Annotated in this window: 98 protein-coding genes and 1 tRNA gene (2 of these 99 only partly in view); 20 read left to right on the top strand and 79 right to left on the bottom strand. The window is 70.0% G+C overall.

What is annotated here, in order from left to right; genetic code table 11:
• A protein-coding gene (locus ACZ6WN_RS22135) for a GntR family transcriptional regulator (protein ID WP_465867639.1) crosses the window boundary here: on the top strand, positions 1-599 show its 3' portion. It extends 88 nt beyond the left edge of the window; only the last 599 of its 687 coding nucleotides appear in the window; its start codon lies off the left edge, out of view; the stop codon is at positions 597-599.
• A 56-nt stretch (positions 600-655) separates the two neighbouring features.
• On the opposite strand, the gene ACZ6WN_RS22130 is transcribed toward ACZ6WN_RS22135, so the two are convergent.
• The 11 genes from ACZ6WN_RS22130 to mftA form a co-directional block, all read right to left on the bottom strand.
• On the bottom strand, positions 656-3160 hold the full coding sequence (locus tag ACZ6WN_RS22130) for a GcvT family protein (protein ID WP_465867637.1): 2505 nt from the start codon (positions 3158-3160) through the stop codon (positions 656-658).
• Positions 3161-3201: 41 nt separating this feature from the next.
• Positions 3202-4104, bottom strand: coding sequence for a formyltetrahydrofolate deformylase (purU, locus tag ACZ6WN_RS22125; protein WP_465867635.1), 903 nt, complete (start codon positions 4102-4104; stop codon positions 3202-3204).
• Between the two features lie 165 nt (positions 4105-4269).
• Positions 4270-7638 carry a PQQ-dependent sugar dehydrogenase gene (locus ACZ6WN_RS22120; protein ID WP_465867633.1) on the bottom strand — a complete coding sequence of 1123 codons (3369 nt, stop codon included), beginning with the start codon at positions 7636-7638 and terminating at the stop codon, positions 4270-4272.
• A gap of 123 nt (positions 7639-7761) precedes the next feature.
• Positions 7762-8889, bottom strand: a complete 1128-nt coding sequence (locus tag ACZ6WN_RS22115) for a sugar phosphate isomerase/epimerase family protein (protein ID WP_465867632.1) — start codon at positions 8887-8889, stop codon at positions 7762-7764.
• A gap of 123 nt (positions 8890-9012) precedes the next feature.
• A complete protein-coding gene (gene mftF / locus ACZ6WN_RS22110) occupies positions 9013-10437 on the bottom strand; it encodes a mycofactocin biosynthesis glycosyltransferase MftF (protein ID WP_465867630.1) in 1425 nt (474 codons plus the stop codon).
• Entirely contained in the window at positions 10434-11225 is a 792-nt protein-coding gene (locus ACZ6WN_RS22105) for a mycofactocin-coupled SDR family oxidoreductase (RefSeq protein WP_465867629.1), read from the bottom strand. The genes mftF and ACZ6WN_RS22105 overlap by 4 nt, the downstream gene beginning before the upstream one ends.
• Positions 11222-11893 carry a mycofactocin biosynthesis peptidyl-dipeptidase MftE gene (gene mftE, locus ACZ6WN_RS22100; RefSeq protein WP_465867627.1) on the bottom strand — a complete coding sequence of 224 codons (672 nt, stop codon included), beginning with the start codon at positions 11891-11893 and terminating at the stop codon, positions 11222-11224. The genes ACZ6WN_RS22105 and mftE overlap by 4 nt, the downstream gene beginning before the upstream one ends.
• Positions 11890-13140: a pre-mycofactocin synthase MftD gene (gene mftD, locus ACZ6WN_RS22095; RefSeq protein ID WP_465867625.1), complete on the bottom strand. Its 1251-nt coding sequence runs from the start codon at positions 13138-13140 to the stop codon at positions 11890-11892. The genes mftE and mftD overlap by 4 nt, the downstream gene beginning before the upstream one ends.
• A 27-nt stretch (positions 13141-13167) precedes the next feature.
• The gene (mftC, locus tag ACZ6WN_RS22090; protein ID WP_465867623.1) at positions 13168-14379 is read right to left on the bottom strand and encodes a mycofactocin radical SAM maturase; all 1212 of its coding nucleotides are present in this window, start codon (positions 14377-14379) and stop codon (positions 13168-13170) included.
• A 12-nt stretch (positions 14380-14391) separates the two neighbouring features.
• Complete coding sequence (gene mftB / locus ACZ6WN_RS22085) at positions 14392-14655, bottom strand: mycofactocin biosynthesis chaperone MftB (RefSeq protein ID WP_465867622.1); 264 nt, start codon at positions 14653-14655, stop codon at positions 14392-14394.
• Positions 14656-14665: 10 nt separating this feature from the next.
• Positions 14666-14764 (bottom strand): mycofactocin precursor MftA, encoded by a 99-nt coding sequence (gene mftA, locus ACZ6WN_RS22080; RefSeq protein ID WP_465867620.1) that lies wholly within the window; start codon positions 14762-14764, stop codon positions 14666-14668.
• A 127-nt stretch (positions 14765-14891) separates the two neighbouring features.
• On the opposite strand from mftA, the gene mftR reads away from it, so the two are divergent.
• Positions 14892-15500, top strand: coding sequence for a mycofactocin system transcriptional regulator (mftR, locus tag ACZ6WN_RS22075; protein ID WP_465867617.1), 609 nt, complete (start codon positions 14892-14894; stop codon positions 15498-15500).
• 62 nt (positions 15501-15562) lie between these two features.
• On the opposite strand, the gene ACZ6WN_RS22070 is transcribed toward mftR, so the two are convergent.
• The 7 genes from ACZ6WN_RS22070 to ACZ6WN_RS22040 all read right to left on the bottom strand — a co-directional run bounded on the left by ACZ6WN_RS22070 (position 15563) and on the right by ACZ6WN_RS22040 (position 23849).
• A complete protein-coding gene (locus tag ACZ6WN_RS22070) occupies positions 15563-16801 on the bottom strand; it encodes a lytic transglycosylase domain-containing protein (RefSeq protein WP_465867615.1) in 1239 nt (412 codons plus the stop codon).
• A 128-nt stretch (positions 16802-16929) separates the two neighbouring features.
• Positions 16930-18930, bottom strand: coding sequence for an oxidoreductase (locus ACZ6WN_RS22065; RefSeq protein WP_465867613.1), 2001 nt, complete (start codon positions 18928-18930; stop codon positions 16930-16932).
• On the bottom strand, positions 18912-19982 hold the full coding sequence (locus tag ACZ6WN_RS22060) for a phosphotransferase family protein (protein WP_465867611.1): 1071 nt from the start codon (positions 19980-19982) through the stop codon (positions 18912-18914). Before ACZ6WN_RS22060 ends, ACZ6WN_RS22065 begins: the two co-directional genes overlap by 19 nt.
• The gene (locus tag ACZ6WN_RS22055; RefSeq protein WP_465867609.1) at positions 19979-21157 is read right to left on the bottom strand and encodes an acyl-CoA dehydrogenase family protein; all 1179 of its coding nucleotides are present in this window, start codon (positions 21155-21157) and stop codon (positions 19979-19981) included. Before ACZ6WN_RS22055 ends, ACZ6WN_RS22060 begins: the two co-directional genes overlap by 4 nt.
• Before the next feature lie 47 nt (positions 21158-21204).
• Positions 21205-21879: a hotdog domain-containing protein gene (locus tag ACZ6WN_RS22050; RefSeq protein WP_465867607.1), complete on the bottom strand. Its 675-nt coding sequence runs from the start codon at positions 21877-21879 to the stop codon at positions 21205-21207.
• Position 21880: 1 nt separating this feature from the next.
• The gene (locus ACZ6WN_RS22045) at positions 21881-22648 is read right to left on the bottom strand and encodes a 3-hydroxyacyl-CoA dehydrogenase (RefSeq protein ID WP_465867605.1); all 768 of its coding nucleotides are present in this window, start codon (positions 22646-22648) and stop codon (positions 21881-21883) included.
• Between the two features lie 25 nt (positions 22649-22673).
• The gene (locus ACZ6WN_RS22040) at positions 22674-23849 is read right to left on the bottom strand and encodes a thiolase family protein (protein WP_465867603.1); all 1176 of its coding nucleotides are present in this window, start codon (positions 23847-23849) and stop codon (positions 22674-22676) included.
• Between the two features lie 175 nt (positions 23850-24024).
• Between ACZ6WN_RS22040 and ACZ6WN_RS22035 the strand changes: the two genes are divergently transcribed.
• Positions 24025-24705: a TetR family transcriptional regulator gene (locus tag ACZ6WN_RS22035; protein ID WP_465867602.1), complete on the top strand. Its 681-nt coding sequence runs from the start codon at positions 24025-24027 to the stop codon at positions 24703-24705.
• 86 nt (positions 24706-24791) lie between these two features.
• Positions 24792-25925, top strand: coding sequence for an acyl-CoA dehydrogenase family protein (locus ACZ6WN_RS22030; RefSeq protein WP_465867601.1), 1134 nt, complete (start codon positions 24792-24794; stop codon positions 25923-25925).
• Positions 25926-25987: 62 nt separating this feature from the next.
• Here ACZ6WN_RS22030 and ACZ6WN_RS22025 read toward each other — a convergent pair whose 3' ends face one another.
• From ACZ6WN_RS22025 to ACZ6WN_RS21945, 17 genes are all read right to left on the bottom strand, one after another.
• Positions 25988-27412, bottom strand: a complete 1425-nt coding sequence (locus ACZ6WN_RS22025; protein ID WP_465867599.1) for an aldehyde dehydrogenase — start codon at positions 27410-27412, stop codon at positions 25988-25990.
• Positions 27413-27426: 14 nt separating this feature from the next.
• A complete protein-coding gene (locus ACZ6WN_RS22020; RefSeq protein ID WP_465867597.1) occupies positions 27427-28602 on the bottom strand; it encodes a thiolase C-terminal domain-containing protein in 1176 nt (391 codons plus the stop codon).
• Positions 28599-29036, bottom strand: coding sequence for a Zn-ribbon domain-containing OB-fold protein (locus ACZ6WN_RS22015; RefSeq protein WP_465867595.1), 438 nt, complete (start codon positions 29034-29036; stop codon positions 28599-28601). Before ACZ6WN_RS22015 ends, ACZ6WN_RS22020 begins: the two co-directional genes overlap by 4 nt.
• Entirely contained in the window at positions 29033-29350 is a 318-nt protein-coding gene (locus tag ACZ6WN_RS22010) for a hypothetical protein (protein ID WP_465867594.1), read from the bottom strand. Before ACZ6WN_RS22010 ends, ACZ6WN_RS22015 begins: the two co-directional genes overlap by 4 nt.
• A gap of 24 nt (positions 29351-29374) precedes the next feature.
• A complete protein-coding gene (locus ACZ6WN_RS22005; protein ID WP_465867593.1) occupies positions 29375-30859 on the bottom strand; it encodes an acetyl-CoA acetyltransferase in 1485 nt (494 codons plus the stop codon).
• On the bottom strand, positions 30856-32529 hold the full coding sequence (locus ACZ6WN_RS22000; RefSeq protein ID WP_465867591.1) for an FAD-dependent oxidoreductase: 1674 nt from the start codon (positions 32527-32529) through the stop codon (positions 30856-30858). Before ACZ6WN_RS22000 ends, ACZ6WN_RS22005 begins: the two co-directional genes overlap by 4 nt.
• 9 nt (positions 32530-32538) lie before the next feature.
• The gene (locus ACZ6WN_RS21995; protein WP_357335902.1) at positions 32539-33657 is read right to left on the bottom strand and encodes an NDMA-dependent alcohol dehydrogenase; all 1119 of its coding nucleotides are present in this window, start codon (positions 33655-33657) and stop codon (positions 32539-32541) included.
• A gap of 12 nt (positions 33658-33669) precedes the next feature.
• Positions 33670-34059, bottom strand: coding sequence for an SCP2 sterol-binding domain-containing protein (locus ACZ6WN_RS21990; protein ID WP_357335900.1), 390 nt, complete (start codon positions 34057-34059; stop codon positions 33670-33672).
• 43 nt (positions 34060-34102) lie between these two features.
• A complete protein-coding gene (locus tag ACZ6WN_RS21985; RefSeq protein ID WP_465867590.1) occupies positions 34103-35320 on the bottom strand; it encodes a cytochrome P450 in 1218 nt (405 codons plus the stop codon).
• A 25-nt stretch (positions 35321-35345) separates the two neighbouring features.
• Positions 35346-35558, bottom strand: coding sequence for a ferredoxin (locus tag ACZ6WN_RS21980; protein WP_465867588.1), 213 nt, complete (start codon positions 35556-35558; stop codon positions 35346-35348).
• Between the two features lie 2 nt (positions 35559-35560).
• Complete coding sequence (locus ACZ6WN_RS21975) at positions 35561-37057, bottom strand: aldehyde dehydrogenase family protein (RefSeq protein ID WP_465867586.1); 1497 nt, start codon at positions 37055-37057, stop codon at positions 35561-35563.
• Positions 37058-37181: 124 nt separating this feature from the next.
• On the bottom strand, positions 37182-38063 hold the full coding sequence (locus ACZ6WN_RS21970) for a GNAT family N-acetyltransferase (RefSeq protein WP_465867585.1): 882 nt from the start codon (positions 38061-38063) through the stop codon (positions 37182-37184).
• Positions 38060-39259 (bottom strand): aromatic ring-hydroxylating oxygenase subunit alpha, encoded by a 1200-nt coding sequence (locus ACZ6WN_RS21965; RefSeq protein WP_465867583.1) that lies wholly within the window; start codon positions 39257-39259, stop codon positions 38060-38062. Before ACZ6WN_RS21965 ends, ACZ6WN_RS21970 begins: the two co-directional genes overlap by 4 nt.
• A gap of 76 nt (positions 39260-39335) precedes the next feature.
• Positions 39336-40571, bottom strand: a complete 1236-nt coding sequence (locus ACZ6WN_RS21960; protein ID WP_465867581.1) for an NAD(P)/FAD-dependent oxidoreductase — start codon at positions 40569-40571, stop codon at positions 39336-39338.
• A 1-nt stretch (position 40572) separates the two neighbouring features.
• Positions 40573-41379 (bottom strand): crotonase/enoyl-CoA hydratase family protein, encoded by an 807-nt coding sequence (locus ACZ6WN_RS21955; protein WP_465867579.1) that lies wholly within the window; start codon positions 41377-41379, stop codon positions 40573-40575.
• A 51-nt stretch (positions 41380-41430) separates the two neighbouring features.
• On the bottom strand, positions 41431-42948 hold the full coding sequence (locus ACZ6WN_RS21950) for a class I adenylate-forming enzyme family protein (protein WP_465867578.1): 1518 nt from the start codon (positions 42946-42948) through the stop codon (positions 41431-41433).
• Positions 42949-43032: 84 nt separating this feature from the next.
• Entirely contained in the window at positions 43033-43974 is a 942-nt protein-coding gene (locus ACZ6WN_RS21945; protein ID WP_465867576.1) for a PDR/VanB family oxidoreductase, read from the bottom strand.
• 111 nt (positions 43975-44085) lie between these two features.
• On the opposite strand from ACZ6WN_RS21945, the gene ACZ6WN_RS21940 reads away from it, so the two are divergent.
• Positions 44086-44823 (top strand): SDR family NAD(P)-dependent oxidoreductase, encoded by a 738-nt coding sequence (locus ACZ6WN_RS21940; protein WP_465867574.1) that lies wholly within the window; start codon positions 44086-44088, stop codon positions 44821-44823.
• Here the strand turns inward: ACZ6WN_RS21940 and ACZ6WN_RS21935 are convergent.
• Entirely contained in the window at positions 44810-45697 is an 888-nt protein-coding gene (locus ACZ6WN_RS21935) for an enoyl-CoA hydratase-related protein (RefSeq protein WP_465867572.1), read from the bottom strand. The genes ACZ6WN_RS21940 and ACZ6WN_RS21935 overlap by 14 nt on opposite strands.
• Before the next feature lie 68 nt (positions 45698-45765).
• Between ACZ6WN_RS21935 and ACZ6WN_RS21930 the strand changes: the two genes are divergently transcribed.
• Entirely contained in the window at positions 45766-48084 is a 2319-nt protein-coding gene (locus ACZ6WN_RS21930) for a CaiB/BaiF CoA-transferase family protein (protein ID WP_465867571.1), read from the top strand.
• 23 nt (positions 48085-48107) lie between these two features.
• Here the strand turns inward: ACZ6WN_RS21930 and ACZ6WN_RS21925 are convergent, their stop codons facing one another.
• From ACZ6WN_RS21925 to ACZ6WN_RS21810, 24 genes are all read right to left on the bottom strand, one after another.
• Positions 48108-49151: a peptidyl-prolyl cis-trans isomerase gene (locus ACZ6WN_RS21925; protein WP_465867569.1), complete on the bottom strand. Its 1044-nt coding sequence runs from the start codon at positions 49149-49151 to the stop codon at positions 48108-48110.
• Positions 49148-51406, bottom strand: a complete 2259-nt coding sequence (locus tag ACZ6WN_RS21920) for an MMPL family transporter (protein WP_465867568.1) — start codon at positions 51404-51406, stop codon at positions 49148-49150. Before ACZ6WN_RS21920 ends, ACZ6WN_RS21925 begins: the two co-directional genes overlap by 4 nt.
• A complete protein-coding gene (locus tag ACZ6WN_RS21915; RefSeq protein ID WP_465867566.1) occupies positions 51403-52725 on the bottom strand; it encodes an MlaD family protein in 1323 nt (440 codons plus the stop codon). Before ACZ6WN_RS21915 ends, ACZ6WN_RS21920 begins: the two co-directional genes overlap by 4 nt.
• Positions 52722-53978: an MlaD family protein gene (locus tag ACZ6WN_RS21910; RefSeq protein ID WP_465867564.1), complete on the bottom strand. Its 1257-nt coding sequence runs from the start codon at positions 53976-53978 to the stop codon at positions 52722-52724. Before ACZ6WN_RS21910 ends, ACZ6WN_RS21915 begins: the two co-directional genes overlap by 4 nt.
• Positions 53978-55297, bottom strand: coding sequence for an MlaD family protein (locus tag ACZ6WN_RS21905; RefSeq protein WP_465867563.1), 1320 nt, complete (start codon positions 55295-55297; stop codon positions 53978-53980). The genes ACZ6WN_RS21910 and ACZ6WN_RS21905 overlap by 1 nt, the downstream gene beginning before the upstream one ends.
• Entirely contained in the window at positions 55297-56562 is a 1266-nt protein-coding gene (locus ACZ6WN_RS21900; protein WP_465867561.1) for an MlaD family protein, read from the bottom strand. The genes ACZ6WN_RS21905 and ACZ6WN_RS21900 overlap by 1 nt, the downstream gene beginning before the upstream one ends.
• A complete protein-coding gene (locus tag ACZ6WN_RS21895) occupies positions 56559-57914 on the bottom strand; it encodes an MlaD family protein (protein ID WP_465867559.1) in 1356 nt (451 codons plus the stop codon). Before ACZ6WN_RS21895 ends, ACZ6WN_RS21900 begins: the two co-directional genes overlap by 4 nt.
• Entirely contained in the window at positions 57914-59164 is a 1251-nt protein-coding gene (locus ACZ6WN_RS21890; RefSeq protein WP_465867558.1) for an MlaD family protein, read from the bottom strand. Before ACZ6WN_RS21890 ends, ACZ6WN_RS21895 begins: the two co-directional genes overlap by 1 nt.
• 10 nt (positions 59165-59174) lie before the next feature.
• Positions 59175-59981, bottom strand: coding sequence for an ABC transporter ATP-binding protein (locus ACZ6WN_RS21885; protein ID WP_465867556.1), 807 nt, complete (start codon positions 59979-59981; stop codon positions 59175-59177).
• Between the two features lie 33 nt (positions 59982-60014).
• Positions 60015-60857, bottom strand: a complete 843-nt coding sequence (locus ACZ6WN_RS21880) for an MlaE family ABC transporter permease (protein WP_465867554.1) — start codon at positions 60855-60857, stop codon at positions 60015-60017.
• Entirely contained in the window at positions 60854-61714 is an 861-nt protein-coding gene (locus tag ACZ6WN_RS21875; protein ID WP_465867552.1) for an MlaE family ABC transporter permease, read from the bottom strand. The genes ACZ6WN_RS21880 and ACZ6WN_RS21875 overlap by 4 nt, the downstream gene beginning before the upstream one ends.
• Before the next feature lie 471 nt (positions 61715-62185).
• Positions 62186-62258, bottom strand: a tRNA-Ala gene (locus ACZ6WN_RS21870).
• A 62-nt stretch (positions 62259-62320) separates the two neighbouring features.
• A complete protein-coding gene (locus ACZ6WN_RS21865; protein ID WP_465867550.1) occupies positions 62321-62950 on the bottom strand; it encodes a histidine phosphatase family protein in 630 nt (209 codons plus the stop codon).
• A gap of 21 nt (positions 62951-62971) precedes the next feature.
• Complete coding sequence (rsfS, locus tag ACZ6WN_RS21860) at positions 62972-63346, bottom strand: ribosome silencing factor (protein WP_465867548.1); 375 nt, start codon at positions 63344-63346, stop codon at positions 62972-62974.
• Positions 63343-64005 carry a nicotinate-nucleotide adenylyltransferase gene (nadD, locus tag ACZ6WN_RS21855; RefSeq protein WP_465867547.1) on the bottom strand — a complete coding sequence of 221 codons (663 nt, stop codon included), beginning with the start codon at positions 64003-64005 and terminating at the stop codon, positions 63343-63345. The genes rsfS and nadD overlap by 4 nt, the downstream gene beginning before the upstream one ends.
• Positions 64006-64016: 11 nt before the next feature.
• On the bottom strand, positions 64017-64178 hold the full coding sequence (locus tag ACZ6WN_RS21850; RefSeq protein WP_465867545.1) for a hypothetical protein: 162 nt from the start codon (positions 64176-64178) through the stop codon (positions 64017-64019).
• Positions 64179-64208: 30 nt separating this feature from the next.
• Positions 64209-65459 carry a glutamate-5-semialdehyde dehydrogenase gene (locus ACZ6WN_RS21845; RefSeq protein ID WP_465867543.1) on the bottom strand — a complete coding sequence of 417 codons (1251 nt, stop codon included), beginning with the start codon at positions 65457-65459 and terminating at the stop codon, positions 64209-64211.
• A gap of 68 nt (positions 65460-65527) precedes the next feature.
• Positions 65528-65944 carry a hypothetical protein gene (locus ACZ6WN_RS21840; protein WP_465867542.1) on the bottom strand — a complete coding sequence of 139 codons (417 nt, stop codon included), beginning with the start codon at positions 65942-65944 and terminating at the stop codon, positions 65528-65530.
• A 52-nt stretch (positions 65945-65996) separates the two neighbouring features.
• Complete coding sequence (locus ACZ6WN_RS21835; protein WP_465867541.1) at positions 65997-66902, bottom strand: phosphotransferase family protein; 906 nt, start codon at positions 66900-66902, stop codon at positions 65997-65999.
• A gap of 70 nt (positions 66903-66972) precedes the next feature.
• Positions 66973-68190, bottom strand: coding sequence for a phospholipase D-like domain-containing protein (locus ACZ6WN_RS21830; RefSeq protein ID WP_465867539.1), 1218 nt, complete (start codon positions 68188-68190; stop codon positions 66973-66975).
• Positions 68191-68388: 198 nt separating this feature from the next.
• On the bottom strand, positions 68389-69342 hold the full coding sequence (locus ACZ6WN_RS21825) for an electron transfer flavoprotein subunit alpha/FixB family protein (RefSeq protein ID WP_465867537.1): 954 nt from the start codon (positions 69340-69342) through the stop codon (positions 68389-68391).
• A gap of 24 nt (positions 69343-69366) precedes the next feature.
• Complete coding sequence (locus ACZ6WN_RS21820; protein WP_465867535.1) at positions 69367-70167, bottom strand: electron transfer flavoprotein subunit beta/FixA family protein; 801 nt, start codon at positions 70165-70167, stop codon at positions 69367-69369.
• A 111-nt stretch (positions 70168-70278) separates the two neighbouring features.
• Positions 70279-70614 (bottom strand): hypothetical protein, encoded by a 336-nt coding sequence (locus ACZ6WN_RS21815; RefSeq protein WP_357335818.1) that lies wholly within the window; start codon positions 70612-70614, stop codon positions 70279-70281.
• 5 nt (positions 70615-70619) lie between these two features.
• On the bottom strand, positions 70620-71399 hold the full coding sequence (locus ACZ6WN_RS21810) for an enoyl-CoA hydratase/isomerase family protein (protein ID WP_465867533.1): 780 nt from the start codon (positions 71397-71399) through the stop codon (positions 70620-70622).
• Between the two features lie 170 nt (positions 71400-71569).
• On the opposite strand from ACZ6WN_RS21810, the gene ACZ6WN_RS21805 reads away from it, so the two are divergent.
• A complete protein-coding gene (locus tag ACZ6WN_RS21805; protein WP_465867531.1) occupies positions 71570-74950 on the top strand; it encodes a M36 family metallopeptidase in 3381 nt (1126 codons plus the stop codon).
• 283 nt (positions 74951-75233) lie between these two features.
• On the top strand, positions 75234-76277 hold the full coding sequence (locus ACZ6WN_RS21800) for an NAD(P)-dependent alcohol dehydrogenase (RefSeq protein ID WP_465867529.1): 1044 nt from the start codon (positions 75234-75236) through the stop codon (positions 76275-76277).
• On the opposite strand, the gene ACZ6WN_RS21795 is transcribed toward ACZ6WN_RS21800, so the two are convergent.
• The 4 genes from ACZ6WN_RS21795 to ACZ6WN_RS21780 all read right to left on the bottom strand — a co-directional run bounded on the left by ACZ6WN_RS21795 (position 76274) and on the right by ACZ6WN_RS21780 (position 80899).
• Positions 76274-77536, bottom strand: coding sequence for an HNH endonuclease signature motif containing protein (locus ACZ6WN_RS21795; RefSeq protein WP_465867527.1), 1263 nt, complete (start codon positions 77534-77536; stop codon positions 76274-76276). The two genes, ACZ6WN_RS21800 and ACZ6WN_RS21795, sit on opposite strands and share 4 nt — an antisense overlap.
• Positions 77537-78214: 678 nt before the next feature.
• Positions 78215-79414, bottom strand: coding sequence for an MFS transporter (locus ACZ6WN_RS21790; protein ID WP_465867525.1), 1200 nt, complete (start codon positions 79412-79414; stop codon positions 78215-78217).
• A 7-nt stretch (positions 79415-79421) separates the two neighbouring features.
• Positions 79422-80318 (bottom strand): RNA polymerase sigma-70 factor, encoded by an 897-nt coding sequence (locus ACZ6WN_RS21785; protein ID WP_465867523.1) that lies wholly within the window; start codon positions 80316-80318, stop codon positions 79422-79424.
• A complete protein-coding gene (locus tag ACZ6WN_RS21780) occupies positions 80315-80899 on the bottom strand; it encodes a carboxymuconolactone decarboxylase family protein (RefSeq protein ID WP_465867521.1) in 585 nt (194 codons plus the stop codon). The genes ACZ6WN_RS21785 and ACZ6WN_RS21780 overlap by 4 nt, the downstream gene beginning before the upstream one ends.
• A gap of 95 nt (positions 80900-80994) precedes the next feature.
• On the opposite strand from ACZ6WN_RS21780, the gene ACZ6WN_RS21775 reads away from it, so the two are divergent.
• Complete coding sequence (locus tag ACZ6WN_RS21775; protein WP_465867519.1) at positions 80995-81738, top strand: NUDIX domain-containing protein; 744 nt, start codon at positions 80995-80997, stop codon at positions 81736-81738.
• A gap of 10 nt (positions 81739-81748) precedes the next feature.
• Here the strand turns inward: ACZ6WN_RS21775 and ACZ6WN_RS21770 are convergent, their stop codons facing one another.
• The 3 genes from ACZ6WN_RS21770 to ACZ6WN_RS21760 all read right to left on the bottom strand — a co-directional run bounded on the left by ACZ6WN_RS21770 (position 81749) and on the right by ACZ6WN_RS21760 (position 89424).
• On the bottom strand, positions 81749-85165 hold the full coding sequence (locus ACZ6WN_RS21770; protein WP_465867517.1) for a glycosyl hydrolase: 3417 nt from the start codon (positions 85163-85165) through the stop codon (positions 81749-81751).
• Positions 85166-85179: 14 nt separating this feature from the next.
• Complete coding sequence (locus tag ACZ6WN_RS21765; protein WP_465867516.1) at positions 85180-88374, bottom strand: family 78 glycoside hydrolase catalytic domain; 3195 nt, start codon at positions 88372-88374, stop codon at positions 85180-85182.
• Positions 88375-88494: 120 nt separating this feature from the next.
• Complete coding sequence (locus ACZ6WN_RS21760) at positions 88495-89424, bottom strand: EamA family transporter (protein WP_465867514.1); 930 nt, start codon at positions 89422-89424, stop codon at positions 88495-88497.
• Between the two features lie 73 nt (positions 89425-89497).
• Here ACZ6WN_RS21760 and ACZ6WN_RS21755 point away from each other — a divergent pair, with 73 nt between their 5' ends.
• Positions 89498-90409, top strand: coding sequence for a LysR family transcriptional regulator (locus tag ACZ6WN_RS21755; protein ID WP_465867512.1), 912 nt, complete (start codon positions 89498-89500; stop codon positions 90407-90409).
• Here ACZ6WN_RS21755 and ACZ6WN_RS21750 read toward each other — a convergent pair.
• The 4 genes from ACZ6WN_RS21750 to ACZ6WN_RS21735 all read right to left on the bottom strand — a co-directional run bounded on the left by ACZ6WN_RS21750 (position 90382) and on the right by ACZ6WN_RS21735 (position 94274).
• Positions 90382-91341, bottom strand: coding sequence for a co-chaperone YbbN (locus ACZ6WN_RS21750; protein WP_465867510.1), 960 nt, complete (start codon positions 91339-91341; stop codon positions 90382-90384). The two genes, ACZ6WN_RS21755 and ACZ6WN_RS21750, sit on opposite strands and share 28 nt — an antisense overlap.
• A gap of 56 nt (positions 91342-91397) precedes the next feature.
• Positions 91398-91904 carry a PH domain-containing protein gene (locus ACZ6WN_RS21745; RefSeq protein ID WP_465867508.1) on the bottom strand — a complete coding sequence of 169 codons (507 nt, stop codon included), beginning with the start codon at positions 91902-91904 and terminating at the stop codon, positions 91398-91400.
• A 204-nt stretch (positions 91905-92108) separates the two neighbouring features.
• The gene (gene meaB / locus ACZ6WN_RS21740) at positions 92109-93074 is read right to left on the bottom strand and encodes a methylmalonyl Co-A mutase-associated GTPase MeaB (RefSeq protein WP_465867506.1); all 966 of its coding nucleotides are present in this window, start codon (positions 93072-93074) and stop codon (positions 92109-92111) included.
• A 12-nt stretch (positions 93075-93086) separates the two neighbouring features.
• A complete protein-coding gene (locus tag ACZ6WN_RS21735; RefSeq protein ID WP_465867504.1) occupies positions 93087-94274 on the bottom strand; it encodes an acetyl-CoA C-acetyltransferase in 1188 nt (395 codons plus the stop codon).
• A 144-nt stretch (positions 94275-94418) separates the two neighbouring features.
• On the opposite strand from ACZ6WN_RS21735, the gene mce reads away from it, so the two are divergent.
• The 4 genes from mce (at position 94419) to ACZ6WN_RS21715 (ending at position 99045) form a co-directional block, all read left to right on the top strand.
• Entirely contained in the window at positions 94419-94880 is a 462-nt protein-coding gene (gene mce, locus ACZ6WN_RS21730; protein WP_465867502.1) for a methylmalonyl-CoA epimerase, read from the top strand.
• A 141-nt stretch (positions 94881-95021) separates the two neighbouring features.
• Complete coding sequence (ccrA, locus tag ACZ6WN_RS21725; protein WP_465867501.1) at positions 95022-96362, top strand: crotonyl-CoA carboxylase/reductase; 1341 nt, start codon at positions 95022-95024, stop codon at positions 96360-96362.
• Positions 96363-96682: 320 nt separating this feature from the next.
• Positions 96683-97849 (top strand): hypothetical protein, encoded by a 1167-nt coding sequence (locus ACZ6WN_RS21720; protein WP_465867499.1) that lies wholly within the window; start codon positions 96683-96685, stop codon positions 97847-97849.
• Positions 97846-99045, top strand: coding sequence for an AI-2E family transporter (locus ACZ6WN_RS21715; protein ID WP_465867497.1), 1200 nt, complete (start codon positions 97846-97848; stop codon positions 99043-99045). Before ACZ6WN_RS21720 ends, ACZ6WN_RS21715 begins: the two co-directional genes overlap by 4 nt.
• A gap of 52 nt (positions 99046-99097) precedes the next feature.
• On the opposite strand, the gene ACZ6WN_RS21710 is transcribed toward ACZ6WN_RS21715, so the two are convergent.
• Positions 99098-100060 carry an EamA family transporter gene (locus ACZ6WN_RS21710; RefSeq protein ID WP_465867495.1) on the bottom strand — a complete coding sequence of 321 codons (963 nt, stop codon included), beginning with the start codon at positions 100058-100060 and terminating at the stop codon, positions 99098-99100.
• A gap of 38 nt (positions 100061-100098) precedes the next feature.
• Between ACZ6WN_RS21710 and ACZ6WN_RS21705 the strand changes: the two genes are divergently transcribed.
• Positions 100099-100659, top strand: a complete 561-nt coding sequence (locus tag ACZ6WN_RS21705) for a CGNR zinc finger domain-containing protein (RefSeq protein WP_465867493.1) — start codon at positions 100099-100101, stop codon at positions 100657-100659.
• Here ACZ6WN_RS21705 and ACZ6WN_RS21700 read toward each other — a convergent pair.
• Entirely contained in the window at positions 100641-101927 is a 1287-nt protein-coding gene (locus ACZ6WN_RS21700) for an ArsB/NhaD family transporter (RefSeq protein ID WP_465867492.1), read from the bottom strand. The two genes, ACZ6WN_RS21705 and ACZ6WN_RS21700, sit on opposite strands and share 19 nt — an antisense overlap.
• Before the next feature lie 181 nt (positions 101928-102108).
• On the opposite strand from ACZ6WN_RS21700, the gene ACZ6WN_RS21695 reads away from it, so the two are divergent.
• Together ACZ6WN_RS21695 and ACZ6WN_RS21690 are read left to right on the top strand one after the other, a co-directional pair.
• Positions 102109-103056 (top strand): sensor histidine kinase, encoded by a 948-nt coding sequence (locus ACZ6WN_RS21695; RefSeq protein WP_465867490.1) that lies wholly within the window; start codon positions 102109-102111, stop codon positions 103054-103056.
• Positions 103053-103715 (top strand): response regulator, encoded by a 663-nt coding sequence (locus tag ACZ6WN_RS21690; protein WP_091047850.1) that lies wholly within the window; start codon positions 103053-103055, stop codon positions 103713-103715. Before ACZ6WN_RS21695 ends, ACZ6WN_RS21690 begins: the two co-directional genes overlap by 4 nt.
• On the opposite strand, the gene ACZ6WN_RS21685 is transcribed toward ACZ6WN_RS21690, so the two are convergent.
• From ACZ6WN_RS21685 to ACZ6WN_RS21670, 4 genes are all read right to left on the bottom strand, one after another.
• A complete protein-coding gene (locus ACZ6WN_RS21685; RefSeq protein ID WP_465867488.1) occupies positions 103712-105403 on the bottom strand; it encodes an NAD(P)/FAD-dependent oxidoreductase in 1692 nt (563 codons plus the stop codon). The genes ACZ6WN_RS21690 and ACZ6WN_RS21685 overlap by 4 nt on opposite strands.
• Before the next feature lie 27 nt (positions 105404-105430).
• Positions 105431-106222, bottom strand: a complete 792-nt coding sequence (locus ACZ6WN_RS21680; RefSeq protein WP_465867486.1) for an alpha/beta fold hydrolase — start codon at positions 106220-106222, stop codon at positions 105431-105433.
• Between the two features lie 17 nt (positions 106223-106239).
• Entirely contained in the window at positions 106240-107028 is a 789-nt protein-coding gene (locus tag ACZ6WN_RS21675) for a hypothetical protein (RefSeq protein ID WP_465867484.1), read from the bottom strand.
• A 133-nt stretch (positions 107029-107161) separates the two neighbouring features.
• Entirely contained in the window at positions 107162-108940 is a 1779-nt protein-coding gene (locus ACZ6WN_RS21670) for a 3-hydroxyacyl-CoA dehydrogenase family protein (RefSeq protein ID WP_465867482.1), read from the bottom strand.
• A 62-nt stretch (positions 108941-109002) separates the two neighbouring features.
• On the opposite strand from ACZ6WN_RS21670, the gene ACZ6WN_RS21665 reads away from it, so the two are divergent.
• Positions 109003-109509, top strand: a complete 507-nt coding sequence (locus ACZ6WN_RS21665; protein WP_465867480.1) for an SRPBCC family protein — start codon at positions 109003-109005, stop codon at positions 109507-109509.
• A gap of 128 nt (positions 109510-109637) precedes the next feature.
• On the opposite strand, the gene ACZ6WN_RS21660 is transcribed toward ACZ6WN_RS21665, so the two are convergent.
• A complete protein-coding gene (locus tag ACZ6WN_RS21660) occupies positions 109638-110804 on the bottom strand; it encodes a 3-hydroxyacyl-CoA dehydrogenase family protein (RefSeq protein WP_465867479.1) in 1167 nt (388 codons plus the stop codon).
• Between the two features lie 88 nt (positions 110805-110892).
• On the opposite strand from ACZ6WN_RS21660, the gene nucS reads away from it, so the two are divergent.
• A complete protein-coding gene (nucS, locus tag ACZ6WN_RS21655) occupies positions 110893-111567 on the top strand; it encodes an endonuclease NucS (RefSeq protein WP_465867478.1) in 675 nt (224 codons plus the stop codon).
• Positions 111568-111701: 134 nt separating this feature from the next.
• On the top strand, positions 111702-111905 hold the full coding sequence (locus ACZ6WN_RS21650; protein ID WP_465867476.1) for a hypothetical protein: 204 nt from the start codon (positions 111702-111704) through the stop codon (positions 111903-111905).
• Positions 111906-111956: 51 nt separating this feature from the next.
• On the opposite strand, the gene ACZ6WN_RS21645 is transcribed toward ACZ6WN_RS21650, so the two are convergent.
• A protein-coding gene (locus tag ACZ6WN_RS21645; protein ID WP_465867474.1) for a bifunctional metallophosphatase/5'-nucleotidase crosses the window boundary here: on the bottom strand, positions 111957-113494 show its 3' portion. The gene runs 301 nt beyond the window's last position; only the last 1538 of its 1839 coding nucleotides appear in the window; its start codon lies beyond the right edge, outside the window; the stop codon is at positions 111957-111959.

Here is a 113494-nt window from a genome sequence, read left to right as displayed (position 1 = left end):
TCCGGGACCGGCTGATCATGCTCGACATCAGGCCGGGCGAGCCGATCAACGACGGCAGGCTCGCGGAGTCCCTCGGGTTCGGCCGCACCCCGGTGCGCGAGGCCCTCAAGCGCCTGGAGACCGATCATCTGGTCGTCTCCTACCCGCGCCGGGGCACGTTCGCGACGGCCGTCGACGTGACCGAGCTGGGCGCGATCTCCGACCTGCGCCAGCAGCTCGAGCCGTTCGCCGCCCAGCGGGCCGCGACGGCTGCCACCGCGCAGATGCGGGCCGAGCTGCGCGCCATGGCCGCGAGGGTTCGAGCCCTCGACGGGTCGAGCGAGGACCGGTCCACACTGATGCGTCTCGACATGTCGGTCCATCGGCTGATCTACCGCGCGACCGGCAACAAGCACCTCGAGGACGTACTGATCCGCTACGACAACCTGGCCACCCGGATCTGGTGCCTGGTCGTCGACAAGCTCCCCGACCTGGCCTCCCACATCGCCGAACACGCCCAGCTCCTGGACGCGATCGCCGACGGCGATGCCGACCTCGCCGAGCGGCTCACCCGTGAGCACATCGACAGCTTCGCGACCGCGGTCCGTCGCGTCCTCTGACCTACAGTTCGGGCGCCGGCCCACCCGCAGCCGACGCCCGATCCTGACCCCTGGGGTCAGCCCCGCAGACGGCTCATGCTCGGGTCGAAGAGCGGCTCCGGAGTGACCGTCGCCGCGATCCGCTGGCCGAAGTACTCGATCTCGACCTGGTCACCCTCGCCGATCTCCGCCGGCAGGTAGGCATAGGCGATCGGCTTGCCGATCGTGAACCCATAGGCGGCGCTGGTGACGTACCCGACCGCGGTCTCCCCCGACAGCACGGGCTCCTTGCCGAGCACCATGGACTTGCCGTCGTCGATGGTGAGACAGCGCAGGCGGCGGGCCGAGGTCTCCACGGAACGCCCCTCGAGCGCGGCCTTGCCGACGAAGTCCTCCTTGGCGGACTTCACCGCGAAGCCGACGCCCGCCTCGTACGGGTCGTGCTCGGTGGTCATGTCCGCACCCCAGGACCGGTAGCCCTTCTCCAGCCGGAGCGCGCCGAACGCGGCCCGGCCGGCGGCGACGACGCCGTGCTCCTGGCCCGCGTTCCACAGGACGTCCCACAGCTTCTGACCGTTCTCGGCGGAGGCGTAGATCTCCCAGCCGAGCTCGCCGACGTAGGACAGGCGCAGGGCCGTGACGGGGATCCCGCCGATGGTGGCCCGCCTGCCGCGGAAGTACTTCAGCCCGTCGTTGGTGAAGTCGTCGTCGCTGACCTTGCCGATCAGGTCCCGGGCGAGCGGACCCCACAGGCCGATGCAGCAGGTGCCGCCGGTGATGTCGCGGACATGGGCGGCCAGCGCCGGGTCCTCGGCGCGCAGCTTGCGCGCCTCCCGCCGCAGGTAAGCCAGGTCGACCGTGCCGTTGGCGCCGACCTGGTAGAGCTCGTCCTCGAGACGGGCGACGGTGATGTCGCTCTTGATCCCGCCCTGCTCATCGAGGAAGAGGGTGTAGGTCACTGCACCGGGCTTCTTGCTCACGTCACCCGTGGTCAGCCGCTGCAGCAGCGTCTCGGCTCCGGGACCGGAGACCTCGAGCCGGCGCAGCGGCGTCATGTCGTACATCGCGACCGCGGTGCGGGTCTTCCACGCCTCGACGGCCGCGATCGGCGAGTGGTAGCGGGCCGACCAGTCGTCGCGCGTCGGCGACTTCCACTCCTCGGGCAGCTGGTCCAGCAGCGCGGCGTTGGCCTCGTACCAGTGCGGTCGCTCCCAGGTCCCGGCCTCGAGGAAGAAGGCGCCGAGCTCGACCTGGCGGGCGTGGAACGGGCTGACCCGGATGTCGCGGGGCGACTCCTTGGGCTGCAGCGGGTGCAGGATGTCGTAGATCTCGACGAAGTTCTGCTGCGAGGTCTCGCTGACGTACGCCGGGGCCAGCTGGGTCTCCTCGAAGCGGTTGAGCTCGAGGTCGGCGAGGTCGTGCTCGGAGCGTCCGGTGGTCAGCACCTCGGCGACCGCCTTGGCGACGCCGGCGGAGTGGGTGACCCAGACGGCCTCGGCCACCCAGAAGCCGTCGAGGTCGCGGGACTCACCGACGAGCGAGCCGCCGTCCGGCGTGAACGAGAAGATGCCGTTGAACGACGACTCCGCGATCTCCGCCTCCTGCAGGCACGGGAGCAGCTTGCGGCACTCGTCCCACGGGCCCTCGAAGTCCTCGGGCGTGAAGTCGAGCCGGGAGGGCATGTTGTCGTGGTCGACGTGCTCCGGGGTCGGGCCGAGGGCGGAGGCGACGTACGGCATCGGCTTGTGGGCGTAGGAGCCGATGCCGTAGCCCTCGCCCCACTCGCGGAAGTAGAGGTCCTGGTCCTGGTGGCGCAGGATCGGCAGAGTCGCGCCGTCGGGCTGGTCGTGCTTTCCGGCCAGGGCCGGGACGGGCGTGGTCTTGATGAACTGGTGGGCCAGCGGGAGGAGCGGTACGGCGGTGCCCGCCATCGCGCCCACCTCGACGCCCCAGAACCCGGCGCACGAGACGACGATGTCCGCCTCGACGACACCGTTCGTGGTCTCGACACCCGTGACGTGACCACCCTCCTGGAGCACTCCGGTCACCGCGGTGTGCTCGAGGTAGGTGACCCCGGCCGCCCGCGTACGCTCGATGAGCAGGTCGACGGCCCGCGCCGCCCGGGCCAGGCCGTCGGTGGGGATGTGCAGGCCGGCGAGGACCTGCGACTCGTCGATGTGCGGGTAGAGCTCCTTGCACTCGACAGGACCGACGACCCGGGCATCGATCCCCCAGGACTTCGCGTAGCCGAGCTTGCGGTAGAGCTCGGCGACCCGGGCCTCGGTGGTGGCGACCTCCAGGCCACCGACCTGGTTGAAGCAGCTCACCCCGTCCTTCTCCAGCGACAGGAACTTCTCGACGGTGTACTTGGCGAACATCGTCATCGTCTTGGACGGGTTGATCTGGAAGACCAGACCAGGAGCGTGGGAGGTCGAGCCACCGGGCAGGCTGAGCGGGCCCTGCTCGATGACCGTGATGTCGGACCACCCGCGGGACACGAGTTCGTCCGCGAGGTTCGTGCCGACGATGCCGGCGCCGATGATGACGGTGCGGGGCGAGACGGTGCTGTCGGAGGACGGCATGAGCAACTCCTGAGGTTTCGGGGCGGATCGAGGCAGTGTGGTCAGCGGAAGACGACGGTGCTGGAGCCGTGCATGAGCACACGGTGCTCGCAGTGCCAGCGGACGGCCCGCGAGAGCGCGAGGCACTCGGCGTCCTGTCCGACATGGGCCAGGGCCTGCGGGGTGTAGCTGTGGTCGACCCGGTTGACCTCCTGCTCGATGATCGGGCCCTCATCGAGGTCGGCGGTGACGTAGTGGGCGGTGGCACCGACGAGCTTCACGCCCCGCGCGTGCGCCTGGTGGTAGGGCTTGGCCCCCTTGAAGCCGGGCAGGAACGAGTGGTGGATGTTGATCGCACGTCCCTCGAGCTGGCGGCAGAGGCCGTCGGACAGGATCTGCATGTAGCGGGCGAGCACGACCAGGTCGATGTCGTACTCCTCGACCAGGTCGAGCATGCGCTGCTCGGCCTGCGGCTTGGTCTCCGGCGTGATCGGGATGTGGATGAACTCCAGCCCCGCCGCCTCCGCCATGGGCCGGAGGTCCTCGTGATTGGAGGCGACGACCGCGATCTCGGCACCCAGGGTCCCGCCGCGCCAGCGGAAGATGAGGTCGTTGAGGCAGTGGCCGAACTTCGAGACCATCACCAGCAGCCGCGGCTTGCGCTCGTCGTGGAAGGTGAACGACATGTCGAACCGGTCCGCGATCGACCCGAACGCGGCCGTCATCTCATCGACGTCCGCGCCGTCGGCAGCGGCGAACTCGGTCCGGAGAAAGAACAGCTCCCCCATCCGGTCGTCGTGCTGCTGGTGCTCGAGGATGTCGAACCCGCGGTCGTACAGGAAGCTCGTGACCGCCTGCATGATCCCCGGGCGCTCCCGGCAGGAGAGCGTGAGCACGTTGGTCGTCGCTGTCGGGACGGTCGCCACGGACGCAACAGCGGTCGAGCTTGGCGGACTGATGGTCATGCGGGGCTCCTGATCGACGAGAATGATACACAACTCATATATCAGAATGATCGTAGAACGGCTCTCAGAGCGACGTCAAGGGTCTTCGGCAAGGGTCTTCGGCCTCCCGAACGGCCGTGCGGGCCCGAAGGGACATGCCCCTCGGACCCGCACGGAAGAGTCGCCTCAGAGTTGGCTGATCACCGCCTTGGCGTCCCGCCGCAGCGCGGCACGAGCCTCGGCGTCGGCCACGTTGAGCGGGCTGGCCGCCAGGTCGACGTACTCCTGGAGCTGCGATCGCGCGGCGGCGTTGCGTCCGGCGGCGACGTGCTTGGCGGCTTGGCCGAGCCGCTTCTCCAGGACGCTCTCCCCGGCGGGCGTGATCTCGCCGGAGCGGGCGAGCCGCTCGGTCAGGGCGGTGAGCTCGCTCAGCGAGGTGGTGGTCGTGAACGTCACCGTCCTCGTCGTCGCGTGTCCCGCCTTGTCGGTCGCGGTGATCGCCAGGGTGTGCGACCCGAGCGAGAGCCGCCACAGGGCGAGCGTGCCGCCGGAGACCGCGGACCCGTCCAGGGTCGCGGTCACGGACCCGACACCGGAGGTGGCGTCGGTGGCCGACCACGACGCGTCCGCGGAGTTGCCGACCGTGGCGCCGTCGGAGACACCCTGGACCGCGACCTGCGGCGCGGTCTTGTCGATCCGCACCACGACCTGCCCGACCTCGGAGACGTTGCCGCCGTTGTCGGTCGCGCGGTACTGCACGGTCGTGACGCCCTCTGCGGACACCGTGAGCGGGTTGTTCGCGTTCTCCCAGCTCTGGCCACCGTTGGTCGAGCGCTGCCGCGAGGCGACGGTGCCGTCATCGGTCGCGGCGACCGCCACCGACACGTTCCCCGTCCACCAGCCGTTCTGCCCCGTCGGCTGTGCCGGGTCGAGCGTCGCGGAGACCGTGGGCGGCGTGACGTCGGCGAACCCGTCCCCGACGAACCTGATCCGGTCCAGGGTGACGCCGCCGGTGGAGGTCACGAACAGCTCGCCGCTGCCCGTGGGCGCTCCGGCCAGGTCGGACGTCGTCTCCGACCAGTCCTCGCTGTCGACGTCGAAGGAGGCGAACGGCGTCGCGTCGGCCGACCCCCAGCGCAGCTGCACAGTGCCGGTGCCGCTGGCGCGCAGCTTCGCAGAGGTGATGCCCGCGAGGTTCACGGGCTTCCACGAGAGCCAGTCGCCCGCATCGAGCGAGGTGACCTTGCGCAGGCCGCTCGCCGTCTCGTCCGGGGCGATCGCGACTCCCTCGGAGGCGTCGGCCCACTCGGCCTCCTGCGACTTCGGGTTGAGGATCATCGACACCTCGGACCTGGCCGCCGGCACACCGTTGGCGCCGTTGTCGGTGTAGCCGATGACGACGACCCCGAAGATGTTCTCCGTCTCACCGTGCTCGGTGGCGTCGGCGGGCGTCGGGATCGCGAACTGGCACCCCGTCCCCTGGCTGAGCGGGTGCGCGTGTACGTCGTGCCCGAGGCCGAACGTCCAGGTCACCCGCGAGCACACCGTGGCGTCCCCGTCCTCGGCGTCGTCGGTCGTCACCCGGAACGGCACCGCCTGACCCCAGTCGAAGAAGCCGCCCTCGGCCGGCGTGGCCACCTCGATGCTCGGCGCGACGTTGCCGACGCTGATCGAGGTCGAGGTGATGCCGCGACGCCCCTCGGCGTCGGTGACCCGGAGCCGGGCCGTGTAGCGGCCGAGCTCGTCGTAGGTGTACGACGTGGTCGCGCCGGTGGCGTCGAAGGTGCCGTCGCCGTCGAGGTCCCAGTCGTAGGTGAGCGCGCCGCCCTCGGGGTCGACCGAGCCCGAACCGTCGAACTCGACGGTCAGCGGTGCCGAGCTGCTGGAGATCGGGTCGGCGACGATGTCCGCGCGCGGTGCCTTGTTGCCGACGCTGTAGTCGATCCGATAGAGCCCGGCGTCCGGGTTGGCGCGGAAGAAGCCGTCACCGTAGTCGAGGACGTAGAGCGACCCGTCCGGCCCGAACTCGATGTCGATCGGGCTGTCGGTGATCGGCTGCCGGTTCGTCTCGAGGTCGACGTTGGGTAGGAACTGCTCGATGTGCGAGACCGGGCCGCTGGGCCAGTCGACCGTGAACGCCGCCAGGTAGTCCTGGGAGAACTCGGCGAAGAAGGCCTTGCCGTCCCAGTACTCGGGGAACTTCGTCGGCGAGGGGTTGTCCGCGTCGTAGTGGTACACCGGACCGCCCATGGGTCCCTGACCGCCGGCCGGGCTGAAGTCGGTCAGCTCGGGCCACGGCTGGTGGGTGTTGTTGTCTCCGTAGTAGAGGGTCGCGGCCGTGGCCGGCGGGACGGTCGAGAGTCCCGTGTTCCACCGCGAGTTGTTCTCCGCGCCGGCGGCGCAGTCGAAGAAGTCCCTCGGCGTCGCCGTCTCGAAGTTCCACTCGTTGTAGTTGAAGTGGTCGCCGGTGCAGTAGGGCCAGCCGCCGTTGATCGGCTCGTCGATCGCGGTCGTCTGCCACTCGACGTACCCCATCGGGCCACGGTCCGCGTTCGGCGCCCCGGCGTCCGGGCCGTAGTCGCCCCAGCTGACCGAGCCCGTGGCGGAGTCGACGTCCATCCGGAACGGGTTGCGCAGACCCATCGCGAAGATCTCCGGCCGCGTGCCCTCCGTGCCGGGGGCGAACAGGTTGCCCTCGGGGACGGTGTAGGAGCCGTCCGCCTGGACCGCGACCCGCAGGATCTTGCCCCGCAGGTCGTTCGTGTTGCCCGCGCCGCGGCGGGAGTCGAATCCGGGGTTGAAGCCGGGGGCGTCGTTGTTGGGGGCGTACCCGTTCGCGCCCGGGGCTCCTGCCGGGGTGTTGTCACCCGTGGCCAGGTAGAGGTTGCCCTCGTCGTCGAAGTCGACGTCACCGGCGACGTGGCAGCACTGACCGCGCTGCACCTCGACCTTGAGGATCACCTGCTCGGTGGCGAGATCCAGCCTGTCGGCGGACTCGTCCCACTTGACCCGGCTGAGCTGGTTGTAGCCCTTCCACTGGTCCCAGTACGCCTCGGTCTGGCCGGCCGGCAGCGTGTTGGGCGCCGAGCCGGACGGCGTGGTCGTCGGGTAGGGCCCGGTCATGGTGCGCGGCGCATAGTAGAGGTAGACCCAGCCCGACTCCTCGAAGTCGGGCGCCAGGGTGACCGTCTGCAGGCCGTCCTCGGAGTTGTTGTACGTCGCGATCGTGTTGACCACGCGGGTCGTACCTGCGTCGGGGTCGACGAGCCGGATGTCGCCGTTGCGCGCCGTGGTGAGCACACGCCGGTCCGGCAGGACGGCCATGTCGATCGGCTCACCGGTGTCCTTGGTGAGCGTGACCTTCTCGTAGTTGGACCAGTCCAGGGCGAGGCCGGCCCCGGGCTCGGTGCCGTGGTCGACGCCGTCATGGGCGGCCGCCGGCGTCGCGAGCGCGAGCCCGGAGGCGAGAACGAGTCCGAGCCCGGAGGTCACCGCGAGCAGTGATCGCCGGGCACGACGGCGTGGGGCGCCGTCGGCTGAGCTGTGTGTGGGCATGACGATTCCTTGGAGAACGAAGGCGGAAGAAAGCCGGAGAAGGGCGCGCGAGCGCGCCGGTGGCCGGAGCGCGCCCCGACGAGGGCGCGCTCCGGCAGCACGCGTTGGAGAGGTGGCGGCCGGTCAGCCGCGCAGCTCGTCCATGTTCTGGTAGCTCAGCTTGGCGAAGGCCAGGGACTGGCCGGGGTTCGCCGCACCGCCGGGCGCGGTGTCCTGCTCCCACATCGGGTTGTGGTAGCCCCGTGCCGGCATGTTGCCGAAGAAGGCCTGGTAGTCGATGTCGCCCTCCCCGAACGGCGCCATCACGTAGCCGTTGGCCTGCGTCGTGTCCTTCTTGCCGTCCTTGGCGTGGAACAGCGGGAAGCGCATCGGCGCGGACCTGACGACCTCGAGCGGGTCGAAGACATCCTCGACGAGGCTGCCGTCAGGGGCGGTGTAGGTACGGTGCTTGTACTGCGCGACGTGCGCCCAGTAGATGTCCATCTCCAGGGACACGTGGTGCGGGTCGGTGTTCGCCAGGAACCACTCCAGCCGGCGCACCCCGGACGACCGCGTCGGGCGGCCCAGCGCGTCGGCCGGCCCGCTGTCGAGCAGGAAGCTGTACGCCACGTCGTGGTTGTGCGTGTAGAGCTTGAGCCCGTGTCCGGCCGCGCGCTCACCGAGGATGTTCCAGCGCTCGGCCGCGGCCTGCCAGTCGGCCAGGTAGGCCGACCCGGTGGGATCGCTTCCGGTCCCGATGTGCCTCATCCCCAAGATGTTCGCGACCTCGCACGCCGCGTCGAACGCAGCCAGAGACGCATCGGTGATCGTGGCGGGGACCGACCCGTGGTTCCCCTCGGCCTCGAGACCGTTGTCGTCGAGCCACGTCCGCAGCAGGCGTGCGCCCTCGATGTTGTTGACGTTGCCGCCGGGCGCGTTGACGCTCTGGTTGAAGCCGGCGAACTCGATCTGCCGGTAGCCGATCTTCGACAGCTCCTCGAAGACCGCCCTGAACCCCGAGGCGTACGGGCTGGTGGCCGGGTCGCGACTGATCGCGTCGCGCACCGTGTAGAGGATGATGCCGCGGCGCGGCCGCGGGATCAGCAGTGCGTTGTCGGCAGCTGCCGACCCGGCGAGAGGCACGCCGCCGAGGGCGATTCCCGCCGCGGCCATGCCTGTGGTGGCCGCCAGCAGCTGGCGACGGTTGAGCCCGAGCTTGCGTGCGATCGCCGGAACCTCGTGGTTCGCGGCAGGGGTGGGACGGTTGCGCATCAGTGCTCCTTCGGGAGGGTGAAGCCAAGTGAGCCGCAACTGTGACCTGTGTCACGTTGTGCGTTCGTCAACCTACGGTTTCAGCCAAGCGCCCGTCAATAGTTCTAATTCATCATGCGAAAGTTAGAAAGTATCTTTCGAAAGTCCTCGAGTGGGTGTCCGGCGCACGAGGCGCGGGGTGAGACAGCGAACGGATCCGGTCCGCGCAGCGCCGAGCCAGAGTCCGGCGCCGTAGGCGAGATCGTCCAAGCGACGCCCGAGGAGGGTCGTGGGCCGGACGTCGCTCTCACGGGAGGCGACGACGGTGTCGACGACGAGCGCCGCGAGGACCATGCGGCGGGCGGTGCGGCTGACCAGGCAGGCGCCCAGGGTGAGCGGCCACCAGTGGCGAAGCAGGAGGGCTGACTCCTGGCGCAGTGACCAGCCGAGCCCCCGGGTGGCGAGGCGGATCGCGAGGCCCGTGCGGCCGGGTACGTCCGGGAGCGCCTCGGCGACCGCACGGCTCCCCCAGACCAGCGAGGCCAGTGCCGCGGGCACCGACCACCAGCGCCCGGTGAGGATCGCGGCGCCGGCAGCGGCCATGGCCGGGGAGAGGACGGCAGGGGCGACCGCGTCCCCGTGGCGTCGGCCGAGCTCGGCGCCGCCGGTGCCGTAGACGAGCTTTCGACCGAGCCAGCCGCGGATGGTGGCGCGGACCTCGTGCAGGGCTTCCAGGTCGGGGTCGTAGCGGACCACGTGTCCGGCCTCGACCAGTCGCCAGACCAGGTCGACGTCCTCACCGACGCGCAGGTCGGCCGCGAAGCCACCGACCTCTCGCAGCGTGCTGGTGCGGGCGACCAGGCAGGCCGACGGCAGCCAGCCGACGGCCGCGCCGGGGCGGACCGAGCAGGCCCTCGTGCCCAGCGAGAGGGAGGACGCGGCCACGTCGTGGCGTTCGAACCAGGACGGTCGAGCCTTGTAGCTGTGGCCCCGGACCAGCGGTCCCGCCAGCGCCACCCGGGGGTCGGCGAGGTGGCCGGCCAGCTGCGCCAGCATCGCGGGATCGGCGGCGACGTCGGAGTCGACGAAGGCGACGTAGGGGGTGGTGACCCGGGCGAGGCCGGCATTGCGGGCGCCGGCGGGTCCGCGGTTGTCGGCCAGCCTGATGAGGGTGGCGCCGTGGCGGCGTACGACCTGGGCGAGGGCGGCCGGGTCGCGGGAGGCGTCATCGACGACGATGACCGCGGCTCCCTCGAGGGCGGCCAGGCAGCGGTCGAGGTGGTCGGGCCGGTCGTGGGCCGGGACGACGACGGTGAGCTCGGCCGGGTCGACCGGCGCCAGGTCCACGGGGTCGGCGAGATTGCCGTCGAGCAGGCGGCGGGCGATGAGGTCGGTGGTGGTGTCGCCGACCCGCACCTGCCGGCCGTTGACGTGGTCCGCGACGGCCGGCGTGAGGCGCATGGATCGCAACGGGGAGCCGCCGACCAGCGACAGACCGCCGTCGGGCGTCGGGAGGAGGCGTACGTCGTCGCGCACCCGCACCGTGAACCCGTCGGGCAGCAGCGTCATCCGCCGAAGCCTCCGTCGGCGGCCACGTCCGAGCCGTTGAGCACCGCCCCGGCGCGGGAGCAGGCGTGGACGACGGTGGCGGCGACCTCGTCGGGCGTGAGCGGGCGGCGCAGGAGCTGGTGGGCGGCGAGGTCGTCCGGGGTGACCGCGTAGAGGTCGGCGGTCGCGGCGAGCATCGCGGTGTCGGTGGAGCCCGGCGAGACGGCGCAGGCGGTCACGCCGGTGCCGGCCAGGTCGGCGGCCAGGCCCTTCACCAGACCGACCACGGCATGCTTGGCGGCGTTGTAGGCGGCGAGGCGGAACAGCCCGTGCGAGCCCGCGGCGGAGGCGAGCGCGACGAACCGGCACCCGCTGGGATCCGGTCCGGCGAGCATCGTGGGGACGGCGGCCGCGGCGGTGTTCCAGACCCCGGCGACGTCGATCTGCCACTGCAGGTCGAGCGAGGTGTCCTCCCACAGCGGGCGTCCGCCGGCGATCACCGCTGCGGCCGCGACGGCGATGTCGAGCCGGCCCCATCTCCGGGTCGCGACACCGACCGCGGCGGTCAACGCCGCCGGGTCGCGTACGTCACCGACGACCGGTTCCACCCAGCCTGCCGGGAGCGAGGCGACCAGGCTGTCCAGGTCGGCCTTCGTGGCCTGGGGGTAGCCGGCCGGCGAGTCCTCGCCCGCGCACCAGTCGAGCGCAACGACATGGACCCCCTCGGCCACCAGACCACGCACGGTGGCCGCGCCGATCCCGCGCGCGGCGCCGGTCACCAGCGCGACCCGGGTCGTCTCGACGCTCATCGTGTCGCCGCTTCCATCCGGAGGCGGTCGTAGGCACCGACGACCATCGCCTGGAGGATGCACCTGCCCTCCTCCGCGCTCGCTCCGGTCGGGTCGCCGAGGACGCCGTTGGCCGAGACGGCTTCGACGCCGCCGGTCCGCATCGCCGGCAGCAGCTCGGTGATCGGGCGGGTGTTTCCGGGGACGGCCTGCCGCAGGCGTACCCGTTCGGGGGCCAGGTGCAGCATGAGCGAGGTCTCGGTGCGGCCGGCGTGCGGATCCGCGTCGGGGACCTGACAGGGCACCCACGCAACATCACGACCCTCGGCGCGCAGGAGCGTGACGGCGGCCGTGACCGCGTCCAGGTTGCCGCCGTGCCCGTTGACCAGGACGACCCGCGAGGCCCAGGTGGTCAGCGAGCGACCCAGCTCGACGAGGACGGAGGTCAGCACGGCGGTCCCGATCGAGATGGTCCCGGTGAACGACTGGTGCTCGCCGCTGGCACCGATCGGGACGGCCGGTGCGACGGAGGCGCCGACGAGCGGGGCGAGCTCGCCGGCCACTGCGGTCGCGATCACCGTGTCGACGTCGAGCGGCAGGTGCGGGCCGTGCTGCTCGGTGGATCCCACCGGCACCAGGACCGGGCCGCCGGGCACGATCTCCGGCCAGGGACGGTCGACCAGGCTCACGGCCGGCCCGATGGTCGGCCCGATGGTCGACCCAGCGCGAGCTCGAAGCCGTCGGGGATCACCAGGTCCTCCGGCGTGAGGTCATGGATGGAGGCCTTGCCCATGCCGAGGACGGCGGAGTCGAGGCCGTTGCGGAGGATGTCGAGGACGTTCTCGACACCGGCCTGGCCGTTGGCCCCCAGCCCCCACAGGTAGGCCCGCCCGACCATCACCGCACGGGCGCCGAGGGCGAGCGCCTTGGCGACATCGGAGCCGCGGCGTACGCCACCGTCGAGGAGCACCTCGATCTGGTCACCCACGGCGGTGGCGATCGGGCGGAGCACCCGGATCGTGGCCGGGGTGCCGTCGAGGTTGTTGCCGCCGTGGTTGGAGACCGAGATCGCGTCCACGCCGGCATCGACGGCGCGGAGCGCGTCGTCGATCCGGCACACGCCCTTGAGCAGGAACGGCTTGCCACCCGTCAGCTCCTTCCAGGTGGTCACCATCCAGGCCACGTCGTCCCAGGACGGCGGCGGCGTGGTCATCCACTCGTAGTAGGCGCCGAAGAACGTGGGCGGCTCCCCCAGCGACCCGTCGTCGGCGATCGGGGCCAGGTTGGGGGCGGTCAGGTCCGGGATGCCGCCGCTGCGGGCGTATGCCGCCAGCCATCTGCCCCGGCTCATCACCTGCGGTGCGAACCTGAGCATCGCGGAGAGGTCGACCTTCTCCGGGATCTCCGGGCTGCCCCAGTCGCGGCCCATCGAGAAGGACCAGTCGAGGGTGGCGATCAGCGCCTTCGCTCCGGCCGCGTGGGCTCGGCGCATCCGGCGGATCATCACCTCACGGTCACCGGTCCAGTACATCTGGAAGAACGTCGCCGGGTTCGCCTCGACGACCTCCTCGACCGGCTTCGAGGCGAAGTTCGACAGCCCCATCGCGGTCCCCCGCGCCGCCGCCGCCCGCGCGACCGCGACCTCGCCGTCGGGATGCACAGCCTGTACGCCGGTGGGCGAGATGATCACCGGGAACCCGATCTCCTGGCCCAGCACCGTGGTCGACAGCTCGCGCTTGTCGTGATGGCCGGCCACATGCGGCGCGAGCCCGAGATCGGCGAAGGCCTGCTGGTTGTCCGCGATCGTCTGACCACGCTCCGAGCCGGCCAGCAACGCCGCGTACACGGGCTTCGGGAGTCGCTTGCGGGCACGCTCTTGGGCCACCGCGACGGACTCGAACCACGGGTTCTGTTTCCACGGGTTCTTCCAGGGCATCTCAGTTCTCGCTTCTGCTCGTCGGGGTCAGTTCGGGGCGAAGCCGGCCAGCGGCGACTCGGCGCACGCACTCACCGGCGGGGCAAGGTCGGAGTCCGGACGCCGACGGGAGAGGGTCAGCAGCACCGGCGCGTTGCGGCTCGGCGCGCTGCGGGAGTGGTCCTGGCCCACCGCCGGGATGGTCCGGGCACCGGCCAGCGCGGACTCGCCGTAGCCCTGGACGCACTCGGGATCGGGCCCGTCCAGCGGCAGACCGGTGAAGAATTTCGCGGCCATGCAGCCACCACGGCAGGAGTCGTAGTGGGCGCAGCCCGAGCAGGCGCCACCGGTCTGCGGCGCACGCAGCTCCTGGAAGAGAGCTGACTCCTGCCACACCGCGCGGAACCCGCCGTCGGTGAGCAGGTTGCCCGCCAGGAACTGGTCGTGGATCGCGAACGGACAGGCGTAGACGTCACCGACGGGGTCGATCAGGCAGACCACGCGCCCGGCACCGCACAGATTGAGCCCCGGCAGCGCACCGCTGCCGTCCTCCGGCCCGAAGGCGGCCAGGTGGAAGAAGGAGTCGCCGGTCAGCACGTTGTCGCCGTTGGCCACCAGCCACTCGTACAGCTCCCGCTGCTGCCCAGGAAGCGGATGCAGCTCGTCCCACACGTCGGCGCCGCGCCCCGAGGGACGCAGCCGGGTCAGCCGCAGCGTCGCCCCGAACCGGTCGGCGATCGCCTTGAACTCGTCGAGCTGCCCGATGTTCTCGCGGGTGCAGACCACGCTCAGCTTGGCGTCACCGAACCCGGCCTCGTGCAGGTTGCGCAGCGCGGTGATCGCGGTGTCGTACGACCCCGTCCCCCGCACCCGGTCGTTGACCTCGGCCGTGGCGCCGTCGAGGGAGATCTGGACGTCGACGTAGTCGCTCGCGGCCAGCCACCGCGCCCGCTCCGGGGTCAGCCGGACGCCGTTGGTGGAGAACTTCACCCCGACGTCGTGGGCCACGGCGTATTCGACCAGGTGCCAGAAGTCGGGACGTACGGTCGGCTCGCCGCCGCCGATGTTCACATAGAAGACCTGCATCCGCTGCAGCTCGTCGATCACCGCCTCGCACTGCTCGGTGCTCAGCTCGCGCGGGTCGCGCCGGCCGCTGCTCGAGAGGCAGTGCGCGCACTCCAGGTTGCACGCGTAGGTCAGCTCCCAGGTCAGACAGATCGGCGCATCCAGGCCGAGCTCGAAGTGCTCCACCAGCTTCATCGTCTCGCTCCCTTACTCAGCAGGTCGGATCATGTCGGTCCGGGCCAGGCCGGAGAGCGCAGCGACGTACGCAGCGTGCTGGCCCTCCGGCACTCCCGATGCCACGAGCGCACCGCGTACGTCCGGGTGCGACCCGAGGGCGCGCACAACCGCCACCAGCTCAGGACGCTTGAGGAAGGTCAGCTTCCGGTTCCCGAAGTGGTAGGCCAGCGCCCCGAACGGCTCGGGACGCAGTGCCACCGACGGCGACAGCGCCCACGCGCTGTCCAGGCTCACGGCAGTCATCTCAGTAGACGCCGCACATGCCGTCGATCGAGACCTCCTCGATCAACGACTCCTCGGTCAGGACCTCGTCCACGACCTGGGTGGTCTCCTCAGGGTTCATGACATATCTCCTTCATCGCAGGGTCGAAGTGACTCACAACACATTAATGACACTCGGGGTCAAAAAGATAGAGGTGCGCGGGAACAAGCGACTCTTTTGCCCAGACCGCTGCGGTAGATTGCGACAGGTGCCCACCAGCCCCGCCCCCACGACGCGGCGATCGCTGCGCGGACGCCCCGCCGCCACCACGCACGCGGAGATCGAGCAGGCTGCCTTCCAGCTCTTCGTGACGAGGGGCTTCGAGGCCACCACCCTCGACGACATCGGCGAGGCGATCGGGGTCGGCCGGCGCACCATCACCCGCTACTACCCTTCCAAGAACGACATCCCGTGGGGACAGTTCGACCGCACCCTCGACGGCTTCCGCGAGATCCTGCGCGCCATGCCCGCCGACCTTCCGCTGCACGAGGCGGTCCACCGCGGCGTACTCGCCTTCAACGACTTCCCCGCCGACGCCAGCCCCAGCCACCGCGACCGGATGCGGCTGATCCTGACCACGCCCGCGCTCCAGGCCCACTCGGTGCTCCGCTACGCGAGCTGGCGCGAGGTCATCGCCGAGTACGTCGCCGAGCGCACCGGCCTCGGCCCCGACGACCTGCTCCCCCAGACCATCGGGCAGGTCGCCCTCGCGCTCGCCCTGACCTCCTACCAGGCCTGGCTCGCCGACGAGGACGCCTCGCTCCCCCACCTGCTCGACGAGACGATGACCCATCTGAGTTCGTACCTCTCGAGCTGACGCTCGACCGAGCGCGTGGTGCGACCTCGATGCTTCATGCACGTCAGCAGTGAGTCGAAGGCTCATCGGACCAGTTCGTCGATGCACCTGTCCCAAGCGACGAGGTCGAGCCGACTCACGCCGTTCGCCGTGCATCGGGTGACCGCCTGGGTCAGGGTCAAGACACGATCGACAGACTTGCGGACTGGGGCCGGGAGAGGCTCGGCGACCTTCTCGAGGGTTCCATCGTCCTGCTCCTGCTCAGGAGGTATAGCCGGACCCTCATCCGAACCTGGCGACCTGGGCGTGGATCCCGTGGTGTCACCGCCGCTCTTCTGACCGCCAGGCTTCGGAGCGGTGGTCGGGCGATCTGCGGCACCGCCTTCACCCCGGGAGATCCGCCTTGCTTTCGGCGCCTCCTTCTCGGCCTCGGACCCGGCGGAAGTCCGTCGACTGGAGCCGGGAACGTAGGTCGCCGGCAGGGTTTCGCCGGGCACAGCGGCGTAGTCGCCCCTCAGGTACGCCGTGCGGGTCTGCAGCACCTGGTCGGCGTAGGACCGCGAGCGGTTGTAGCGGAGGACCGCCGCGCGTCGCCCGGCCTCGTCGCCGAGATCCTCGCGCCCCGAGCACAGATACACCGCTGCCGCCAGCGCGGCGTCGTTGATGTTCTGGGGGTCCCTGTTCCCGTCGCCGTCAGCGTCCACACCGACGGTCGACCATGTGGCGGGGATGAACTGCATCGGACCGACAGCGCGATCCCAGACCTCGTCTCGGTCGTACTGCCCGGAGTCCGTGTCGGCGATCGCCTGCGTCTTGTTCCTGCCGTCGAGAGGGACGCCGTAGACCTCTGGACGAGAGATACCGTCGGCACCCAGGCGGCTGCCGCCAACGCGGCCGTGGTCCGACTCGACGCGGCCCACAGCCGCAAGCAGCTGCCAGTCGATGTCACACGTCTTGTCAGCAGCGTTGATGACCGTCTCGGCGCGTTGGTACGCGGCAAGCGCAGCGTTCGGGATCCCTCCTGTCGACGCACCGGCAGCGACCTGCCTGACCTGCCTCTGCGGGACACCAGCCCCCACGACAGCCGGTTGCGAATAGCTCGCCGGGTCCCGCACCGCCGCCATCGGCACCGAGATCCCGCCCGAGGGCTCGGATTCCGGCATGCTTCCCCGTGCGACCGCCGACGGAATCACCAGCTGGGCCGCCCACACGACCGACACGGCGAACAGATGGACGAGTGCGCCGACAGGCCTCGACGCGCCAGGCAGGCATGCACCGTCCTCCACCGCGCCGGAGCGCTGGAATGTCGCGGAGCTCATCATCAGGCCTCCTTACTCGAGTCAACCTCGGAGTAAATCTATCATCATTAGGTTTAGTTGGCGTGGTGTGCGCCACACTTTTACCGATCGTTCTGGTGGCTGAAGCGCGTTGGCACGGAGACGACGCCCAGCTACAGCGCAGCGGCGACGGATGTGCCCTGGGCGATCGCGCGCTTCGCATCGAGCTCGGCGGCCAACTCGGCGCCGCCGACCAGGTGCGGTGTACGTCCGGCGGTGACCAGGGCGTCGTAGAGGTCCCGCACCGATTCCTGGCCGGCGCAGACCACGACCGTGTCCGCCTCGATTGTGTGCGGGACCCCGTCGACCACGACGTGCAGGCCGCGGTCGTCGATGCGCTCATAGGAAGCACCTGGGACGAGCGTGACCCCCGCCTGACCGAGCACCGCACGGTGCGCCCACCCCGAGGTCTTCCCCAGGTCCTTGCCGATCGCGGTCGCCTTGCGCTGCAGGAGAGTGACCTTCCGGGAGGGCTCGTACGGCTGTGGCTCAGTGAGTCCGCCGGGCCGCGTCATGGTGGGGTCGACACCCCATCGCGCCAGCCAGCCGTCGAGGTCCTCCTTCGGGTCGTGGGTCAGCCAGTGGGACACGTCGACGCCGATCCCGCCGGCGCCGACCACCGCGACCCGCTCGCCCGGTGTCACCCGGCCAGCGAGCACGTCGGCGTAGCTGGCGACCTTGGCGTGGTCGATCCCGGGGATCTGCGGGATCCGCGGCCTGACCCCGGTGGCGATCACGACCTCGTCGAAGGGGTCGAGGTCAGCCGGCGATGCGGTCGACCCGAGGCGTACGTCGACCTCGAGCACCTCCAGACGACGGCGGAAGTAGCGCAGCGTGTCGGCGAAGTCCTCCTTGCCAGGCACCTCCATCGCCAGCCGGAACTGTCCGCCGAGCTCCTGCTCGCGTTCGAAGATGGTGACCGCGAGCCCACGCTCGGCCGCGGTCACTGCCGCGGCCAGCCCGGCCGGTCCGGCACCGACGACCGCGACGCGTCGACGCCGGGGCGCGGGCTGGATGGTCCACAACGTCTCCCTGCAGGCGCGCGGGTTCACCAGGCAGGACGTCTCCAGCCCGGAGAAGCCGTGGTCCAGGCAGGCCTGGTTGCACGCGATGCAGGTGTTGATCTCATCCACGCGCCCGGCGGCGGTCTTGGCCACAAAGTCCGGGTCGGCGAGCAGCGGCCGGGCCATCGCGACCAGGTCAGCGTCGCCGTCGGCGAGGATGTCCTCGGCGAGCTGCGGTGTATTGATCCGGTTGGAGGCACACACCGGCACGTCGACCGCGAGCCTCAGCAGCCGCGTGTAGCGGAGCCAGGCACCCCGAGGCACCTGGGTGATGATCGTCGGGATGCGAGCCTCGTGCCAGCCGATGCCGGTGTTGAACGCGGTCACGCCCACGGTCTCCAGCGCCTGGGCGAGCTCGATGGTCTCCTGCCACGTCTGGCCGCCGTCGACCAGGTCGAGCAACGAGATCCGGTAGACGAGCGGGAAGTCGGGGCCGAGTTCGGCCCGCATCCGTCGCACGATCTCGACCGGCAGTCGGGTCCTCGCAAAGGCGGAACCGCCCCACTCGTCGGTGCGGTCGTTGGTGCGCGGGGCCAGGAACTGGTTGATCAGGTAGCCCTCGGAGGCCATGATCTCGACCGCGTCGTAGCCAGCCGCGCGGGCTCGCACGGCGGCGGCGGCGAAGTCGTCCACGACCTGCCAGACCTGCTCCGTGGTCAGCGCGCGCGGCTGGAACGGGTTGATCGGGCTCTTGATGTCGGAAGCGCCGACGCACGCAGCATGACGGCCGTAGCGGCCGGCGTGGATCAGCTGCAGCGCGATGCGGCCGCCTTCGGCGTGCACCGCACCGGTGATCGGGCGATGGGCCTTGATCCGGTCGTCAGTGGCGAGGTCGCCGGAGTCTGCCTCGAGACGACCCTCGGCGTTGACCGCATAGGCGCCGGTGATGATCAGTCCGGCACCGCCCCGAGCACGCTCGGCGAAGTAGCCGGCCAGCCGTGGGACGTCGGCGTCGGCGTCCTCGAGCCCGGTGTGCATCGAGCCCATCACGACGCGATTGGGCAGATCCAGGGTGCCCAGGCGCAGCGGGCTCAGCAGGTGGTCGAACATCGTGCTCCTCGGGTTGGCGCAGCGGCGGTCAGGGTGGTCAGCGCCGCCTCTAGGAACGGACCGACCGCAGATCCGGCGGTGTCGTTGCCATCCTCCGGCGCGCCCGCGGCCCGCCAGCGGTAGTCGATGCCCGCGGCGATGACGGCGATCTTGTAGTAGGCCAGTCCGAGATGGACCGGCCATTGGTCGAGCTCGATCCCGCCGGCTCGCTCGTAGCGGCGCGCTAGGGCACCGGCATCAGCAAGGCGCGGGCTGGTCCACGCCGTGGGGAAGCCGAGGACCTGGTCGAAGGCGGGGTGCCGGTAGGCGCACATGGTGGCGACGTCGGCGACCGGGTCGCCGATCGTGGAAAGCTCCCAGTCGACGACGGCCGCGACCCTCGGGGCGGTTCCGGTCAGATCCAGCAGCGCGTTGTCGATGCGGTAGTCGCCGTGGACGATCGAGGTGTGCCGCTGCTCAGGAACCAGCTCCTCGAGCAACTTGCGGGCCTCGTCCGCGGCGTCTCGCATGTCAGGGACCGCCGGGGCGATCAGCTCCCACTGGCCCGACCAGCGGGTGATCTGACGACGAACGTACGCATCGGGGCGGCCCAGACGTTCGAGCCCGACCGCGACATGGTCCACCCCGTGCAGTGCAGCCAAGGTCTCGACCAGGGCGTCGGCGATGCCGTCGATCGCGCTCTGGTCGAGCGCCTCGAGCTGGTCGCGGGACTGGACGGTCACCCCGTCGACGAACTCCCACACCGAGAACGGGCCACCCAGGAGCGCCTCGTCGTCGCAGTAGACCACCGGGGCTGCGACCGGCACATCGGTGCCGGCCAGACCGCTGGTGACCCGGAACTCACGGCCGACGTCGTGCGCAGACGGTGTACGGCCGTGTCGCGGAGGGGTGCGCAGCACCCATCGGCGTACGCCGTCGTGGAGAAGGACGGTCAGGTTGGAGCGGCCGCCGGAGATGAGGCTGCCCGCCAGCCGGGGGCCGACCTCGGCGCCGGCTGCCAGCATCTGCGTGCGCACCGCGGCCAGCTCGAAGTCGGTAAGCACCGCGGTCATGACTCGTCTCCCGCGATCCGGCGCACCGCGCGGCGGGCGATCGACCAGCGGTGCACCTCGGAGGGTCCGTCGTAGATCCGGAACGGCCGGAGCTCGCGGGCGATCCGGGCGACCGGCAGGTCGCGGGAGACACCCAGGCCACCGCACATCTGCACCGCCCGGTCGGCGACCCGACACAGTGCCTCGGCGGCGAACGTCTTGGCGATCGAGGTTGACTCCGACGCGCGTCCACCGTCGTCGAGCTCACGGCACGCGGCCAGGAGCAGCGCCCTGGTGGCGGCCAGATCGATCTCGTTGTCGGCGATCATCTGTTGCACCATCCCCTGCTCGGCGAGCCGGGACCCGAACGCGCGGCGGCCGGCGACGTGGCCGACCGCCGTCTCGTGGGCGCGGGTCGCGGCGCCGGTCCAGCGCATCACGTGGGTCATCCGGGCCGGGCCGAGGCGCACCTGGGCGTAGCGGAAGCCCTCGTCGACCTCGCCCAGCACCGCGTCATCGCCCACCTCGACGTCGGTGTAGGTGATCTCGCAGTGTCCGCCCAGCATGGAGAGGTCCTGGGTACCGACGTGGCGCACCAGGTCGATGCCCGGGGCGTCCGCGGGCACCAGGAACATGGTCGCCCCGCCCGCGTCCCCGGGCTCTCCGGACGTACGCGCCATCACGATGTGGAAGGCGGCCCCGTCGGCTCCGGTGATGAACCACTTGTGCCCGTTGAGCCGCCATCCGGCCGAGATCCGCTCGGCCCGGGTGGTCAGCGCCGAGGGGTCGGCACCGGCGCCCGGGGAGGGCTCGGTCATCGCGAACGCCGAGCGCACCTCGCCCCGGGCCAGCGGGGCCAGGAACCGCTCCCGTTGCCGCTCGTCGGCGACGTGGGCGAGGAGGTGGATGTTGCCCTCGTCGGGGGCGTTGATGTTGAGGGCCATCGGGCCGAACAGACCGCGCCCGGCGGCCTCGAAGACCGGAGCCCGGTCGACCATTGAGAGCCCCAGTCCGTCGTACGCCACCGGCGCATGCGGCGCGAAGACCCCCGCGGCGTGGGCCTCTGCCTGCAGCCGGGTCCGCAGGCTCTCGCCGCCTGCGGCCTCGACGTCGCCGTCGTGCTCGTCCTCCACCGGGAGGACCTGGGTCTCGACCAGCTTCCGGGTGGTCTCCGCGATCGCGGCCACGTCGGTCATCGAATACTCCTTGTCGAAATCCACATGTCTGAAATCCATCGGGCATCTCAGTCCTGCCCTGCGCGGAGCCCGAGGAAGAGCGCACGGGCGTCGGCGCAGAGGGTCTCGCCGTCCCAGATCTCGCCAACCAGGTAACGCTTGCGACCAGACTCCTCCTCGAACCGGGCCCGGACGGTGAGCAGCTTGTCGACTTGCGTCACCGCGCGGAAGTTCACCGTGAGGTTGGCGGTGCGTCCCGGCGGTCGCGAGGAGGTGTCGGAGAGGCGACCTAGCACCTCGTCGAAGAGGAGCGCGACGGCGCCGCCGTGGACCGCCCCGTGGCCGCCGAGGAAGTAGCGTCCGAAGGTGACGGTTCCCTCAACGCTGTCCGGGCCGCGCTCGCTGAGCACGAAGGCAGGGGCCATCACCTGACCGCGGCCGTGCAGGTCGACACGGTGGCCGAATGCCTGCAGCATCTCGGGCACCTGGTCCTGTCGCAGCAGCGTTGCCCACTGCTCGAGGTGCCGGGTGAGCGCGACGGCGCGCTCCTGGTCGGGTAGGGAGCCCGCAAGATCGTCGAGGAACCCGCGCAGCGCCTCGACGAGCGGCCCCCAGGCGACCCCACCCGGGAGCTCGGCCGACTCGGTCTCGAGATTGGCCGCGGTGAACGACTCTGGTACGCCGATGCGGGTCTCCCACGCCTCGGCATGGCCGGTCACCGTGCCGTCAGCTTCGCCGCCCACCTCAGCGCGGCGCCATCCGGATCGCGCCGTCCAGCCGGATCACCTCACCGTTGAGCATCGGGTTCTCCACGATGTGCGCGACAAGACCGGCGTACTCCTCCGGCTTGCCGAGCCTGCTGGGGTGGGGCACCTGGGCGCCGAGGGAGTCGATGGCCTCGTCCGGCAGGGCGTTGAACAGCGGCGTGTGGAACAGGCCCGGCGCGATGGTGTTGACCCTGATCCGGTGGTTGGCCAGGTCGCGGGCGATCGGCAGGGTCATCCCGACGATGCCGCCCTTGGAGGCCGAGTAGGCCGTCTGGCCGATCTGGCCGTCGAAGGCGGCGACCGAGGCGGTGTTGACGATCACTCCGCGCTCCTCGCCGTCGATCTCGGTGGTCGCCACCATCACTGCCGCCGCGAGGCGGAGGACGTTGAAAGAGCCGACGAGGTTGACGTTGACGATCTTGGTGAAGTCGGAGAGCGGGAATGGCGAGCCGTCCTTGCCGACGACCCGGATCGCGTTGCCGATGCCGGCACAGTTCACGGTCACGGCCAGTGGTGCCTCTGCGACGGCGGCGTCGACGGCGGCCTGCACCTGCTCCTCGTCGGTGACGTCGGCCGGCACGAAGACGGCGCGCTCACCGAGGTCGGCGGCGACCTGCTTGCCGTCGCTGCCGGGCAGGTCGAGGATCACGACGTGCGCCCCCTCCGAGTGGAGCCTGCGTACGGTGGCGAGGCCGAGGCCGGAGGCTCCGCCCGTGACGAGGGCGGACTTACCGGTGATGTTCATGATGTTCCTTCCAGGGGTGGGGTGGTCAGAGGCGCTCGATGATGGTCGCGTTGGCCATCCCGCCGCCCTCGCACATCGTCTGCAGGCCGTAGCGCCCGCCGGTCTCCTCGAGGTGGTTGAGGAGTGTGGTCATGAGGCGCGTTCCGGAGCCGCCCAGCGGGTGGCCGAGGGCGATGGCACCGCCGCGCGGGTTCAGTCGCACCGGGTCCGCGTCGAACTCCTGCGCCCACGCCAGGGGGACGGGTGCGAAGGCCTCGTTCACTTCGTACGCGTCGATGTCCTCGATGCTCAGGCCGGACTTCTTCAGCGCCTTGTGGGTCGCTGGGATCGGGCCGGTGAGCATGATCTCGGGGTCGGAGCCGGAGACCGCGAAGGTGTGGAACCGGGCTCGGGGGGCCAGGCCGAGCTCGGCGGCCCGCTCTTCGCTCATGATGAGCGCAGCGGAGGCACCGTCGGTCAGCGGCGAGGAGTTGCCCGGCGTGATGTGCCAGCCGATCTCGGGATAGCGGGCCGCCATCTCCTCGCTGTAGAACGACGGCTTCAGCCCGCCGAGCCCCTCGGCGGTCGTGGCGGGCCGTACGGTCTCGTCGACGACGTGGCTGCTGCCGTCGGGCAGCGTCACCGGGACGACCTCGGGACCGAAGCTACCGGAGAGCGCGGTCGCCGCGGCGCGGCGGTGCGACTCGGCCGAGTAGGCGTCGATCTGGTCGCGGTCGATCTTCCAGCGCGCGGCGATGAGCTCGGCGCCGATGCCCTGGTTGGGGAGGCTCGGGAAGCGGGCAGCGAGCGGCCCGAAGGGGTCGCCGGTGCCGACCGATGTGCCCATCGGCGCCCGGCTCATCGACTCCACGCCGCCCGCGATGACGATGTCGTACGCCCCCGCGATCACGCCCTGGGCTGCGAAGTGCGCGGCCTGCTGGGAGGAGCCGCACTGCCTGTCGATGGTGGTGCCGGGGACCTCGACCGGGAGACCCGCGGCGAGCAGGGCCGTGCGGGTGATGTTGAGCGACTGGTCGCCGTACTGGATCACGCAGCCGCCGATGACGTCCTCGACCAGGGCCGGGTCGAGGTCGTTCCGCTCGACCAGTGACCGGACGACGGTCGCGAAGAGGTCGGCGGGGTGGACGCCGGAGAGCGCACCTCCCGGCTTTCCCTTGCCGGAGGCTGTCCTGGCGATGTCGACGATCACGGCGTTGGCCATAAGGGCTCTCCTGATGTTCACAGTTATGGGATCGCGATCACACTAAACCTTCTGTCATTAGGTTTACAAGAGCGTAACCAGCAAATCACGCCCTAGCCATCGGCGATTCGGTAAAGACATGCAAGAATCTAAAGTGATGCGGTTATCGAAGGACCGCAGGACCAAGGAGGGCCCCATGGCACGACCGAGCACACCGCTGATCAGTCGAGAGGCGACCATCAAGGCCGCCTTGGAGATCATCGACGGAGACGGCATCGATGCCCTGAGCCTGCCGCGGCTGGCCCGCGAGCTCAACGTCAAGGCGCCCTCGCTCTACCACCACTTCAGCGACAAGGACGAGATCCTCGCGGCAGTGGCCCACGCGATCGTCGCCAAGACCCCGCTGCCCCGCAAGCCCAGCCAGAACGACTGGGCGGAGTGGTTCACGCAGCTCGCCCTGAACTTCCGCGCCTCGGTTCTGCGACACCGCAATGCGGCGCCGATCCTGCTCCGGTTCATGCCCCGCGACCTCCTCACCGAGATGTACGAGCAGGCCGCCACCTACCTGAGCGAGTGCGGCGTGCCCGTCGAGCTGCACGTGCAGATCCTCGACGGCCTGGAGAAAGTCTCGCTGGGTGCCGCGATCGCCGAGGCGATGCGGCCGCCCTCGCGCGCCCGGGTCCGATTCGAGCACGACGACCCCGAGCGCTTCCCGGCCCTGACGGCCGCCGGCGCCGCGAACCAGCTCAACACCAAGCAGATCTTCGAGCACACCGTACGCAGCTATCTCCTCGGCGTCGCCCACTTCGGGAGCATCGACGCCGCCGCCGGCACCGACGCTCCCGCTTCGGCCGCCGACCTCGCCCAGACGGCCTGACCCGGCCCGGACCGCTCTCGCCCTCTGGCGGATGAGCACGTCTTCCAATAACCTACTGGCGATAGGTTTACTGGAAGGGGATGGACATGGAGAGCGACCTGTTCGAGACGGACCACGAGGAGTTCCGGGAGGTGGTCCGGGAGTTCGTCTCCCGTGAGGTCGAGCCGAACCTCGAGCGCTGGGACGAGCAACGTGAGATCGACCGGGAGACCTGGCTGGCCGCGGGCCGGCAGGGGCTTCTCGGTCTGGCCGTGCCGGAGGAGTTCGGTGGGCCGGGTGAGACGGACTACCGCTACCGGATGATCCTGCAGCTCGAGATCGCCCGGGTGGGTGCCAGCTCGCTGCAGTCGGGCTTCTCGACCAACGACGACATCGTGCTGAACTACCTGTTGCGGCATGCGACGCCGGAGCAGGCCAAGCGCTGGCTGCCGGGGTTCGTGACCGGCGAGACGATCGGCGCGATCGCGATGACCGAGCCGGGCGCCGGCAGCGACCTGCGCGGGATCACCACCAGCGCGGTGCCGGACGGCGACGGCTGGCTGATCAACGGCTCCAAGACGTTCATCACCTCCGGCATCCTGGCCGACCTGGTCATCGTCTTCGCGCGCACCGGCGAGTCCTTCAGCCTCTTCGTCGTCGAGGACGGCACCCCCGGGTTCACCCGGGGCCGCAAGCTCGACAAGGTCGGGCTGCGCGCCCAGGACACCGCCGAGCTCTCCTTCGACCAGGTGCACGTGCCCGCGGACAACCTGCTCGGCGAGGTCGGCCAGGGACTGGCGTACCTGAAGCAGAGCCTGCCGCTGGAGCGGCTCGGCATCGCCATCGCCGGGCAGGCCTCGGCCGAGGCCGTGCTCGGCTGGACGGTCGACTACGTCAAGGAGCGGACCGCCTTCGGGCGCCGGATCGCCGACTTCCAGGTGCCCGCGCACAAGCTGGCACACCTGCGCACGGCGATCGAGGTCTCCCGGGCCTACATCGACCGCTGCGTACGCGAGTGGAACGCCGGCAGGCTCTCGCCGGTCGACGCGGCCAAGGCCAAGGCCTGGGCCACCGACCTGCAGCACGAGGTCATCGACGCCGGCGTGCAGCTGCACGGCGGCTACGGCTACATGCTGGAGTATCCGGTCGCGCGGGCGTTCGTCGATGCGCGTGTGCAGCGGATCTACGGCGGCGCGAACGAGATCATGACCGACATCGTCGCCAAGGACCTGCTGCGCTGAAAACCGGCTGGTCGAGCCACCGGATCCCGGCGGCTCGACCAGCAGGACCGGCCCAACAGGACTCAGCGGCGGTAGATCGACTTCGCGACCAGGTACGGCTCCAGCCCCTCGGGACCGAGCTCGCGGCCCAGACCGCTGGAGCGGACGCCGCCGAAGGGCGCGTTGATGTGCAGCTCGTAGTGGTTCACGCCCACGGTGCCGCTGCTGATCCGGCGCGCCAGGGCGAGGCCGTGCTCCTCGTCCGCGCTCCACACGACTCCCCCGAGCCCGTAGTCGGAGTCGTTGGCCAGGCCGATCGCCTCGTCCTCGTCGGCGTACGGCGTGATCACCAGCACCGGCCCGAAGATCTCCTCCTGGGCGATGGCGCAGTCGTTGTCGACGTCGGCGAAGACGGTCGGCTCGACGTACCAGCCCGGGCGGTCGGGGAGGCCGCCGCCGGTGGTGAGGCGAGCGAGGTCGCGGCCCTGCCGGATGTAGTCGGCGACCCGCTGCTGCTGGGCGTGTGAGACGAGCGGGCCGACCTGGGTCGCCCGGTCCAGCGGGTCTCCGACCGTCAACGCGGCCACCGTCGAGGTGACCGCCTCGACCACCTCGGCATAGCGGCTGCGCGGGGCCAAGATCCGGGTGGCGGCGTGGCAGGTCTGGCCGTTGTTGGGAAGGGAGACCTCCAACAGCTTGGCGGCGACCAGCGAGAGGTCGGCGTCCTCGGCGACGAGCGAGACGGACTTTCCGCCCAGCTCGAGCGTGGCCGGGCGCAGCAGCCGGCCGGCGGTCGCGCCGATCACCCGGCCGGCACCGGTCGAACCGGTGAAGGCGACCTTGTCGACGCCGGGGTGCTCGACCAGGTGGGCACCGGCGTCACGGTCACCCGGAAGTACGTTGAGCACGCCCGGAGGCAGCCCGACCTCCGCGGCGGCGTCGGCGAAGACGAAGGCGTCCAGGGCGGTCTCGGGCGCCGGCTTGAGCACCACGGTGCATCCGGCCGCGAGCGCCGGGGCGATCTTCATCACCGCGAGCGGCTGCGGATAGTTCCAGGGCGTCACCGCGGCGACCACGCCGACCGGCTCGCGGATCACCAGGGTGTTTCCGCCGGTCGGGCTGGGCCGGGTCTCCTCGAGGCTCAGCGACGCGGCCAGCTCGGCGTAGTAGCCGGTGATGAAGCCGGGAGCGATGCCGTTGACCACGTGCGAGAGGGAGATCGGCATGCCGTTCTCCCGGGTGACCAGGGCGGCGGTCTCCTTGCGGCGGGCACCGAGCGCGGCGGCGAACGCGCCGAGGATCTTCGCCCTCTCGGCCTGGGTCATCCTGCTCCACGGACCGGACAGGGCAGCCCGCGCCGCGGCGACGGCGGCGTCGACGTCCTCGGCGGTGGCCATCGCGGTGGTGGCGAAGGGCTCGCCCGTGGCGGCCTCGATCACCTCGTAGGTCGTTCCCTTCGCCGGATCGGTCCAGTCTCCGTCGACGAAGAGTCGTGGGCGGTCGTACATCTTGGGCTCCTTGCTCAGAGGGTCTGTTCGCTGCCGAGGAGGACCGAGCTGACCAGCGGTGCCATCGGCCCGCCGATGAAGAGCGAGGTGTCGGCTCGGTCGACCTGGTTGGTCGAGGTCCCGCGGATCTGGCGGACGGCCTCCACGGCCAGGCCCATGCCGTTGACGAACGAGTCGGCGATGTTGCCGCCGGAGGTGTTCACCGGCAGCGAGCCGCCGGGAGCGGTGAGGTTCTCGACGGTCATCACCTCGGCGGCCGCCGGGCCGGGCCGGCAGAGGCCGTGGTCGATGAGGGAGGCGACCGCGGGGCCGCTGAAGTTCTCATAGACCTGGACGACGTCGACCTCGGCCGGCTTCAACCGCGCCTGCGCCCACAGCCGCGAGGCGACGCCGGTCCCGGAGGAGAAGTCGGCGAAGCCCGCCGAGGTGTAGGGCTCGTCGTTCTCGTTCAGCGCCGAGTAGCCGCCCGGCGCCCCTTGCGCGGCCCCCAGGACGTACGCCGCGGGGCGGCCCAGCGCGCGGGCGCGCTCGGCCGAGACCACGATGAGCGCGACCGCGCCATCGTTCTCGCGCGAGCAGTCGAAGAGGTGGAACGGCTCGACGATGAAGGGCGAGGCGTCGTAGCCGGCCTCGTCGAGCGGCTTGCCGTAGCCCGCGGCGCCCGGGTTGTTCTGGGCGTGCCGGTAGGCGGCCAGGACGAGGTTGCGCATCGCCGAGCGGGGCACGCCGTCGTGCTCCAGCATCCGCTGCGTACGCAGGGCGCACACGTGGGCCGGGGTGGCGACACCGTGCGGCAGGTAGTTGTTGTCGAAGTAGTACTTGGCGTAGCCGAGGCGACCGGTCTCGCGCTGGGACATGCCACGGAAGGCGACGACGCACTCGGCCTGGCCGGTGGCGACAGCCGCGGACGCCGCGCCGATGGCGGCCGCGGCGCCGCCTCCTCCCCCGCCCCAGACCATGCTCGACCACCGCAGCTCGCGCACGCCCAGGTCGGCGGCGAGCACGGGCCCGCTGTTGTCGCCTCCGGCGTAGGAGGTGAACCCGTCGATGTCGCGCGGCGAGATGCCCGCGTCGGCGCACGCCTCCAGGATCGCCTGGAGCACGAGCTCGCGCTCGCCGACCGGTGCCTTGCCGCGTGGGTGGTGGATGTCGGCGACCCCCACGATCGCCGTCGTTCCGCGCAAGCTCATCGCCCCTCACCCCCGGCGAGCTGCCAGCGGAGCACCGGCCACTCGGCGTTCGCGGGCTGCTGGATCACGCCCGTGACCCGGTCACCGATCGCCGGACGCGGGTCCTCGCCGAGGAGGATGCCCAGCAGCCGCACCGGGACGTCGTCGAGCTGCACCAGGACCGTGACGTACGGGACCGGGACGTCGAGCTCGCTCATGAACGCGCGGGCGCTGCGTACCCAGGTGTGCACGGTGCCCGCCGGCGCGACCGGAGACCACTCGGTCCGGAAGGACCAGCAGCCGGAGCACATGGCCCGGCCGAGCGCGCGCCACTGGCCGCAGGCGCCGCACCGCGGGAGCAGGAGCCGGTCCTCGCGGAGCCCCTCCCAGAAGGGGCGGTCGCTGTCGTCGGGTGCGGGGCCGGTCGGGAGGATCTCGGTCGCGGCAGCGGTCATGCCTGGCTCGCCGGGTCGAAGTTCTCCAGCGAGTCGGCCTTCCAGGCGCCGTCGACGAGCCCCCAGCCGGAACGCAGGCCGATGGTGCCCTCCGGGGTGGTGTAGACCGCCTCGCCGGTCCCCCGCTCGCCGTCCACGAGGGCGGAGCGGATGTCGGCGGCGTCGACCTGGGCACCCGGGACCTGGACACCTTCGAAGACTCCCGGGACCGAGCCCGGGGCCATGTCGGCGAGCACGGACTTCATGTCGCCGGCGACGACGCCGTCGACGTGCCGGCGGTAGGTCGCCTCGAAGTCGGGGGTGGATGCGTTCATGGGGTTCTCCTCGGGTGACGGGTTTCAGGGAAGGTCGAAGGTGGCGTCGGCCGCGACGTCGAGCTTGGCCCCGGCCAGGTCCTCGGCGGCGAGGCGCTCGGCGATCTCGGGTGCTTCCGAGCGCGCCAGCGTCCGGGCACCTCCGGGCGTACGCAGCGCCGCCATCGCCGTCGCCGGCCGGCCGTCGCGGTCGTGGGCGACGGTCCAGGCCTCCAGCTCGGCCGGCCCGGTGTAGGCCGAGGCCACCGGGGTGGGCGCGACTGCGTCGGCCTCGGCCTGCGCCGAAGCCCGGCGGAACCCGTTCCCGGGGGTGGGCGCGTAGACACCGATGGCGTGCTTGGTCAGGTAGCCGCTGTTGGCGGTGACCAGTCCGGGCCGCTGGGTGCGGCGCACCTCGCGCAGCATCGTGGCGATGGCGTGGGTGCTGTAGTTGTTCCACGGCCCGCCGGCGAAGGTGAGCCCGCCGGTGACGGTCAGCGGGCGGCCGGGGTCGTCGAGCGGCAGCCCGATCGCGTTCGCCGCGACCTGCACCGCCGACGGGAAGCAGGAGTAGAGGTCGACCGGACCCAGGTCGTCGAGGGCGAGGCCGGCGAGGTCCAGGGCTGTCCGCGCGGCAGCCGCGATCGCCGAGGAGGCCTCGAGCCGTGGCCGCGCTGCGATCTGGGCGGTGTCGGAGGCCTCGCTGCCGGAGCGGAGGAAGACCCACCGGTCCTCGGGAACGCCGTAGCGTCGCGCCGCCTCGACCGAGCAGACCAGGACCGAGGCCGCCTGCTCGACGCTGTTGTTGGAGTTCATCAGCTTCGTGTAGGGCGAGGAGATCATCCGGTTGGCCGGCGAGACGGTGGCGATCTCCTCGGCGGTGCAGCGCTGCCGCACCCAGGCGTCGGGGTTGCCGACCGCGACCTCGTTGAACCTCGCCCACAACGCGGCGATGGCGTCGCGGTGCTCGTCGACACCTCGCCCCGAAGCGATCCGGATCGCCTGCTCGAAGAGCGGATAGACGTACGCCGGGCGGTCGAGCCCGGCCGCGACCTCGCTCGGGTCCCTCATGGGCACATCGGAACGGGTCTCGGGAACCGGCACCGACTCGTCCTGCCGGGTCCAGTCCGGGCGATCACCACGGGCCTTGAGCGCCATCCGGGTCCGCCACGCCTCGGCACCGCCGACCAGCACGACGTCGCAGCGCCCGGCGGCGATGTCCTCGGCGGCGTCGTTGACCAGCGCCTGCGGATGGCTGCCGCCGTTGCCGGTGTAGACGGTGTGCCGCACCCAGGCCGCCAGCCGCTGGGCCACGAGCAGGCCCGGGTCGCGGTAGCGCCACGAGAGCATGCCGACGACACGGATCGAGTCGATCCGCTCGACCAGCTCGGCGGCACCCGCGTCCGCAGCGGCGAGCCGGGCCGCCCGGGCGATCATGTCGACCGGCTCCTCGGCCTCGGCAAGGGTCTCCGGCCGCTGGTTGAGCTGCCCGCCGCCGACGAGCACCGGGGTACGTGGGTCCAAACTCATGCACCGGCTCCTGACCGTGCCACGCTGAGCATCTCCTCGATGTCGACCAGCTTCACCCGCGGGCGACGGGCCGCCCGGCCGGCGCCGGTCTCGTAGGTGTCGATCTGCCGCCAGCCCTCGAGCCCGACGTGGCCGGGCAGCCGCGACTCGATGTCGTCGGACGCCTGCTGCGGCACGGGCAGGGTGCCGGCGTCGAAGTCCGCCAGCAGGTGAGCCACGGTCTCCCGGGCGCACTGCTTGTTGGTGCCGATGACCCCGCTCGGGCCACGCTTGATCCAGCCGGTCACGAACAGGCCCGGCACGAACCGGCCCGGCACCGGCTCACCGGCCTCGTGGACGCGGCCGCCGGTGTTGGGCACCACGGCGCGTACCTCGTCGAAGGGGACGCCCGGCACCGCGGACCCGCGGTAGCCGATCGAGCGGAAGACCAGGCCGCAGGCGAGCTCCTCCGTGTCGCCGGTCGGCACCGGGCGGACCACGCCGGACGCATCCGCCTCGAGCCGGTTCGCCTGCAGCCGGATGCCCGCCACCCAGTCGTCGCCGAGGACGGCCTCGGGCGAGGCCAGGAAGCGCAGCACCACCCGCCGGGGCGCGGTCAGGGGCCGGGAACAGAGCTCCTGCAGCAGGCGCTGCTTCTCGGCGGCGGCCGACCCCGGCTCCGCCTCGGCCGCGGCGAGCTCCTCGCTGCGTACGACGACGTCGATCCCGGGCGTCTGGATCAGGCCGAGCAGCTCCTTGGTGGTGAACGCCGCCTCCTGCGGTCCGCGGCGGCCGACCACGACGACCTCACGGATGTTGCTCTCCCGCAGCTGCGCGAGCGCGTGGTCGGCGATGTCGGTGCCCGCGAGCCGCTCGGGGTCAGAGGCGAGGATCCGGGCGACGTCGAGGGCGACGTTGCCGTTGCCCACGACGACGGCACGCTCGCTGGAGAGGTCGAAGGTGCGATGGGCGAAGTCGGGGTGGCCGTTGTACCAGCCGACCAGCTCGGTCGCCGAGTGGCTGCCGGGGAGGTCCTCCCCCGGGATGCCGAGGCGCCTGTCGTCCAGGGCACCGACGGCGACGATCACGGCGTGGTAGCTCGCGCGCAGCTCGTCGACGGTGATGTCCCTGCCCACCTCGGTGTTGAGGAAGAGCCGCAGTCCCTTGCGCTTCAGCGTCCGGGCGAACGCGACCGAGGTCTGCTTGGTGTCCTGGTGGTCGGGTGCGACCCCGAAGCGGACGAGTCCGCCCGGGATCGGCAGCCGTTCGTACATGTCCACGGTGACGTCGAGGCCGCGCCGCGACAGCAGCTCCTCGGCCGCGTACGACGCCGCTGGACCGGATCCCACGATCGCCACCCGAAGCTGCTCCCCGCTCCGCCCGGCCCACGTGGTGGGCCGGGCGGCGACGGGCTCCTGCGCATAGTCACGCCGCCCCTCGCCGTCGAACCAGGAGGCGTTGATCCGTTCGTACGGCTCCTGCTCGGCGGCGAGGTCGTAGTCGGCGCTGATCGCCCCGACCGGGCACGCCTCGACACAGGCACCGCAGTCGATGCACGCATCGGGGTCGATGTAGAGCATCTCGGCGGTGCCATAGTCGGGCTCGTCCGGTGTCGGGTGGATGCAGTTGACCGGACAGACGGGTACGCAGCTGGCATCGTTGCAGCAGGCTCGGGTGACGACGTGGGTCATGTCGGCTCGTCAGGCGGAGTAGTCGATGACACCGCGGAGGTTGATTCCCGCGTGCATATCCTCGTAGCCCTGGTTGATCTCCTCCAGGGCGTAGCGGCGGGTGATGAGCTCCTCGAGCTTGATGTTGCCCTCGCGCCACAGCTCCAGGATGTCCGGCACCGCGCGGGTGGGCTGCATCATCCCGAACAGGGAGCCCTGGATCCGCTTCTGGTACATCGCCAACTCGAACAGGCTGACCGGGATGCCGTACTCGGTGACGTTGCACATGCTGGTGAGCACCACCGTGCCTGCCTTGCGGATCGCCCCGAACGCCTCCGCGACGTGCTCGCCGTTGGCGACACCGACGGTGACGATCGCCGAGGCGGCACCCTGCCCGTTGGTGAGCTGCTGGGCGCGGTCGGTCGCCTGAGCGATGTTGACGAACGCCTCGGTCGCACCGAGCTCGAGCGCCTTCTCGCGGTGGAACTCGACCGGGTCGACGGCGAGGATGTGTGAGGCGCCGGCGAACTTCGCGCCCTGCACCGCATTGATCCCGATGCCGCCGATGCCCATGATCACGACCACGTCACCGGGGCGTACCTGGGCAGCGTTCACCGAGGAGCCCCAGCCGGTCGGGACCCCGCAGCCGACCAGCGCCGCGATCTCGAGCGGGATGTCGTCGTCGATCTTGAGCGCGCCCCACTCGGGCAGGATGGAGTACTCGGAGAACGTCGAGACCAGCGAGCACTGGCCGACGTCCTTGCCGTCGTCGGTGTGCAGGCGGAAGGTGCCGTCGAGCTGGGTGCCCAGCATCATGTAGGCGCCGTTGTCGCACAGGTTCTGCATGCCGCGGGCACACCAGGTGCAGCGGCCGCAGCCGGGGATGAAGGCGGCCACCACGTGGTCGCCGACCTTCAGATCGCGTACGCCCGGACCGACCTTCTCCACGATCCCGGCGCCCTCGTGGCCGCCGGCGAACGGGTAGGCCATCGCTGGGACGTCGCCCTGGGCGTAGTGGTCGTCGGAGTGGCACAGACCCGCGTGCGTGAACCGCACCAGGACCTCGAACTCCTTGGGCTCGTCGACCTCGACCTCGATGACGTCCCACTTGCCGGGGCCGTCGAGAAGAACTGCTGCTCGTGACTTCATCTGCTCAGATCCTCACTCGAAGTCGATCTTGCCCATGGTTTCCTGGATGTACATGAACGCAGGCATGTTCTTGAGCATCTGCGCCATCTTGCCGCGCACGCGCAGCTTGCCCCGGGTCATCGCGACGGTGGGGTTGATGCTGCCGTCGAAGCAGCCCTTCCAGGTGTCGCTCGAGCCGCTGATCAGGAAGTCGGCGTTGTCGAGGTCCTCCTGGGAGGCATCGCGCACGGCGGTCACCTGACCCTTGTCGAAGCTGACGAAGAACTGGCCCTCGAGCGGCGCCTCGTACTTGTAGGCCATGTCGAAGTCGATGTTCTTGCCCTTGTCGGCCCAGACCGGGTCGCTGTTGAGGGCGTCGCCCATCGCCTGGTAGAACTCCACGGTTCCGAACTTGACGGTCATCTTGGTACTCCTTTGTTGGGATGCGAGTTGTCGGTGTGGCGGGTCAGATGGACTCGCCGAGGAAGAGCGGGAGCGAGACCACGCCCTTGACCTGGCTCAGGTGACGCTCCGGCGGGTTGTCGGGGTCGAGGCGGTAGTCCGGGATCCGCCGGTGCAGCTCATCGAAGGCGACGCGCAGCTCGAGCCGCGCCAGGTGCGAGCCGACGCAACGGTGGTTGCCGGCGCCGAAGGCGAGGTGCGGGTTGGGGTCCCGGGTCAGGTCGACCACGTCGGCGTCGGGGTAGACGCTGGTGTCGTGGTTGGCCGCGCCGAACGGGATCAGGATCTTGTCGCCCGCCTTCAGCTGTACGCCGTCGAGGACGTAGTCCTCCTTGACGACCCGGGCGGGGCAGACCGCCGACTCCCAGCGCAGCATCTCCTCGACCGCGGTGGGGACCAGCCCGGGGTCGTCGACGAGCTGCTTGCGTACCTCCGGGTGCTCGGCCAGGTAGATGACCGAGTGTGCCAGCTGGCCCTGCACCGTGTGCAGGCCGCCGATGAGGAAGAGGAACAGGATGTTGAGCACCTCGAACTGGGTCAGCTCGCGGTCCTCGAAGGTGCCGTTGATGAGGATCTGGGTGATGTCCTCGGCGTCGCCGGACTCGGCGCGCTCGTCGATCATCTCGCCGAAGTAGGCGTAGACCTCCATGGCGGCCGCCATCCGCACCTCGGTGGCGCGCTCCTCGCTGGCACCGGGCTCCCCCAGCACGATGGTGTCGGCCCAGTGGTTGAACTGGGCGCTGTCCTCGAGGTTCCAGCCCATCAGCGCCAGGAAGACCCGGCTCGGGAACTCCTTGGCGAACGCCTGGATGAAGTCGACCTGCTTGTTCTCCAGCATCTCGTCGATGAGCTCGTTCGCGATGTCGCGGATCTGCGGCTCCAGCGCGGCCATCCGCTTCGGCGAGAAGAGCGGGTTGATCAGCTTGCGGTAGATCCCGTGGTCGGGCGGGTCCACCTCGATCGGGATCATCGGCCCGTCCTGCCCGATGGTGCCGGGCACGTTGACCGACTCGCTGGAGAAGACCGTCGGGTTCTTGAGAACCTCCTGGATGTCGTCGTACTTCGTCGCGACCCAGTGCCCGCCGTAGTGCTTGCTGTGGGCGACGGGGCACTTGCCGCGCATCTCGGCGTACACGTCGTAGACGGTGTCGGCGATGTCGGGTGAGTGGATGTCGAAGTCGGTCTGGATCTCCGGGCTCTCGGCGTCCTTGAGCTCGCTCATGACGGTCTCTCCTTCTTCCGGGTGGCTAGTGCGTGGCTGCGGAGGACGCGAACGCGATCGCGCGCTCCGGACAGTTGTTGACGGCACGTTCGAGGGCGGCGGCATCGCTGGGCGTCGTGGCCTCGCCGACGACGACGCCGAAGCCTTCGTCATCGGCGTCGAAGACGGCGGGCGCGAGCATGTAGCAGCGGCCGTGGCCCTTGCAGATCGTGCGGTCGATCGATGCCTGGCTGGTCATGCTCACTCCCACTCGCTGCCCACGACGCCGTACGCGCGCAGGTCGATGTCGGTGTCCAACGCCGTGTAGAGGCTGCGGACCTTGGTATAGGACAGGAGGCCGTCGCGGCCGTTCTCCTGGCCGACGCCGCTCATCCCGCGTCCGGCGAGCGGAGTCTTGGTGACGTCGGCCTGGGCGGCGTCGTTGATCCAGGTGAGCCCGCCGCGCATCCGCAGGGCGACCTCGCGGGCCCGCACCAGGTCGGTGCCCCACACCGCCGCGGCGAGGCCGTAGCGGGTGTCGTTGGCGATCCGGATCCCGTCCTCGACGTCGGAGTAGCGGATCACCGAGAGCACCGGCCCGAAGATCTCCTCGTGCGCGGCCGGGTTGTCGTTGTCGAGGTCGACCAGGACGGTCGGGCTGACGTAGTGGCCACCGGCAGGCACTCCCGCGGGGGCCTCGCCACCGACGATCGCCCGGGCGCCGGCCTCCAGTCCGGCGGCGACGAACTTCTCGACCTTGATGCGGGCCGCGTCCGAGATGACCGGACCGACGTCGGTGGTGAACTCGGCCGCGTGGCCGACGTTCAGGACCTTGGCGCGCTGTTCGAGCAGGTCGACGAACTCGTCGTAGCGGGAGTCCGGCACCAGCATCCGGGTCAGCGCGACGCAGGCCTGACCGGCGTGCATCATGCTGGAGAAGAGCATGCCGCGTACGGTCAGCTCGGCGTCGGCGTCGGGCAGCACCAGGCCGGCCGACTTGCCCCCGAGCTCGAGGATGACTTCCTTGGCGGTGGCGGCCGCCGAGGCCATCACCTGGGTGCCGACCGCCGTGCTGCCGGTGAAGCTGACCAGGTCGACGTCGGGGTGGGCGACCAGCGCCTCGCCGGCGATCCGGTCACCGTGGACCAGGTTGATCACGCCGGCCGGGAGGCCGGCCTCCAGGCTGGCGGCGGCGAGGGCCTCGGGACCGATCGGGGTCAGCGGCGAGGGCTTCAGGACGACCGTGTTGCCGGCGAGCAGCGCGGGGGCGACCTTCCAGACGGTCATGAAGAGCGGGAAGTTGTACGGCGTGAACGCCCCGACCACGCCGACCGGCTCGCGGTGCAGCTCCCACTGTCCCAGCGCCGGCCCCGCCTGGAGTGGGAAGGACTCCGGCGTCTCCAGGTAGTGGGCCATCTCGGCGAAGTCGCGCAGGTGGGCGAGGGGCGCACCCACCTGCAGCATCGGCGCGAACCGGGCGGTCGCGCCGGTGTCCATGATGAGCTCCTCGACCAGGGTGTCGAACCGCTTCTCCAGCACACCGGCCAGGCGGCGCAGCGCCTCGGCGCGGTCCGTCACCGACATCCGGGCCCAGGGGCCGTCGAATGCCGTTCGGGCGGCCCGAACCGCGGCGTCGACGGTGGCGGCGTCGGAGTCCGGGACCAGCCCGTAGACCTCGCCCGTGGACGGGTCGTCGGCAGGGATCACGCCCTCGGCGTCGATCCACTCGCCGCCGATCAAGTTCTGGAATGCACGCATCACATGTCCTTCGTTCACTTGCTGCACGAGAGGGCCGGTGTGGCGCCCCTCACAGTCGCAAAACTTATACAATTAGGTTTACGCGGTCAATGCCCTACCCCGCACACGGCGTGGCGACCTGGTCTCAGAGGGGCCTGAGGTAGAGCAGGTCCGACTGGTCGTGCTGGAATCCGAGCCCGCGGGAGGCACCCACGAAGGCCTCGGAGAGGGCGTCGACGTACATCTGGGCGACCCGGGCGCCGTCGGCCTGGACCCGCAGGAGCGCGGTCGTCAGCAGGGCCCGGACGTCGCCGGCAGGCACGCCCGCGGGGTCGAGCGCGATGCATGCCGGCTGTCCCGCGGGATCCTTCGCGTCGACGCCGACGAGGACGCTTCCGGCAGCGGTGGCCAGGCGCGTACGTCCGCGCGCGAGCACCTTCCGCTCGCCGGGCGCGATGCCGGCCAGGTGCCCCTCGACCATCTCCGCCGGCCCGTCGGGGGCAAGCTCGACGGCGGCCCCCACATCGTCGCCGACGAAGGGGCGGGACCCGCCGATGAAGCGCAGGGTCTTGAAGAGCGCGTGGTCGGCGCGCGCGCCGAACCGTCGCGCCATCCGCTCGGCGGCGGGATGGGCGCCGTGCGCCCACGCCCTCAGGCGGCGTACGCCCGCGACGGAGGACCAGCCGGTCGGCTGCTCGTCCAGGAGCTCGGCGAGCAGCGTGGCGATGCCATGGGAACGGAACTCGGGTCGCACCACGAGCTGGACGTCGGCGACCTCCCCCCGCACATCGAGCCGCAGGTACGCCACGACGGGTACGTCCGGCAGCCGGTCGAGCGCGACGCTGCCGCGCTCACCGGGCGGCGCGATCGAGACCAGCAGGTGGCGGACCTCCCCGCGACCCGCCGTGGCCGGGGTGGCCGTCGAGAAGCCGGCCTCGGCGTCGTACTCGACCGCCTCCTCGAGCAGGCTCTCGACGTCCTTCAGCTCGGTGTCGGCCAGCGTCGAGCGCCACGCGTAGGTGATCATGCCTCGCCCGTCCCGTCCGTCTCGGAGGTCTCGGCCAGGAGGCGCTTGAGCAGGCGCCGGAACACCTGGTTGGCGACCTCGTTGCGACCGAGCACCATCGAGCCCGCGTCAGCGCTGCCCATGGCGCTCTGGGAGTCGCGCAGCACCGGGAAGTCCTCGGCATGGAGCACCGCGAGGAGGATCTGCCAGTTCTTCTCCCACAGGTACTCCCAGCGCTCCTGGGTGATGCCGGCCTCGTCGGCGGACGGCACGATCAGGCGCATCTCCATGACCGAGTGCGTCGGCGAGGTCGGGTGCGGGCGGAAGGTGAGCAGCTGGAAGTGGTCGGGCTGCTTGAGCAGGGTGCTGTTCGGCCCGAGGAAGTGGGTCTCGGTGACGTCCTCCACGAGGCTGCGGTCGCCGGGCTCCTCCTCCAGCCAACGGTCGATGCTCTTGCGGGGGGCGATGAAGCGGCAGTGCCGGTCGAAGTCCTCGAAGACCATCACGTTGGTGTGGATGTACTTCGCGGCGGAGTTCGGGTGGGCGTACTGGATGTGGTAGCCGTCGAGGAAGGCGTCCTGCATCACCTTCCAGTTCACCGGCTCCTCGAAGCCCTCGGCCCGGATGCAGCCGAGGCCGTCGAGATCGTAGCCGGCCAGGATCTCGTCCATCTCCGGGCCCAGCCAGGAGGCGACGTCGATCTCCGCGTCGGCATTGTCGACGACCCAGACGAAGCCGTGACGCTCCTCGGCCGGGAGCTCGACGAGGCCGTACTCGGCCTGGTCGAGGTCACCGACGGTCGTGTCCCGCGTGATCGTGCGCAGCGTGCCGTCGATGTCGTAGGACCAGCGGTGGTAGGGACAGGAGAAGAGCCGGCGCTTGCCGCACGGGTCGCCTTCCAGGAGGCCGCCGCGGTGGCGACAGAGGTTGACCAGGGCCTTGACTCCCCCGTCGCGCTGCCGGGTGATGATGATGTTGTTGCGCGGCAGCCGCACGGTCTTGAAGTCGTACGTCTTCGGGATCTCGGACCCGTGGGCGACGATCGTCGGCACCCGGCCGAAGATCAGGTCGCGCTCTCGCGCCGCCAGGTCGGGGTCGGTGAACTCGTGCGCCTCGAACGGCTCGACCTTCTCGAACTGGTCGGTGGTGTCGTTGCGAAGGTGGTCCAGCGCCCGCCTGATCCGCGCCTCGCGGTCGATGCTGACGTCGTCCGTCATGACGCCTCCTCTTAACTAATGTTTTTAGGTATTTCGAGTGATGAGTGTACGCCGCCGGCCGGTCTGGCGCAGCGGGTCAGGTCCGTGCGGTGCCCTCGGGGCGGCGCAGCATCGACTGCCACGAGAGCCGTTCGGTGACGGCCGTGCGCAGCTTCATGAGCGGCCCGGTGCGGTCGAACCCGAAGGCACCGACCAGCTGGCCGTCATAGCGGTACTGGGCGAGGAACGGGTCGGTCGCGCCACCGTTGCCGATGAGCTCGACCTGGTCGGCGGGTTCGCCGAGGAGCTGCAGCTTGTGGCCGTACCACTCCGACCAGAAGTAAGGGGTGATGCTGCACGGGCGCCGGTCGGTGGTGAGCGCGTTGCGGACCACGAACTCGGCCTGCTCGCCGGTCGAGGTCCAGTGCTCCATCCGGGTCGAGCGCCCGTTCCACGGGTTGACCCAGCGAGCGACGTCGCCGACGGCGTAGACGCCGGGAACCGTGCTCTCCAGGTAGGGGGAGCAGGCCACGCCGTCGCTGATCGCGACACCGGAGCCACGCAGCCATCCGGTGGCGGGCTCGACGCCGATGCCCACGATCACCAGGTCGGCGGGCACCGTGGTGCCGTCGCTGAGGGACACCTTCTCCGCCCGGCCGTGGCCGCGGATCTGGCGCACCTTGGTGTGCGTGAGGAGGTCGACGTCGTACTGCCGGTGCAGGTAGGCGAGCCGCTCGGCGACGAGCGAGCCCACCGCGTCCACCAGCGGGAGCTCCCGCGCCTCGACCAGCGTGACCTCGGCCCCGCGGGCCCGGGCGCTGGAGGCGACCTCGCCGCCGATGAACCCGGCCCCGACCACGACCACGCGGGCGCCGGGCTCGAGGGCCTCGCGGATGGCGCGTGCCTGATCGAGCGTACGCAGCGTGGTGACCCCGTCGAGCTGGGCACCGTCGACGTCGAGCGGTCGCGGCTGTGCGCCGACGGCGATCACCAGCGCGTCGTAGTCGATGTCCCACTTGTCGGTGCGGACCCGCCGGTTGCGGGAGTCCAGCGAGAGCGCCTTCGTGCCGGTGTGGAGCGTGACCCCCTGCGCCTCGGGATCGGGCAGGTGCCAGAACGGCGCCGGCTCCTCCTCCCCCAGCCCAGACTCCTTGGCCAGGAACTCCTTGGTGAGCGGCGGGCGGTCGTAGGGTCCGTGCGGCTCCTCGCCGATCACGGTGATCTCGCCGTCGAAGCCGATCCGGCGGGCCTCCTCCACGACGCGGGCGGCCCCCAGGGACGCGCCCACGATGACGAGCCGGCGGATCCCGTCGACCAGCTCGAAGTCGGCCATGTCAGCGACCCTTCCACTCGGGATCGCGTCTCTCCGCGAACGCCTTGGTGCCTTCTCTGAAGTCCTCGGAGCGCATGATCCTGGCCATCTCCCGGTCGTTGATGTCCCAGGGCTCCTGGTCCCAGTCGGAGCCGGCCGCGAGGGTGCGGTGCACGGCTTCCTTGGTCGCCGCGACCGAGAGCGGCGCGTTCGCGGCGATGCGGTCGGCGAGCTCCAGGGCGACCTCGAGGGCGGTCCCGCTCGGCGCGACCCGGTTGGCCAGGCCGAGCTCGACGGCCCGCTCCGCGCTCACCGGGTCACCGGTGAGCGCGATCTCGAGGGCGTGCTTGAGCGGCACCTGCCGCTGCGTACGGATCACGCCGCCGGCCGCGGCCATCAGGCCACGCTTGACCTCCGGAAGGCCGAGCTTGGCCCCCTCGTCGATCACGGCGAGGTCGGAGGCGAGCACGATCTCGGTGCCCCCGCCCAGCGCGAACCCGTTGACCGCCGCGATCGTCGGGATCGAGACGTAGTGGCGTACGTAGCCGGCGAAACCCCACTCCGGGTGGTCGGGGTCGTCGACCCGCTCGCCCCGCGAGAGCGCCTTGAGGTCCGCGCCGGCGCAGAAGGCCCGACCCGTTCCGGTGACCACGAGCACGCGTACGTCCTCGTCCGCATCGGCCTCGGCCAGAGCCGTGCCGAGGCCGACCGAGACCGCCGAGTTGACCGCGTTCATCGCCTCCGGGCGCCGGATGGTCGCCACTGCCACGTGGCCCCTGCGCTCAAGGGTGACGATCTGGTTGTCGGCTTCGACCTGGGCAGTGCTCATGGGTGGCTTCCTTCTCGTCGTACGTCGTCGGGCGTCGTCATGCGGGGCGGGTCAGCGGACCTTCTGGTAGTGCTCGACCAGGTCGGCGTACTCGGTGCGGATGTCGGTCTTGCTGATCTTTCCGCTGGGCAGCCGCGGCAGCGGCTCGTCGCGGAGCACGACGTAGCGGGGCACCTTGAAGTCGGCCAGCACCTTCGACGCCTCCCGGATCACGTCCTCCTCGGTGAGGTCGCCGGACGCCTGGATGATCGCGGCCGGCGTCTCGCCGAACTTCGGGTCGGTGGCCGCGATCACGGCGACCTCACCGACCCCGGGGATCGCGGCCAGGACCTGCTCGAGCTCGACCGGCGAGACGTTGATGCCTCCGGTGATGATCAGGTCCTTGAGCCGGTCGACGAACCTGATCCGGCCGTCCTCGTCGCAGACCCCGAGGTCACCCGAGTGCAGCCAGCCGTCGCGGAAGACCTGCGCGTTGACGTCCGGCGACTCCCAGTATCCGGGAGTGACCCCCGGGCCCTTGATCACCAGCTCGCCGGTCACACCTGGAGCGGCGAGCGCGCCGTCGGCGGTCATCACGGCGACCTCGGTGAAGATGTGGCCCGCACCGCAGCTGTCGGGGTGGTCGCGGAACTCGCTGACCGGTGTCGAGGTGGCGATGCCACCGGCTTCGGTCATGCCATAGATCTGGCGCAGCGCGACGTCCTTCTTCGCCCATTCCTCCAGGAGAGCGCCCGGCACGGCCGCGCCGCCGACGACAGCGGTCGAGAGGGACGACAGGTCGGCGTCGGCGAACTCCGGGGCCCCGGCGATCGCCTGGTAGATCAGGGGCACACCGAAGATCGCCTCGATCCGGTGCTCCTCGATGAGCTGCACCGCTCGCGAAGGCACCAACTGCTTCTCGATCACGAGCTTTCCACCGAGCACGGTGGACATCAGCATGCCCCACACCAGCCCAGGAGTGAACGCCAGCGGAAGCACCAGGAGCGCGGTCGAGCCGCGGTGGAAGCCCTTCTCCACGAGGCTGGCCTCGAAGACGATGTTGAGCAGCGTGCGGTTGGTCAGGACGACACCCTTGGACCGGCCGGTGGAACCGCTGGTGAAGATGACCGAGATCGGATCCTCCTCGCCGCGGTCGATGCGGAAGGTCTCCGGATCGCCCTCGCGCAGGGCGGCCAGGTCGGCGAAGGGCACCACCGTGACGGGGGCCCCGCTCGCGCCGGCCTCGGTGGCCGTGCCGACGAGGGAGTCGTCGACCACCACAGCGGTCGCACCGGCATCATCGAGCACCTTGCGGAGCTCGGTGGCGGTGAACCGGCTGTTGAGCGGCACCAGGACCGCACCGGCCTTCAGGATCCCGAAGGCCGCGATCGGCCACAGCACGTCGTTGGGGGCCATCAGACCCACCCGGTCGCCGGGGCGGACACCGTCGGCCTGGAGGCGGAGCGCGACCCGGCTGGACCAGTGCTCGACGGTTGCGTAGTCGAGCGTCTCGTCTTCGAAGACAAAGGCTGGTGCATGCGGCTGTGTCCGCGCCCACCAGGCGAGAGCAGAACCGATGGTGGCGCTCATGGCAGCTCCTTCAATAAACCTATTGGTTGTAGATAACTGAGTTGTACCCGTGACGTGCGTCACTGTCAATGCCCCGAGTGCGATTCAGAGGTCAAGAATGAGAGGACCCGTGCGGCAACGGCCGACACAGATCATCATGCAGTCGTTGGCGGCCCGCTCGTCCTCGTCGAGCACGGAGTCGCGATGGTCGGGGACACCACCGAGGACACCGGTCTCGCATGTCCCACAGGTGCCCTCTCGACAGGAGAAGTCGACCTCGATCCCAACCCTGGCGAGGGCGTCGATGATGCTCTCGTCCACGGCGACCTCGACACGAGCACCCGTCGAGGCGACCTCGACCTCGAAGGCGTCGCCGCCCGTCTCGACCGGCTCCTTGGGAGCGAACCGCTCGGTGTGCAGCGACTCCCCGGGACGCGTACGCATCTCCTGCTCGACCGCGGCCAGCAGCGGCTCCGGACCGCAGCAGTAGATGCGCCTACCCGGCGACGCCCCCCCGAGGAGGCCCGGCAGATCCAGCAACCCACGCTCGTCCTGCGGCCACAGGTCGACCCTGTCGCCGTACACCTCGAGGTCAGCGCGGAACGCCATCGACCCGCGCGACCGACCGCCGTAGACCAGGTTCCAGTCGGAGCCGGCAGCCGAGGCGGCAGCCATCATCGGCAGGATCGGAGTGATTCCGATGCCGCCCGCGATGAACAGATGGCTCGCGGCCGGTTCGAGGCGGAAATGGTTGCGCGGCCCGCGCATATCGAGCTCGTCACCCTCGACGAGCTTGTCATGGATGCGCACCGAACCACCACGGCCGTCGTCGACCCGGAGCACGGCGATGCGATAGCGAGCGCGGTCATCGAGCGAGCCGCACAAGCTGTACTGGCGGACCTCGCCACCATCGGGAAGGACGTCGACGTGCGACCCCGGCTCCCACGCAGGGAGCTCCCCCGAGACCGGCTCCAGCACCAGGCCGACGACGCCGTCCGCCAGGTTCTGCCTCTCGGCCACCCGAACCCGTCTGGCTTCCTCGGTCATCACGCTTCACCTCTTCTCTGGCCCCACTTTATCTAATGATGTTAGGTTTGTGAACAGCATCGCAGAGAATTGACCCCGGAGGTGGCAATGAACCCGCTCGACCTTTTCCGCATGGACGGCCGCACGGTGGTGGTGACCGGCGCGAGCAGCGGCCTGGGCGCAGGCTTCGCCCGCGCCCTTGCCCATGCGGGAGCGAACGTCGTGATCACCGCCCGCCGGGAAGACCGGCTACGAGCCCTGGCCGAGGAGCTTCGCGAGATCGGCCAGGAGCCGGCGATCGCGGTCGCCGACGTCGCAGATCCCGAGGACTGCACCCGCGTCGCCGACACCGCGGTCACCGCGTTCGGCGGCATCGACGGCCTGATCAACAATGCCGGACTCGGTTCGGCTGTCACAGCCCTCAAGGAGACGCCCGAGGGCTTCCGCAGGCTGATCGACGTCAACCTCAACGGGACGTTCTGGATGGCCCAGGCGTGCGCCGCGAGGATGGCGAACGGCGGCGCCATCGTCAACGTCGCCAGCGTCCTCGGGCAGGTGGCGCCGCGCTACCCGCAGGCCGCCTACGCAGCCAGCAAGGCCGGCGTCATCGGCCTGACCCGCGACCTCGCTGGCGAGTGGTCCTCGCGCCGCAAGATCAGGGTCAACGCGTTGTGCCCCGGCTACTTCGACTCCGAGATGACGGCCGGCGAGGGTGACCTGCTCCGCGAGATGGTCGCCGAGCAGAGCATGCTCGGACGGTTCGGGGAGCAGCACGAGCTCGACACCGCGATGCTCTTCCTGGTCAGCCCGGCGTCGACGTACGTCACCGGCACGACACTCAGCGTCGACGGCGGCCTCACCGCCTATTGAGGCCCGGCCACCGCGGCCCGTACTCGGGATAGTCGCGCGGCACCCGAAGCGGGAACGCCGGGTCACGCTTCTCTAGGAACGCCGAGACCCCCTCACCGACATCGCCGAGACCAGGCAGCTCGTAGACGCCACGCGACTCGATCAGGTGAGCGTCCCAGGGGCTTGGCGCCGCCCACATGCTCCACAGGAGCTGCTTCGAGAGCGAGACGCCCACGGTCGAGGCCCGCTCGGCGATCTCGGTCGCGATGGCATACGCCGCGTCGACGAGGTCGGCATCGGCCACGACCTTGCCCGCCAGTCCGCCGGCGACGACCTCGCCGGCGGACAGCAGGCGGCCCGTGAGGACCCATTCCGTGGCACGAGCGGTGCCGACCAGTCGCGGCAGGAACCAGCTCGCGGCCGACTCGATGAGCATCCCGCGGCGCGTGTAGACGAACCCGACCCGGGTCGAGTCCGCCACGACCCGCACATCGGCAGGCAGGATCATGGAGGCGCCTCCACCGACGGCCGCGCCGTTGACCGCGACCACCACCGGCTTCAGCATCGCTGCCATCCGGAGGGTGACGACGCCACCGGCGTCGCGGGGCACGCCATCGGCGGAGCCGAAGCGCTCGACGAAGGCAGCGTGCTCGGGGGACGGCTCGCGGTCACCATGGTGAAAGCCCTCCTCGAGGTCGGCGCCGACACAGAAGTTCCGACCCCGCCCGGTCAGCACGACCGCCGCGACCTCGTCGTCGGCCTCCGCCAGGTCGATCGCGTCGACCAGTTCACGGCACAGACGCAGCGTCATGGCATTGCCCTGCTCCGGGCGATCGAGGGTGATCGTCGCCACCCTGTCCTTGACCCGGTAGTCGACAACGGGACCAGCAGACATCTCAAAGCTCCTGACATTGGCAGACAAACCGAATGGCATTAGATTAGTCTGAATCGAGGAGGAACAACATGGCTGCTGCTGAACTGCTTTTGACCGGTGTCCGAGTCGCTGATCTGGGAGACGATGTCGGAGAGGCGGCCGCGCGCCTCCTGGCTGATCTCGGCGCCGAGACGCTCAAGCTCGAACCCCCGGGCGGCGCACGAACCCGGAACGACGAACCTGTGGTCGACGGCCACTCCCTGCCGTACGTCGTACGCAACGCCAACAAGACCGCGCTGGCCGCCGAACTCGCCACACCGGAGGGCAGGGCCGGCGCTCGGGCGCTGGTCGCGGAAGCCGACATCGTCTTCCTCTCCCCCGCCGCGGCCGACGCGATCGACGTCGAGCAGCTGCACGCGGCCAACCCGGGCCTGGTCGCGGTGATCTCCTCACCGTTCGGCCGCACCGGCCCGCGACGCGCATGGCAGGCGACCGGACGTACCCTGCTCGCCCTCTCCGGGGCGATGTCGCGCTCCGGCAGGCCGGGTGAGCCGCCACTGCTCCCGCCCGAGCAGCTCGCGAGCGCCACCGCCGCCGCCCACGCGGCATGGCTGGCACTGGTCGCCTACACCCAACGGACCCGTACCGGCCTCGGACAGACCATCGACCTGTCGCACCACGAGGCCGTGGTGACCGGGCTCGACCCGGCGTTCGGCGTGCAGGGCTCGGCCGCGGCCGGACGGTCGGGGAAGTTCCGGCGCGGACGTCCACCCGCCGACTCCTACCCGATCTACCGCTGCGCGGACGGCTATGTACGTCTGTGCCTGCTGTCCAAGCGCCAGTGGCGGGGCATGTTCGGCTGGCTCGGCGAGCCTGCCGATTTCGCCGACCCCAGCTTCGACTCGATCACCGCCCGGGTGGCTGCCTCGGACCGGCTAGAGCCGCTCATCGAGGCGCTCTTCGCCGAGCGAACCGCGGCCGAGCTGGTCGACGAGGCGGCCTTGCGCGGGGTTCCGCTCGCTCAGGTGCTCTCGCTCGGGGAGGCCCTCGCCGCGGATCACTTCACCAAGGCCGGAACCGTCGCGCGCACAGAGGTGGCTCCCGGGCTGACGGCGACCGTGCCGGTAGGCCATGTCGCCACCGACGGACGGCTGCTCGGCATCCGCACCCCGAGCCCTGCGCTGCCGACGCGAGAGGCCGCGGCCGGTGCTTGGACGCCGCGTGCGGAGTCTGCTCAGCAGACTCCTGCCAGTGGGGGCGCGCCGTTCGCCGGGCTCCGGGTCCTCGACCTCGGCGTCATCGTGTTCGGTGCCGAGGCGGGGCGTGCCTTCGCCGACCTCGGCGCCGAGGTGATCAAGGTCGAGAGCCTCAGCTATCCCGACGGGCTGCGTCAGACCCGGAATGGCGAGGCGATGAACGCCTCCTTCGCCTGGGGAAACCGAGGCAAGCGCAGCCTCGGCCTGGACCTGCGTACCGACGAGGGGAAGCAGCTCTTCGTCGACCTCGCCCGGAGCAGCGACGTCGTGCTCTCCAACTTCAAGCCGGGCACGCTCGACTCCCTCGGCATCGGGTTCGCGACGCTGACCGCCGCCAACCCGGGCATCACCGTCCTGGAGAGCTCGGCCTTCAGCGCGGACGGGCCGTGGGCCCAGCGCCTCGGTTACGGCCCCCTGGTACGGGCCGCCTGCGGCGTGACCAGCCTGTGGAAGTACGCCGCCGAGGACACCGCCTCCTGGGACGGGGTGACGGTCTTCCCGGACCATGTCGCCGCCCGCCTCGGTGCCCTCTCGGTGGCCGCCGCGCTGATCGCCCGCAGCCGTGACGGCCGTGGGCGCCACCTGCAGATGGCCCAGTCCGACGTGGTCCTCCATCAGCTCGCCGACCTCGCCCTGCTGGAGAGCCTTCGGCCCGGGTCGGTCTCCGCGACCGGGAACCGGGGCCGGGAGGTCTTCGGGGGTGTCTTCGCCTGTGCGGGCGACGACGAATGGTGCGTGATCGACGCACGCAGCGCGGACGAGGTCGCGGCACTGAGCGCCGTGGTGCAGGCCGCTGAACGGGATCTGGCCGACACCGTCGCCGCCTGGACCGCCGTACGCTCCCCCGCCGAGGTCGGCGAGGAGCTCCAACGGCACGGCCTGCCGGCAGCACCGATGCTCCGGCTTCCCGAGCTGCTCGACGACCCGCAGCTGGCGCATCGCGGGACCTACACGACTCTCGGCCACCCCCTGTTGGAGCAGACACTTCCCGCGGAGGACCCGGCGGCGGCGTACGAGCGGCTGGAGGTGGCCGGACTCGGGCCGGCCCCGCTGGCGGGCGCCGACACCGAGTCGATCTGCCGCGATGTGCTGGGCCTCGACGAGGACCGGGTCGCGGACCTGCTGGCCCGCGGCGTCCTCTTCGTGCCCTGAGCCCGGGCCGAGCGCCCGGGCGCTCAGCCGGCGGGGATGGTCGGCGGCGCGTCCGGGTCGTTGGGGCGGTAGTCGTCGGCGTACTCGACCTCGGCGGCCTTGATCTGTCGGCCCAACCAGGTGTTCCAGGCCTTGGTCTGAGCCTGGGTCGTCAGCGTCTGGGTCAGCGTCTGGGTCGCGTCCTCGAGACTGACGGGGATCGGCTCGGTGACGTCGGTGACGAGCCCCACGTTCCAGCCGTTGCTCGTCTGGACCGGGCCGAAGACCTTGCCCTTGGCAGCGGCGAAGGCGGCCTTGGCGTAGGTGTCCTCGAGCTGCGACTTCTGGACGGCGCCGAGGCTTCCGCCCTTGGCGGCGGTGCTGGAGTCGCGCGAGCTGCTGCGGGCGACCGTTGCGAACTCTGCCCCCTTGCCGAGCTCGGCCAGCACCTGGTCAGCCTCCGTCTTCGTGGCGACCACGATGTTGCTGATCGAGCGCTGCTCCGGGGTGACCATCTCGGCCTTGTGGTCCGTGTAGTAGCTCTGGACCTCGGCCTGGGTGACCTCGGGGACGCTCGCGGTGATCTCGGAGTAGAGCCGGCTGGTCGCGATGACACGCGTGATCTCGGAGAGCACCTCGGACTCGGTGACCCCGGCGGTGGCCAGGAACTGCTCGTAGGTCTTCTGGTCGCCGAGCATCTGCGACTCGATCACCTTGTCGAGCTGCTGCTGCGCCTGGGGGCGGGTGACGGTGATGTCCTTCTTCTTCGCCGCACGTTCCAGGATGAGGCTGACCGCCATCGACTTGGCGGCGTCTCGGCGGAAGGCCGCCTTCTTGCCTGCGTCGTTCGGCTGCTTGACGTTGTAGAGGCCGGAGAGGACCTTGATCCGCTTGTCGAGCTCGGAGATCTTCACGGTCCGGTCACCGACCTGCATCGCGGCATCGGACGGGAGCGCGTTGGCCCGTTGCACGACGAGGACCACGCCCGCGCCGATCACGGCGATCGCGACGACGGCGGCGAGCAGCCGCGGCCACCAGGACGGGATCAGGGAGCGTAGGTTGATCGGTTTGATGGCGAGCTGGGTCATGCGCTGACCTCCTGGAGTTCTCGTGCGGGTGGGATTTCGGGCGTCTCTGTCCCCGACGGGCGAGGCTCGGGGGTACGGAGCACATGGGCGACCAGATGCGCCGCGGCGTACGAGCTGACGACGCCGACGGCGAGGAGCAGCCCGAAGTCGCGGAGCACGGTGAGGCCGGAGAGGCCCAGCGCCAGATAGCCGACGGCGCCGGCGACGGCCGCGGTCAGGACCGTTCGTCCGGCCGAGGCGAGCAGCCGTCGCTCGCCGAGCATCGTGACGAACTCGCACGAGGTGACCGTCACCAGGGCCCCGATGGCGAGGGTGAGCGGGCTCAGGTCGATGCCGGCAAGCCGGACGATCCCGAAGAGCCAGCCGGCGGCGAGCAGGGCGGTGAGCAGGACACGTACGCCCGCACGCCACGAGCGCAGACCGAGGCCGACCACGAGCGCAGCGACGAGGATCCCGACCGCGTTGACGGTGTAGCGGGCGTCCTCCATCGCGCTCAGGCCGTCGGCGGCGAGCACGGGCAGGCCGACGATCTCGACCCGGTAGCCCTTCGGCGGGTCCGGCAGCTCCTGCCGCAGCGAGTCGATGAGCCGGCGCTGGGCGCGTACGTCATCGAGCGTGATGCCGTAGGTGGCGACCGCAGCCTTGTGGTTGTTGGCGAGCACGGCGTCGGTAAGGTAGTCCGGGAGGACCTCGGTGCCCGCGGCGACCTGCGTGGCGGTGGCGTCGCCACCGAGGAACGCGAGCAGCTGGCTGTAGGTCAGCAGCGGCCGCATCTGGTCGGAGTGCCGGCGCACGACGAGGCTCTGGGCCTGCTGCGACCACGCGATCGCCTCGGGCGAGGCGACGTTCTTGCCACGCAGGACGATGTCGAGCTCCCCGGAGAAGCCCAGCGCCTGTTCGATGCGGGCGGCGTCGGCCAGCTCGGGCACTCCCTTCGCGAGCTCCTCGGGACTGGACTGGATCCGCATCCCCGGCAACAGCACCCAGCCCGCGACGGCGACGGCCGCGAGCACGACCGCGATGCCGTTCAGCAGCGAGCGCCGCGGCCCGCGGGTCGTTTCACCGATACCGGAACCGGGTCGCGGCTGAATCCGTCCACCCAGCCTCCGCAGCACCAGGGCCCAGCCGACCGTCAGCACCAGGCCCAGGGCGAGGGCGAGCCCGAACTCGCGCACGAACGGCAGCGGGGTGAGCGCGAGGCTGGCGAAGGCGGCGGCCGCCGCGCCCGCCGTGACGAGCACGCCACGCACCCGCTCGGCCTGCAGCAGGTAGAGCGGGAAGTCGCTGCCGACGCCGAGCAGCACCGGCAAGAACGCGGCGGCTCCCAGCGACAGCGGCACCCCCAGCAGACCGAAGACCGCGACCGTGGACGCGGTGCCGAGCAGCGCGCAGCCGAGCGGCAGCAGACTGTGCCGGCGCCGCCGACTCCATCCGGAGAAGACGAGCACCAGCGCGACCGCGCCGAGCGCCACCGCACCGAGCCGGAGGATCTCCATGTGGGCACGGTCGGCGACGCCGGAGACGACCACAGGCACGCCGGAGACGACCGGGCGCTCGATGCTCAGCCCTGAGTCGCGTACGGCCTTGCGGATCTGCCCCACCATGCGGCGGGTCTGCTCCTGGTCCAGGCCGGGTTCGGGCCTGATGAGCAGCGTGGCCGACTTGGCGGCAGGAACCAGGAACCGCCACTCCGGGCGAGGGTTGCCGCCACGGTCCATCAGCACCGAGGCGACGAACTTCTGGTTCTGCACGGTCGGGAGGCCGACAGGCAGCGCCTCGGCGAGGAGCTTGCCGTAGCGACGGTCGAAGGGAACGAGCGCGGCATCTCCGGCCGCGGTGACCTCCTCCTTGCTCTTGTGCTGTCGCCGTGCCTTGGCCTCGGCCACGTTGCGGATCTGGTCACGCGCGCCGGCGACCTGGGCCAGCATGCCCTTGACCGACCCCGCGGTCTGGTTGAGCACCGTGCCGGGGCCGTAGACGCTGTGCACATGGGGCAGCCCTGACAGCGTCCCCTCGAGACGGATCAGACGCACCAGCTCGGTCGGGTCCAGGACCAGCCCGAGCTGGGTGGTGCCCCTCATCTCCACCACGACGGCGTCGCCGCCGAACGTACGCTGATAGTCCTCGAGCTGTCGGTCGGCACTGTCCCCCGCGGGGATGAACGAGTCCACCTTGGTGTCGACCTGGACCCGCGAGATGCCCAGCCCCACCGCCGCAAGGACGAGGAGGAGCAGCAGCGCGGGCCGCCAGGTCACTTGTCCTCCTCGACCCGCGGGGCCTCACCCTTGAACGGTGCGGGGTCGCCTGCCTGCCCCGGAGCCGGGTAGGGGTTGTTCCAGTGCAGCGGGTTGATCGTCTGCAGGTCCAACGGGTTGCCGCGCACCGAGTACTCGTTGAAGATCGTCGCCAGGCGCGCCGGCGCCACACCGTTCTCGAGCGGGATGTCGAACGCGCCGCCGAAGTTGCCGAAGAAGGAGCCGATGTCGTTGGCGTACGGCTCGATGTAGGTCAGCATCGGGTTGATGTTGCGCAGGAGCAGGTCGAGGTAGGGCGTGATCGCGACCAGGTTGCGCGAGAGCGTCGGCAGCTGGTTCACGGTCTCGGGGGCGATCTTCAGCGCCCCGTTCATGTAGGGAAGCAGCGCCTCGAGGCTGGCGGTGACCGAGGGCAGGTTGACCAGCGCCGCATTGAGGTCGGGCGCCGCTTGGTCCAGTGAACGTACGACCGGGCTGAGATCGCGGGAGAGCTCGCCGAGCGAGCTGGTCGCAGTGCGCGCACTGCTCATCAACCCCGGCAGCCGTTGCACGGTGGCGGCCAGGGCTTCCTGCTGTCCCGCGGTTGCCCGGGTGATCTGCTGGGTGTTGTCGATGACCGAGACGATCGCGCCTCGGTTGGTGTCCGCCGCGGCGAGAATCGCGTTGGTCTCCTGCACCAGCGACTGCAGGTCGTCGTTCTGGGCCGCGAGCGCGTCGACCGCGGTGTAGCCGGTGCCGCCGATCTGGCCCAGCCCCTCCATCACCTGCGAGAGGCTCTGCTGAGTGCCATCGGTCGTGGCGCCGAGGTCGGTGAGGGCGGCAGCGAGCTGCTTGCGGGTCTGCGGGTTGAACGTACGCACGACCTCGTCGATGTCCGTGGCCGCGACGACCGCCTTCGGCGCCAGCGTGGTCCCGTCCGGGATCTCCGTGCCGTCACCGTCCTTCACGTCCACGAAGGACTGGCCGATGACGGACTTGACGCCCACCCGGACCGTGGCGCCCTGGTGCAGCGGGGCGACCTCGTCGTCGAGGTCCAGCACGACGCGGGCCGTGCGTCCCTCGACCTTCGTGGAGGCGACCCGGCCGACGATGACGCCGGCGACGCGGACCTCTCCGGCCTCCTGCAGGTTCTTCACGTCGTCCGACTCGAAGGAGACCTGGTAGGAGCCGTCGCCGCCCGGGAGCGTGCCGCCGGACCCCTTCCACAGGTAGCCGAAGCCGAGGACACACAGCAGCGAGATGGCCAGGATCACCACGACCGACGTAGGCGGCCGAAACCGGGAGCGGCTGGTCGGGATCGTGCGCATCGTGACACTCATGGGGTGTCTCCCTTCTTGCCCTGGTCGATGCCCTCGTCGGCGAGGCCGCCGGTGGGGTTGGTCAGGTCGACGTGGAGGTTGGCTCGGCCCATGCCGCCGTTGGCGTCGTAGAGGCTGAACGAGGACGAGGTCTGGTAGGTGAAGGCGGCCAGGTCATCCATCCAGGGCACCAGCTCCTTGGTGGCCTGCGGCAGGTAGCCGACGACCGGCTTCAGGTCGGCCAGCGCCGGGTTGGCATCGGCGACGAAGGGGCGCAGGTCATCGACCACGGGCCCGGCACGGTCGACCACGGGAGCCGCACCGTTGATGAAATGGTGGACCGAGCCGACGGTCCCGTCGAGGTTCTCGACCGCCGCGGGAAGAGTGTCGGAGGCCTTGTCGAGATCCTTCAGGGTCGGATCGAGCTGACCGGTCAGGTCGTTGACCTCACCCATGGATCCGGACAGCTGCTCGGTGAACCCGGGCAGCGTGTCCAGGGACGCCGAGAGCTGCTTGTCGCGCTTGGCGACAGCGCCCAGCGTCTTGTCCATCGAGGTGGTCAGCTCGGTGAGCCGCTGGCGGTCGTGGCCGACGGACTCCGAGATGGTCGTCAGCGAGGTGACCAGCTGGGAGATGTTCGTACGCCGCTCGTTGAGTGCGTTGATGACCGGCTCCCACTGCTTCATGGTCGCGGTCGTCGCGTCCAGACCGGCCGGAAGCGTGGTCGGTGCGTCCTTCAGGCCGATCTGCGACTGGTCGATCATCGAGGTCAGCGCCGCTCGCGTGCGTGCGTCGAGCTTGTCGAGGACCTCGTACGGCTGGACGGCGCGCTTGGTCTGCGCGACCGGGAGCGTCCCGCCGTCCTCGAGCAGACCCGCGGGCGGGCCGCCCGGGTCGAGCTCGATGTACATGACGTTGAGCGGCGCCTTGGTGTTCAGGATCGCGGTCGCGTTGCGGTAGATCCGCTGCTCCTTCTCGAACTCCACCGTGACCTGGGCGGTGCCGGAGTCCGTGGGGTCGGCCGCGGTGATCCGGCCGACCGGCACGCCGGCGATCCGGACCTCCTGCACCGCCTCGGGACGTACGCCGGGGGCTGCGGTGAACTCGATCGCGACGGACTGGCGGTCCTGCCAGGGCAGCGTGATGTGCTGGTTGCTGAGCACGTAGACCGTCGCGGCCAGACCGGCGACGAGCGCGACGGCGACCGCGATCGAGTCGCGCTTGAGCCCCGGGGTGTTCCGGATCCGGTCGGCGAGGGTGCTGAGGCTTACCATCAGTTCTCCCCTTTCAGCTGCGGGATCAGCTGGGCGAGGGCGTCGTCCAGGTTGAGCGGGGCGACGCTGCCGGCGCTGACTCCGGCCTGGAAGTTGAGCAGGCTCCCCTGGGCGTCCTGCGTCATCGAGGCCCGGTCGAGGTTGGTCACCATGTAGGCGAGCTCCTGGTAGAACTTGTTGTCCGCCTGGACGCCGCCGCCGGTGTCCTTGAACGGACCGGTGCCGCGGTAGGTGCTCCCCAGCGACTCCAGGACGGGGCCGTTGACGCGGTCGATGACGGGGCCCTTGATGTCCTTCAGGATCGGCTTGGTGGTCCGTGCCGTCGGGATCAGGTCCTGGACCAGCGGCCGGGCGTCCTCCAGGAGTCCGGGCAGCTTGGCCGCGACCGGCCGGGTGTCGGCGAGCATCGGCTCCAGGGTCTTGACCAGCGGCCCGACCTCCTCCGCGGTGGGCTGCAGGCCGGTCGCGGTGCGATCGAGCTGGTGCAACGTCGGAGTGAGCCGGTCGGTGGCCGCCCTGGTCTCGTCCAGGGCCGTGGGAAGACCACCGACGGTCCGGGAGAGGTCGTCGCTGTGGTTCGCCAGAGTGGTCGTCGTGGTGTTCAGGTTCACCAGGCTGCGGGCGAGGGCGGCGTCCTGCTGGTTGAGCGTGGCCGCGATGCTCTCCACATTGCCGACCAGCTCCGGCAGGTCGCGCTGCGGCCTGGTGCCCTGGACGGAGGTCAGCAGCCTCGTCGAGGGGTCGAGGACCTGCGGCGCCTGGTGGGCGAAGGACCGGATCGACTTCTGGTTCTTGTTCGACAGGGTCGCGCCGGCCTCCTTGATGGTCCCCTGGAGGTTCTTGCGGGTCTTGCCCGGCAGCGCGGAGAGGATCGCGTCGAGCTCGACCGGGACATGGGTGCGGCTCTTCGGGATCGCCTTGTCGGCGTACTCCCCGGATCCACCAGGCACCAGGTTCAGGGCGTACTGGCCACCGAGGACGGTCAGCGGCTCCACACGGGCGCTGGGGGTCGACCCGAGCCGCTCCTTGACGCCATCGTCGATCTTCATGTCGACGTGGGTGGTGCCGTCGGCGTCCTGGCGTACGTCGGAGACGACGCCCACCTGCAGACCGGCGACCTTCACCTTCGTCTTGCCGGAGACCAGGCCGTAGTTCTGGTCGAACGTGGCGTGGATGGTGTCGCCCGACCGGAGCAGCAGCGACAGCTGGGTCTTGAACGCCAGCGCGGTCAGCACAGCGACCAGGACGACGATGAGGATCACCGCGCGCCGGGTCAGCGGCGACCCAGCGGTCCGGAACCAGTTGGAGAGCGCGGACATCAGCACTTCCCCTTTCCGTACTTCAGACCGTGGGAGAACGCCTTGCCCGGACCGGAGTACGGGTCGACGTTCGCGAGCGGGTCGGGCTGGCTGGCGACGTAGACGCCGGGGAAGACGAGCATCGCGCTGAAGTAGTGCTTGTCCGGTCCGTAGTTCCCGCTGAGCAGGTCGTTCTCGCAGAACAGGGTGCCTGCGTCCGGGGCATACGGGCTGAGCACCTCGAGTGTCGGGGCGGTCTTGCCGAGGGTCTTGCGGGCTCGGCCGACGGTCGGCTCCGCCTTGGTGACTGCCGGGACCAGCGTCCCGACGGGCTCGGCGGAGCCTTCTGCGAACTTCTTCACTGTGACCGCGACCGGCGGCGCCTCGACCAGGAAGGCGCGCAGGTTCGGCACCGACTCGACCAAGTCGTCGACCCCGGGTCGCAGCTCGGTGACCGCATCGGCGGTGTCGTCGAGCGCCGGGTTGATCTCGGACAGGCCCTGGCGGGCGGTCACCAGCGTCGCGGGAGCCTGCGCCACCGTCTGACGAAGCGGCTCGGTGTCGTCGGTGTTGACCGCGCCGAGGGTCGTGCTGGTGGTGGTGACGAGGGTCTGGATCTGGCGCTCGTGTCCGTGGATGTGGGAGACCAGCCGGTCGCCGGTGACGAGCAGACCGTCGAGATCGGTCTTCGGGTCGGAGGCCGTGTCGAGCACGAGGGTGGCGTCATCCAACATGCCGGGTGCGACCTGGAGGGCGCTGTAGAGGTCCTTCTGGTGGCCGGAGACTCCCCCACCGACCTCGTGCAGCCCGACCTGCAGGCCCTCGCGAGCCTTGGGCGGCAGCGCGGAGAGCACGGTGTTCAGGTCGGTGGAGCTCGTGGTCTGCCCGGCCGCGATCGGCTTCCCGCCGAGCAGACCGGAGCTGGCCGTGCCGGGGTCGAGGGAGACGAACTTGCGGCCGAGGACGGAGGCGTTTCCGACTGCGGCGGTCGCGTCGGAGTACAGGTCGCGGTCACCGTCCAGGCGCATCTTCACCAGCGCCTGGTCGTTCTCGTAGGAGATACCGGTGACGACGCCGATGCGGATGCCGTTCTGGGTGACGTTCTGCTGCGGCTTCAGGGTGCCGACGTCGTCGAAGTACGCCGACACCTCGGTGTGGTCCTTCAGCGGCAGCGCGCCGCCGCCCTGGACCAGGGTGCCGACGTAGGCGATGACGCCGCCGGCCGCGATCGCCACGATCCCGATCAGGAGTCGGCGAGCGTCTTGTCGGTGCAGTCGTGCGCTCATGAGTGGCCTCCGATGAGCTGGTCGAGAAGGTTCTGCTCCTGCGAGGAGGTGAGTCCGGTGGCGCTGTCGGGGTCGTCGGTGGCGCCGCCGAGCAGCGGGCCGGTGAGGTCCGAGAGACCCTTCTCGGCCTTGCCGGCGCCCTTCGGGGAATCGCCTCCGCCGACGGTGCCGACGTTCGGCAGCACCTCGGCGCCGACGAGCGAGTTGAGCGCCTCAGGGGTGACGTGCACCAGACCGCGGAAGTAGTGGCTCAGCCCGTCGCGCGAGTTGGTGCTCAGCGCCCACTTGGTGACGAACGACATCAGGTCGCCCAGGTGCTCGTCGAGGAGCTCGTCGCCCACGGGCCGCAGCTCCGAAGCGGTCGTACGCAGGTTGTCGCCGGAGGCCCGTAGGTCCTCGGTGATCGGCTTGATCCGCTGGAGCAGCGCGTCGAGCTCGGCGAAGAGCGGCCCGAATGAGTTGAAGGCCGGGTCGGCGTAGGGAGAGAACCGGTTGATCTCCTCGGCGATCTCGGCCAGGTCGCGGGTGACCGGGCGGGCCTTCTTCAGGGTCGGGGTGACGGTCTCGGAGACCGTCTCGAGAGAGGTCAGGGTGCGCTGGGCCTCCTTGAGCGTGGCGGGGAGCTCCGCAATGGTCGCCTCGAGCGCGGTCTGCTCGTCCGCCAGGGCGTCCAGCGTCTCCCGGGCACGCGAGATCAGCAGGTCGAGCTGCTTGCCGTTCTCGCCGGTGAGGGACGCGGCGACCGGGTCCGCCTTGGCGATCAGGTCGTTGAGCACCTCGTTCTGGCTCCGCAGGATGGCGCCGACATCGTCGAGGTTCTCCATCAACGGCGCGAGCGCCTTGAGCGCATCCGCCATCTTCTGGCCGCCGCCGTTCATGGTGCCCTCGCCCAGCGTGCTGACCAGCGCCGCGAGCGCGGTCGAGGTCGGGTCGTCGAGGGTGTCCAGGACGTCTTGGAGGTTGACGGCCGAGTCGGTCTGCTTCAACGGGACCGTGTTGCTCCTCAGGTAGGGCTCGGACTCCTTGCCCGGCTCGATGGAGACGTAGTTCTCACCGAGCGCGTTGATCGGCTGGATCAGCAGCTTCGCGTCCTGGTGGACCGGGAGCACGTCCTCGTCGAGGTCGAGGGTGACCCGGGCGACCCCCTTCTCGAGCTTGATCGACTTGACCTTTCCCACCTGGACACCGGAGGTGCGGACCTCGTTGCCGACCTCCAGCGGGCTGGCATCCTCGAAGTAGCCGACCAGCTCGGTCGTGCTCGGGGAAGACGCCATCAGATTGGTGCCGGTGACGGTCGTCGCTGCCCCGACCACGACGGTGGCGGAGATGACGGTGACTTTCGAGATGAGCATCAGTTGATCCCGTCCCCTTCTGCGTCGGTCCATGGCTGGCCGGCGATCGAGCCCGGCAGCGGGCGCGCGTCCTGTTTCATGCCCGGCGGCATGACGCCGGGGTTCTGGTCGAAGCTGCTGGCCGAGGCGGTGATGAGCGCACGGGCGTAATGGCCCGAAGCGTCCCGACTGCCGAAGACCCCGTTCCAGTTGCTGAGCCATCCGACGAGCTCCGGCGTGTAGGGGCGCAGGTAGGAGACCATCGGGTCGGCCTGCTCCAGGGCGCTGGTCGCGGTCGGCAGGATGGCGTTGGCGTCGTTGACGAGTCCCGGGGTGTACTGGAGCAGCTCCTGGGCGTCCTTCAGGGTGCCGGGCAGCATGGCCAGGGCCGGACGTACGTCGGCGAGCACCGGGTTGGCCTGCTTGGCGATCGCCGGAAGACGGTCGGTCGAGGGCCGCAGGGTGCGGAGCACCTTCCGGGTGGAGTCGACCGGCTTCGGGACCGCCTCCAGCGCGGTGGTGGCCGAGTCGATCGTCTCGGGCAGCTTCTCGATGCTCGCGGAGAGCTCGGCCTGGCGGCCGGCGATCTGCTTGGTGAGCGTGTCGAGGTTGTTGATGCTCGCCGCGAGCTCGGCGTCGTTGGCCGAGACGTTGGACGTCACCCCGTGCAGCTCGGTGATGATCTTCTTCAGCGCCGGCCCGTCCTGAGCGATCGCGCTGAGCAGGTCGGCGATGGCCTTCACCGTCGGCCCGGCCTTGGCCAGGGTCGTACGCAGGTCCGGCTGGGTGCCGGCGAGGGTCTTGTTCAGCTGGGCGACCAGGGTCTGGAGCTGCTTGCGGGTGGGGGCGTCGAGGGTGGCGAGCAGCTCATCGACGTCGACCGCCTCGGCGTTGCCGGTGACCAGGTGGCCCGACGGCATCTCGGGGTTGGTCTTCGCACCCGGAACGAGCTCGATCATCCGGGTGCCGAGCACGGAGGCCCACTTGACCCTGGCCGTGGTGCCGGCGCGCAGGGGGGCGTACTCGTCCTCGATGGCGACCTTGACCTCGGCCTGGCCGTCACGCACGCCGACCGAGGTCACGCGCCCGACCTGCTGGCCATCGATCATGACGCCGCCGTCCTCGAAGGCCGAGCCGGCCGAGGGCATCAGCAGGGTGAGGCTGTAGTCGGGTCCGTCGGTGAGCTTGACGACGCCCCAGGTCAGGAGAGAGCCGACGATCACCAGGGCGACGACGCCCTTGGCACCGACTCGTTGAAGGATCGCTGTCATCGTCGTCCCCTCAGTCCATCCCGAGCGGGCCGTCGGCGGCTCCGGCCAGGAACTGGCGTACGAACGGGTCCTGCGAGGCGAAGGTCTCCGCGGCGGTGCCCGCGTGCACGATCTGCCCCTTCCACAGCACCGCCACGTGGTCGCTGACCTCCTGGGCGGTGGGGATGTCGTGGGTGATCACGATGTAGGTGCCGCCGTGCTGGCGGTGGACCTTCTGGATCAGACGCCCGAGGAGCTTGGTGCGGACCGGGTCCAGACCCGAGTCGGGCTCGTCGAAGAGCACCACGTCGGGCCGCATGACCAGCGCCCGCGCGAAGCCGGCCCGCTTGCGCATGCCGCCGGAGATCTCGTTCGGAGCCTTGTCGACGGCGGCCTCGAGACCGACCTCCGAGAGGTGGAACATCACGGTGTCCCGGATCTCGGCCTCGGAGAGGTTGGTGTGCTTGCGCAGCGGGAAGGCGATGTTGTCGTAGATGTTCATCGACCCGAAGAGCGCACCGTCTTGGAAGAGTACGCCGAACCGCTTGCGCAGCTCGTAGCGCTCATGCTCGGAGACGCCCCAGATGTCGCTGCCGAAGACGCGTACCTCACCGGCGTCGGGTTCGAGCAGGCCGACGATGTGCTTGAGCAGCACGCTCTTGCCGGTGCCGGATGGGCCGAGCACCGTGGTGATCGCGTTGTGGACGAAGGTCAGGTCGATCCCGTCGAGGATGTTGCCTGAGCCGAACGACTTGCGGACGCCGACCAGCTCGATGCTGTGCGGACTGTTCGGCGACTGCTCGAAGTCGGTGTGCGGAATCGTGAGATTCGCGGTCATCTTTTCCTCCCGTGGACGTGGCGCGCGAGTCATCTAGTTGCCGATCGGTGCGTTGGGGGTGTTGCCGTAGAAGAGTTGGACCAGCGCCATGCCGATGAGGCTGACGAGGACGAGGTTGACGAGCATCGACCGCGCGGTGTTGAGACCGACGCCGACCGGCCCGCCCTTGGCCGTGTAGCCGAAGTAGGAGGCGACGGTGAGGATCACGACGCCCAGGACCGTGCCCCAGATGACGGCGAGGACGAAGTCACGCGGGTTCTGGAAGAGGAACAGGTAGTACTGGAAGCCACCCGGGCTGACCGTCTGCAGGAGCTGTACGTTGAAGAGGAACCCGGCGAAGAAGTTGACCACCATCGAGGTGACGAAGATCAGGGGCATCGTGATGGCCCCCGCGATCACCCGCGTGCTGACCAGGTAGGGGATCGACCGGATGCCCATGACCTCCATGGCGTCGATCTCCTCCGAGATTCGCATGGCGCCGACCTCGGCGACGATGCCGCAGCCGATCTTCGCCGCGACCATCCAGCCGAACACGACCTGGATGATCCCGCGGACACCCGCGACCGAGTTGACGGCGGCGATGTAGGAGTCGATGCCGATGCTGGCGAAGAGGAAGTTGGCGGTCAGACCCATGACCGCGCCCATCATGAACAGCATCGCCAGGATCACCAGGCTGTTCTCCCTGACGATGGCGCTGGCGTGCCGCACGATCTCGGAGGGATAGAGACGGATCGCGACCGGGATCTCGGCAAAGACCTTGCCGACGAAACCGACGAACTCCCCCACCCCGTCCAGGCGTCCCTTGGGCGGCGCGACCGGACGGCGTCGTCGGGCGGCGACAGGCGCGACCGGACGTACGGGCTCGGCGGCGGTCATCGGAAGTTCCCCAGGTTCGGGAAGAGGCCGAGCAGCAGCGCGTTGAAGGCGAGCTGGAGCACCCAAACACCGACGAAGGAGAGCACCACCGCCTGGTTGACGGCGCGACCGAGACCGATCGCACCACCAGAGGCGTGGAGACCCTTGTAGCAGCAGATCGTGCCGATCAGAAGGCCGACCAGGAAGCAGTTGGCGACCACGGCCAGCACCTGGACCGGGGAGACGTTGGCGAACAGGTTGCTGTGGAAGTCGGCGCTGGACTGGCCGGCGACGTAGTTGGCGCCGACCTGCATCGAGACGATCGTGACGATGATCGACGGCACCGAGATCAGCGTGGTGAGCAGGGTCAGCGAGACCACTCGCGGAACGGCGAGGTCGCGGATCGGGTCGACGCCCATGACCTCCATCGCGTCGATCTCCTCACGGACCTTCCGGGCCCCGATATCGGCGGTCAGCGCGGAGCCGATCACGCCTGCGACCACCATGGAGACGATCCACATCGTGAAGGTCCGCATCGCCTGCAGAAGGAGCAGCGGGCCGAAGAGCTGAGTGGCTCCCGCCATCGCGAAGAACTGGACGGTCAGGATCGACATGAAGATGAGGAACCCGAAGATCGCTGCAGCGATCGGGAGCGACGCCTGCTTCAGGGTCTGATACATGTCGTCGGCGACGTCGACCCAGTAGCCGCGGGGATGCAGCACCGCGCTCTTCACGATCTTCACGAGCAGATCGACCATCCCGCCGGCCTCGACCACGGGTCCGCGCACCTTCGGCGGCAACCATCTGAGCGAGCTGGACAACGGGTTGTCGTAAGGACCACGCCTGGTGGTCGGCGGGGCAGCGGCACCTGTGCTCATACCTGTCTGCGCTCCTCGGGCAACTTGATGGGGCGGGCTGAAGCACCAACAGATGCGGGTTCCAGCTCGGCGCATCGGGATGCGACGCGCATCACACTCAACGAGGTCATGTGATGCAGGTTACGGGAAAATCCGTATGCCTTTAGGTTTTTTTTCTATAGGTATTAGTTTTACGTTCGTGATGCATCGGCGCCCCGCCCCGCCGGCAACCCGCATCAGCAGGGGCGGCCGGGTCCTCGAGTGCCTCGGACGTTGTCGAAGGCACCGCGGACGAAGTCGTCGTCGTCGCGAGCCCTCAGCGATGGGCCCGGTGGCGCGCATGCACCCGAGGCACGCACGTGCCTACGAGGCCGCCCGAGGCGATGACAGAGGGCTCCGGAACGTGAGCCACATTTCCGCCGTAAAATCGATCAAGCCGTGTTCTCAACCTTCTTCGAAGGTTCAGGACACGGCTCTGATCAGGTGTTTCGGTGGAGGTGAGGGGACTCGAACCCCTGACCCTCTGCATGCCATGCAGATGCGCTACCAGCTGCGCCACACCCCCTTGGCGTTGTCCCGGTGATCAACCCGGGCAACGAGAAGAACAGTAGCGGAACGCTCCCGAGATCACGAAATCGGGGCCCCCATTCCGTACGTCGCGAGTCGCCACGGCGCCGACGGGATGAGTCCGTGGGCGGACTCCCGGGCGGTGAGCTCGATCCAGGCGCAGTTCGTCAGCGGCGCGAGGGTGGTGACGACCGACGGGTCCCAGCCGAGGAAGGCGGCCAGGCCCTGCCGGATGGCACCGCCGTGGGCGACGACCACGACGGTCTCCTCGGGTGCGACGGTCTCGGCGACGTCGTGCAGTGCACCACTGAACCGCGCTGCGACGGTGGGCCAGGACTCCCCGCCGTAGGGCTCCCAGCTGGCCGGCATCTCACCGAAGCGCTCGAAGATCTCGGCGCGGTTCATCCCTTCGGCCTCCCCCGCGCAGACCTCCCGCAGCCGCGGGTCGTAGGCGGCCTCGAGGCCGGTCTCCTCGGCGACGTACGCAGCGGTCTGCCGCGCCCGCATCAGGTCCGAGGAGACGAGGCGGGTGACGGCGTAGGTCGTCGCGAGCGCACGAGCGGCGGCCTTGGCCTGCTGGTGGCCGGTCTCGGCCAGCTCGATGTCGGTCTGGCCCTGGTAGCGGCCGTCGGCGTTCCAGCCGGTGACCCCGTGACGGAGCAGGATGAGGCGACGAGTCCCGGGAGGCACGGCAGCTGCGACCACCGGCCCTCAGCCCTCGGAGACGATGTCGGCGGGCAGCGAGATCGAGGGGCAGTCGCGCCAGAGCCGCTCGAGGGCGTAGAACTGGCGCTCCTCCTCGTGCTGGACGTGCACGACGATCTCGCCGTAGTCGAGCAGCACCCAGCGCCCCTCCTTGTGCCCCTCGCGGCGCAGCGGCTTGGAGCCCAGGTCGCGCAGCTTCAGCTCGACCTCGTCGACGATCGACTGCACCTGCCGCTCGTTGGGGGCCGAGGCCAGCACGAAGGCGTCGGTGATGGCCAGCTGGTCGCTGACGTCGAAGGCGATGATGTGGCCGGCCTTCTTCTCCGAGGCCGCCCGGGCGGCGGTGATGGTGAGCTCGATGGCGTGCTCGGTCGCGGTCATACGCGGTCCTTGTCTGAGGGAGTCTTGCGGTAGAGGTCGTGCTTGCCGATGTACTGCACCACGCCGTCGGGGACGAGATACCAGACCGGCTCGCCCCGCTGACGCCGCTCGCGGCAGTCGGAGGAGGAGATCGCCAGGGCCGGGATCTCGAGCATGGTGATGCGGTCGGAGGGGATCTTCGCGATCACCTCGGGGTCCATGGAGTATCCCGGACGCGTGCACCCCACGAACTGGGCGAGCTCGAAGAGCTCGTCGGTGTCGCGCCAGGTGAAGATCTCGGCGAGCGCGTCGGCACCGGTGATGAAGTAGAGCTCGGAGTCCGGCAGCGCCCTGGCGAGATCGCGCAGCGTGTCGATGGTGTAGGTCCGCCCGGCGCGCTCGATGTCGACCCTGCTCACGGTGAAGCGCGGGTTGGCGGCGGTCGCGATCACCGTCATCAGGTAGCGGTGCTCGGCGGGCGACACATCACGGTCGGCCTTCTGCCACGGGTCGCCGGTGGGCACGAAGACGACCTCGTCGAGGTCGAAGAACGACTGCACCTCGGAGGCCGCCACCAGGTGGCCGTGGTGGATGGGATCGAAGGTGCCACCCATCACCCCGACACGACGCTTGCCGGTCAGGCCCTCCAGGCCTGGGTCGGGCGCTCCCCCGATGCCCATCTGATCAGCGCTCAGGAGTGCTCACGGCCACCGGCGAACCAGACCAGGACCAGGAGAGCGAAGACGAGGAGCGCCAGGGCGCCGCCGCCGATGACCCACTCGATGCCAGAGGTGCCGTGCTCGGCCCCGTGCTCAGCGGAGGTGATGATGCTCGACACAACAGAGTTCGACATGGCGCACAGATTACCTTGCCGGTTGCCAGGTCAGCGCACGTGCCCGTCTCCGGTGACCACGTACTTCGTCGAGGTCATCTCGGGCAGGCCCATCGGACCCCGGGCGTGCAGCTTCTGGGTCGAGATCCCGATCTCCGCGCCGAAGCCGAACTCGCCACCGTCGGTGAACCGGGTCGAGGCGTTGACCATGACCGCCGCGGAGTCGACCGCGGCGGTGAACCGGCGGGCCGCGCTCAGGTCCTCGGTCAGGATCGCCTCGGTGTGACCGCTCGACCAGCGCCGGATGTGGGCGATGGCGGCGTCGAGATCGGGGACGACGGCGGCGCTGATCTTGAGCGCCAGGAACTCGGCCGCGTAGTCCTCGTCGGTGACCGGCTCCACCAGGTCGAAGGCCTGGAAGGCGGAGTCGCCCAGGATCTGCACGCCACGCTCCTGCAGGGCGGGGACCACCATGGGCAGGAACTCCTTGGCGATGTCGGCGTGGACGAGCAGCGACTCGGCGGAGTTGCACACGCTGGTGCGCTGGGTCTTGGAGTTGACCACGATCGCGACGGCCTTCTCGAGGTCGGCAGCCTTGTCGACATAGACGTGTACGTTGCCCACGCCCGTCTCGATGACCGGCACCGTCGACTCCTCGACGACGCTGCGGATCAGCCCGGCACCACCGCGCGGGATGAGCACGTCGACCAGGCCCCGGGCCCGCATCAGCGCCTTGACCGAGTCGTGGCCCTCCCCCGGCACGATCTGGATCACGTCGGCCGGCAGGCCGGCGGAGACGACGGCGTCGCGGAGCACCTCGCCGATCGCCGCGTTGCTGGAGGCGATGTTGGAGGAGCCGCGCAGGAGTGCCGCGTTGCCGGACTTCAGGCAGATCCCGGCCGCGTCCACGGTCACGTTGGGGCGAGCCTCGTAGATCATCCCGACGACGCCGAACGGCACCCGCACCTGGCGCAGCTCGAGGCCGTTGGCGAGGGTGCTGCCGCGTACGACGTCTCCCACCGGGTCCGGAAGGGCGGCGAGCTCGCGGAGGGCGGCGGCGATGCCGTCGAGCCGCTCCGGGGTCAGGGTGAGGCGGTCGATGATGTTGGCCGGGCTGCCCGAGGCCTCGGCGCGGGCGACGTCGGCCGCGTTGGCCTCCAGCACCTCGCCGGACCGCTCCAGGAGCGCGTCGGCCATCGCGTGCAGCGCCGCGTCCTTCACGCTGCGCGGCGCCACCGCGAGCTCATAGCTCGCCTCTCGTGCCTTCGCCGCCACCTCACGGATCACTGCCTCTGCACTCATACGAGAACCCTATGCCGTCGCGCGTACGCAGCCACCACCCTTTCGCCGTGCGGACCGCACGGCCGAGGTCAGTCCTCCTCGCCCAGGCCCAGCAACGCGCCGAGACCGCCGAGCGGGTCGAAGGGGCTCTCGGACGGCTCCGCCGTCGCCATCGGCTCGCCGCTCCCCGACCCGGACGGCGACGGTCGGACCTTGCGCGGCGCCTTCACCGGCGCCGGCTCGACGGGCGGGCCCGTCGTGCGCGTCGACGGCGACTCGTTCCGGTCGCGCTCCGGCGACGCGGACGCGGAGCCTGCCGTGCTCGCCGCCGGCTCGGACTCGGTCATCGCCGGATAGTCCATCGGCGGCCGGTAGGACTTGCGCACGAACGCGATCCCCGACGTCGCGCCGGCGAACAGCGACGACAGCACGAGCGCCGAGATCCAGGGCGTCCAGCCACGCCACCAGCCTCCGGCGGGGCCCTGAGCCCCGTCGAACCCACTCACTCCCACAACCATCCCCCAGGTTGCGCCGGCACCGTCCGACGCACCCCGAATCCTAGCCGCGAACGGAGCCTTCCGGGGCGGTGTGGACATCCCCGGATCGCGCGATCGCGAGGAGAAGATCGTGGGCCCGGGCAGCCACCGGATTGGCGGTACGCCGCGCCCCGAGCTCGACCAGGGCGGCCAGGTCCGCGGCCCGGGCCAGGTCGAGAGCATCCGTGGCGCTGCCGCCCCGCACCGCGACGTAGCCCGCCAGCACTCCCGCGACGTACGCCGCGTCCCGCTCGAACCTCAGCAGGTTGCCGAGGTCGGCGAACGGTGAGCCGGCGTGGGCGAACTCCCAGTCCAGCACCGCGCGCACCTCCAGCGTGTCCGGGTCCACGATGAGGTTCTTGGGGTTGAGGTCGCTGTGCACCAGGCTCACCCGGGCGACCGTGTCGAGCAGGTCCTGGGCCTCGGCGGCCACGTCGCGCAGACCCTCCAGGTCGGCCGGTGACCAGTCGAGACGCTCGGCGTAGGACTCGACCCACTCGGTCAGGTCCAGTGCGAACGCCTCGATCCGCAGGTCCTTGTCGGCGAAGGTGCCGGCGCTCAGGCACGGCATCCCGGCCAGGGTGCCTGCGATCTCCCCGAGGCGTCTGCCGAGCGTGCCCTGGTGCGCCTCGTCCAGGCCGGGGAGCAGCAGGTCGCCGCGTACGCCCTCGACGAACTCGGTCACCAGCAGCGCGGGCATGCCCGTGGCCGGGTCGGCGCGGCGCAGCTCCAGGACGTCGGGGACCGGGACGAGGCCCCGCACCAGACGATGCAGGGCCTCCTGGATCTCGGCGGCCTGCGGGTGGTGGCGGGGGTCGGCGAAGACCCGCACGACCGACCTCTCCTCGCCGGCCTCCGCAAGGAACGTCTCGCCCGACCAGCCACCATCGAGCGGCCGGAGGCCACCACCGAGTTCACCGAAGCTCACGCGACCACGTCCCGTTTGGTTGGTTCACTCGCTGACGCTCGCTCACCCGGCGAGGCTAGCGCCCCTCGGGTCAGGCGCAGGGCCGGGACTTCGGCTGCGTGTAGATCCGGTGGGTCGCCCGCGCGCTGTCCCACATCTTGTTGAACCGGGAGGAGTAGGCCTGGTAGTAGCTCTTCGAGGTGAACCGGAAGGTGACCTCGTCGTTGCTGAACGAGGGCGGCGACCAGTTCTCCGAGCCGGTCCAGACGCTGAAGGTGCCCTTGTCGGCGTAGCGGCCGTTGACGCTCATCCACTTGTAGTGGGAGTAGCAGCGCGAGCCGTAGACGATGTTGTCGCCGCTGGTCGACTTCTTCTGGCCCCAGTCCCAGGCGGCGTCGCGCGCGGGGATGCCGACCGCCCTCAGCTTGCGGTAGACCGCGTTGTTGGTGACCGAGCCGATCACCCGCACCACGCAGCCGCGCTTCTTCAGCCGGACCACCTCGTCGGCGATGCGCTCGCCACGCTGGCCGTACCAGGCGTACATGTGGATCCGCAGGAGCGTCCTGCCGTTGGTGCCGTAGCCGCTCGGCGCGCGGCAGCCGATCAGGCGGAGCCGGTCGATCACCCGGTCTCCGCTGCCGCGGGCGTAGATCTCGTCGCTGGTGGTGCCCGGACGCTGACGCTGGAAGCCGACGGAGGTGCCGCCGCCGGACCACGACACGTACCGTGGGGAGGCCTTCCGGTCGGCCTTGAGCTCGTTGAACATCCGCAGCCAGGTCTTCCACAGGCTGTCGTTGGCGTAGATCGTCTGGGCGTCGTTCCACTGCGAACCGGCCGCTCCGCCACCGAGGTTGCCGGAGCTGTTGATCAGGATGTTGCGCTTGGTGCCGACCTGGGTGAAGGAGTGGATCTTGATGTGCAGGTTGCCCGTGTCGTAGCCACGGCAGGCACCGGCACAGCCGTAGATGAAGCTCGGACGGGAGCGCTTGGTGCCGAGACGGTCGGCCAGCTTCCGCTCACCGCTGCTCCACATCTTCCGGTTGACCAGGATCTGCACGTGGACACCACGCTTGTGGGCGGCGATGAGCTGATCGACGGTGTCGGCACGGTCCAGGTTGTAGGTGACGAACCGGATGTAGGAGCCCTTGGCCGCGTAGCGGACGCTGTTGTTGATCCGGTGGACGATGTAGTTGCGCTGTGACGCGTCACCGGTCGGGTTGTTGAAGAACGGACCCGCCGGCGGCGACCAGGTCGCCGCGGTCGCCGGTGTCGAGACCACGGACATCGTCGCCACGACCAGAGCCGCCACGCAGCCGGCCACAGCCGAAGCAATCGAGATCTTCCGGGTCGTCCTCGACCTGAGCGCATTCCCCCACATGCGGCCGGACTATACCCAGCGACGTATGCGCCGCAACGACAATTCCGAGAACCCGATGCCAAACAGAAAGAAACCCGCCTCCGAGCTGTGCTCGGAGGCGGGTTTTCAGGACGTACGTCCCAGAGCTGATCAGCCCTTGGCGGCCTTGACGGCCTCGGTGACGGCCGGGAGGACGGTGTGCAGGTCGCCCACCACACCGAAGTCGACGAGCTCGAAGATCGGCGCCTCCTCGTCCTTGTTGACCGCGACGATGGTCTTCGAGGTCTGCATACCGGCACGGTGCTGGATCGCACCGGAGATCCCGTTGGCCACGTAGAGCTGCGGGGAGACGGTCTTACCGGTCTGGCCGACCTGGAAGGTGTGCGGCATCCAGCCCGAGTCGACCGCGGCACGCGAGGCACCCACGGCGGCACCGAGCGCGTCGGCGAGACCCTCGACGGCGGAGAAGTCACCGCCGGTGCCACGACCACCGGAGACCACGATCGCGGCCTCGGTCAGCTCGGGGCGGCCGGAGGCCTTACGCGGCTGGGAGGCCACGATCTGGGCGGTCTTGGCGGCATCGGAGATGGTCACCTCGAACGGGGTGACCGCGGCGGCGCCGGCCTTCTCGACCGGAGCGGCCGAGTTGGGCTTGACCGTGATGATCGGGGTGCCCTTGGTGACCTTGCCCTTGACCGTGAAGTTGCCCGCGAAGACGGACTGGGTCGCCACACCGGACTCGTCCAGGTCGACGGCGTCGGTGATCAGACCGGAGTCCAGCTTGATCGCCAGCCGGGCCGCGACCTCCTTGTTCTCCGCGGAGGACGGCAGCAGGATCGCGGCCGGGGAAGCAGCACCCGCCAGCTGGGCGAGCGCCTCGGCCTTCGGCGCCACCAGGTAGCCCTTGATCTGGGCGTCGTCGATGACGTAGACCTTCTCGGCGCCGTAGCCCTTGACGGCCTCCGCGGCACCAGCGGCACCGTCGGCGCCACCGATGTAGACCGCGGACGGCTCGCCGAGCTTGGCGGCCAGGGTGAGCAGCTCGTAGGTCGGCTTCTTGACCTGACCAGCCACGTGGTCGATGAGAACGAGAACTTCAGCCATGATTCAACAGATCCTTTCTCGGCCTCAGATGAACTTCTTGGACGCGAGGAACTCGGCCAGCGCCTTGGCGCCCGAACCGTCCTCGTCGGTGACGATCTCACCGGCGGTGCGCGGCGGGCGGGCCGCCGTCTCCTCGACCGCGGTGTAGGCAGCACCCAGACCCACCTGAGCAGCGTCGACACCGAGGTCGGCCAGCGACCACGTCTCCAGCGGCTTCTTCTTGGCCGCCATGATGCCCTTGAAGGACGGGTAGCGGGCCTCGCCGGACTGGTCGGTGACCGAGAGGACCAGCGGCAGCGTGCCGCCGATGACCTCGGTGGCCACGTCGCCGTCACGCTTGATCCGGATCTGGTCGCCCTGGGTCTCGACGACCGAGGCGAGGGTGACCTGCGGCAGGCCGAGACGCTCGGCCAGCATCGCCGGGACCACGCTCATCCCGGCGTCGGTCGAGGCCAGACCGCCGACCACGAGGTCGACCTTCGTCTCGGCACCGAGCTTCTCGATCGCCTTGGCCAGCACCAGCGAGGTGGCGATGGAGTCCGAACCCGCGATGGCGTCGTCGACGACGTGGACGCCCTTGTCGGCACCCATCTGCAGCGCCTTGCGCACAGCGGCCTCGGCGGCCTCCGGACCAACGGTCAGCGCGGTGACGGTGATCTCCTCACCCTCACGCTTCTCCTTGATCTGCAACGACTGCTCGACCGCGTACTCATCGAGCTCGGAGAGCAGACCGTCGACGTTCACGCGGTCGACGGTGAAGTCGTCCTCGAACTGCCGGTCCGCGGTCGCGTCCGGCACGTACTTCACAAGCACAACAATGTTCATGATGGTGCGGCCTTGCCGGCCCCTCCTGGAATGGTCGTAGTTCGCCAGCGATGTTACCCGTCAGTCACATACGGATGACAGGTGCCTACGCGTTGAGAATGTCACATGGCCTCAGGGCCGGATCACACCGGCCACGATGCGACCGACGATCAGCCACGCCAGTGCCCCGATGCCCCAGTTGAAGAGCGCGTTCTTGATCTCGGCGTCCTCACCGCTGAACTGCTTGATGCCGTTCTCCCGTGAGAACAGGCCGAGATCGGCGGTGTCGGCGAGGTTGAGGACGAACTCCACGAGGGGGTTGTCCTGGTTCGCGTTGAGCGCGATCAGCAGCGCACCGATCGCCAGCGCCAGCGCGGCGAGCAGCGCGATCACCCAGACCACCCTCGAGGCGTAGGACCGGATGGTGTGGACCACACCCGGGCCGGTGGACGTCTTGGTGTCGGACACGGGATTCACTTCCCTTCGAAGTTGGCTTTGCCGGGGCCGTTCTCCAGGAACGATCCCATCCCGGTCTGGGAGTCCTGCGTCGCGAACACGCCGGCGAACTGCTGCTGCTCGATGGCCAGCCCGGTGGCGAGGTCCACCCCGAGACCCTTGTCGATCGCCGTCTTCGCCGCCGCCAGGGCGTACGGTGCCGCCTTCTTGAACTGGCTCGCCCACGCGAGCGCCTCCTCATAGACCGAGGCCGCCGGTACGAGCCGGTCGGCCAAGCCGATTGCCAGCGCCTCGTCTGCCTTGACGAAGCGGCCCGAGAAGATCAGGTCCTTGGCCTTGGACGGCCCGACCAGCCGCGCCAGCCGCTGGGTGCCGCCGGCGCCCGGGATGATGCCGAGCAGGACCTCGGGCTGACCGAACGTCGCGTCGTCCGCGGCGATCCGGAAGTCGGCCGCGAGCGCCAGCTCGCAGCCTCCGCCCAGTGCGTAGCCGGTCACCGCGGCCACCACCGGCTTGGGGATCTCCGCGACGGCGGTCACCGCGGCCTGCACGCCCGCGACCCGCTTGGCCATCTCGGAGTAGGAGAGGCCGGCCATCTCCTTGACGTCGTTCCCGGCGGCGAACAGTCTCTCGCCGCCGTAGACGACGACCGCGCGTACGTCATCGTCGGCTGCCGCCTCGGTCGCGACCTCGAGCAGCTCGGCCTGCACCTGGAAGCTGATCGCGTTCATCTTGGGCCGGTCGAGCCGGATCGTGCCGATGCCGTCCTCGACGGTGAGGTTGACGAAGTCACCCATCGTGGCGCTCCCCTGTCTGTGAAGGCGGTTACATGTGTCCGGAACACTATCGGGTGCCTTCCACCGCTCGTGTGCCGGTTCGCGGTACAGGCGTTGCGGGTATCGCGTAACCCCCGTCGGTAAAGGGGCGTTTCAATAACATGACCGATATTCGTTCCAGTCGCACTCGGGTGAGCCTCGGTGCCGCGCTGAGCCTCGCCCTCGGCGCATTCGTGCTGGCGACGCCGGTCTCGGGTGCCGCGCTCTCCACCACTGACAACACAGACACCACGGCCGAGGAGGCCCGCTCCGGCGGGCTGCTCGGTCACGAGGCCGATGCCGGCCTGGACGTACGCGACCGCGTGCTGCCCACCTCGACCCAGAAGTCCGCGGCCGATGCCCTGGACGCCCTCGACATCCGCTGGAACGCCCACGGGACGCCGACCTCGCTGATCACCTCCGACGGCGTGCTCGCCGCCGCCGGCTCCTCGGACCCGGTCGCCGCCGCCCGGGACTTCCTCGACGACAACGCGGCCGTCTTCGGGCTCACCGCGGCCCAGCTGGACGACCTCGAGCTCGTCAGCGACCAGAAGCTGGCCGGTGGCGGCGGCCATGCGGTCCTCTTCCGGCAGACCTACGACGGCCTCTCCGCCGCCACCGAGGGGATGGTCACCGTGGGCGTGGCCGGCGGCGACATCACCTACGTCTCCTCCTCGCTGTCCAAGGTGAGCGGCGACGTCGCCGAGGCGAGGCTGAGCCCGACCGAGGCCTGGCTGAAGGCCGCCGCCTCGGCCGGACGGCCGGTCTCCGGCTCGAAGATCGGCGCGATCGTCACCGACGCCGCCGCGAAGCTGACCGACTGGACGAAGCTGACCGTCCCCGGCCTGGCGACCGACCAGCTGGTGCGGCTGCGGGCCCTCCCCGTCCCCGGCGAGGGCGTACGCCCCGTCTTCCAGGCCACCGTCGTCGACTCCGCCGCTGCCACCCTGCTCGGGCAGACGGTGCTGGTCGACGCGGTCACCGGCGAGGTGCTCCTGCGCCAGGACAACGTCGATCACGAGAACGACGTCGAGGGGCCGTTCACCGGCACCGCGCTCGGCGCCTGCGGTCCGAAGCACACCTTCGAGATCTCCGACGACAAGACCCGCACCCTGGCCGCGGTCGCGATCGGGCTGCCGACCGACGACTTCACCGTGAAGCTCTTCGCCCCCGACGGCGCGCTGCTCGTGGAGGGTGACCTGCTCACCAGCCCCGAGACCGCGACCTACACCGCCGCGAAGATCGACCCCGGGACGTACGCGGTCCAGGTGTGCCCCTTCGACGACTCGCTCCTCGTCGGGAGCTACACGGTGACCGTCGCGTCCTCCGACGCCGGTGCGGAGACCGGTGACCTGCCGGGCAGCAACCCGCGCTGGTCCTACTTCCCCGGCACTCCCGACGCCGCCTCGACCGGCGGTGAGGCGGTCCCCGCCAACGATGTGGTCGCGTGCTGGACCAAGGTGGCCGGGTGCACCGGGCCGGAGCTGAAGAGCCTGGCCAACGCCGGCCCGTGGGACACGCTGCTCAGCACGACCGTCGGGGTGCCCTCGCTGACGACGATCGGCAACAACGCCAACACCCACGAGGGCTGGCTCTCGCCGCTGGCCGCCGGTGGCCTCGAGCAGGCGCCGATCTCGCCGCTGCGTGACTACTCGGGCACCTTCACCGACGCCTGGAACAACTCCCGGTGCGCGCCCACCAACCTGGTGCCGGGTGGCAACGACGTCAACTACGTCGTCGGCAACCTGTTCGCCAGCCACAACCGGATGCACGACTGGTCCTACTTCCTCGGCTTCACCGAGGAGAACTACAACCTGCAGACCGACAACCTCGGCCGTGGCGGACGCGGGCTCGACGCCGAGATCGGCAACGCGCAGGCCGCGGCGGCCGACTCGCAGGTCATCGAGCAGACCGGCCTGCTGACCGGCCGCAACAACGCCAACCAGCTCACCCTGATGGACGGCGTTCCGGGCATCACCAACCAGTACCTCTTCCAGCCCGCCGCCGGCGCCTTCTACGCCCCCTGCACCGACGGGTCGCTGGACTTCGGGATCGTCGGCCACGAGTACACCCACGCCATCTCCAACCGGATGGTCGGCGGTCCCGACGACGGGCTGACCTCGGAGCAGGGTGGCGCGATGGGTGAGTCCTGGAGCGACCTGGCCGCGGCCGAGCACATGTTCGCCCACGACCTCGACAACGGCGGCAGCCCGTGGGCCGTGGGCTCCTACGCCACCGGCAACACCGATGTCGCGATCCGCGACTTCGCCATCGACAGGAACCCGCTCAACTTCTCCGACTACGGCTTCGACAGCACCGGGCCCGAGGTCCACGCCGACGGCGAGATCTGGAACGGGACGATGTGGTCGGTGCGGCAGGCGCTGGTCGACAAGTACGACGCGACCTACCCCTACGCCGACAAGGCCCTGCAGCGGCGCTGCTCGGTCGCGACGACGACCGCCTCGCCGCTGGCCGCCGACAAGTGCCCCGGAAACCGCCGCTGGATCCAGCTGGTCTTCGACTCGTTCCTGCTCCAGCAGGGTGCGACCTCGATGCTGGACGCCCGCGACGCTTTCCTGGCCGCCGACCAGATGCGCTTCGGCGGTGCGAACCGCCAGGTGATCGCCGACGCGTTCGCCCGGCGCGGGATGGGTCAGTACGCCACCACGACCGCCGACGACCACGAGCCGACCCCGAGCTTCGCCTCGCCGGCCTCGCGCAACGTCAAGGTCACCTTCACCGCGCCGGCGCCCGGGAAGGCCTACGTCGGTCGCTTCGAGGCACGGGCGACCCCGATCGCCGACACGCTCACTGCCACCCCGCTCGGGTCGGTGGCTCACTTCGTGCCGGGGACGTACGAGCTCCTCTACGTCTCCGCCACCGGTGGTGCCCAGCGCAAGACGGTCACGGTCTCCCCCGCAGAGATCACCAAGACCGTCTCGTTCGCGACCGGGACCAACCTGGCCGCGGCCGCCAACGGCGCCAAGGTGCTGACCTCGACCGAGGGCTCACGCAACCCGGCCGCGCTGATCGACGGCACCGAGAGCACCAACTGGGGCGGGGTGACCGCGGACAACGTGGATGCCACCACGCCCTCGGTCGCCGTGGACCTGGCGGGCGGTACGCGAACGGTGAAGACGGTCAACGTCAGCGCCTACCTGTCGCCCGCGACCGACACCGACGCCGACTCGGGGTCGCGCTTCACGGCACTGCGGAAGTTCGCACTGGAGGCATGCCTCGCCGCGTGCGACACGGCCGGAGCGACCTGGAAGCGCTTCTACACCTCGGCCGACGACGCCTTCCCCGGCAAGCGCCCGAGGCCGGTCGCGCCCAACCTCAACCTGCGCACCTTCGACGTCCCCGACACGTCCGCCGCGGCGGTCCGTCTGGTGGCGCTGGAGAACCAGTGCACGGGCTATGCCGGCTACGCCGGTGAGCAGGACGCCGACCCGTTCACCACGACCGACTGCAAGACCGGCTCCGACCGCGGCACGATCGTCCACGCCGCCGAGCTGCAGGTCTTCGGCCAATAGGCCACCTGGGCGGGTTGCAGAAACCTGCGACCCGCCCCAGTCATCATTTTGCATTGCAAGTTTTTGCAGAAGTAGTGACGAAGCTGGCTCCGGTATGCCAGAGTAGTTCTTGCCCCGCTGGTGACCCGAGACGCCAGCGGGGCCTTTCTTTTCCCCGTGGTGTCGACCCACGCCGTGCGGGGACACGCTCGGGCGTACGCATGGCGCTGGCGACCGCGCGCGGCCCGGGGTAGAACTGAGACCAGCGGCGGGCGGGGGTCCTGCCGGACTGGAGACCCATGCGATGAAGGCTCTGAGGTACGTCTCGATCGGTGCTGCACCCGAGATCAGCGAGGTTCCGGTGCCGGAACCCGGACCGGGTCAGGTGCGCGTGAAGATCACCGCGGCCGGCGCCTGCCACTCCGACTCGTTCCTGATGGGCCTGCCGGAGGAGACCTGGCATACGTTCGGCTACCCGCTGCCGATGACGCTCGGACACGAGGGTGTCGGGGTCGTCGACGCGCTGGGCGACGGCGTGCACGGGGTCGAACCCGGTGAGCCGGTGGCGATCTACGGCCCGCAGGGCTGCGGCCGCTGCTACCCCTGCGCGCAGGGCAAGGAGAACTACTGCGAGCGCGCCGCCGAGCTCCACATCAGCCCGCCAGGCCTCGGCACCGACGGCACGATGGCCGAGTACGTCCTGGTCCCCGACGCCCGCCACCTGCTGCCGCTCGGCGACCTCGACCCGGTCGCCAACGTAGCGCTGACCGACGCCGGGCTGACGCCCTACCACGCCATCAAGGGCTCCCTGCCCAAGCTGGTCGCCGGCTCGAGCGCCGTCGTGATCGGTGCGGGCGGACTCGGCCATGTCGCCATCCAGCTGCTGCGGGCCCTCTCCCCCGCCACCGTGATCGCCCTGGATCTCGGCGAGGACAAGCTCGCCCTGGCCACCGAGGTCGGCGCCCACCATGCCTTCCTCTCCGACAAGACGGCCGCCGACAACATCCGCAAGGTCGTCGGCGCCCGTGGCGTGACCGCGGTCTTCGACTTCGTCGGCGCGCAGCCGACCGTCGACCTGGCCTCGTCCGTGATCGGCACCGAGAGCGACCTCGTCATCGTCGGCGTCGGCACCGCAACCGCCGAGGTCGGCACACTCGCCAAGCCGTACGACGCGGTGATCCGGGCACCCTACTGGGGCTCACGCTCGGAGCTGATGGAGGTCTTCGACCTGGCTCGCGCCGGCCTCGTGCACGTGGCGACCGAGCAGTTCTCGCTCGACGATGCGCCCGAGGCGTACCGACGCCTTCACGAGGGGACGCTTCGCGGGCGCGCCGTCGTCGTCCCCTAGGCGCGGCGAGCGAACCTGACTCGTCCGTCGGGTCGTCGCTCATACGTGTAGTCGGGGTCGTGGATGCGGTGGTGGTCGCTGGGACACAGCAGGACCATGTTGGCGAGGTTGGTTCGGCCGCCTTCGGACCACGGTTTCAGATGATGGGCTTCGGTCCAGGCGGCGGGGGCGTCGCAGTCTTCGGCTTGGCAGCCTTGATCTCGTAACCGCAGTGCTCGGTGTTGGATCGGGTGGGCCAGGCGGGCGGTGCGGCCCAGGTCGAGGATTTCGGAGTCGGTGCCGAGGACGACTGGGACCAGGTCGGCGTTGCAGGCCATCCGGCGGGCCTCAGCGGCGGTGATCTGGTCCCCGTCGAACCCCAACGCGGCGGTGCCGAGGTCCTTGCGAAGGTCCTCCACGTTCATTGTGATGAACACCGTCGTGCCGTGACCGCCGTGGCGGGGCAGCAGGTCGACGTCGTAGGTCTCGATCACGCGGGCGAACGCCTGCCCCAGGAGCCGGTCATAGGGGGCTTTGCGGCCCTTGTTCTCCGCCGACAGCTTTCGGGGCTGGGCCAACGACTCCAAGATCGTGCGCAGCCGGATGCCGACGGCGCGGGAGACCCGGGCGTGGAGGTCGATGGTGCCGTCGCCGTTGTCGCGGGCGGAGAAGAAGGTGCGCCGGGCGGCGTGCTCTTCCTCCCGCTGGAGGGCTTTGGCTTCGGCGGCTTCGAAGCGTGCGGGGTCGATCTCGGCGAGGATGCGGCGGCCGGCGTTCTTGAGCTCGTTGGCGGTCATCCAGGCGGCATAGTCGACCAGCATCTTCTCCGCCAGGGCCAGGTGCTCACCACTGGCGGCGGGGTCGGCCGCGACGGCATCAAGCGCCTTCGTGATCACCCGGGCTTTGTCTTGGGACACCACACCTTCGGCCAGCCCGGCAGCCACGAGGTCGTACTTGGCGACACTGGTGGCGAGTTTGATCTGCGAGCGGGCCACCCCTTTGTCGACCAGGAGTTCGGTCCGCAGCCACCCCGAGACGTCCTTGGCACCGGTCTCCTCGGCGATGTCACCGGCAGCCGCGAGGACTCGCAGTTTCAGGGCGGCCTGCATCGCTTGGAGTTTCTCCAGCCGTTCGAGCAGGTCCTTCTTCTGCGCGGTGCGCCAATAGGCAGGGTCGCTCGAGAGGAGGTCATGGAGGGCGGTTTCGATGGCGGCTAGGGCGGCGTCGATCGCGTCACCGGGGTTGGTGCCCCAGTGGTTGATGTCGGGCCCGAGACTCATCGCGTGGTTCCTTCATGGAGGTGTTGTGATGGGTCTGATTCTACGCCTCATCCGCTCTCTCTACTATCTATTTTCCCTGTTCAGATGAGGTTTTCGCGGCGAGCGAACGGCCTCGCTTCTGTGGATGGTAAGTGGCCCGAAGGGCCACCTCCCACGCCCCAGCAACACCACCTGTCGCAGGAACGATTCCGCTGCGCCACACCCGGGCCGCCGCCCCGATAGCCAGCCATGTTTTTCTCGACGGGCCCCGGTGTCCAGGACCGCGAAGCGGCCGGCGAAGCCGGCGGCCGCAGGCCGTCCTTGACTCCGGGGTCCGTCGAGAAGACCCTCAAGAACGGGTCGGCGGCCCACACCAGCCCCGAAGAAACGGTCACGGGACAGGTGGTCTCGACAAGCTCGACCACCGACCACCACCGGTCCACGACACAGACCCCCAAACGCCGCCAGCGAAGCCGGCGCCCGCAGGGCACCCTTGACGCCGGACCAGATCGAGAAGACCCTCAAAGAACGGGTCGGCGGCCCAGACCAGCCCCGAAGAACGGTCACGAAACAGATGGTCTCGACAAGCTCGACCACAAGAATGCCGAGTCGGCGCATCTTGACCGGCTCGCTCGCTTCGCTTCGCGAGACACCGGTCAAGATCCGCCGACTCGGCAGGGTTACCAGAGAAGCGAGTCCTCACCGCTCGAGAGACGCCAACGCAGCCCCCGCAAGCATCCCGGCAACCACGACAGTCCCCGCGAGAACCCAGTAGAGCGCGTCGTACCCGCCGAGCACAGCAGCAAGCGCAGCCCCGACAGCCGGAGCGAGCGCACCCGCGACCCCGGCAGGAGCCGAGTAGACCCCGTTGAGCGCGGCGTACCTCTCCGGCCCCCACACGTCGCTGACGACGGTCGCGGAGATGAGCGTGTAGAGCCCGCGGGCGGTGCCGGTGAGCACGGCGGCGACGATCATCACCCAGCCGACCGCGGGCAGCAACGGAAGCAGGGCGACCGAGGCGGCGAACCACAGCACTCCCCCGATCATCCGGGCGCGGACGCCGAAGCGCCGCGCGAGCATCGGGTAGAACGCCCGCCCCGCGACCTGGCCGGCCCCGCTGAGCCCGAGGGCCCAGGCGGCGGTGGTCGCGCTCAGCCCGTGCTCGACGAGGAACGGCACCAGGTGGACGATCGAGGCGAACACGACCATCGAGACCAGGGTGCCCGCGAGGGTGAGCAGCACGAACCGACGGCTCCGCAGCACGTCCCGGTCCCGCACTAGTCGACCGTCCTTGCTCGGGGCCGTCGGCACCCAGGCAAGATCGAGCACGACGACGCTCGGCACGAAGGTCAGCACGACAAAGGCGCCGGCCAGGATCACGTACGTCCACCGCCACTCCACCCACCCCGCCAGCGCGTCGGTGAGCGGCGCGAAGATCGTCGAGGCGAAGCCACCGGCGAGGGTGAGCGTCGTGATCGCATCGACCCGCCGCGTACCGAACCAGTGGGTCAGCGCCGCGAAGGCCGGCGGGTAGAAGGTTCCGGCCGTCGAGAGCCCGACCAGCAGCCAGCCCAGGGCGAAGATCCAGAAGGAGGGCGCAGCGGCGACCACGAGCAGCGATACCGCCCCCAGCAGGCTGGCCCCGGCCATCACCCATCGTGGTCCGAAGCGCTGGATGACCCGCCCCACCGGAATGCCCGCCACGGCCCCCACGAGCGTGCCCGCGGAGAAGGCGGTGGTGATCGCGGCCGCCGACCACCCGGTGGAGTCGACGATCCGCGGCTGCAGGACGGTGAAGGCGTAGTAGAGGACGCCGTACGCCGCCGTGACCGTCACGCAGAGTGTGACCAGCACCGCGACCAGCGGCCGGCCCTCGACCGGAGGTTCGTCCGCTACCACTCCTTCGTCAGCGTTCCAGATGGATCTGTTCGGCGACGCCGCTGAGCTTGGAGGGGTTGCGTACGTAGTAGAGGCCGGTGACCAGACCGTCCTCGACGTGCAGCGTGACGACGCCGTCGACCTCCTCGCCGAAGTAGAGCAGCATCCCGGGGGCGCTGTTGACGCTGGTGAGCTCGAACCTGGGGACGCCGTACTTCGTCGCCAGCCCCGCGAAGAACCGCAGGACCTTGTCCGCGCCGTGGATCGGGTTGCGGGCCGCCTGCACCACACCGCCGCCGTCGGAGAAGAGCACGACGTCGGGAGCCAGCACGTCCAGCAGCGACTGCAGGTCGCCACCGGTCGCGGCGTCGCGGAACCGCTCCAGCGCGTGGCGCGCCTCGGCCGCGGAGACCGACTCGCGCGGGCGTCGCTCGGCGACGTGGTCGCGGGCACGGTGGGCGATCTGCCGCACCGCGGCGGGCGACTTGTCGACGGCTGCCGCGATCTCGTCATAGCCCAGCGCGAAGACCTCGCGCAGCACGAAGACCGCCCGCTCGGTCGGTGAGAGCGTCTCCAGCACCAGCAGCACCGCGGTCGAGAGCGAGTCGGCGAGCTCGGCGTCCTCGGCGACGTCCGGCGCGGTCAGCAGCGGCTCGGGCAGCCACGGACCGACGTACGTCTCCTTGCGGCGCGACAGCGTCCGGATCCGGTTGAGCGCGAGCCTGGTCGTGATCCGCACCAGGTAGGCGCGGTGGTCGCGCACCTCCTCCAGCGGCACCGCAGCCCAGCGCAGCCAGGTCTCCTGGAGCACGTCCTCGGCGTCGGCGGCCGAGCCGAGCATCTCGTAGGCGACCGTGAAGAGCAGGTTGCGGTGGGCGACGAAGACCTCCGTCGCGGCCTCGCTCGTCGGCTGGGGCTCGCTCATGTCGCCGACCCTACCGACGCGGGAGCGAGCGGGACCTCGCAGACGTCGGAGTAGCCCTGGCTCTGCAGCCCGGCGGCCGAGTTGAAGCGCGAGCGCATGTTCTCCAGCGCGATCATCTGGGTCAGCTCCACCATCGCCTCGGTGCCCAGCTCGGCCAGCAGGCCCGCGACCATGTCGTCGGTCACGGCCATCGGCGTGGACGACATCGCCTCGGCGTACTCGATGACCTTCCGCTCGGTCGCGTCGAAGACGTCGGCGGTGCGCCACACCTGCACCTGGCTGATCTTGGCGAGGTCGAGGTCCTCGTTGTGGGCGAGGTAGTAGCCGAAGTCGAGGCACCAGCTGCACCCGATCGTGCTCGCCGCGGCCAGCTCGGCCAGCGACTTGTACGTCGGGTCGAGCGCCTTCCACCTCCCTACCTTGGACTCGAAGCCCATGACCGCCCGCAGCAGCGGCTTGTGGTGGAAGTAGACGTAGCCGACATCGGGGACCTCGCCGTACATCTTCCTGCTCACCCGCCTCACCACCGCTCCGTAGAGACCGGTCAGCTCCGCCTTCGGGATCCGGAATGTGCTGGGCATCGTCGCCCTCCTCTTTCTGGGGTCGAGCATCTCGTCACCATCCAGACACCGACAACCGCCGGGATGTGACAGCGCGGCTCGCTAGGGTTGGTCGCGTGAGCGAGCCAGAGACGACGACGGTGGCGGAGGGCGTTGCCCGGATCGAGTGGGCCGCGGGCGAGGCCGTCGATGTCGTACGCCGCGAGGTGGCGGCCGCGCTGCTCACCCATCATCGGGTGGAGGCGCTGATCGACCCGCAGGACCCGTCCGAGCAGCGGACCGCGACCTGGTCGGGCCTCCACCGCGAAGGCCTGCTCCGGGGCGTGGCCGGCGGCCAGGACCGGATGCTCTACGCCCGCGTCGCGAGCGACGCCCCGGTGGAGGCCCCCGAGGGCTTCCGGGCGCTGCTCAACTCCTTCCTCCCGCGCAAGCGCGCGATCGGGCAGATGCTGGTGCGCGACGCCGAGGAGCGCGTGCTGATGTGCCAGCTGACCTACAAGAAGGACTGGGACCTGCCCGGCGGGATCGTGGAGGTCGGCGAGTCGCCGAAGCTGGCCACCACCCGCGAGATCGAGGAGGAGCTCGCCCTGGTCCTCCCCGCCGGCGACCTGCTGATCACCGACTGGCTGCCGCCGTGGGGCGGCTGGGACGACGCCGTCTGCCTGGTCTTCGACGGCGGCGTCCACCCGTCCTCGATCCTCGAGCGGACCACCCTCCAGCCGCGCGAGATCCGCTCGGTGGCGTTCTGCACCCTCGACGAGGTCCGCGAGCGGGCCGCCGACTTCACCGCGCGCCGGGTCGAGGCCGCGCTGGCAGCGCTGAAGGGCGGCCCGACCTATACCGAGTCGGGCCGCCCCTAGCTTCGCTACGTCACCTCGCAGGGGTCAGCTTCGCGACGACCTCCGCCCGCGGACGCAGGCTGACCGGCCCGAGCAGACCGGAGGTCGGCGGGACCTGGTTGGCCTTGCCACGCTGGTTCAGCAGCGTGTTGGTGACCCGGACCTCGATCGTGTTGGCACCGGCACGCAGCGCCTCGGTGGCGTCGATGACGTACGGACGCCACAGCGCCCGCGGCAGCACGACCCCGTTGATGGTGACCTGCGCGATGTCGTGCACCTCGCCGAGGTCTAGCAGCATCCGACGGCCGGCCAGGTCGGCGGCGGTGACGTCGACGGAGGTGCGGTAGGTCGCGCTTCCGGAGAAGCGGGGATCGATGGTCGTCCACGATCCCAGCGGCCGGGTCTGCTCCGTCTCGCCCTCCCGCTCGAGCCTCACCGTCCACGGACCGTCCAGCGCGATCGGCGCCAGAGAGTCGGTCACCGTGGCCTCGCCGCGGTAGGTCCGCTGCCCGTCCTTGCCGGTCAGCGTCGTGGTCCCCGGCCCGTCGAGGAGGACGGTCGCCTCGAGCGACTTCCCGCTCCGGGCCACCGACTCGGCCACCTGGTCTCCGACCAGGTGCGCGCCCGCCTTGGTGCCCTTCCGGAAGACGATCGCCAGCGTCTCGTAGGGGTCGAGGCGCAGCGGCACGGTGGTCTCCTCGCGCCCGCCCTCGTCGTACGCCGCGGCGGCCTCGGTGCTGCCGTCGCGCGGGTCCCAGATCTCCGGCACGCCGTCGACCGGGAGGGTCGCCGAGGTGCTGATCGCCTGGTCGCTCTCGTTGTTGACCAGGAACGCGACGTCCCCGTCCCGTCCGGTACGCAGCACCCGCACCGCCGGCGCGGCGGGGCTGAGCTCGGCGGCGGAGACACCGGCGGCGGCCGCCAGCCCACCGAGAGCATCGGCGTCGGACACGACCGCGACCGAGCCGTCCCCGGCCCGGGTCCATCTGTCGGCGGCGCCGGTGAACAGCGAGCGCAGCTCCCGGTCCAGCGCGGCGTCGCGACCGCCGGCCTCGCGCTCCGGCAGCGGCCCGACGGCCACCACCCGCCCGCCGCCGCGCACGAACTTCTTCAGGGTCTTCGCCGTCTCCAGGTCCAGCACCGGCGTCGTCGGCAGCACCAGCATCCGGTAGCTCGCCTCGCCGACCTTCAGCTCGCCGTCGTCGGAGCGCGCCTGGTAGCGCGTGCCCGGGTCGCCGGAGAGCGAGCCGTCGCTGAGCAGGTCGAAGTCGACCTGGCCGCGCTCGAGGGCGAAGGCGGCCCCGCTGAGGGCGTCGTCGAGCTGGTGCTCGGCGTCGGTGGTGCGGGTCTGCTCGGCGGCCCGCTGCGGCTGCACCACGGCGGTCCGGGCGAGCGAGTCGCCCCGGCCGACCTCCATGACCCGGCCGATCCACGCGTCCACGTCGCCCATCGCGTCCCAGTAGGTGCTGCTGGGCCCGAACGGCGGCGCGAAGTAGACCTGCTTCTCGTCGGTCCACATCGCGTGCAGGGCGGTGAAGTTGGCCCCACGTACGGCGAGGGCACCGATCGTGGCGTGCATGAACTCCGGGGCGACACCCCAGCCGGAGTTGCCGAAGACCTCCACCAGGGCACGGTCCGCACCGCTCTGGTGGGCCGCCGAGGAGGCGTTGCGCATCAGGGTGGTCTGCTTGCCCGCGGTGTAGTCGGCGGTGATCATGTCGGTGCCGGGGACCTGGGCGTACTGGTTGTTCTTGGTCAGGTCGCCGGTGCTGTGCATCCGCTGCTGCGGACCCTCCTCGTCGAGCAGCGGGTTGGTGATCAGCTGGAGCCCGTGCTCGCCCATCCACTCGGCCTGGCGCTGGTAGTAGTTGGTCGCGAACGAGTCGTTCACCGCGCGCCAGTACGTCCCGGAGTACTCCTCACCGGTGCGGCCGAGCTGGTCGGAGGCGGCGGTGTACGCGACACCCGGGGACCCGCCCGCGCCCTCGATCAGATCCTCGAGGCCGTCGGACCAGGCGAGCCGTTTGAACGGCCACGGCTCGGCCGAGGAGATGAACGGCTCGTCGTCCCAGAAGCCCGGGACCACCGTGCCCATCGCCCACCCGAAGCGGCGTACGTACTGACCCTGCACCACCTCGAGCAGCCGGTCGGTCGCGTCGGGGTCGAGCAGGTTGAGGTAGCCGCGGTGGTAGCCGCTGGTGTCGTCGACCAGCGTCGTGTGGGCGAAGGTGTCCACCTGCCAGCGCCCCGCCGGAACCGTCCAGGAGCCGTCCTCGAGGTTCGGGGTGAGCTCCACCAGGTCGCCGCCGTCGGTCGATCCCGCGGGTCGCGCAGCCGCCGCGACGGTGTCGTCGAGTCGCACCAACGGGCCGCTGAAGTCGCCGATCGCCTCGCTGTCGTCGAAGGTCTCCGACCACAGCGTCGCGCCGGCCGGGTCCGTCACGCCCAGCTCGCTCCACTGCAGCCGCTGCAGACCCTCGACCGCGTCCTCGACCCCGACACCGCCGAACTCGGCGCTGACCGCCGGGGCGCCCGTCGCGTACGTCGCGTCGGTCGCCACCGGCTGGACCGTCTTGTTGATGACCGGCCGGATCTGGTCGCCGGAGACGGTCACGCTGATCGTCTGCTCCCGGCGCCAGGAGAACCCCGGCGTGTTCACGCCGGTGGTGAGCCGGGTCCGTGAGTCGCCGTCGAGGCGCCAGACGCTCGCCTTGCCCTTCACGTCGACGTCGACGAGGTAGCCGCGGCTGCCGTCCTCGGAGGCGCGTACGACGAGCTGGGCTCCGGAGGCGGTCAGCGTGACCTTCCCGGTGACGGTGTAGTCGCTCCAGCTCGCGCCGGCGCTGATCGGGTGCGCGCCCTCACGGATGGCGCCGTCGACGACGAGGCGTCCGCCCTCGACGCTGAGGCCGCTGGACTCGGCCGGGTCGATCGTGGCCGGGCCCTCGACGACCCGGGTCGAGCGCTGCAGCGCCTTCAGACGCAGCTCGGGGCTCGGCTCGTAGGTCTTGTCCCCGACCGTGCCGCCGTTGGCGATGATGCCGCCGGCCTTGCCGCTGGGGAAGTTGCTGTCGTTGAACAGCCAGATCCGCATCCCGGTGCGCTGCGCCTCCCGCAGGACGTGCTCGACGATGTCGAACCAGGCCTCGGTGAAGAACGCCGGCTGCATCTTGTCGCCGCCGTACGGGAAGAGGACCGCCTCATAGACGCCCTTGTCCCGCATCTCCGCCATCTGCGCGTCGACGACGTCCGGGGTCACGTTGCCCGTCCAGTACCAGTAGAACGCCGGGCGGCTGTCCTTCGGAGGGTCGGCGAAGGCCGCCGGGTCGAAGCCCCGGGCCGCGTTCGACGCCTGGGTGGCCACCGCGGGATCGGCAGGTACGGTGCCGAGCGCGAGCGACGTCGCCAGGGCCACCGTGCCGGCGAGAATGCCGGTGAGTCTGATCATGGTCCTTGAGTTCCTTACTCGGAGACGAACGTGTAGGTGCCGGTCCCGACCTCGAACTCGGCGAACCCGGAGACGGTCGAGGTGACCTTGCGGGCGCCTCGGGGCGCGGTGACCCGCTGGCCCTCGGCGACGGGCACCCGGACCGTCGCGGTGGTGTTCGGCGGGATCGTGGCGGTGAGCCGGACCGTGCCGTCGGTCCGGACCCAGGAGCTGGAGATCGTGCCCCGGACCGACTCGTAGGAGGACGCGGCCGACTCGACGTCACCGACGAGCGCGGGCTCGATCACGACCTTCTTCCAGGCCACCGAGTCCTCGGCCTGGCTGATGCCGGCGACCCCACCGGTGAACCAGGAGTCGATCGCGCCGAGCATGTAGTGGTTCTGCGAGGCGCCGGAGCTGGTCCAGCTCTCCGGCAGCGAGGTCGCACCGGCGGCGAGGAACTTGCCGTAGCCGACCCCGTCGTCGCGCTGCACCCAGTCGTGGAGCACGTCGTCGAGTCGTTCCCGGGAGAGCAGGTCGACGGCTGCGTACAGACCGATCTCACCGACGACGATGTGGTCCTGGGCGTCGCGGATCTGCTTCACGAACCGGTCCAGCACACCGGCGCGCAGATCGGCCGGGACGAGGTTCTCCTGGAGAGCCAGGGCCTGGCTGGCCTGGTCACCGTTGCCGTAGAGCCCGGTCTCGGGGTGGTAGAAGGTCGCGTGGAAGGCGGTGGCCACATCGGCGGCCTTCTTCTCGTACGCTGCCGCGTCGGCGTCGCGCCCGAGGGCGGCCGCGATCCGGCTCATGTGGGTGAGGATGCGGTGGTAGGCCCAGGTCTGGGTCAGCGCCGCAGGCGTGGCGGGTGAGGCCGGGGTGATCCAGTCACCGAGGCCGCCGGCGACGATGCCGCCGGTCGAGATCGAGGCCAGGTAGTCGGCGTACTCGACCATCTGCTGCCAGTGGGCGCGCATGGCGCTGTCGTCGCCGTACCACTGGTAGATCTGCCAGGACGAGACCGCCAGGGTCGCACCCCAGTTGGCGTCGTGCCGGAAGGCGCCGGCGAAGAGCGCGTCCTCCGGTGCGGTGGTGGGGATCAGCCCGTTGTCCTGCTGGGCGTCGACGACGTCCTGCAGCATCTTGCGGTAGTGCGCCTGGACGTCGTAGCCGTAGGCGAGGGTGTCGAAGACCAGGTTGGTCTGGTCGAGCCAGCCGAGCTTCTCGCGGTGCGGGCAGTCGGTGAAGACGGAGTACATGTTCGACTGCACCGAGCGATCGATGATCCGGTGGATCCCGGTCATCTGGGCATCCGAGGTGGTGAACGATCCGACCGCCCGGTCGGTGGCGCGCAGCACCTTTCCGGTCACCGACTCGGCGGTCGGCGGGGTGGTCAGGCCCTCGACCTGGAGGTAGCGGAAGCCGTGGTAGACGAACCTCGGGGTGAACGTCTCCTCGCCGGTGCCGGCCAGGGTGAAGCGGTCCCGGATGTCGCCGCCGACGCTGCCCTGGTCGACGGTGCCGTCGGCCTTGAGCTTCTCGGCCGGGCGCATGGTGATCGTCGTCCCGGCCGGTCCGCTGGTCGTCAGCTGCTGCCAGCCGGCGAAGTTGGTGCCGAGGTCGAAGACGTACGTCCCCGCCTTCGGCTCCGTGACGGCGACGGTCTCCAGGGTGTCGACCTCGCGGATCGGCGGGCTCTGCTGAGCCACCAGCTCCGGGTCGCCTGCCGGGGCGCCGATGTCGACCGCGTCGAGCCAGCCGGCACGGTCCGCGCCGGGCTCGTTCCAGGCACCGAGGTCGCGCCGGGCGTCGTGGTCCTCACCGCCGTACCAGTTGGAGAAGGTGACCTCGCCGAGGGCCGTCTTGAACGAGGAGCCGGTCGCGACCGTCTGGCGCCGGCCGTCGCGGTAGGTGATCTCGAGCTGTCCCATCGCCCGCGGGGCGCCGTGCCCGGCGGCCGCCTTCATGTAGCGCTTGGGGATCTCGGGGGTGTTGAAGACGTTGTAGATCCCGTTGCCGAGCTCGATGCCCCAGGTGTTGCCGCCCTTGCGGAGCAGTCTGGTGACGTCGTAGGTGGCGTACGGGACCCGCACGCTGTGCTCGGTGTTGCCGGGCTGCAGCAGGTCCTTCGAGACCGGCCGCCCGTTGAGCGAGACGTCGTAGACGCCCTCGCCGGTGACGTAGAGGCGCGCGGAGGCGACGTCACCGCGGGCGGTGAAGTCCTGGGCCAGCACCGGGAGCGCCTCCGGCGAGGTGTGCAGGTTGGAGACCGCGCTGACCTTCGTCCGCGGCCCGACCTTGGTGAACGTGGTGTCGTCGGCGGAGACCGAGACCTGGAAGTCGCGGGGGAAGTTCGGCGTGGTGCCGTAGTCGCTGGGCGCGTCCCACAGCGAGTAGAGCCGGACCGTGTCGATCGCCGTCGGCTCACCCAGGTCGATCGTGATCTCGATCGGCTGGTCCTGGACGTCGGTCTCGGGGTGGTAGTCGCTGCGGTAGCCGCGCGGGTCGTCCGCGGTGGTGACCTTGCCGTCGGTCAGGTAGGCGGGGTCCCACACGCCCGGCTCGGAGTTCTCCTCGGAGACCGTCACGGTGGCGCCCTCGGCCAGGTTGTCCCCGTCGATGCCGTTGCTGACCTCGATCTCGCCGAGCTCGAGGCGCGGCTTCCACTCCGGGTCGTCCAGGGGCTCACCCGGTCGGCCGAGGTCTACCACGGTCAGCCGTACGTAGCGGGCTTCCTGCGCGCCGATGCCGACGTCCTGGTGGAGCGGGGCGGCCCACCGTCGGTCGGTGATCCACTCCCCCTGCCAGTCGGACTCGTCGAGCAGACCCATCTCGAAGGAGGCGGGCCGGCTCCACTCGCTGGCCCGGCCGGCGGCGTCCCACACGCGGACCTGCCACACCGCCTGGTCGCGCGAGCCGAGGCGGTCGCCGGCGTAGGACGTCGCCATCGCGGCGGACCGGACCCGGCCGCTGTCCCACAGGTCCGGTCTGCCCAGCCGGCCGCGGGTGGAGGCGACCCGGACCTGGTAGGCCGTCTGTCGCGCGAACCCGGCACCGTCTCGCCACTGCAGGTCAGGGGTGACGTCGTCGATGCCGATCGGCTCGCTCACCCCTCCGACGCTGAGCCGCACCGGGGCGGCAACCCCGTCGGACGGGTCGCTCGCGACCGCCGCGGACGGCATCAGACCGACCGCGGATGCCACCAGCGCAAGGGTGACCAATGCTCTCATCGAGGCTCCTGAAACGATTCAATTCGGTAGGAACCTCAGTATGACCGACGTCACACCTCTGGCGGGAGCCCCTCGGGCCGACTGACCGCATGCGGCCACCGCGACCCGACCGGGCTCCGCTCAGCGGCGCCTGCCGCTCTCGACGAGGTCCGGGAGCGGCTCGACGCCGCGCGACCGGGGCAGCCGCACCACGCCCTGCGCGACGAGCGCACCGATCACCAGCAGCGCACCACCGGCGAGCTCGCCGGCGCTCGGCACCTCCCCGAGCAGCAGCCATGCCGAGCCGATCGCGACCGGCGGCACCAGCAGGATCCACGGCACCACCGACGACGCCGGGTGTCGTGCGAGCAGCGAGTTGAAGATCCCGTAGCCGACGAACGAGGCCAGCACCACCGTGTAGGCCGTGGACACGAGCGCCTCCCAGCCGAAGGCGGCCACCCCCTCGCGGACCCCGTCCGGACCGTCGAGGACCAGCGAGAGCGCGAGCAGCGGGAGCGGCACGACCAGCGCTGACCAGACCGTCAGCGAGAGCCCGCCGGGCACCTTGGCCGCCCGCGAGATCACGTTGCCGATCGCCCACGACAGCGCGGCGAGCAGGCACAGCACCAGCGCGACGACGGGCACGTGGCCGCCCCGCCCGAGCGCCACCACGACCAGCCCGAGAGCGCCGGCGACGACGCCGACCACCTGCATCAGGGTCGGCCGCTCGCGCAGCACACCGGCCGCGATGACGATGGTGAGCACGACCTGGGCCTGGAGCACGAGGCCGGCCAGCCCGGGCGGCATCCCGACGGCCATGCTCGTGTAGAGCAGCCCGAACTGGCCCAGGCTCATGAAGATGCCGACCGCCGCCACGACCCGCCACGACGCCTTCGGCCGCGGGAGCAGGAAGACGGCCGGGAAGGCGACCAGGAAGAACCGCACCGCGACCAGGAGCAGCGGCGGCACGGTCTGCCCGTCGCGCGGCGCCAGACCCCAGTCGATGACGACGAAGTTGAAGCCCCACAGGACGGCGACGAGGACGGCGAGCAGCGAGTCACGGCGATTCACACTCACCAGGATGAAGCCCAGAACCATGAAGCACCAGCGAATGCTTCTTCATCCGATGACGTAGCATCGCTTCATGATCGATCTAGCCGCCCTGGTCGCCCTGCGCACCGTCGACACCCACGGCTCGGTGGTGGCGGCCGCCGACGCCCTGGGCTTCACGCCCAGCGCCGTGTCACAGCAGGTCAAGCGGCTCGAGCGGCAGGTCGGCGTACCTCTTCTGGAACGGATCGGGCGCGGGGTCATGCTCACCCACGCCGGCCGCCACCTGGTCGAGGAGGGGTCGCGGCTGCTCGCCGACATGGAGTCGCTGGAGTCGGGGCTGCACGAGCAGGCGACGACCGTGGCCGGCCGGCTGCGGCTGACCGCCTTCTCGACCGCGATGCGCGGGCTGGTCGCACCGGTGGCGGGCCAGCTCCGCGTCGCCCATCCGGAGCTGGCGCTCACCCTCTCCGAGCGCGAGCCGTGGGACACCGTCGACCTGGTCGCCACCGGTCACAGCGAGATCGGCGTCGTCCACTCCTGGGGTGACGTGCCGCTCTCCATCCCCGACCACCTCGTCACCACCGAGCTCCACCGCGACATCGCCGACGTGATCGCCCATCGTGACCATCCGCTGGCCCAGCTGGCCAAGGTGACCCCGCACGACCTCGTCGCCGAGGACTGGATCGCGACGCCGGACGGCACGATCTGCCGGCAGTGGCTGAACCGGATGTACGCCGGCACCGGCCAGCTACCGCGGATCGCGCACGTCTCGATGGAGTTCGACAGCCATCTGGCCCTGGTGCGAGCCGGGCTCGGGATCGCGCTCGTCCCGCGCATGGGGCGTGCGGCGCTGGGTGAGGACCTGGTCGCCGTACGCGTCGTCGACCCGGTCCCCACGCGCGAGATCCTCGCGCTGCACCGGCGCACGATGGCCGCCTCGCCGGCGGTCACCGCCGTGCTGTCGGCGCTGGTGAATCAGAACAGGGCCGAGGCCAGCGACTGACGGCCCTTGAGCACCCGCTCGTCGTCGTTGCCGACCGCGGCGAAGAGCCCCAGGAGGTGCTCGCGCGCCTTGTTGCGCTCATCCCCCGACGTACGCCGCACCAGCTCGACCAGCCGGACGAAGGAGTCCTCGACGTGGCCGCCGAGCAGGTCCAGGTCGGCGACGAGGGTCTGCGCGTCGACGTCGTCGGGCGCGGCCGCCGCGGCGGCACGGGCCGCGTTGAGGTCGACCCCCTGGGTCCGCTGCAGCACCTTGGCCATCGCCAGCCCGGCGGCAGCCTCGGAGTCGGCGGGGTTGGAGGCGATCAGCTTCTCGTACTCGGCCACGGCCGCGTCGATGTCGCCGCGCTCCAGCGCGTCCTGGGCCGGGGCGTAGCGCGGGTCGAGCGCGGGCTCCTCCCCGTCCTCGCTCGCCGCGGCGCCACCGAGGGCGTTGGGCTTGTGCCGCCCGCCGATCCCCTGGGTGGTGAGCTGCTGTCCGAGCTGCTGGAAGACCGTACGCAGCTCCTCGAGGGCGAGCGCGCCCGGGATCGGCTGGGTGACCGGCCGGCCGTCGAGCAGGATGTAGAGGAGCGGCACCTGGGGCACCTGCAGCGCCTGCGCGATCTGCGGGTTCTTGTCGATGTCGACCAGGCCGACCAGGAAACGGCCGTCGTACTCCTCCACGACCGTGGAGACGTCGCGCGCGTAGGTGACGCTCTCGGGAGCGCGGGAGGCGGAGTAGAAGACCAGGACGACCGGAGCGGTCATCGACGCCTCGAGCACCGACTGGAAGATCTGCTCGTCGACCTCGACGGTGTAGGAGCCGGCGCTCCGCCCCTGGGCGGGAGCCGCATCGGCCGGACCACCGAAGGCGGCGTCCTGTGCGGGCGTGGTGCTGGCGAGCCCGGAGAGGTCGACGGCTCCGGGACGGGAGAACGGCTGCTGCGTCATGTGGCAATCCTAGGGGCTCGGGGCAGGCACCGGCGCGGCAGCCACCCGACGCCGGCCTATCCCACGCTGCCGCGCAGACCGGCGCGCTGCACGACTCGCTGGATGGTCAGGTCCCGCTCGTTCGGCCGGCCGACGAAGTAGATGTTGTTGAGGCCCTGCTCCTGGGCGGCCGACTCGAAGACGAAGTGGCCGTAGTTGAAGATCTGGCCGGTGAAGGACTGTTTGACGGTGATGTCGAGAACTCGCGCCAGCGGCATGGTCGCCAGCTCGCTGGAGAGCACGCCATGGACGCGGAAGATGCGCATGTTGGTGACCACGAACCGGTCCCGGCTGACCACCAGCGCCCGCCAGAACGCGTGGCCGACCAGCGCGAAGGCGAGCAGCACGATGATCCAGGCGACGTTCATGTCGATCGTCGCCGCGACGATCATCAGCGCCAGCCCGAGGATCGCCTCGGCGACCGGGCGGAGGTAGGAGACCCAGTGATGGGTGACCTCGTCGACGACCACCTCACCTTCGTCACGAAGAAGGTGCTTGGAGATGTCGACACCGAAGAGGTTCACGGAGTCAACGATAGTGAGTTCTCGAAGCAGGAGTCGACAGAACAAGCCGTACGCCGGGACAACCTCGCCCGAGAAGTCGGTTTCTGAGCGCGAAAGGTCGGTTACTGACGCCGAGACGGCACTTGTCGAGAGCGAAAGGTCGATTCTCGACGCACACCCTGCCCGCTCGCCGCCAAGAACTGACCTCTCGGCGCCGAAGATCGACTACTCGGCGTCGGGAAACGACTTCTCGGCGAGGAGGGTGTCGGCGGCCGCATAGGGGTCGCGTGCGCCTTTGACCACATCCGCCGCCAGGGCGTCCAGGTCGCTTGCCGAGCCCACCGTCGACCATCGCGCGCGGAGGGTCTCGACGGCGATGGCCTCGACCTCGGCCCGGGCCCGTCGCGTACGCCGCAGCTCCAGCGCCCCGCTGGAGCGCAGCCACGCGCGGTGCTCGTCGAGGGCGCCGACGACCTCGGTCAGCCCCGTGCCGGACTGAGCGACGGCGGTGAGGACGGGCGGGGTCCAGGCCCCCTCGGGGCGGTCGGTCAGGCGCAGCATCCCGCGCAGGTCGCGCTGGACCTTGGACGCACCGTCGCGGTCGGCCTTGTTGACGACGTAGAGGTCGCCGATCTCCAGGATCCCGGCCTTCGCCGCCTGGATGCCGTCGCCCATGCCGGGTGCGAGCAGCACCACGGTGGTGTCGGCGAGGCCGGCGATCTCGACCTCGGACTGGCCGACGCCGACGGTCTCGACCAGCACCACGTCGAACCCGGCCGCGTCGAGCACCCGGATCGCCTGCGGCGCCGACCAGGCCAGCCCGCCGAGGTGCCCACGGGAGGCCATCGAGCGGATGAAGACACCCGGGTCGGTGGCGTGGTCGGTCATCCGGATCCGGTCGCCCAGCAGCGCGCCACCGGAGAACGGCGAGGACGGGTCGACGGCCAGCACCGCGACGGTGCGTCCCGCGGAGCGCAGCTCGCGGACCAGCGCGGAGGTGGTGGTCGACTTCCCCACGCCCGGCGCCCCGGTGAGCCCCACGATGTGGGCGTTCCCGCCGTGAGGCGCGAGCGCGGCCATCACCTCGCGGAGCCGCTCTCCCCCGCCGACGGGGGCGTTCTCGACGTACGACACCAGCCGCGCGACCGCCCGGGGCTCACCGCCCCGGGCGCGCGCGACCAGGTCGCTCACATCAGAGATGGCTCAGCCCTTGGGCACACGCACGATCAGGGCGTCGCCCTGACCGCCACCGCCACACAGCGCGGCCGCACCGGTGCCACCGCCGCGGCGCTTGAGCTCGTGGGCCAGGTGGAGCACGACCCGGGTGCCGGACATGCCGACGGGGTGGCCGAGGGCGATCGCACCGCCGTTGACGTTGACGATCTCGGGGTCGAGGCCGAGCTTCTTGGTGGACTCGATGCCGACGGCGGCGAACGCCTCGTTGAACTCGACGAGGTCGAGATCGGCGGCGGTGATGCCCTCCTTCTCGAGGGCCTTGGCCGTGGCGTTGGCCGGCTGCAGCTGCAGCGAGGAGTCGGGGCCGGCGACCATACCGTGGGCGCCGATCTCGGCCAGCCACTCCAGACCCAGCGACTCGGCCTTCTCCTTCGACATGACCACGACGGCGGCAGCGCCGTCGGAGATCTGCGAGGCGGAGCCGGCGGTGATGGTGCCCTCCTTGGAGAACGCCGGGCGCAGCTTGCCGAGCGACTCGACGGTGGTGTCGCCGCGTACGCCCTCATCGGCGCTGACCACGACCGGGTCGCCCTTGCGCTGCGGGATCGAGACCGGGACGATCTCGTCGTCGAAGACGCCGTTCTTCTGGGCCGCGGCGGCGCGCTGGTGCGAGGTGGCGGCGAAGGCGTCCTGCTCCTCGCGGGTCAGCTTCACGCCCTCGGAGTTGATCTGCTCGGTCAGCCCGCCCATCGCCTGCTGGGTGGCCTGGTCGAAGAGCGCGTCGTAGGCCATCGAGTCCACCAGCGCGGTGTCGCCGTACTTGAAGCCCTCGCGCGACTTCGGCAGCAGGTGCGGCGCGTTGGTCATCGACTCCATGCCGCCCGCGACGATGACCTCGGCCTCGCCGGCACGGATCAGCTGGTCGGCCATCGCGATGGTGTTGAGGCCGGAGAGGCACACCTTGTTGATGGTGATCGAGGGGATGTTCATCGGCAGCCCGCCGGCGATGCCGGCCGCGCGCGCCGGGTTCTGGCCGGCCCCGGCCTGGATGACCTGGCCCATGATCAGGTAGTCGACCTGCTCCGGCGAGACGCCCGCCTTCTCCAGGGCGCCCTTGATGGCGATGCCGCCCAGATCGGCCGCGGACAGGCTCTTCAGCCCGCCGAGCAGGCGGCCGATCGGCGTACGCGCCCCGGCGACGATGACGTTGGACATGGGTCCTCCAAGAATGTTGGGTGGTGCTGATCTGCCTTGAGGTTACTAATTAGTAACCTCAGTGGGAAGAGTGTTGAGCACAGCCTGATGTGGCTGTCATCACACATTGTGCCCGTTGCCCCCGACCTCAAGCAGAGTAGGCCCATGACATCCACTGCGAACACTGCCGGCATCCCACCGCACCTGTTCACCCAGATCGACCACGTCGGTCTCGCCGTCGCCGACCTGGACGCGGCGATCGACTTCTACGAGAAGACCTTCGGCATGAAGCTCGCCCACCGCGAGACCAACGAGGAGCAGGGCGTCGAGGAGGCGATGATCGCCATCGGCGACTCCGACAACAAGCTCCAGCTGCTCGCGCCGCTCAACGAGAACAGCACCATCGCCAAGTTCCTCGACCGCAACGGCCCCGGCATGCAGCAGCTCGCCTACCGGGTCACCGACGTGGAGCAGGTCTCCGCGATCCTCCGCGAGCGCGGCGTACGCCTCCTCTACGACGCACCGCGACGCGGCACCGCCGACTCCCGGATCAACTTCATCCATCCCAAGGACGCCGGCGGCGTCCTGGTCGAGCTCGTCGAGCCGGCCGCGAACCCCGCCCACTGAGCTCACCTCCCCGAGCCCACCACGGCACGTGAACGATCCAAGAGTCATGTGTCACATCAGGCTGGCAATAACGGTTACTCACCAGTAATGTCCAGCGAACTAGAGTCAACCGCGACCCCTACGACGACGCAGGAGCCGACCATGCAGAACATCCTCGACGCGATCCTCGCCGGTGATACACCGGGCGAGGAGTTCGCGAACCTCGAGATCCCCGACCACTACCGTGCCGCCACCGTCCACAAGGACGAGGTCGACATGTTCGAGGGCGTCGCGACCAAGGAGAAGGACCCCCGCAAGTCCCTCCACGTCGAGGACGTCGCCCTTCCCGAGCTCGGGCCGGGCGAGGCGTTCGTCGCGGTGATGGCCTCGGCGATCAACTACAACACCGTGTGGACCTCGATCTTCGAGCCGGTCTCCACCTTCGGGTTCCTGGAGCGCTACGGCAAGGAGTCCGAGCTCGGCGCCCGCCACAACCTCGACTACCACATCGTCGGCTCCGACCTGTCCGGCGTCGTGCTGGCCGTGGGCGCCGGCGTGACCAAGTGGAAGCCGGGCGACCGCGTCGTCGCCCACTGCCTCTCGGTCGAGCTCGAGGCCCCCGACGGCCACAACGACACGATGATGGACCCCTCCCAGCGCATCTGGGGCTTCGAGACCAACTTCGGCGGTCTCGCCGACGTGGCGATGGTCAAGGCCAACCAGCTGATGCCGAAGCCGGAGCACCTGACCTGGGAGGAGGCCGCCTCCCCCGGCCTGGTCAACTGCACCGCCTACCGCCAGCTCGTCTCCGCCAACGGCGGCAACATGAAGCAGGGCGACAACGTCCTGATCTGGGGCGCCTCCGGCGGCCTGGGCGGCTTCGCGACGCAGTACGCCCTCAACGGCGGCGCCAACCCGGTCTGCGTGGTCTCCAACGAGGAGAAGGCCAAGATCGTGCGCAACATGGGCGCCGAGATGGTCATCAACCGCTCCGAGATGGACTTCAAGTTCTGGAACGAGGAGGGCACCCAGCAGAACCCGAAGGAGTGGCTGCGCCTGGGCAAGGCCATCCGCGAGCTCACCGGCGGCGAGGACATCGACATCGTCTTCGAGCACCCGGGCCGCGAGACCTTCGGCGCCTCGGTGTTCGTGACCCGCAAGGGCGGCACCATCACCACCTGCGCCTCGACCTCGGGCTACATGCACGAGTACGACAACCGCTACCTGTGGATGAACCTCAAGCGGATCATCTCCAGCCACTTCGCGAACTACCGCGAGTCGTGGGAGGCCAACCGCCTCATCGCCCAGGGCAAGATCCACCCGACGCTGTCGCGGACCTACACCCTGGAGGAGGTGGGCCAGGCCTCGCTCGACGTGCACCACAACAAGCACCAGGGCAAGGTCGGCGTGCTCTGCCTGGCTCCCGAGGAGGGCCTCGGCGTCCTCGACGAGGAGAAGCGCGCGGCGCACATCGACAAGATCAACCTGTTCCGCGGAATCTGAGACGTCGAGTCCGGGGTAAATAGCCCATTTGAGACTGGATTCACGGCCGGTCTCCCCTTGCGCGAGGGGTGACCGGCCGTAGTCTTGCCCTTTGGGAGCAGAGGGCAAGACACAAACCCCCCTAAAGTGTGAGGAATCCGCCACAAATGACGAATGAGGGACTATCCATCTTCAACGAGGCTTCAGAGCCTCGGAAGAAGCCCGACCAGGACGCGACCGAGACACAGGTTCTCCCTCGGGTCCCTGGCGCTTCCGGATCGCCCAGCTCTGGCCACACCTCGACGCCACCGGCTCCAGGCTCACTCCCAGCCTTCCCGGTCGTGCGGCGTGGCGGCTACGACCCCGGCACGGTGAACGCACGGGTGCAGCAGCTTCTCCAGGCCAACGGCCAGGGTCAGTCGGCGCTGCGCAACGCACAGCGACGCATCGCCGAGCTCGAGCGCAAGGTCACCGACCTCAAGGCCGCTGCCACGCAGGGCAACGAGGCCCCCTCCTACGCCTCCCTGGGTGGTCGCGCGAGCGCGATGCTCCGGCTGGCCGAGGAGGAGGCCGCCGCGGTCAAGGAGTCCGCCGAGAAGGAGGCCGCGGTCATCCGCGAGGCCGCTCAGCGCGAGGCTGCCGCGACCAAGGCGTCCGCTCAGCGTGACATCGAGGCGCTGCGTACGACGCACTACAAGGAGATCGACGATCACCGCGAGAAGGTGACCTCGGAGGTCCAGCAGGCCCGCAAGATGGTGCAGGCCGAGAGCGACGAGCTGCTCGCCGCCGCCAAGCGCGAGGCCGACCAGATCCGGCTCGCCGTGCAGCAGGAGGTCACCCAGCTGCGCACCTCGACCCAGCGCGAGGTCGAGAAGGCACGCGCCGGCGCGGACCGTGAGGTCCAGGAGGCCCGCCGCATGCTCGCCGTCGAGCGCGAGCGTCTGGCCCGCGAGGCAGCCGACCACCACGACCAGGCGATGGCCGAGACCGCTCGGATCGTGACCGAGGGCGAGACCCGCGCCGCGGACGCCGAGGAGCGGGCCCGGATCGCCGCCCAGCACGTCGCCGACCAGCGCGCCGAGCTGGCCAAGGAGTCCGAGGGAATCATCTCTCGCGCCCGCCGCGATGCGGAGGCGATCCTGTCCAAGGCTCGCGCCGAGGCCGACCACCTCGCGTCCACCGCGACCGTCGAGGCCGAGAAGGGCCACGCGATCATCAAGGCCGAGGTCGACCGTCTCACCAAGCGCCGCGACGCGATCGCCGCTCAGCTCTCCTCGCTCACCGACCTGGTCTCCGGGTTCGGCAAGACCGAGGACCCGGCCGAGCTGGAGGCGCCGAAGCCGATCACCGAGGACGAGGACATCGTCGACGGTGAGCTCGTGGTCGACGAGAGCGTCACCCTGGTCGACTCCGACGACGATCTCTCGGACGAGGACTACGACGACTACGACGAGCCTTCCGAGAAGACCGCCATCCGCGAGCCCGAGACTGCGACCGAGAGCCGGTGAGCGGGGCCGCTGCCGACCGTCCTGAGGACGGTCCGGGAACGACGTCTGCCCAGACCGACCTCACCGACGACGCGACGGCCGACAGCGAAGCCGCGATCGACGTCACCGAGCCGGAGGAGGAGGAGAGCGAGCGGGACAAGCGGTTCGGTAGGCCCGGACCGCCGTTCGACCGCAGGTCGCCCTACCTGTTCGGGCTCCTCCTCGGTCTCGGCCTGCTGACGGCCTACGCCGCCGGCAACCTCCTCACCACGATGGGGAGCGTGATCCTCCAGGTGGTGGTCTCGCTCTTCATCGCCGCGGGTATCAACCCGATGGTGGTGTTCCTGCAGAGGCGGGGGTTCTCGCGGCCGTGGGCGGTCCTGTCCGTCATCCTCGGCGTGCTGGGCGCCCTCGCGCTCTTCTTCGTGGCGCTGGTGCCGGTGATCAGCGACCAGGTCGCCAAGATCTCGGCCAACGTTCCGGACTGGATCGAGGAGCTCCAGCGCAACCAGCGCATCCAGCAGCTCAACGAGGAATACCAGATCCTCGACAAGGTGCAGGACTACGTCGCGAGCGGCGACTTCGTGAGCAGCGCCTTCGGTGGCGCGCTCGGTGTCGGCCTGGCGGTGATCAACGTGCTCGTCACGGGCTTCATCGTCGTCGTCCTGACGCTCTACTTCATCGCCGCCTACGACCAGACGAAGAACGCCATCTACCGCCTCGCTCCGGCCTCGCGCCGCGAGCGGGTCGGCAAGCTCGGTGACCGGGTCTTCGACGGCATCGGGGGCTATGTCTCCGGCGCGTTCATCGTCGCGCTGTGCGCCGGTCTGTCCACCCTGGTGCTGCTCTTCGTCATCGGGATGGGCGAGTACGCCGTCGCCCTGGCGTTCGTCGTGATGATCACCGATGTGATCCCGATGATCGGGGCCACCATCGGCGCGGTCATCGTCTGTGCGATCACCTTCGCGACGACCGACCTGAAGACGGGGCTCATCGCGGTCATCTTCTACATCGCCTACCAGCAGTTCGAGAACTACGTCGTCTACCCGCGGGTCATGTCCCGCTCGGTCGACATCCCCGGCGTGGTCACCGTGATCGCCGCCCTCATCGGCGCCTCGCTCCTCGGTGTCGTCGGCGCGCTGCTGGCGATCCCGACCGCGGCGGCCGTCCTGATGCTGGTCCGTGAGGTCTACATCAGGGCCCAGGACGAGCGCTAGCAACATCCTTCGAAGCGCCGCACGCAGCTGATGCGTGCGGCGTTTCGTGCGCTCAGGAGGCGGTCGTGGACTGCTCGCCCTGCTGGACCGCGATGATGCCCGCCAGCACGACCAGCCCACCGACGAGCTGGATGAGACCGGGCGCCTCGCCGAGCAGGAGCCAGGCGACGACGACGGCCGAGACGACCTCGAGGAGGCCGACGAAGGAGGAGAGCCGCGAGCCGAGGGTACGGGTGGCGGCGATGCCGGTGGCGTAGGCGACCGAGCACGTCAGCACACCGAGACCCACCAGCGGCATCCACCAGGCCAGCTGCACGCCCGCCAGGACCACCGGCGAGGTCTCCATCGCGAACGGGATGGCTCCGACCAGGCAGAGCAGCGCGAGCAGGATCGTGGCCCCGGTCAGACCGAGCCAGGCCAGCGCGAGCGGTGGCAGCGTGGTGCTGGAGTGCGCGTTGAGCACGTAGTAGCCGGCCAGCCCGACGGCGGCCGCGGACCCCCACAGGACACCGAGCGGGTGCACGTTCGCTCCGCTGACCAGGTCGAGGACCAGGACGAGCCCGGCGATCGCGACCAGCGCCCCCACCATCGTCAGCCGCGAGGGCCGCTCGCCGTGCCGCAGCCACATCCAGGCGACGACGAGCACGACCCCCATGTACTCCAGCAGCAGCGCCGGACCGACGGCCATCCACTGCACGGCCGAGAAGAAGGCGAACTGCGGCACCACGATCGCCAGCAGTGCGTACGCCACCACGACCCGCCAGCTCCCGGCGATGTTCCGCCACCGACCGGCCAGCGCGCGCACCGCGAAGGGGGCCAGCACGACCGCGCCGATGCCGACGCGGAAGACCAGCACCCCGCCGGTCGACCAACCGGTGTCGAAGAGGCCGCGGCCCAGCGGCCCGGACAGGCTGAACGTGACCGCCGAGACGACCGCCATGAGCAGTCCGGCCGCCACCAGCGGCGTCTTCGTCGTGCTCTGCGGCACCGCCTCGTCATTGGTCAAAGTCGTCATGACACATGACGATCCCAGTGACGCGGTAATGTGTCAACATGGTTTTCACCCATGACACCGAGGTAGGCCTCCAGGCGGCCGCGGCGCTGGCGAACACCCTCGCCCTCTCCCCCGGCTCGGTCGACGAGCTGGCGACCGTGGCGGCCCTCGACGAGCTCTTCGTGACGTACGACTACACGGGGCGGCACGACCGCGACCGCGCCGAGCTCGACGAGGTCCGCGCCCTTCGCGTCCGGTTGCGCGACCTGCTCACCGCCGAGGGTGACGAGGCCGTGCGGCTGACCAACGAGATGCTCGCCGAGCACCGCGCGACACCTCAGCTCGTCCGCCACACGACCTACGACTGGCACATCCACGCCACGGAGCCCGACGCCCCGCTGGCCACCCGGATCGCCGTCGAGACCGCGATGGCCATGGTCGACGTGATCCGCGCCGGGGAGCTGTCCCGGCTCTCGATCTGCGCCGACGACGGCTGTGCCGGGGTCGTCGTCGATCTCTCCCGCAACCGTTCCAAGCGCTACTGCTCGCCGACCTGCACCAACCGCAACGCCGTCGCCGCGTACCGGGAGCGTCAGGCAGGTCACGCCAGCACGAAGTAGCGGAGCGCGACGTAGACCCAGGCGACGGCCAGCGTCACGATCGTCACCACGATGCCGTACCTGGTGAACTTCCAGAAGCTGATCGGGTGGCCGGCCTTGGCGGCGAGGCCGAGCACCACCACGTTGGCGCCGGCGGCGACGGCGGTCGTGTTGCCACCGAGGTCGGCACCGAAGACGAGGGCCCACCACAGCGGGCTGTCGGCACCCGAGGACGGCGTCGAGGCGACCATCTCCTCCACGATCGGCACCATCGCCGCGGTGTAGGGGATGTTGTCGACGAACCCGCCCACGACGGCCGACCCGATCATCAGCCCGGTCACCCCGGCGAGCTCGTTGTCGCCCATCAGGTCGGCGGCGTACGTCCCGAGCGACCCGATCACGCCGACCTCGACGAGGCCACCGACGAGCACGAACAGCGCCATGAAGAAGGCCAGCGTCGACCACTCGACCTCCTCCAGGAACGCCTCCGTGCGTGTCTGGGAGACGACCACCATCGCGCCGGCGCCGAGCATCGCGACCATCGACGGGTCCAGGTGCAGCTCGGTGTGCAGACCGAAGGCGAGCATCACCAGGGCCAGAACCGCCAGGCAGCGGTAGAGCAGGCCACGGTCCGGGATCGCCGAGGCGGGCGGCTCGATCAGGCCGTCCAGGTCGACCCGGCCACGGAAGTCGCGCCGGAAGAGCACCCGGACCAGGCCGATCAGGACGACCAGCAGGATCAGGCACAGCGGCAGGGAGTGGATCAGGAAGTCGTCGAAGGTCAGGTTGGCCCGGCTGGCCACGATGATGTTGGGCGGGTCGGCGATCAGGGTCGAGGTGCCGCCGACGTTGGCGGCCAGGATCAGCGAGATCAGGTAGGGCATCGGACGCAGCCCCAGCCGCTCGCAGACCGACAGCGTCACCGGCGTGACCAGCAGCACCGTGGTCACGTTGTCGAGGATCGGCGAGAGCGCAGCGGTGACCAGGATCAGCAGCGTCGCCAGCCGTGCCGGGCGGCCACCGGACTGCTTGACCGCCCACAGCGCGAGGAACTCGAACAGGCCCGTCTGCTTCAGGACGCCGACGATCACCATCATCCCGAAGAGCAGGAAGATGACGTCCCAGTCGACCCCGGTCTCATGGCTGAAGAAGGCCGATTCGGCGCTGATGATGCCGAGCACGACCATCGCGGCGACGCCACCCAGGGCGGCGGCGACGCGGTGGACGCGCTCGGTGGCGATGAGGCCGTAGGTGACGATGAAAACTGCCACCGCTGCGTACACGATCATGCGTTGAGCTCCATGCCATCGACTCTCCGTGACCGGAGACTCGATCCGAATGGGTGCTGCCACCCATAAGTCCTGGCCAGAGGACATGTCAGGGTTGGGGCATGAGCGAGCGCCAGCGAGCGACCATAGGCCTCAGGCCGCCACCTCCGTACGATCGCGCCTGCGCTACGGAGGTGGCGGCATGAGCCATCTACCCCTCTACTGGCGGGTCTGCCTGACCAACTGGGCGGTGTTCTGTGTCGGCACCCTGGTGCTGGCACTGTCCCCGGCCCGGGTCTCGGAGCGCGTCCTGGCCTCGGAGGCAGTGATCCTGGCGGTCGGGCTGGCCGTGATGGCGACCCTCAACGCGCTCCTGCTGCTGCGCAGCCTGGCGCCGATCGACCGGGTGATCCGCACCATGGACTCGGTGGACCACCTCTCCCCCGACCAGCGTCTGACGACGGAGGGCACGGGCGCCGGCGCGCGTCTGGTGGCCAGCTACAACGCGATGCTCGATCGGCTGGAGACCGAGCGGAGCACCAGCAACGCCAAGGCGCTCGCCGCGCAGGAGGCGGAACGACACCGGATCGCCCAGGAACTCCACGACGAGGTGGGACAGTCGCTCACCGTCGTACTCCTGGGGCTCAAGGGGCTGGAGCGACAGGTGCCGGAAGCCGTGCGCCCCGAGCTCGCCGCCGTCCGTGAGTCCGCGCGCACCGGGATCGACGACGTCCGCCGCGTGGCCCGTCAGTTGCGACCGGGCGTGCTCGAGGACCTCGGCCTCCACGCCGCCCTGGCCTCGCTGGCCACCGACGTGGGCGCCCTGGGCCGTACGACCGTACGCCGCACCATCGGCCGCGGCCTTCCCGACCTGCCCCAGGACCGCGAACTGGTGATCTACCGCGTCGCCCAGGAGGCGCTCACCAACGTCGTCCGCCATGCCCACGCCGCCACCGCCGAGCTCTCCCTCTGCAAGGTCGGCGACATGGCCGTCCTCACCGTCTCCGACGACGGCCGCGGCAGCGCCGCTCTCGTGCCCGGCGCCGGGATCAGCGGCATGCGGGAGCGGGCCCTGCTCGTCGGTGCCGACCTGAGCGTGACCAGCACGCCCGGCCGCGGCACCACCGTCCGCCTGGAGGTGCCGCTGTGACTCCCACCCCTGCGAAGATCCGGATCCTGCTGGCCGACGACCACACCCTCGTACGCCGCGGCGTACGCCTCATCCTCGACGCCGAACCGGACCTCGAGGTGGTCGCCGAGGCCGCCGACGGAGCCGAGGCCGTGGCGGCGCTGCGCGACGTCGAGGTCGACCTGGTGATCCTCGACGTCGCCATGCCCCGCATGACCGGGCTGCAGGCCGCGCGCACCATCGCCCGGATGCGTACGCCTCCGAAGATGCTGATGCTCTCGATGCACGACAACGAGCAGTACTTCTTCGAGGCGCTCAAGGTCGGCGCCAGCGGGTACGTCCTCAAGTCGGTCGCCGACGAGGACCTGGTCAAGGCGTGCCGCACCGCGATGAGCGGCCAGGCCTTCGTCTACCCCGGCGCGATGAGTGCGCTGGTGCGTGACTACCTCGACCGCCTCAACCGTGGCGAGAGCCTGCCGCGGACCGTGCTGACCGAGCGCGAGGACGAGGTGCTCAAGCTCATCGCCGAGGGCCACTCGACCCGCGAGATCGCCCGCGAGCTGACGATCTCCTACAAGACCGTCGAGCGGCACCGCGAGAACATCCTCGCCAAGCTGGGCCTTCGCGATCGCACCCAGGTGACCCGCTACGCCATCAGGGCGGGCCTCATCGAGCCCTAGGCGCCGAACTCCCGGGCGCGCAGCCGTGCCAGGTGGGCGTGCACGAGCGGGAGCACGGAGGCGCCCTCGCCGCTCGCGGAGGCGACCCGCTTCATGGACCCGGCGCGTACGTCGCCGACGGCGAAGACACCCGGCACCGTCGTCTCCAGGCTCGCGGGCGGGCTCCCGTCGACCCAGGCCTCGCGAGGCACGTCGCGGCCGGTCAGGACGAACCCGTGCTCGTCGAGCGCCACCCCCTCCGCCAGCCACGCGCAGTCGGGTTCGGCTCCGAGCAGGCAGAAGAGGCCGTCGGCGGAGGTCTTGGTGTCCTCCCCGGTGTCCAGGTTCTCCAGCCGCAGCCACTCCAGCTGGCCCTCCCCTCCGCCGTCGGCGACGACGGTGCGGGGCCGGACCTGGATGTTCGAGGTCGCCTCGATCTCGCGCGTCAGATAGGCCGACATGGTCTCGGCGAGGTCCGGTCGCCGGACCAGGATGGTCACCGTGCGCGCGAACTTGGCGAGGTGGATGGCCGCCTGCCCTGCCGAGTTGCCCCCGCCGATCACGAAGACGTCACGGCCCTGCATCTCGCGCGCCATCGACGTCGCGGCGCCGTAGTAGACGCCCGCTCCCACCAGGTCGTCCACGGCGGGCACCCCGAGCCGGCGGTAGGTCACGCCCATCGCGAGCACGACCGTACGCGCGCAGAACTGCGCGCCGCGCACGTGCACGTGCTGGTGCTCGGGCTCGTCGGCCGGACCAGGCTCGATCCCGGTCGCCGGGCGCCCGGTGAAGAAGCGCGCACCGAACCGGCTGGCCTGGATGCGGGATCGCTGGGCGAGGCGCATACCCGAGATGCCGCGGGGGAAGCCGAGGTAGTTGCGGATCATCGAGCTCGACCCTGCCTGTCCGCCGATCGCGTCGCGTTCCACGACGACCGTCGCCAACCCCTCCGACGCGGCGTAGACGGCCGCCGCGAGGCCCGCCGGCCCGCCGCCCACGATGGCGACGTCGGCGATCACGCCCTCGGGAATCTCGTCGAACCCGCCGTAGATGGCCTCGGCGGCCGTCGCCGCCGTGGCCCCGGAGACCACCCGGCCCGAGAACGTACGGACCAGCGGCAGTCGTGCCCCCGGACCTGCCGCCTCGATGACCTCCTGCGCCTCGTCGTCGCTCGGCTCGAGCGCGCGATGCGGGAAGCCCATGCGGTCCAGCAGGTCCCGGACCGCCGCCGCGGCGCGGTCGCCCGGCTCGGCCACGACGTCGGTCACGGTCACCAGGGGCCTGCCCACCGACCAGCCCCACTCCGAGAGCAGCTCGATCAGCGCGGTGTGGAACTCCTCGTCGCGCGGGCCGCGCGGGATGAGCACGTAGGTGTCCATCTCGCGCTGGAGCGCCGCGGCGCGCAGGTTGTCGAGAGCGCCGGAGAAGTCGTCCCACGAGACCAGCGCGACCCGGCGCGCCGTCGCCACGATGGCAGGTACGTCGTGCAGGAACTCGATCGAGGTGCCCTCGTCGAGCACGTGCTCGGCGGCGACCATCGCGATCTGCGCGCCCTCGGCCACGAGCCCGCGGGTCCTGTCGAGGCCCGCGGCGAAGCCCACCACCGCCTCGATCCGGTAGTCACGGTCGTACCGGGCCCGGAACTCCTGCTCGATGACGTCGGCGTGCTCGCCGCCGACCAGCACGATGACGGGTTTGTCACGCTCCATGCCGCACAGCGTAGACGCGGCGGCCTCTCAGTCGCCGAGGAACTGACGCAGAGCCGCCAGGAAGGTCTCCGGCTTCTCCGAATGGAGCCAGTGACCGGCTCCCTTGATCGTCACCTTGCGGTAGCGCGGGAACCACTCCTTCATCGCCGGCGCGTACTCGTCGGTGACATAGCTCGACAGCTCGCCGGCCAACCACAGCACCGGACCGTCGTACGGCTCGTACGCCTTCAGCTCCTCGGTCGGCCAGGCGCCGATGCGGTCGAGGTCGCGGCCGAGGACGTCCAGGTTCATCGCCCAGCGCCAGCCGTCGCCGTCGCGGCGCAGGTTCTGCAGCAGGAAGCCGCGGACCGTGGGGTCGGGGACCGCCTCCTGCATCCCGGCGTCGGCCTCCTCGCGGCGGGTGATGTGGTCCAGGTCGAGGCTCTGCATGGCCTCGACGTACGTCTTGAAGCCGCCGACGCGCTCGTAGACGACCGGGGACATGTCGGCCACGACGAGCTTCGCGACCAGCTCGGGGCGGGTGATCGCGAGCAGCATCGCCACCTTGCCGCCCATGGAGTGGCCGACCACGGTCGCGGGGTCGTCGGCCCCGTCATCAGTGGAGAGCAGCTCGGCGACGGCCGCGGTCACCTCGAGGTAGTCGAAGGTGTCAGGCTGCGGCGAGCGGCCGTGGTGAGGCAGGTCGACGAGCGTGACCCGATGCCTCTCGGCCAGCTGCTTGCCGATCGTGTTCCAGTTGCGTCCCTGTCCGAAGAGTCCGTGCAGGAAGACGACGCGACTTCCGGCCTCGCCGAGCTCGAGCGTGTGAAGTGGTGGCACCGGGGAAGCGTACAAACTCAGAAGTCGAAGCCGTCGAACATGTCCCCGATGCCGTCGCCGATGCCGCCGAACATGTCCCCCATGCCCTCGCCGATCCCACCGATCGCGTCGCCCATGCCCTCACCGATCTCACCGAAGGCGTCGAAGCCGCCGAACGCGCTGAACATCAGCCCGGCGAACATCCAGTCCATCGGCGAGAAGGCGCCGAAGTAGCCGGCGGCGTAGGGCCGGTAGGCCGGGCCACCCTGCCAGTAGGGAACGCGCTCGTTGCCGACCATCACCTTGCGGGTGTCGGGCTCCGCGCCGGCCTTGACGCGCTCGGCGTCGAGCGCACAGGCGGGTACGTCACGAGTGGTGCCGCCCGGAGGCGCCCAGGCCACGTCCTCGACCGAGAGCCCGTGGCGGGGGTCGAAGAAGCACGGCGGGCGGCGCTTGGGCAGCGGCTCGCCGGCCACCCGCGCCTCCACGCACGCGATCGCGTAGCGGCCGTCCTCGACGATCGTCGTGATCTTCTTGACGTCCTCGGGCACGGTCATCTTGTCGACGGTGCGCTTGGCCGTCTCGTATTCGTCCAGGGCGCGCTGGTAGTCGGCGTTGGCGCCCTCGTCGAGCTCCTTGCCCGCCATGTCCAGGTCGAGCTTCTGCAGCTCTTCACCGAACGCGGTCACGTCCTCGAAGGCGAGCTGCTTGACCGGCTCGAGGTCAGCGCGCTGCTTTTCCAGCGCTCGCGCCTGCGAACGCCTGTTGGTCACTACCACGGTCCCGATCACCGCGACGACGATGAGAAGTGCGATCAGAAGTCCCACGTCATTCAGCGTACTGCCACGGTGGTGGGGCATGGTTGTTCGTCAAGGTATGCAGACGAAGGAGCACATCCCACGCGGAGCTCCGCACGGGATGTGCGCCCTGAGCTGCATACCTTGACGAAGCGACGCGGGCTCAGCTGTAGTCGCGGAAGCCCTTGCCGGTCTTACGGCCGAGGTAACCCGCGGTGACCAGGTGCTCCAGGAGCGGCGCGGGCGCGAAGCCCGGCTCACGGAACTCCAGGTAGAGCTCGCGCTCGATGGCCAGCGAGACGTCGTTGCCGACCACGTCGAGCAGCTCGAACGGGCCCATCGGCAGCGCACAGCCGAGCTTCATCGCGGTGTCGATGTCGTCGGCGGTCGCGTAGTGCCCCTCGAGCATCTTGACCGCGTCGTTGAGGTAGGGGAAGAGCAGCGCGTTGACGATGAAGCCGGCCCGGTCACCGCACGAGACCGGCGACTTCCCGACCGCCGTGCAGAGGGCGCGGACGGTCTCGGCGACCTCCTCGTCCGTGGTCACGGTGGAGACGACCTCGACCAGCTTCATCACCGGCGCCGGGTTGAAGAAGTGCATCCCGACGACGTCGGAGGGCCGCTTGGTCACCTTCGCCAGCTCGATGACCGGCAGGCTCGAGGTCGTGGTCGCCAGGATCGCGCCCGGCTTGCAGATGTCGTCGAGGTTCTCGAAGAGCGTGGTCTTGATGGCCAGGTCCTCGGCGATCGCCTCCACGACGATGTCGACGCCGGCCAGGTCGTCGAGCGAGGTCGTGCCGGTGAGCCGGCCGAGGATCTCCGGCTTCGCCGACTCCTCCAGCTTGCCCCGGCCGATCGCCTTGTCGAGGCTCTTGGTGATCCGCGCGGCGACCCCGTCGACCTTGTCCTGACTGCGCCCGACGTACGTCACGTCGTAGCCGCCCTTGGCGAAGACCTCCACGATCCCGGAGGCCATCGTCCCGGTGCCGACGACGCCGACCTTCGAGATCTGGCGGCGCAGCTCGTGGGTGGCATCGGCGCTCGGGGTCAGCGCGTCGGGGACCACGACGGGCGAGTCGGCGGCCTCGTAGGTGTAGAAGCCGCGGCCCGACTTCCGCCCGAGCATGCCGGCGGTGACCATCTGCTTGAGGATGGGCGCGGGGGCGTGCAGACGGTCGCGGCCCTGGCGGTACATCGTGTCGAGGATCTCGTAGGAGGTGTCGAGCCCGATCAGGTCCAGCAGCGCCAGCGGGCCCATCGGGTAGCCGCAGCCCAGCCGCATCGCGGTGTCGATGTCCTCGCGGGTGGCGTAGTGGCCCTCGAACATCGAGACCGCGTGGTTCAGGTAACCGAAGAGCAGCGCGTTGGCGATGAACCCGGCGCGGTCACCGCAGACCACCGGCGACTTGCCGAGCTTGCCGACGACCTCGCGCGCCTCCTCGAGCACGTCGGGCTCGGTCACCACGGTGCGTACGATCTCGACGAACTTCTGCACCGGGGCCGGGTTGAAGAAGTGCACGCCGACGACCCGCCCGGGGTGCTTGGACGCGGTCGAGATCTCGGTGACCGACAGCGACGAGGTGTTGGTCGCCAAGATGGTCTCGGGAGCCACGATCTCGTCGAGGGTGGCGAGGATCGACTTCTTCAGCTCCAGCGACTCCACGACCGCCTCGACGACCATGTCGACGTCCTTGAGCGCGGTCGCGTCGGTGGCGAAGGAGATCCGGCCGAGCAGCGCCTCCTGCTCCTCCTCGCTGAGCTTGCCGCGCTTGACCGCGCGACCCGTCGAGTGCGCCAGGTGGGCCTTGCCGCGCTCGAGGCCCTCCTCGTCCCGCTCGACCCCGACCACGGTGAATCCGTTACGGGCGAACACCTCCGCGATCCCCGCACCCATGGTGCCCAGGCCGACGACTCCGACTGTCTCGATCGTGCGCTCACTCATGCCGAGCATCCTGCCATGGGGTGAGGTTCGGCACGCGGGTGATGCCGCTAGATTCGGGCGCTGTGACCGACCAGACCCAGACCGACGAACGCCTCGAGGCCGAGCGCATCGACGCCGAGCGGATCGTCGCCGCCTCCCCCGCCGACATCTTCGCCGTTCTCACCGACCCCGACGGCCACGTGGCCATCGACGCCTCCGGCATGCTCCAGTCCGCGGAAGGATCACCGGTGGGTGCGGTCGGTGACCGGTTCGTCGTCCACATGGACCGCGAGGCCCTCGGCGACTACCCGATGGGCAGGTACGACGTCACCGTGATCATCACCGGGTTCGAGCCCGACCGGGCGATCGAGTGGACCATCGACGGCACCATCAAGCCGCCGATCGGCCACCGCTTCGGCTACCAGCTGGAGCAGCTCGACTCCGGCGACACCCGCGTCACCTCGTACTGCGACTGGTCCACCGCACTCCCCGAGTGGAAGACGATCTTCCCGGTGATCGACCAGAAGTCGATCCGAGCCACTCTGGGGATCCTGGAGCGAGCCGTACGCCGCGGCTACCCCCGCCCCTGATCGCCGAGGCGTCACCCCCGCAGGCCGAGGCGTCACCCGTGCGAATCGAGCCGTCACCGACGTGCCGACTCGATTCGCGTACGTGACGCCTCGGCCGACGTAGGTGACGCCTCGGCCCGGGGGTGGGATCAGTAGGTGTGGAAGCCCTCGCCGGTCTTGCGACCGAGCTTGCCGTCCTGGACCTTCTGGACCAAGAGGGCGGCGGGCTCGAAGCCGGGCTCGCCGAACTCGTTGCGGAGCTCGGCCTGGATAGCCAGGGAGACGTCGTTGCCGACGACGTCGAGGAGCTCGAACGGACCCATCGGGAAACCGGCGGTCTCCTTGATCGCGGCGTCGATCTCGGCCATCTCGACGCCGGACTCGTGCAGCTTGACGGCGTCGTTGAGGTAGGGGAAGAGCAGCGCGTTGACGATGAAGCCGGAGCGGTCGCCGCAGGAGACCGGGACCTTCTTGACCGCGATGGACAGCGCGCGCACGGTCTCGTCGACCTCGGGCGCGGTGAGGTCGGTGGTGACCACCTCGACGAGCTTCATGACCGGTGCGGGGTTGAAGAAGTGCATCCCGATGACGTCGCCGGGGCGCGCGGTGACCTTGGCGAGCTCGGTGATCGGCATCGAGCTGGTGGTCGTGGCCAGGATGGCGCCCGGCTTGGCGATCCGGTCGAGGTCCTTGAAGAGCTGCGTCTTGATCTCGAGGTCCTCGGCGATGCCCTCGACGATCAGGTCGGCCGCGCCGAGGTCCTCGCGCGAGGTGGTGCCGGTGAGGCGGCCGAGCACCGCGGCCTTGGTCTCCTCGTCCGAGCGGCCCTTCGCGATGGCCTTGTCGAGCGACTTGGTGATGCCGGCGACGACCCCGTCGAGCTTCTCCTGGGAGCGGCCGACGAAGACGACGTCGTACCCCGCCTGGGCGAAGACCTGGACGATGCCGGAGGCCATCGTGCCGGTGCCGACCACGCCGATCTTCTCGATCGTGTGGCGCAGCTCCGGAGCCGGCCGGTGGTCCCCGGCCACGGCCGCGAACGTCCCGGCCTCGCCGGCGACCTTGGTGAGCAGGTCGGCCGGCTTGTGCAGGTTGTCGCCGGTCTCCTCGAAGCGGGCGAGCAGCGCGTCGCGTACGGCGGCGGCGCCGATCTCGTCGGCCGTGGCCAGCGGTCCCTGGGGGTAGCCGCAGCCGAAGCACATGGCGTTGTCGATGTCGGTGGCGGTGGCGTAGCCCGACTCGAGCATCCGAATGGCGTGGTTGAGATAGGGCAGCACGAGCACGTCGTGGATGGAACCCTGGGTCGAAACCGTCATGCGACGGAAGACTGCCAAATTTATTACCCATGAGTAACCCCTGGTGGCGTGACGCTGCTCACATCAGCCCATGCGGTACGTTCTCCCGGTGAGACTCGTCGTTGCCACCTGCCAGGTCGACTACGCGGGGCGGCTCACCGCCCACCTTCCGATGGCCACCAGGGTGCTGATGCTCAAGGCCGACGGATCGGTGCTGGTCCACTCCGACGGGGGCTCCTACAAGCCCCTCAACTGGATGTCGCCGCCCTGCACCCTCTCGGAGGGCAAGGCCGACGACGGCCGCCTCGAGTGGACGGTCACGTCCAAGACGGACGACACCCTGCGCATCCTGATCGAGGAGATCCACCACGAGTCGTCCCACGAGCTCGGCATCGACCCCGGCCTGCAGAAGGACGGCGTCGAGAAGCACCTCCAGGAGCTCCTCGCCGACCACCCGGCGACGCTGGGCGAAGGGCTGACCCTCGTCCGCCGGGAGTACCCCACCGCGATCGGGCCGGTCGACCTGATGTGCCGCGACGCCGACGGCAGATCGGTCGCGGTCGAGATCAAGCGGCGCGGTGAGATCGACGGCGTCGAGCAGCTGACCCGCTACCTCGAGCTGCTCAACCGCGACCCGCTGCTCGCCCCGGTACGCGGCATCTTCGCCGCTCAGGCGATCAAGCCCCAGGCGCGCGTGCTCGCCGAGGACCGCGGCATCACCTGCGCGATCGTCGACTACGACGCACTCCGCGGCCTCGATGATCCGACCGAGAGACTCTTCTGACCAACAGTTGGTGCACGGTCAGGCAAGTTCACGCAGGTGAAACACCATTCCTTACCTTTGAGTAGGGTCAGCGTGACACTATTCACGCCATGTCCATGAATTACTCGGGGCATGGCGTTGGGGGCCGCCTGTCCGTGAGCGACGTCGAGGCGATCATGATCGATCTCCTGACGATGCAGCAGATGCACACGGCGGAGTTTCACGCGATCAAGAACCGGATGGAGCGCACCGACGCCGCGATCGACAGCGTCAACGCGCGCCTGGACAGCGTGGAGCGGCGGCTGGACGACCTGCTGATCTCGATGAGCCAGCTGCTCAACTGGATCAACCCCCGCTGACCCGTCGATCGAGTCGGCTCATCTTGACGTAGATCCCTGCCGACTCGGCGCTCAGGAATTGACGGTGATGGGCTCGCCGCCGGAGACGAGGTGCCAGTCGACCGAGGCGAAGGCGGCCGGGTCGATGACCTGGTGAGCAGTGACCCAGTCGATGAGCAGCTGCCGGATCTCGACCTGCTGGTTGTAGACCACGGTGGCGTCGGTGACGTGCGGGAAGCCGCCGCCACCGGACTGGCGGTAGTTGTTGACCGCGAGCACGAACTCCTGCGCATCGGTCACCGCGACGCCGTCGTAGGCGAGGTCGGTGATCCGCGAGCCCACCGCGAGCGAGATGTCGATGTCGTAGGTCAGCGCCGCGTCGAGCCCGGCGATCGTGTCGAAGTTGTAGTCGGGCGTGCCGTTGGGCGCGGTGTCGGTCGGCGCGTTGGTCACCGCGTCGATCGGGAACGGGCCGGTGCCGCTGACCTGCTTGAAGTAGCGCGCGGTGAACTCGAGGTAGTCCTTGAGCTGGGCGCCGGTGATGCGCACCGCCATCAGGGTGTTGTCGTAGATGTAGAGGCCGGCCACGTCGCGTACGGTCACCTCGCCCGCGGGGAAGGCCGCCGCGCGGCTGAACGGCGCCGCGATCGAGATGACCGGCAGCTCCGCGTCCGAACCCGTCAGCGCCGCCTTGACCGCATCGGCCTGGACGTAGTTGACGAAGTCGATGATGGGTACGTCCTCGACGACCGCACGAGCGGCCAGCATCTCCACCGCCGAGGTGCCGACGACGGAGTTGACGTAGTCGATCACGACGTCATGCTGCTCCTGCACCGCGGCGGAGACCTCCGGGTCGGCGTCGACCGTGTTGGAGTTGAGCGTCTGCGAGGTCGCCGACTCCAGGACCCAGCGGGGTCGGCCGTGACGCTTCTCCTGGCGCACGACCAGGTCCATCACGGAGACGCGCATGCCCCAGTACAGCGGCTCGGTCAGCAGCACCTGCTTGCCGGTCTCGGTGTTGGTGACGAAGCGCTCGGTGATCTCGCGGTGGGCGTGGCCGACGAGGATCGCGTCGACGTCCGGCACCTGCTCGGCGACGAGGGTGGCGGCGTTCTCCGGGGGCAGGTCGTCGCCGTAGGAGCTGGAGGTGTCGGCGCCGGAGTGGGCGCTGATGATGACCAGGTCGCAGCCGGCCTTCTTGAGCTCGGGAACGAAGATCTTGGCCTGCTCGACCAGGCCGGGGAACTCCATCCTGCCCTCGACGTTGGCCTTGTCCCAGATCGCGATGCCGGGGTTGGTGAGGCCGAGCACACCGACCTTGAGGCGGCGGCCGCGGCTGAGGCGGAACTCCTTGATGATGTAGGGCGGGAAGACCGGCAGCTTCGTCGACGGGTCGACCGCGTTGGCGCCGAGCATCGGGAAGTTCACCTGCTCCTCGAACTTCCGGATCGTGTCGATGCCGTAGTTGAACTCGTGGTTGCCGAGCGCGGCGGCGTCGTAGCCGACCAGGTTCATCGCCCGCGCCATCGGGTGGATCGCGCCCTCGGTGATCGGGTCGATCCGGGCGTAGTAGTAGGCCAGCGGGGTGCCCTGGATGGTGTCACCGGCGT

This window comes from Nocardioides sp. NPDC054178, from assembly GCF_055585005.1.
Note: the sequence above shows the minus strand (reverse complement) of the source record. Positions and strands in the feature narration are given on the sequence as shown.

What these genes read in the sequence shown, in the direction of transcription:
- ACZ6WN_RS22130 (WP_465867637.1), bottom strand. Translation starts at nt 3,160, where the DNA reads ATGCCGTCCTCCGACAGCACCGTCTCGCCCCGCACCGTCATCATCGGC.
- purU (WP_465867635.1), bottom strand. Translation starts at nt 4,104, where the DNA reads ATGACCATCAGTCCGCCAAGCTCGACCGCTGTTGCGTCCGTGGCGACC.
- ACZ6WN_RS22120 (WP_465867633.1), bottom strand. Translation starts at nt 7,638, where the DNA reads ATGCCCACACACAGCTCAGCCGACGGCGCCCCACGCCGTCGTGCCCGG.
- ACZ6WN_RS22115 (WP_465867632.1), bottom strand. Translation starts at nt 8,889, where the DNA reads ATGCGCAACCGTCCCACCCCTGCCGCGAACCACGAGGTTCCGGCGATC.
- mftF (WP_465867630.1), bottom strand. Translation starts at nt 10,437, where the DNA reads ATGACGCTGCTGCCCGACGGGTTCACGGTGCGGGTGCGCGACGACGTA.
- ACZ6WN_RS22105 (WP_465867629.1), bottom strand. Translation starts at nt 11,225, where the DNA reads ATGAGCGTCGAGACGACCCGGGTCGCGCTGGTGACCGGCGCCGCGCGC.
- mftD (WP_465867625.1), bottom strand. Translation starts at nt 13,140, where the DNA reads ATGCCCTGGAAGAACCCGTGGAAACAGAACCCGTGGTTCGAGTCCGTC.
- mftC (WP_465867623.1), bottom strand. Translation starts at nt 14,379, where the DNA reads ATGAAGCTGGTGGAGCACTTCGAGCTCGGCCTGGATGCGCCGATCTGT.
- mftA (WP_465867620.1), bottom strand. Translation starts at nt 14,764, where the DNA reads ATGAACCCTGAGGAGACCACCCAGGTCGTGGACGAGGTCCTGACCGAG.
- ACZ6WN_RS22070 (WP_465867615.1), bottom strand. Translation starts at nt 16,801, where the DNA reads ATGATGAGCTCCGCGACATTCCAGCGCTCCGGCGCGGTGGAGGACGGT.
- ACZ6WN_RS22065 (WP_465867613.1), bottom strand. Translation starts at nt 18,930, where the DNA reads ATGTTCGACCACCTGCTGAGCCCGCTGCGCCTGGGCACCCTGGATCTG.
- ACZ6WN_RS22060 (WP_465867611.1), bottom strand. Translation starts at nt 19,982, where the DNA reads ATGACCGCGGTGCTTACCGACTTCGAGCTGGCCGCGGTGCGCACGCAG.
- ACZ6WN_RS22055 (WP_465867609.1), bottom strand. Translation starts at nt 21,157, where the DNA reads ATGACCGACGTGGCCGCGATCGCGGAGACCACCCGGAAGCTGGTCGAG.
- ACZ6WN_RS22045 (WP_465867605.1), bottom strand. Translation starts at nt 22,648, where the DNA reads ATGAACATCACCGGTAAGTCCGCCCTCGTCACGGGCGGAGCCTCCGGC.
- ACZ6WN_RS22040 (WP_465867603.1), bottom strand. Translation starts at nt 23,849, where the DNA reads ATGGCCAACGCCGTGATCGTCGACATCGCCAGGACAGCCTCCGGCAAG.
- ACZ6WN_RS22035 (WP_465867602.1), top strand. Translation starts at nt 24,025, where the DNA reads ATGGCACGACCGAGCACACCGCTGATCAGTCGAGAGGCGACCATCAAG.
- ACZ6WN_RS22030 (WP_465867601.1), top strand. Translation starts at nt 24,792, where the DNA reads ATGGAGAGCGACCTGTTCGAGACGGACCACGAGGAGTTCCGGGAGGTG.
- ACZ6WN_RS22025 (WP_465867599.1), bottom strand. Translation starts at nt 27,412, where the DNA reads ATGTACGACCGCCCACGACTCTTCGTCGACGGAGACTGGACCGATCCG.
- ACZ6WN_RS22020 (WP_465867597.1), bottom strand. Translation starts at nt 28,602, where the DNA reads ATGAGCTTGCGCGGAACGACGGCGATCGTGGGGGTCGCCGACATCCAC.
- ACZ6WN_RS22015 (WP_465867595.1), bottom strand. Translation starts at nt 29,036, where the DNA reads ATGACCGCTGCCGCGACCGAGATCCTCCCGACCGGCCCCGCACCCGAC.
- ACZ6WN_RS22010 (WP_465867594.1), bottom strand. Translation starts at nt 29,350, where the DNA reads ATGAACGCATCCACCCCCGACTTCGAGGCGACCTACCGCCGGCACGTC.
- ACZ6WN_RS22005 (WP_465867593.1), bottom strand. Translation starts at nt 30,859, where the DNA reads ATGAGTTTGGACCCACGTACCCCGGTGCTCGTCGGCGGCGGGCAGCTC.
- ACZ6WN_RS22000 (WP_465867591.1), bottom strand. Translation starts at nt 32,529, where the DNA reads ATGACCCACGTCGTCACCCGAGCCTGCTGCAACGATGCCAGCTGCGTA.
- ACZ6WN_RS21995 (WP_357335902.1), bottom strand. Translation starts at nt 33,657, where the DNA reads ATGAAGTCACGAGCAGCAGTTCTTCTCGACGGCCCCGGCAAGTGGGAC.
- ACZ6WN_RS21990 (WP_357335900.1), bottom strand. Translation starts at nt 34,059, where the DNA reads ATGACCGTCAAGTTCGGAACCGTGGAGTTCTACCAGGCGATGGGCGAC.
- ACZ6WN_RS21985 (WP_465867590.1), bottom strand. Translation starts at nt 35,320, where the DNA reads ATGAGCGAGCTCAAGGACGCCGAGAGCCCGGAGATCCAGACCGACTTC.
- ACZ6WN_RS21980 (WP_465867588.1), bottom strand. Translation starts at nt 35,558, where the DNA reads ATGACCAGCCAGGCATCGATCGACCGCACGATCTGCAAGGGCCACGGC.
- ACZ6WN_RS21975 (WP_465867586.1), bottom strand. Translation starts at nt 37,057, where the DNA reads ATGCGTGCATTCCAGAACTTGATCGGCGGCGAGTGGATCGACGCCGAG.
- ACZ6WN_RS21970 (WP_465867585.1), bottom strand. Translation starts at nt 38,063, where the DNA reads ATGATCACCTACGCGTGGCGCTCGACGCTGGCCGACACCGAGCTGAAG.
- ACZ6WN_RS21965 (WP_465867583.1), bottom strand. Translation starts at nt 39,259, where the DNA reads ATGACGGACGACGTCAGCATCGACCGCGAGGCGCGGATCAGGCGGGCG.
- ACZ6WN_RS21960 (WP_465867581.1), bottom strand. Translation starts at nt 40,571, where the DNA reads ATGGCCGACTTCGAGCTGGTCGACGGGATCCGCCGGCTCGTCATCGTG.
- ACZ6WN_RS21955 (WP_465867579.1), bottom strand. Translation starts at nt 41,379, where the DNA reads ATGAGCACTGCCCAGGTCGAAGCCGACAACCAGATCGTCACCCTTGAG.
- ACZ6WN_RS21950 (WP_465867578.1), bottom strand. Translation starts at nt 42,948, where the DNA reads ATGAGCGCCACCATCGGTTCTGCTCTCGCCTGGTGGGCGCGGACACAG.
- ACZ6WN_RS21945 (WP_465867576.1), bottom strand. Translation starts at nt 43,974, where the DNA reads ATGACCGAGGAAGCCAGACGGGTTCGGGTGGCCGAGAGGCAGAACCTG.
- ACZ6WN_RS21940 (WP_465867574.1), top strand. Translation starts at nt 44,086, where the DNA reads ATGGACGGCCGCACGGTGGTGGTGACCGGCGCGAGCAGCGGCCTGGGC.
- ACZ6WN_RS21935 (WP_465867572.1), bottom strand. Translation starts at nt 45,697, where the DNA reads ATGTCTGCTGGTCCCGTTGTCGACTACCGGGTCAAGGACAGGGTGGCG.
- ACZ6WN_RS21930 (WP_465867571.1), top strand. Translation starts at nt 45,766, where the DNA reads ATGGCTGCTGCTGAACTGCTTTTGACCGGTGTCCGAGTCGCTGATCTG.
- ACZ6WN_RS21925 (WP_465867569.1), bottom strand. Translation starts at nt 49,151, where the DNA reads ATGACCCAGCTCGCCATCAAACCGATCAACCTACGCTCCCTGATCCCG.
- ACZ6WN_RS21915 (WP_465867566.1), bottom strand. Translation starts at nt 52,725, where the DNA reads ATGAGTGTCACGATGCGCACGATCCCGACCAGCCGCTCCCGGTTTCGG.
- ACZ6WN_RS21910 (WP_465867564.1), bottom strand. Translation starts at nt 53,978, where the DNA reads ATGGTAAGCCTCAGCACCCTCGCCGACCGGATCCGGAACACCCCGGGG.
- ACZ6WN_RS21905 (WP_465867563.1), bottom strand. Translation starts at nt 55,297, where the DNA reads ATGTCCGCGCTCTCCAACTGGTTCCGGACCGCTGGGTCGCCGCTGACC.
- ACZ6WN_RS21900 (WP_465867561.1), bottom strand. Translation starts at nt 56,562, where the DNA reads ATGAGCGCACGACTGCACCGACAAGACGCTCGCCGACTCCTGATCGGG.
- ACZ6WN_RS21895 (WP_465867559.1), bottom strand. Translation starts at nt 57,914, where the DNA reads ATGCTCATCTCGAAAGTCACCGTCATCTCCGCCACCGTCGTGGTCGGG.
- ACZ6WN_RS21890 (WP_465867558.1), bottom strand. Translation starts at nt 59,164, where the DNA reads ATGACAGCGATCCTTCAACGAGTCGGTGCCAAGGGCGTCGTCGCCCTG.
- ACZ6WN_RS21885 (WP_465867556.1), bottom strand. Translation starts at nt 59,981, where the DNA reads ATGACCGCGAATCTCACGATTCCGCACACCGACTTCGAGCAGTCGCCG.
- ACZ6WN_RS21880 (WP_465867554.1), bottom strand. Translation starts at nt 60,857, where the DNA reads ATGACCGCCGCCGAGCCCGTACGTCCGGTCGCGCCTGTCGCCGCCCGA.
- ACZ6WN_RS21875 (WP_465867552.1), bottom strand. Translation starts at nt 61,714, where the DNA reads ATGAGCACAGGTGCCGCTGCCCCGCCGACCACCAGGCGTGGTCCTTAC.
- rsfS (WP_465867548.1), bottom strand. Translation starts at nt 63,346, where the DNA reads ATGACCGCGACCGAGCACGCCATCGAGCTCACCATCACCGCCGCCCGG.
- nadD (WP_465867547.1), bottom strand. Translation starts at nt 64,005, where the DNA reads ATGGGCATCGGGGGAGCGCCCGACCCAGGCCTGGAGGGCCTGACCGGC.
- ACZ6WN_RS21850 (WP_465867545.1), bottom strand. Translation starts at nt 64,178, where the DNA reads ATGTCGAACTCTGTTGTGTCGAGCATCATCACCTCCGCTGAGCACGGG.
- ACZ6WN_RS21845 (WP_465867543.1), bottom strand. Translation starts at nt 65,459, where the DNA reads ATGAGTGCAGAGGCAGTGATCCGTGAGGTGGCGGCGAAGGCACGAGAG.
- ACZ6WN_RS21825 (WP_465867537.1), bottom strand. Translation starts at nt 69,342, where the DNA reads ATGGCTGAAGTTCTCGTTCTCATCGACCACGTGGCTGGTCAGGTCAAG.
- ACZ6WN_RS21820 (WP_465867535.1), bottom strand. Translation starts at nt 70,167, where the DNA reads ATGAACATTGTTGTGCTTGTGAAGTACGTGCCGGACGCGACCGCGGAC.
- ACZ6WN_RS21810 (WP_465867533.1), bottom strand. Translation starts at nt 71,399, where the DNA reads ATGGGTGACTTCGTCAACCTCACCGTCGAGGACGGCATCGGCACGATC.
- ACZ6WN_RS21800 (WP_465867529.1), top strand. Translation starts at nt 75,234, where the DNA reads ATGAAGGCTCTGAGGTACGTCTCGATCGGTGCTGCACCCGAGATCAGC.
- ACZ6WN_RS21795 (WP_465867527.1), bottom strand. Translation starts at nt 77,536, where the DNA reads ATGAGTCTCGGGCCCGACATCAACCACTGGGGCACCAACCCCGGTGAC.
- ACZ6WN_RS21785 (WP_465867523.1), bottom strand. Translation starts at nt 80,318, where the DNA reads ATGAGCGAGCCCCAGCCGACGAGCGAGGCCGCGACGGAGGTCTTCGTC.
- ACZ6WN_RS21780 (WP_465867521.1), bottom strand. Translation starts at nt 80,899, where the DNA reads ATGCCCAGCACATTCCGGATCCCGAAGGCGGAGCTGACCGGTCTCTAC.
- ACZ6WN_RS21770 (WP_465867517.1), bottom strand. Translation starts at nt 85,165, where the DNA reads ATGATCAGACTCACCGGCATTCTCGCCGGCACGGTGGCCCTGGCGACG.
- ACZ6WN_RS21765 (WP_465867516.1), bottom strand. Translation starts at nt 88,374, where the DNA reads ATGAGAGCATTGGTCACCCTTGCGCTGGTGGCATCCGCGGTCGGTCTG.
- ACZ6WN_RS21755 (WP_465867512.1), top strand. Translation starts at nt 89,498, where the DNA reads ATGATCGATCTAGCCGCCCTGGTCGCCCTGCGCACCGTCGACACCCAC.
- ACZ6WN_RS21750 (WP_465867510.1), bottom strand. Translation starts at nt 91,341, where the DNA reads ATGACGCAGCAGCCGTTCTCCCGTCCCGGAGCCGTCGACCTCTCCGGG.
- ACZ6WN_RS21735 (WP_465867504.1), bottom strand. Translation starts at nt 94,274, where the DNA reads ATGTCCAACGTCATCGTCGCCGGGGCGCGTACGCCGATCGGCCGCCTG.
- mce (WP_465867502.1), top strand. Translation starts at nt 94,419, where the DNA reads ATGACATCCACTGCGAACACTGCCGGCATCCCACCGCACCTGTTCACC.
- ccrA (WP_465867501.1), top strand. Translation starts at nt 95,022, where the DNA reads ATGCAGAACATCCTCGACGCGATCCTCGCCGGTGATACACCGGGCGAG.
- ACZ6WN_RS21710 (WP_465867495.1), bottom strand. Translation starts at nt 100,060, where the DNA reads ATGACGACTTTGACCAATGACGAGGCGGTGCCGCAGAGCACGACGAAG.
- ACZ6WN_RS21705 (WP_465867493.1), top strand. Translation starts at nt 100,099, where the DNA reads ATGGTTTTCACCCATGACACCGAGGTAGGCCTCCAGGCGGCCGCGGCG.
- ACZ6WN_RS21700 (WP_465867492.1), bottom strand. Translation starts at nt 101,927, where the DNA reads ATGATCGTGTACGCAGCGGTGGCAGTTTTCATCGTCACCTACGGCCTC.
- ACZ6WN_RS21695 (WP_465867490.1), top strand. Translation starts at nt 102,109, where the DNA reads ATGAGCCATCTACCCCTCTACTGGCGGGTCTGCCTGACCAACTGGGCG.
- ACZ6WN_RS21685 (WP_465867488.1), bottom strand. Translation starts at nt 105,403, where the DNA reads ATGGAGCGTGACAAACCCGTCATCGTGCTGGTCGGCGGCGAGCACGCC.
- ACZ6WN_RS21670 (WP_465867482.1), bottom strand. Translation starts at nt 108,940, where the DNA reads ATGAGTGAGCGCACGATCGAGACAGTCGGAGTCGTCGGCCTGGGCACC.
- ACZ6WN_RS21660 (WP_465867479.1), bottom strand. Translation starts at nt 110,804, where the DNA reads ATGACGGTTTCGACCCAGGGTTCCATCCACGACGTGCTCGTGCTGCCC.